The sequence below is a fragment of the Thermosipho affectus genome, from assembly GCF_001990485.1.
GTDB lineage: Bacteria > Thermotogota > Thermotogae > Thermotogales > Fervidobacteriaceae > Thermosipho > Thermosipho affectus.
Genome location: NZ_LBFC01000023.1, coordinates 1 through 115,343, shown reverse-complemented (window position 1 = coordinate 115,343; position 115,343 = coordinate 1). Strand labels below are relative to the sequence as shown.

Sequence of the window (115,343 nt, the reverse complement as noted above, 5' to 3'; positions counted from 1 at the left end):
AAAAGTAATGATAGTAACTTATATAATCCGAGTAATAATACTACTCTTATTTCCCATTTTCGTTGTAAACTTTATCACTTTATGTATTGCGGTCGCAATAACAGGATGGGGATTTGCTGTGAACCTGGCACTTTTCCCCGTTTTAACGGCAGAATATTTTGGAACAAAAAATTTAGGGGTTAATTACGGCTTAATATTTACAGCCTTTGGTGTAGGAGCAATATCACCGACAATAGGTTCTTGGATATATGATTCAACTGGCAATTATTCTTATGTCTTCATATCCGCTGGTTTTCTTTTTGGCATTTAAACATTTCTATGTATACTTCTTTTGAAAAAATTGAGTTCTTATAAACTGTTGGAAAATCACACTGGTGAATAATTTTCAAGCTATATATTTATATTTTCTGCATTTTGCATTGTTTAAAATATAAGGATTTTAAAAAGAGAGTGTTGGAAAAGTTAGTGTCTTTTGTCATTCTGAGCGCGTATGCGCGAAGAATCTTGGATGATATTCCTTCTTTCTTGTCATTCTTAGGTGCAAAGTACCGAAGAATCTTTTCTTTTTACTAACCTATCTAATCTATCCAATCTTCCAACACTCGCAAAACTTCTAACTCACCAGTATTATCATCCTGAGCATAGTCAAAAGAGCTTACTCTTTCCTTGGTTTCTTGAATTTCGTTTTTTAGCTATTTTTCAATTCAATTAACCAACAACTTCTTCAAGCTGTCTTGCAGCAGTAATTCCTGTACGAACAATATCCCATACACCCATTAGTGTAAATAATTGATATCTTATTAATGTAAATAAATTAAAAAGAGCATAAAATGTTCCTGGATCACTTAATACTACCCCGCGATATATAATAAAAAGATAAAATACCATTGAGATCAAATCACGAATCATAAAACTAAGAATAAAATCGTTAAAATACAATCTCTTTTTATATTTCCAAAATGGATCGGTTGTCTTTTTATAAAGATCCATTTCAAAGTTATATGCTTCAAACAATTGTATTTCCTCTATACCCTTGAACATATCTGCTACATATGATTTGATCTCTAAAAAATTGTCCTCGATGATTTTAGAATGTTTGTAATAATAAACATTTGCCCCCCATAAAGAAAGTAGAATTAAAATACCAAAAAATATCATAAACAAACCTGAAATACGATCTAAAGTATAAATTGTTACCATATAAAAGATTACTTTAAATATAAAAACAATTCCACCTAAATCAGCATAATTAGAAAAAGGTTCCAACAAATTTTCAATAGTTCTCAACGAATTTTCTGAGTAAAACGCAGGTGGTTTCTTAGAAAACTCCGTAAAATCTTTGTTCATTATTCTTTCATAACAATATTCACCAAGGTACTTAAACCCTCTTCCTTTATTGAAGGAAACAAAAGCTTTATCAAGAATAATCAATATATGACTTATCAAAACTGCTATTATTAACAACAAACCTTTTAAAAAAAAGCTATTACTTTGGGAAACAGCATAATTTATGATGTCTTTGCTTAAAATAGTAGTATATGAGACTATAAGTCCCGATATAATCCCAAATAAATTCATTAAAATTATCATAAACATTAATTTTTTAGGGATTTTAAAGAACCATCTTATTAATTCTCTCATATACTATCACCCTTTCTAAATTTCTTAGTCAACTCTTGCTCAGCTTTAAAAAATCGTTTTAAAAGACTATCTTGTGAATGTTCATGATATTTTCCTCTTTCAACAATTTTCCCATTTTCAAGTACAGCAAATTCATCTGTCAATGAAAGAATACTAAACCTGTGTGAAATCAAAATCAAAGTTTTGTCCTTTACAAAATCTCTGATATTATTTATAACTTCTTTTTCAACAAGTTTATCAACACCCTCAAGTGGCTCATCAAGAATAACAATTTCTGGTTCTCTGAGTAATAATCTTGCAAGCGCTATTCTTGTTCTCTCACCGCCAGAAATATAACTTCCATCACTCCCAAGAACTGTGTCAAGATCTCTATTTTGCATAAACTTTTTCAAGCCGGCTAATTCAAGAGCTCTATACATTTCTTTGTCTGTCACATTTGGATTTGCAATAAGAAGATTGTCTCTGAGTGTTCTATTAAAAATATGCGCTCTTTGACTCAAAACTCCAAGGATTTTATACCATTCCTCAAACTCGGATAAAGGTTTTCCATTAACTAAAATCTTTCCCTTATGTGGTGATATATACTTTAAAACGAGCCTTATAAAAGTTGTTTTCCCTTCTCCACTTGAACCTACAATAGCCACTTTTTCACCACGAGTTATTTCTAAATTAAAGTTGCCTAATATTTTTCTGCCCTCATATTCAAAAGAAACATTTATAAATTCTAATTTTTCGAACATATTATGCGTCCTCCTTTAAATATTTTTCATAAGCTATTTTTGCTCTTGCAATTATCCAAGAAATATAATCTGTATCTTCTATGTACACTTTAGAATAACTTTGTAATCTTTCAATGTAAATAACAAGCATAATAGCTCTCCCTACAGAAAGGTTTCCAGAAAAAACTTGAAAACCCAATAAAAATATAACAAGAGGCATTATTAAGATTACTCCAAGTTCGTATGATAAACCAAATAGTATTTCAGTTTTTCCAAATAAGTCGTACGCCTTCTTTAAACGATCCAACGCAGTTGAAAGCCATTTAAAGGTTAAAGGAAAAGTTTCATATGCCTTGATATCCTCATACCCGGAATATAGATCTGAAAACACTTCTGAGACCTTATATTCTGCTTTACTCATTTGATCAGCAATTTTTTCTTCTTTGTGCATTTTTTTATTACTCGATATACCTGTCAAAAAAAACCTACTAAAGCTATAACCCCAACTTTCCAACTATTAAAAATTATCATTCCAACAGTAAGTATCATCATAACTGGCAGGATAAAAACATACATTGAAAACGTACCATAAAAGAATTCGAAAATATGTTCAAAACTAAAAATTTTATCCATTTCTTTTTCAGGAACAAAATTTTCGTTTTTTCTTTTTATTACACTTGATATTGATCTTTCAAACAAAAAACGCGGTCCTTCTACCAGAGAAAAGGCTCTTCGCATAACTTGAGTTATCTGTTGCAATGTGAAAACTACAATATAAATTAACGCATATACATAAAACGCATCTAATGCTTTTTTATTTCTAAAGTTATCCACTATTCTTCCAAGAAAGATCGGGAGCACAAATGATAGAAGCATTGTCAAAACATAAATAACATCAATAAAAAATTTTTTCAAAAAAAGCTTCTTTGAAAGAACTTTATGAAATAGGAAAAAGTATTTGTAAAATTCCTTCACATAAATCCCTCCATTTTTTAAAATTTGCAACAAAAAAGCTCCGGCAACCCGGAGCTTTTTAAAATTGACTATTTATTAATACAACATTTGCACTAAATCAAGTGCAAAAATCCTATATACAAAACCTTTACACCTTTATCCGAATAAAAGTGCAAGTATCTTTGTCCCAACTTTGGTTGCCGCATTATTTTGTATTAAATTGTCCCGAAAACAAACTTACTCTTTCTCATACTCTTTCCCCCTTGACTATGAAGAAATATAACAACTACGTGAAATCATAACACATAAACTAAACATCGTCAAGCTACTATGGAGCTGTTTTAAAAATATAAACTTTTCTCACTTTTTGTCATTCTGAGGAACGAAGCGGGTGAAGGATCTTAAATAACAAGTGTCAGAAATGACATTTATTCACTCATCATCATGAACAACTGCAAAAGAGCTTTTTCTTATGTAGGAAATCATGAAAATTAATTGTCAGAAATGAAAAAGTTTTTTCGTTATATATAAATGGAAAAGCAATTGATACATTTTTACAGGGAGGTGAGAAAGGTACGATTAATTTTATTCTAATGCAGCCTTTTAAACATTTATCAGAAAGTTTAAAACAACTTAGAAAGGGGTTAAAGATATGAAAAAACTCTGGATTTTGATGATTATAGTTCTAATTGTAGGTGTTCTTCAAGCTTATACTATAACTTCAGCTGTTGAAGCTCAAAGTTTAGCTAAAAAACACGCAAATGAAGATGTTAACAGAATCATGCCATTTTTTGGAGGAGTACTTTTTGGACCATTGGCACCTTTATATCACTATATAGCCACTCCAGAAGTTCCAGCTAATAGACTCATTCAAATAAAAGAAATGATTCCAAAAGATCAAAGCTATTTGTTTGACGTTTATGTACAAACATATAGAAACGAAGTGAAAATGTTAAAAGCAAATTCAAGTTGGTTAGGATGGGCAATATGGATCGTAACAGTCCTTGCAATTTCTAACGCTTAGTTGATTAATTGATTTTTTCTATATTTATCTCCTTCAGCAATATTGCTGAAGGAAATTTTTATTATTTAATGTATTCTTTTCTTCCTTTTTAACCATAAACATTGCTTTTCGAACACTTTCTATAACTTTAAAGAAAAATATTGAGACATAAAAAAATTATATAAGTATGTTGTCAATTAACAAAATATGGTCTTAAAGCATGTAATTATACATTGTCTTTTGGTTTTCATCTTTTTAATTTATTTTTTAGAATATTTGGAAATACATTTTTTATGTAATCATTCAATTTTCCTCGTGATAACTTATCAACCATATTGTTAAATTCATCATTTAAATGTGCTTTAACCTTTTTGAAAGAAACATTCAATTGTCTTTTCAACGTTACCAAGTTCCTTATATAATCATTAATTATTCCATTTCTTGTTCTTATACAAGAAGACGCAAATATTGGTATTTTATTATAATCATGAACAATTGTTACACTCGTTATACCTTTTGTTTTACAATATTTCAAAGCTCTTACTACGCCCAGCAGTTCAGCCACTACTGAATTCCCTCCTTTTATCATCTTGGTTCCTTTTCTAACATCTATAATTTCCCCGTTCTCAACAACACAAAAAGCATAACTTGCTACTTTATACGTATCTGAATAAGAACCATCTACATATATGGTCATTACTATCCCCCTATTAATTAAAATATATTAACACACCGTATAAACACAATACCACATAAATTATACAGTTGGTAAAAGAAAATTTAAAATTATGGTTATCCTTAAGACATAGGAGATCTTCCAAATAAAGGAGTACTTTTAAGATTAACAGCAGCAACTTTACTTGACATTAGAAATAAAAGAAGGGGCTTTAAAAAGACCCTTCTTTTATAAACATTTTTATGAGTATTATTTTTTATTTTTTACCAAATTTAATATTATATCCTTCAGTTTTTCAGGAGTCATATCTTGGTAAAATTCATTGTCTATTTTAACTATTGGTGGTTTCATTTTCTCATAACAAGTATTAAAACAAAGGCTATATTTAAGTTCCAAAGATTCTTTAATATCTTTTGAAAGATCATTTAAAGCTTCTATTAATGTTGATGAACCCATAAGATGACAAGTTGTTCCAACACAGATCTCTATTTCCATAGTATTCCCTCCTTTTCATATATTTATAACTTACCATGGTATGCGTTAATGTATAATTGTTTAATCTCAGAAATTAATGGATATCTTGGATTAGCCGGTGTACATTGATCGTCAAATGCGTATTCTGCTATCTGGTCTAATCTTGCATAAAATTCTTCTTCAGAAATACCAAGATCTTTTATGGCTTTTGGAATATTTAATTTTTCTTTTAATTCCTCAATAGCCTCTATTAATTTTTTTACCTTTTCATCTTGAGTTTTTCCTTTTAAGTTTAGATAATCTGCTATTCTAGCATATCTTTCTTTTGCAATAGGATATTTATATTGTGGGAATGCCGTCTGTTTTAAAGGTTTATCTGTTGCATTATATTTAATAACATGAGATATAAGTAATGCATTGGAAAGTCCATGAGGAATATGGAAAGCCGAGCCTAATTTATGCGCCATTGAGTGACATAATCCAAGGAATGCATTTGCAAATGCCATATCAGCTATACAAGATGCATATGCCATTTTTTCACGGGCTTTTACTGCTTTTCCTCCAAATTCATAGGATTCAGGTAAGTATTTAAATATCAATCTTATTGCTTCAAGTGCCAATCCATTAAAAGCTTTATTAATACAAATACTATTATATTTCTAATATTATCAACAATATTAATATTTGTTATTTTGATAAATTATCAGGACTATTAGTTACAAATAAAAATATTTCAAATCAATCCAACAATTACTGCAAATCTTTTTTTTGTTTTTTCTTTTCTATATGAATAAAAATATTTATTAAATTTTATTGTATCTACCATTGAAATTTCAATATTTCTTACGCCAATATTAAACAATTCATTCTCGATTATGCCCCATAGATCTATAAAAAACTTTCCATTTTTAACATCTATATATTTTTCACCAAATTTATTGTTAAACATATTTTTCACTTCAATTCCAACTTCGAAACTTTCTGGACCTATTGATGGACCTAAACTTACAAATATATTTTTAGGATTACTATTGTATTTCTTAACCATACTTAAAATTAACTTTTTGGGGATATCCTTTAGTGTGCCTTTCCATCCAGAATGTGCAATTCCAACAACATTTTTTACTGAATCATATGCAATAATTGGCACACAATCTGCAAAACGCATAACCAAAAAAATCCTCTTTTCATCAGTTATAAGTCCATCTGCAGTGTAAATTACTCCTCTTTTTATATCTCTTTCTCCAACACACTTTATAACATTTCCATGGACTTGTTTTGCAAAAAACATTCTATCTAGTTCTATACCCAAAATATTTGATAATATTCTAAAAGAATCGCTTCCCAAAGAAAAATCCAATTCCATATTTTGTCTAGTTGTAACCACATGAAATAATTTTTTAAACTGATGCAACATACAAGACCTACAAAGAACAAGATTTTCTATCTCTTTGCAAACATAATTTCCAAGTTGCATACATTATCACCCCATAATTAATAATATTACTTTTTTATTTTCTAATCATTCAAAAAATAATAATCCAAAAAACAACCACTGACAAATATTAAAGTAAATGCTTTTCTTTCATTCAATTTTAACACACACATGAAATATTTTTTGTATAATTTAAGTGAAACAGCAAAAGGAGGATCAACATGACCATATATGAATATGATCCAAATATTCCTTTGAATTTAAAAAAAGCAAAATTTTCAGATTATACTCTCGTTTCATTTGATACAACATATGAACCTGATATTCCAGAATCAAAAAGGATTTTTGTTTATCAATATCATTCAAAAAATCCATGGGGGAAAATAATCATATTACACGGAATCGGAAATAACCACATTCCATACTTAATGTGGTATGCAAAACAATTTTCAAAATTTGGACTTGAATCATACTTTTTGATTTTCCCATATCACCTTAACAGAGGAAAAAAAGAGTGGGAAGGTGGAGAACCATTTTATCATCACTCTCCTGCACACTGTGTTGTAAGATTTCATCAAGCAGTAAAAGATGTAAGAAGAACAATTGATGTAATTGAAAAGAATGACAATACGGATAACCTTTTCATTATGGGATTTAGTTTTGGAGGAATGATTGCTACCCTAAGCATGGCATTAGATAAAAGGATAAAAGCGGGAATAATTGCTTTTTCTGGTGGAAATTGGCGTTGGATAAATTGGTATTCACCATACCTTGAAAAAGTAAGAACAAGTTATAAAATGTATAGCAACGAATGGGGATGCTTTGATGAAGTAAAGTGTGTTAATCTTAGAAAGGATTCTTTTAATAAACTCAAAAAAATAAAAACTATCAATGAAATTTTCAAATTAAAACCTACGTGTTTCCATTATGATCCTATTTCTTACGCTAAATTTATCGAACAACCAATTTTGGTATTTAAAGGATTATTTGACAAAATTATTCCATCAAAAGCATCTGAAGATTTATACAATCTCTTTCCAAATGCAAAAAAAATACTGATACCATCTGGTCATAAATCCTCGTATCTTTTTAGAAGAATAATCACTAAAAAAGGAATAGATTTTTTAAAAACTCAAAATTTTGTCGAAAAAGTTAGATAGTAATCCGTGGTAATAAATGGAATCATTATTGTTTCTTGATTATTGCTCTGATAATACAAACTTACAATATTATATACCCAATCAGTAAAAGAAACACCTTGTATAAAACTTAAATAACTAGATTTCCCATATAACAAAAATCTATAACCAATCTCTATACCTGAATAGTTATCATAATACCAATTCAAACCCAACTTTAATGTCGAGTAAAACGAATCATCTCTCAATTTTCTAACATACTCATCCATTTCTTCATCCGGATTAGAAGTAAATATATTAAAAATTGTTCCACATTCAATAGTTCCAAATATCTCTATGTTATCCATGATATATCTTCCAATACCAATAAACCCTTTTGGAACCAATGCAAAAACATAACCTTGATTGGTAATCAATCCAGGTAAAACGATATTAAAATAAGTTTTAAAAGAAAAATCTTTAAAAAAGAAATTTGAAAAAATATAATTCTCAGAATATGAAAAATACACTTGTTCATTCGAATTCACTTCTTCTTGCATATATACTCTTCCTATAAACAGTGGATCAATAAAGTACGTTGTGAAACTCAAAACAGTATTCTCTCCCAAATAATGTCTGTAATTAAAATTAAAGGCTCCTAATATATCCAAAAGTGGTTGTGATGATAATTCACTATCATCTAGTGCGTATCCAACAGAGGAGAATTCCACAAAAAAACCTTTTTCATGTTTATTTCTAATCGCAGAAACTTCTCCAAATGCAACAACAAAAAATATAAAAGTAAAAATTATCATCATTTTTCTCACAAAACCACCCCCTGATTTTATTATATCATATAAATATATGATATAATAGATACAAAGGAGGGATTTTGTGGTAGTAAAATCTCGATTCGTAATCATACCAATGCCTGTAATGCAATTTTCCATGAAAGTAAGGCCAGCAAATGCTGGTAGAGTATATTTATATTTGTATTCCATTTCAATAGCGGCAGGTAGAAAAATAACCCCATGGATTTCCTATAGAGAACTTGCAGAATATTTTCAAGTAAAATATGGAACAATAGAACTTTCATTCAAAGCACTATTAAACTTAAATGCAATAATCCCAGTAGCGCGAAAAAATAAGAAAGGATATGGTCAAAAATATATTGTTAATGTACCCAAATATGTTGATGATAAATTTATATTTATAGATGTTGAAGATTCCAAAATTTTTGACGATTTAATCCTCGACAAAGAAAACAAAACGTTTGTCTCCGTAATAAAAAGGTTTAAATCAAGAAAAGAAAAAGCCAAAAAAGATCAATTAAAACTATTTAATCTGGATAAATAAACTTATATAATAGATTTCGACTTCAAGATAACATGAAGTATATTTATGTTCCTTAATCTTTTTAATTACTTAAAAACTCTTTTAACCACAATGCACTCTCTTTTAAATATCTCTTTTGAGTTTTATAATCCGTATAAATAATTCCAAACCTTTTTGAATAACCTTCAATCCACTCAAAATTATCCATTAAAGTCCATATAAAATATCCCCTTAAATCTACTCCATCATTAACTGCCTTTAAAGCCATTTTAAAATGTTGTTCCAAGTAATCTATTCTATAGTCATCGTTTACAATTTCATTTTCCAATTTGTCCGGTCCTGCCATTCCATTTTCCGTTATATAAAGAGGTAATTTATACCTAAAATACAGTTTCTTCAACATATCATATAAACCTTGTGGATAAATTTCCCAGTTCATTTCCGTTTTTGGAAGTTTACCAATTATTTGTTTGTACATAAAAGGATTTTCCGGTGAATACTCAATCAATTGACGCGTATAGTAATTTACTCCAAAGAAGTCTATATCATTTGAAATTATTTTCATATCATTTTCATATATTTTTATTCCAAACCTTTTCAAAAATCCCTTTGCATTTTCTGGATATCTTCCAAATACAATAGGATCATGAAACCATCCATTTATTAACTCATCAACTAAAAGTGCAAATTGATAATCTTCCTCTCTCTCATTTGCCGGTTCTACCTTTGTTACAACGTTTGTAATACCTATCTTACCATCTTTGACAATTTCTCTAAATGCTTCAACAGCATAACCATGCGAACGCAAAAGATTATGTGCAACTTTAATAGCTTCATTTAAATTTTTATGACCTGGTGCATGTATTCCCATAAAATAACCAAGATGTGATGAACACCAAGGTTCGTTTAATGTAATCCAATATTTTACCCTATCTCCTAATTCTTCAAATATTAACGCCGCATAATCTCTAAAATAATACGCTATATCATTACTAAGCCACCCACCTTTTTCATATAGATAGTAAGGTAAATCCCAATGATATAAAGTCACGAATGGAATTATATCTTTTTCTAATAATCTATCAACTAACCTATTGTAAAAATCTAAGCCTTTTTCATTCTTTTTTCCATCTTTTTTTACCACCCTTGGCCAAGCAATGGAAAATCTATATGAATCAAGCCCGAGTTCAGATATAATACTTATATCTTCTTCAAATCTATGGTAATGATCACAGGCTATATCACCATTTTCGTTGTTTTTTATATTTCCATTAATATGAGAAAAAACATCCCAAATCGAATGTTCCCTTCCATCTTCATTTACAGCTCCTTCAATTTGATATGCTGAAGTAGCGACTCCAAAAACAAACCATCTTGGAAAATCACTTCTTTTTAATCTCATAATTTACCTCCTACTTTAATCTCACTTTTAAAATCACTGGATTGTGATCGGAATATTCAAAATTTAAATCCAAGTTCTTTACTTCTAAAATTTCCACATTAGGCGACACATAAAATCCATCAATTACCGTCACAAAGTTTTCGCCTTCCTTATATGGAAAACTCACAGATCTATTTGTTGGTGCATTTTTAGCCACTCCCCAACTCCATCCATCTAGATTAAAGAAATCTGGTAACTTTATATATGAAAAAGGTTTTTTCTCTGTAAAAGTAAATTTGTTATCTTCAAAAAACTCACTGTTCCAGTCTCCACCAATAATGACATAATTCCCCTTTTTGTACTCGTCACTAGCAACTTTCATGATAAATCTAAGTTGTTTTTCTCTGAGTACACCTGTATCATACGCACTTGGATGAATATTTAAAATTACCAAATCCTTTTTACCTCTATTCAACCTAGTTAACAATACACATCTATCTAATTGAAAAATCTTTGTCGGCCAGCTATATTCTCCAGGCAATGATATCCTTAACGCCTTATCAATTTCATATTTTGAAAATGTAGCAAGCCCAGCTGAAACCTTTCCCATAGGATTTAAAAATGGTACTGGAACATATAAAACTTTGTAATTATATGCAAACGCTATGTTATACTTTCCAATAGATTTTAAATAACTTAGTTCATTTATATAATTAGTTCTTCTACTATTTACATCTATTTCTTGCAACAAATATATATCAGAATTGTATTTCTTTAATACGTTTACAACACCATTAATGTATCTTTTTACTAAATTCTTTGGGACAACTGCATTTTTTCCTCCGTCAAGGAAAAAATCCATCTCTTTCCCTAAACCTGCATATCCAATATTCCAATTAAAAATAGTTATAACATCTTTATCTAAATAGTTATTTACATTTTTCTCCACTCTAATTTCTTCAATCTTATCTGGTCTATAATCAAACAAAGTTGCAAACAATATTACTCCCCCTAAATATGCAACTATAACAAAAAATATAATCAAAAGAAAAAAAAGCAGCTTTTTCATACTACTCCCTCCCCGTATTTATCAAAAACATAATAATTGTTTTTTCCATTTCTTTTGGCTTTATAAAGCAGTTCATCTGCAGTATTAATAAATTCAGTAATTTTCAAACCAGATTGATAAACTGCAACTCCACCACTAATAGTAATCTTTCTATTGTCATTTAACACTTCACTCCAATTATATTCGTTAATTTCATCATATATACTTTCTATGTTATTTAACGCTTTATCAAAATCATTGAATAAAATAACAAATTCTTCTCCTCCATATCTTGCACATATTTCTTCTTCAGAAGTATTTTTCAAAAATATCTCAGATAACTTTTTTAAAACTTTATCTCCAACAACATGTCCATACGTATCATTTATTGATTTAAAGTTATCAATATCAAAAATAGCCAAAACAGTATTTTCACCATATTTTTCAATATATTCCTCAATTTTATGCATCAAAACCTTTTTGTTGTACAATCCTGTAAGTGAATCAAATTGAGAAGCAAAAAGGTATTCTTTAAAATTGTTAATAGTAGAAAAAACAATTCCCAAGCTTTCACCAATTAATTCCAAAACATTCTTAAATTCATAACTTGCATTTTCAAACAACAATAAAGCATGTTCTTTATTACCATACCTAACCAAATATTTTTCAAAATTCTTTAATTTCTTTAAACTATTATCATTAAAATCACCGTAAAAACTCCATGAATTTGGAATAGTAGGTCGTTCAAAATACGATAACATCAGCACTCTTGCATGACTTTTTGAGATATTTGTATTAAAGCTATAAAGTCTTGCTTCACTTTCTGATAGGATAAGTGTTAGAAAGGAGTTAAATGAAAATAATTCGCTAAATAGATCTTTAAGTCTTAGAATTAGGTATTCTTCATCTCTAATGTATTTTAAAAGATTTAGAATTTCTTTTTCATATATCTCTTCTTTTAACCTTTTCTCTACTATTTCAAAAATTTTATCACGGGTAATCGTTTGATAATTTTGCATCTTTTTTGTATAAAACTCTCCATTTTTTAAAGTATTAACAAGAAAAGATAATTGTTCTTTGTTGTTAAATATAGCTTTGGAATAAAAACCATTTGCACCACTTTTTTGGGCCCAAAAATTATTAATTTTATCATCCGAACTTGTTAAAATAAAAATACCAGAGTTTTCAAAAGATTCATATTTTCTCAATACCAACGATAAAAATATACCATTAATATCTGGCATGTTGTAATCTGTAATGATAATATCCGGCAAAATTTCAAACGCCTTTTTTATACCATCAAGTCCAGAATCTGCTGTAAACACATCAAAATAATCCTTAAAAAAATCTGAACTTACAGATCGCCAAAATTTACTATCGTCAATAATCAATAATTTCTCCACAATTTTCCCCCCATTAACTTACTTACTTGATATTATACCAAATTGCAAATATAAAAAAAATCCTCCGTTACATAACGGAGGATATCAAAAAAATCAATTTTCATATATCAAAATAATTTTCAAATTCTTTTGGATGTGGAATTGACATTATTTCCCTATCCTCAGAAATTTTTAATTTAATCCAATGTTCTATTAGTTCCCTTGGAAATAGTTTTAGATAATCATTATCATTTTTCAAAGCCTGACATGCTTGAGTCAATGAATATGGAAGTGGTTTAATATTTTCCACATATAGATCTTTCTCAAAAGGTCCAAATCCTTCTTTTGTTGGATCCATCTTATTTTTTATACCATCTATTCCTGCTAAAATCATGGCAGAAAACGCTAAATATGGATTACATGACGCGTCAATAGTTCTAAATTCTATTCTTTTCTTTTTAGCATCTTTCACATATGCGGGTATTCTTATCGCTGCTGTTCTATTTGCAAGGGCAAAAACCGCATTGGTAGGTGCTTCATAACCAGGCACTAATCTTCTATACGAATTTGTGGTTGGATTGGTAAATGCCATAACAGATGGTGCATGCTTCAATAATCCTGCGATGTACGATAAAGCTGTTTCCGATAAACCGTACAATTTATCACCAGCAAATATGTTTTCCCCATCTTTAACCAAATATTGATGCACGTGCATTCCATTTCCCGCTTCATCATACAATGGCTTTGGCATAAATGTTACTATTAATCCATACTCTTTTGCAACTTGTCTTGCAATGTATTTTACTAACAATGTATAATCTGCCGCTTTTAATGCGCTTACAAAATTCAATTCAATTTCAACTTGACAAGTTCCTACTTCATGATGGTGATATTTTACCGGAATACCATACTCTAATAACTTTGATACTATCTTATTTCTTACCTCCATCAACGTATCAAATGGTGGTATTCTATGATAACCCTTTTTCTTTCCAATAAAATACTCACCTGTTTCTTCAGAATTCCAAAATCCCTCTTTACTATCAATTTGTACTGTTACTTCATTATTTGAAATTTTATATCTAACATCTTCAAAAATATGAAATTCATATTCTGGACCAAAACAAACCTCATCAGCTATATCTTTTATACTATTAAGTGTAGATTTTAAAATCGTTCTAGGATCATGATAAGAAGGTTTCCCAGTATTTGCATCATAAACATCGCAAATTAAACTTAAAACTTTTTCTCCTCCAACATTTTCAATAAAAGCTGTTTTTGGATCTGGAATTAAAATCATATCGCTATTTTCTACAGATGCATATCCCAAATTTGACGCATCAAACCCCACACCATCACAAAATGTCTTCTCAGAAAAATTTGTCCTTGCAAGTGTTACATGTCTCCACTTTCCCCAAATATCCACTACTTTCAAATCTATAAAATTAATTTTTTCACGTTCTACAATACTTAATAATTCTTTTATTTCCATAGCACACCTCCAAAAAATTATATTTTGCATTAATAGTGTAACACGCAAAAATTATACTAACAAGGATAGAATAAAATAATTATAAGCAATATTTTCAAAGATAACCCAAAAACATTGCTTATACTCCCATTAACTATTTTATTCAAATTTTATCTGGGATAAATACAACTAAGGGTGGGATTAAATGTCTGAAAATTTTTTAAATTCGTCAATATTTTCTTTTCTTCCCATTATCATCAAAGCGTCGTTCTCACGTAACTCCAAATCACCGCTTGGACCAAAAATTGTATCGCCTTCTCTATTAACAGCCAATACCATAACTTTAAATTTTTTTCCTATATCCAAATCAGATATCTTTTTATTTACCAACACACTGTTTTTCACTATTTTAATTTCCTCGATTCTATATTGTTCATTGCCAAATGCAAACAAATCAACAAAGTTAACACTTTCTGGTCTTGTAGTTAATCTTGCCATTCTAGTACCAGCAATTTCCGCAGCTGCTACAACTGTAGTTGCACCAGCATATATTAGTTTCCTAATTGACGATACATCAGTAACTTTGGAAATTATCGTCAAACTTGGGTTTAATGTTCTTGCACTTAATACAACAAAAACATTTACTGAATCTTCTGGAAGTGTTGTTATTAATGCTTTTGCTTTTGAAATCCCAGCATTTAACAATATATCTTCTTCCGCTGCATCTCCAACTATATATGGAACTTCTATACTATACATTTCCAATAAACGCTTTACATTTTCTTCGCTTTTATCTATTATTAAAAAACTCTCCTTTTCTCTGATCAATTCTGCAATTACATATTGTCCAGTTTTTCCTGCACCAACAACAATAATATGATTTTGCATCTTTTCAATCATTTTTCTGTTTCGCCTCTCTTTCATGTAATCGCTAAGTTTTCCTTCAACGATAATTGCCGTAACACTTGATATTCCATATAAAACAACACTAATCCCCATAAAGATTAGAATAGAAGTAAAGATTCTTCCAGTGGTAGAAAGTGTTTCTGGCATTTCATAGCCAACCGTTGAAATGGTTATTGCCGTAAAAAAGAACGCATCAACAAGCGGGAGTCCTTCAAAAAGATGATAATACAAGACTCCCGTTATTAATACTATTAATATTAATACAGTAAAAAGAAAAATTTGTTTTATGAGTAATTTTCCTACGTTCTCATTCATTGTTCGGCATATAAGGGATTATACATATAAATTCAGCATATTCATCCCCAATGTTAACAAATTGATGTTCTTCATTGGGTTTAACAAAAATAAAACTTCCTTGCTCAGCTTCAAATTTCCCATTTTTTGTAACTGCTTGGATCTTTCCTTTTACCACAAAAATTTCATGTTCCCAATCATGCGAATGATATGGCGTATTTGCACCCGGCTGTAATCTAAAAAGTCTCATAACAAAATTCTTAGCCCCATCCTTTGAACCAATCAATATTCTTTTCTCAATTTTCCCATCATCTATTATTATAGGCTCTACTTTTTCTGGTTTTGATATTATCATTTAGATGCCTCCTTTCAATTACCACATATCTATAAGGTTCAACACCTTCAGAATGAGATACAACATCTGGATATTTCTTCAAAAATTCGTGTACTAATCTTCTTTCAAATGAAAACATTGGATCAAGTTCTATCCTTTTTGCACCATTTCTAATCTTTTCTACAGCACTTCCTACAATTTTTCTAATAAGTTCTTTTCTCTTTTCTCTATAATCTCCTGCATCTATAATTACCGTGATTTTTATATCAGAAAGTCTGTTTAAAAATATTGTTGCAATATGCTGTAAAGCACCTAATCCTTTACCATGTTTTCCTATTATCTTTCCAATACCTTCTCCTTGAATTTTCGCAATAAACACTCTGTTATTTTTTGAAAACACACTTATTTCTATTCTATCATCAAAGTATTTTATCACATTTTTCAAAAATTCCTGTAGTCTTCTTTCATAGTATTCTTTCTTTATGGTAATTTCTATAACCGCATCTCTTGCTAAAAAGCCAAAAAAACCACTTGAACCCTTATCTATAACCAAATAATCATATTCTCCATTTTTAATACCCATATTTTCCTCAAAAATTGTCAAAATTTCTTCTATACTCTTTCCAGTCAATGTTAACTTCTTCAAGCTATTCACCCCTTATTTGGTAAGCCCCAGAGTTCTCTTTGTGTTAACCCTTTAATTTTGTATTTTTTATAAATATAATATGTTATTCCAAGTTGAATCAACGTATTTGCAGTGTAATACAAAAACACTCCACTTGGCAATCCTATGAACAGGAATGGGAATACAAAACTCATAATTATACTCTGCCATGCTGTTCTTGTATCCTGACTTGTAATCAATGCAAGATAATATCCTGCAAGAATTTGTATAACTAAAAACACCCAATTTGCTGAAAATCCCCCAGCTGTTAAATCCTTCCATATGAGAAATTGTCCATTAAACGCAAATTCTTCCTGATAATACCTTATAACTTGATACAAAACTATAAATATTGGCAACTGCACAAACGCCATTAGACACCCACTTGCTGGATTAATATTATTCTCTTTATATGCCTTTAAAAGTTCTTGTTGCTGTTTTTGAGGATCTTTATACTTTTTCTTTATTTGTTCCACAATAGGTTGCATTTTTCTCATTTTAATCATAGACTTTGTCTGTGAATGATACAGTGGATAAAGTATAAATCTGACAATTATCGTAAAAACAATAATTGTAAGTCCGAAATTCTTAGTAAAATTATTTATCCATCCAAAAAAGTAAACTAATGGATATAATATTACATCAAACCATCCTCCAACCCCAGAAATTGTTTTTAACATCTCTGAAATCGTGGAATAATCTTCTCCAAATGCATCTTTTATAAGGGTCTTTTTATAAGGACCAATATAGGCTAGAAATCTTAGATTTGTACCTTTCACCTTATTTCCACCTAATGTTTTCCCAGAAAATTTTACTATAGAAAGAATATCTCCTTTATTATAAAACGATACAAAAACATTATCGCGCAATCTATCATTTTCCTCGTAACCAACCCTTGGAATTGATACAGTAATTTCATCATTAGAATCAATTGAAACATTAAATGTATAATTTGGGCCTTCTTTAAAACTGAATATTTTTTCAATATTCCCATAATTAAAAACCAAAGTTAATTCAGAGTATTTTCCTTTATCTTTTAATCCCTGCCACTTAAAAGTAGGAGTCGAATTTACATTTTCCAGATCAAAACCATCATTAGAATACAAAAATAATCTTGTTCTTCTTTCAGTAACTCTATACACTTCTTGTAAATTACCATTATAGTCAAATTTATATTCCGCAAGTTTAGTAAACACGTAAATACCATCAGTTCTTTCTTCAAGAGTCATAGTTCCTGCTAACACAAAAAAAGCCAACAACAAAAAAATGACGGTAATCGCTTTCTTCAACTAGACCGCCTCCTTCTAATTATATAAAATTCATCTGGTACTGGATCTTCCCCACCTTTATGGAGAGGATTACACCTTAAAATACGCTTGAAGCCCAGGAAAAGACCTTTAAATACGCCAAACCTTTGTACCGCCCGATAAGTATACTCCGAGCATGTCGGAGTATATATACAAGTTGGTGGTTTTAATGGAGAAATAAATTTTTGATAAAATCTAATCACTAACATTACTATTTTTTTCATCATTAATCCTCACAAATAATTTTAACAATTCATCTTTTAATTCTGTAAATAATATATTGTCAAAATCTTTCGAAAGATGTTTCCTAGCAATTATTAAATAATCGAATCCTTTTGGAATAATCCCTTTATTATTTCTTATAATCTCACGTAACCATCTTTTCAATCTATTCCTTTTCACGGCTTTACCAAACTTTTTTTTAATTGAAAAACCATATCTACTATAATCTAGACCATTATTTACATATAAAATCACAAGATAACTATTTTGTATGCTTTTGCCATTTTCAAATATATTTTTAAAATCTTTCCTGAGCTTCAAGCGTTCATGTTTTTTAAAGGTGTTTTTACTTATACTGTTAATCTCCATCTTCCTTTTCTTCTTCTGTTCTTTAACACCCTTCTTCCACCTGCAGTCTTTTTTCTCGCTAAAAACCCGTGTGTTCTTTTTCTCTTAATCCTCGATGGTTGATATGTCCTCTTCATATACTATCCTCCTTTTCTAAATTTTGTCCTTTTATATGTTATCATAAATTTAATTATTTATCAACTTATATATCCTCTTTCTTTTAAAACTTCTAAAAATTGTACAAACAACTCCGATGAAAACTTAACTCCAACCATATCCTTCATTATACTCAAAGATTTTTCAACTGAAAGCCCCTTTCTATATGGTCTATCTTCGGTAAGAGCAACAAAAACATCCACAATCGATACTATTTGAGCTCGCAAACTAATCTCTTGCCCTTTTAATCCGTCGGGATAACCACTCCCATCCCAATTTTCGTGATGATGTCTAATTACATCACCAACAAGAGACCAACCTGGTATAGTTTTAATTATTTTTTCACCATAAACTGTGTGTTTTTTCATTATTTCAAATTCTTCATCATTCAATTTTCAAGGTTTATTTAATATATGCTCGGGGATACCTATCTTACCTATATCATGTAAAATCGCCCCATATTTTATTGCTTCAATTTCCGCAGGCTCTTTAATTCCCATTTTATCTGCCAAAAGTAAGGAAAAATCCATAACATTTCTTGAATGATTTCCAGTAACTGAATCTTTTATTTCAACAGCCTCGGCAAGAGCTGAAATAATTTGAAGATTCTTTTCCATCAATTCTGCATTAGTTTCCTCAAGTTCTGCCATTGTGGATTCTAAAATTTCTGCAGTTCTTTCATATTCACTAAATATCTTTCTAAACTCTTCAAAAATACTTTTAATAGTTTTTTGTAATTTACTAACACTTTCTAAATTAGTAGGAGAACTACCAAACTCATATAGCCTTTTATGCTTTTTAAAACTTTCATATATCTTCTCTAATTCCATATTCAAATTCTTTATAACATTTTCCATTTTCTCAGTTTCTCCCTTTTCAATATAAAATAAATAATAAAACAATACAAAACCAACGGTAAAAATCATTGTCACAAACAAATTCAACTTTATAACAAAAGCTGCCTTATACCCTACTACAAAAGTAAATCCATAACTTGATTTTGAAAATTCTTCAAAAAATGATTTTTTATATTTGCTTCCAATTTTTAAAGGTTCCGACGAATAAACAACCTTATCCTCAGCAATAATATCATAATATTTAATAGAGAGTTCACTTAAATTAAACAAGTTCAATGGAATTTCATACAAAAAATACTGCTTTCCATGTTTTTTCACATACTTTAACGTATCAATTCTAAAATATATTCCTTTAATATATTTATTTGGTCCCTCAGTTAATATTCCTTTCAAATTTTTATTTGATTCTTTGTCAAAAAAACTATCATCCAACTTTGCGACTAAAAATTGTTTGTTTAGTAATAAATTATCAAAATATTTCGTAAACACCTTACTAGAATCTTTTAAAGTTACCTTTAAATAGTAATTAAGCGTTATAACCAATAAAATCAACAATATAAAATAGAATAAAAATAATAATCTCCTATTTACCTTCAAATATTAAACTCTCCTTTCTATACTTTGAAAAATTTACTATACTAATATTTTTTTCGATAAATCCTTCATCGTTAAAATACATTCCTCTACCAATTTCATGTCCCAAATAAAAATTAACAAATTGGTTGGTAGAAATAAACTTATGCTTTGAAAGCATTCTAAATATTGTATAAATGGCTTCATTTGACCAATTGTAACTTTTAAACCCAAAAGTTACAACGTATAAATTTTTTAAATCCGGCAAACTATCCAATCCCTCATCAATTGCGGCATCAGATGCTACAATTATTCCTCTAAAATCAGGAGCAAAATAACTTAGAAAATCGATAGCACCTTTAGGTTCAAGCGTAATTACAATTGAATCGTATTTACTCACATCTTTAGAAAAAGTCTCAACGGAATAAAAATACGCATATTCTCCATTAAACTCTTTTAAAATTTTTAAAAATTCCCTTGAATATTCTTTGTTAAATGGATCTAATATCAGTAAAACATTTTTTGATGCATTATACTTCAAAAATTTTATAATTACATTTATTTGAAACTCATTAGTAGGAACTATTGAAAGAATTCTATTAGTACTCATTAACAATTTAGTTGATGTTATACTTGGAGAAATTGCAACAAGATCGTAATCTTCTAAAAATTTGAATATCCTAAATCCAGTAGCACTAAAATTAGGCCCAACTATAATATTTAATCCCTTTGATTTTATATACCTTAAAGTATTTTTAAATAGTGCATCTTCATTTAAGGGATATAAATTTAAAGGCCTATATTGTTGTGTAATAATCTCGTGTGATGCATTCTTTAAAGAATAAAAAAATGCATAAGAATTTCCCTTAAAAAAATACCAATACAAAAATTGAAAAATTATCATTACAACAATAATTATAAACCAAAACCAAAAACTCATTTTTTTTAACATTTTATCACCGTTTAAAACTTAATTTTTATTTTCATTCCATTAAGCTCTTCTTCAGATGATGGAATTATAAATTCTTCTTTTTTTATTAAAATTATTAGATATTCTATCTCACAAATCAAACTATCAGGAACTATCCCTTTGGTAAATATCATATTGCTAATTCCTTCACCATTTTCTTTTATTCCCAATTCCGTATTTCCAGGCGCCCATTCTCCATTATACGCCATTTTAACAGCTAAATAACTTGCAACATCAACCCTTTTAATAGCACTTGCCAAAATATAGCCAGGTGCTTGTGGCTCTTGCTCAACATCACCACCTAACATAAAATAACCGCCATTTTCGTAGAAATAATCAATCAAGTCTTTTAAATTATCCGATTTTACTAATTTTTGATCCTCTTCTTTGACTGCTTCAATAATTCCTAATGCGGTTCCTCCACAAGCTTGTTGAATAATATCTACTTTTTCACTAATTAATGCCTGCGCCAATTCTTTTCCTTTTTTTGGATCTGTGAATGAATTTGCATACACAACCTTCACTTCAACATTTGTGTTATGAATTTGATTGAATGCTTTAACTCCCGCCCTAAATCCAATTTCATATCTCTTCACAGGTGGAATAGGAATTCCACCAATAATCGCAACTTTTCCAGTTCTTGTCATTCCAGCAGCAAGATATCCAGTTAAAAAACTACCCTCTTGTTCTTTAAATGTAAATGTCATAACATTTGAAAGTTCTGTACCGTTATCAAAATCTATTCCAACAAAATATGTTTCAGGATACTGTTGCGCAACTTTATAAAACGCATCAGACATTAAATAACCTACAGCGAAAACTACATCTGCTTGTTCTGCTGCCTTACTTAAATTACTTACGTAATCTCCTTGTTCCTTTGACTGTATAACTTCATACTCAATGCCAAGCTCCTCACACGCTTTAACAATACCAGACCAAGTTCCATCCATAAAAGATCCATCTCCTAATCCCCCAATATCCGTTACCATTATAACCTTAAAAGAAAACACACTTATAGATAATAAAATTCCAAGTAATATAATCTTCTTCATAATATCCCCCCTAATGTCTATTTTTGAATTTCAAAAATATAGGTGCCCCATTGAAAGGATAGACATTCTCGCGAATAGTATTTCTAATACTATTTTGATAAAATTCTGGAACTTTTTTCCCATTTGTAAAAAATAAGAATGTTGGAGGTCTTACGTCTACCTGCACACCATAAAATATCTTTAAACCTCTTGGTGGTGGTGAAAACATAACCATTCTCTGTATAGCAGCATTTACCGCACTTGTATTAACTCTGTAATTTAACGAAGTATATGCTTCATTAATTGCGTCTATTAATTTTTTTATTCCTTTGTTTTTTGCAGCACTTACAAATACCACAGGACTATAATTAATAAAATATAACTTTTCATTAAAATGTTCAATAAACTCTGTTTTTCTAAAATTAAAATTCTTCACAAGATCTATCTTATTAAAAACAACAACAGTTGCCTTTCCTCTATTTTCAGCAATCCCTGCTATTCTTTGATCTTGGTGTGTGATACCTTCGATGGCATCTATAACTAACACAACAACATCGGCTAATTCAACACTTCTTATAGCCCGCACATTACTGTACATATCAATACTTTTGTATTCAACTCTAGATTTTCTTCTTAACCCCGCTGTATCAATAAATAGATATTTTTGGCCATTAAATTCTATTAACTCATCAATTGCATCTCTTGTTGTACCAGGTATAGGAGTAACAAGTACTCTTTCTTTGTTTAATATACTATTAAATAATGTTGATTTTCCCGCATTTGGTCTTCCAATTAACGCTACCCTAATTATAGAATCATTATTATTATCTTCTTCACTTAAATTTTTTCCTTTTTCTTCCAACTTCTCAATGATTTTTTCAACTAAATTATCGATATTTTTTCCTTGTTCTGCTGAAACAAATATTGGTTCACCAAATCCTAAGCTATAAAAATCCGATAAATTTACCAAAACTTTTTTTCCATTTTCAGATTTATTAACCACCAACAATACATCAGAATTTGATTTTCTCAAAAAATCCGCAAGATGATAGTCTTCAGAGGTTAATCCATTTTTTCCATCAAGCACAAACAAAACGAGATCTCCTTCTTTCAACATATCCAAAGTTAAATTTTTTAACTTAGAAGATATGATATCTTCTGGTCTCTCGAAAATTCCACACGTATCTATTAATCTAAAATATTTTCCAAAATAAGAGACGCGGTCACTAACCGCATCTCTTGTAACACCTTCTTTATTATCTACAATTGATTTTTTCCTACCTATTAATTTATTAAAAAGCGTTGATTTTCCAACATTACTCTTCCCTACTATCAAAACTGTTGCCATTTTTTACCTTCCTTTCAATGGAACTAAATCTTTCCTTCTCAGCTTCATTGTTTATTTCTTCTATTAAAGACTCACTTACTTTTTCTTTCTCGCTTGCAATAATCCTTAAAATTTCTCCGTCTTCCTTAATACCAATAATCTTTACTTCTAATTCATCTCCTATATTGACAGTTGAATCCACATCCGACTTTGGAATGTAAATTTCAACATTTTCAATAACACCAATATACCCTTTTTTCAATTCCTTCGTTAATTTAATTTTTACCACATCTCCTACTTTGTAGTTTTTTTTGAACAGTTTCCACGGATTTTGTTCCACCCTTTTTACGCTTAATTTTATTTTTCTATTCTCTTTATCAAGTTCTGTCACAACGGCCTTTACTTTTTCACCTTCGGCTACGACTTCATTTGGAGTTCTTATGTATTTCCACGAGATTTCCGAAATAGGACAATATCCACTTACTCCTTCTTCAATATCTATTATTATTCCTTTCTCAAAAATAACTCTAACAACACCAGTCACAACATTTCCAACTGGATATTTTTCCTCAATATTTTCCCATGGATCTCCCTTTACTTCTTTATAACTTAACTTTATTCTCTTGTTTTCTTTATCCACCTCTTTTACAACTAATTTTACAAAATCTCCTTCAGAAATTAACTCTTTTAAATTTCCTCTTCTTCCCCAAAATACATCATCAATATGGACAAATCCATCAATACCTGGTTCAAGATTTACAAAAAACCCATATGGCATTATCTTCTTCACTTTCCCACTAACCACTTCTCCTACTTTATACTTTCTCTCAACACTATTCCACGGATTTGGAAGTAATTCCTTTAAACTCAAGATTATCTTTTTTCTTTCCGGAACAATTTCTTTTAAATATAATTTAACACTTTGCCCTTCACTTAATACATCATAAGCATTTACTTCATTATCATAAGAAATTTCCGAATTTGGCAATAATCCTTCAATACCTTCGCTAATTCTAATAAACGCTCCAAACTTTTCAATTTTTTTCACTATACCTTCAACAATATCTCCATTTTTTCTCTCATTGAAAAATTTTTTCACTTGTTCTTCCACTAATACCTTTCTTGAAAGTACAACATTTAATCTTCTTTTATCTTCAAATTTTATAATCTTAAACTCACATTTGTATTCAGGTATATTATCATCAAATATCATAGATTCACTCTTTGGTAAAAATGCTTCTAAAACATTATCAATTAATACCTTATATCCTCCTTTAACTTTTGAGATAATCTTTCCTGTAACTTTTTCGCCTTTTTCAAACTTTTCCTTTAAAATTCTTCTAATTTGTTTCAAATAGATTCTCTTCTCTGATAAATATGCTGTACCATTTTCTTCATCTTTTTTTAACAATAATAATGTGATTTTATCACCAATATTATATTCTTCCAAATCTTTTACAAGTTCATTAGAATTTACAATCCCTTCACCTTTCCAACCAAAATCTACAAAAAGTTCAGTATCACTTTTTCTTAAAACAGTTGCTTCTACCTTTTCTCCCCTTCTAACATCTGTGTACAAATACTCTTCTAAAAGTTTTTCAAAATTTCCATCCATTTGCAGCATCCCTCCTAATATTTTTAATCTCTCTACCACTTTATCAACTAACTCTTTTGGTGTAGATGTACCACTTATTATTCCAACTTTTTTAACCCCCTTGGGTATAAATTCTATCTCTTCAGGAAATTCAATATGAATAGCATTGGTATATTTTTTAGCAATTTTATAAAGCTTAGTTGTATTAGAACTGTGTTTTCCACCAACAATAACCATCAAATCCACAATTTTTGATAATTGTTGCGTTTCAATCTCTCTATCATATGTTATATTACATATACTATTTATTACTTTAAACTCTTCAAACTTAGACATTTCTTTTACTTTTTCCGCAAAAAGATTAAAATCTGAATATGACATGGTAGTTTGGCTTGCAACAGCTATTCTCTTTCCTACAACCATTACAGGCTCCTTTGTAATGATAGCATCAGTACAATAACTCTTTAGCGCCTTCATCTCTGGATGTTCTTTTTTCCCAAAAACAACCAGTTTATACCCCTCTTCTTCCAACTTTGAAACAGTTTTAAATAAATTTTTAACAATCCTACACGTAAGATCTTCTATTTTGTACTTTTTATTTAATTTTTCAATCTCATATTTGGGTAGTCCATGTGCTCTAACTAAAAAAACATCTCCAGAAGTTTTTGACAAACCCAAATCATTTAATTCTTTCATAACAAATTTGTTGTGAACTATATCATCATCCGTCCAGACACTTACGCCACTCTTTAAAAGAGTCTTGGCCCTATTTACTGCGTATTCTACTCCAAAACAAAAACCTACTCCCTTTGCCACAATAATTTGCATTTTTCTTTAACCACCTCTAATATCTTTTGAACTACTTCTTCAATGGAAAACTTCGTTGAATCTATTAATATAGCATCTTTGGCCTTTCTCAAAGGTGCAACATTCCTTTCAGAGTCTTGTTTATCTCTTAATTTTATTTCATTTAACACCTGCTCGTATGTTACTTTTACTCCCTTTTCTGTCAACTCCTTAAACCTTCTTTTCGCTCTAGCTTCTTGTGTGGCAACAAGAAATATCTTTACTTCTGCATCTGGTAAAACAACAGTTCCAATATCTCTTCCTTCCACTACTATATTTTCATTTTCCGCAATCTCTCTTTGAAGCTTTGTAAGATATCTTCTTACAATTTCGTTTTTAGCATATTTAGAGGCATAAATTCCAACATCAGGTGTTCTAATTTCATCACCAACTTTTTTTCCATTAAGAAAAAAATCTCCATCCGAAAAAGATAACTTTAATTCTTTTAATTTGTTTTCTATTTCTTCATCATTACTAACATCACTTTTCTCCAAATACAATCCAACAATTCTATACATAGCCCCAGTATCCAAGTAAAAGATACCTAAAGTTTTCGCAAGTAATTTTGCAATAGTCGTCTTTCCAGAACCAGCTGGTCCATCTATTGCTATTCTACATGGCATTCTATCACCTAAATTTCTTCAATACTTGAAATAATATTAAATACCTTATCTAATCTTGTCATTTCAAAAACTCTCATAACAGACTGTTTTGGAGACATTAAATACAACAATTTATTATTCATTCTTGCATCTTTTAAAATTGCAACCAAGCTCCCCAAACCTGCACTATCTATGTAATTTACTTCAGAAAGATCAATGATAATCTTTTCTTTATCTGATGAAATCATTTTTTCTCTAATTTCCTTCTTTATATCTGCCGAATGATATGCATCAATATCTCCATATACTTTAGCAATTAATGCCTTTTCTTCATTTGAAAATTCAACCTTCGTGCTCCTCATTTTCTATACCTCCTTTATGAATTTCAATTGACAATTCCTTTAATTGTTTTTCTTCAACAAATGACGGTGCACCTGTAAGTTGACATGTCCCACTTGTAGTCTTTGGAAATGCAATAACATCTCTTATTGAATTAACACCAGCAGCAATTGAAACCATCCTGTCAAAACCAAATGCTATTCCTCCATGCGGTGGAACTCCGAAATTTAATGCGTTTAAGAAAAAACCAAATTTTTCGTTGGCCTCTTCTTCAGTTAAACCTATTATTTCAAAAACTTTTTTCTGAATATCACTATCATGTATCCTTATACTTCCTCCGCCTACTTCCATTCCATTAATTATCATATCATATGCATAAGCTTTTATTTCATCTAATTTTTGTTCCAAATTTTTAGGCATTGTAAATGGATGATGCCTTGCTACATAACGATTTTCCTCATCGTCCCATTCTAAAAATGGAAAATCAAATATCCATAGTGCATCATACCCTTCTTCCAACTCTTTAAAATATTCTTTTCCAATTTTTAATCTTAACGAACCAAGTGCACCATTAAGCACTTCTTTATCATCATAAGCCGCAAGTAATACCACTTGTTCTTTTTTTAATTTAAACTTTTCTACAATTTTTTCGTAATTTTTCAACAAAAACTTCGCTGTCGGTGATACTATTTTATCTTCAACTTTAAACCACAATAATCCACCTAAGCCTAATTGCTTTACATATTCTTCAAATTCAGATGCTATCTTTCGACTAATAGGAATACTTGTAATAAATCCTTTAACGTATCCACCATTTTCTATTACATTTTTTATTACCCTAAAATCTGTTTCTTTAAAATATTCTGTAAAGTCAACAAGCTCCATTCCATATCTTCTGTCTGGTTTATCACTACCGTATTTATCCATTGCTTCATCGTATGTTAATCTATCAAACTTTTCCGGTAACCTTATTCCTACACTTTTAAAAACTTCTCTTGCAAAGTTTTCCATTAAACACAAAATATCTTCCATTTCCATAAAAGACATTTCAATGTCAATTTGAGTAAACTCAGGTTGTCTATCTGCTCTTAAATCTTCGTCTCTAAAACACCTTGCAAATTGATAGTACCTATCAAAACCCGAAACCATTAAAAGCTGTTTAAATAACTGAGGTGATTGAGGCAAAGCATAAAATTTTCCCATTTGTAGTCTAGAAGGCACAAGAAAGTCCCGAGCTCCTTCGGGAGTACTTTTAGTTAAGTATGGTGTTTCAATTTCAACAAAACCATGTTCATTCAAAAAATTTCTTGCAGTTTGCGCCATTTTGTGTCTAATTATTAAATTACTTTGCATTTCACCATTTCTCAAATCTATATATCTATACTTTAACCTTAAATCTTCAGAAACCTTTTCTCCTGGATAAAATGGTGGTATCTCTGCTTTAGACAAAACATTTATTTCTTCAACATCTATTTCTATTTCACCAGTTGGCGTGTCTGTTTTCGTTTCATTTGGCCTTTCCAATACTTTTCCTTTCACTTGAATTACCCATTCCCTACCTAGCTCCTGAGAAACTTTATACGCTGATGAATTGGGACTTACCACCAATTGTGTTTTCCCATACCTATCTCTTAAAATTATAAATTTTATTCCTCCAAGATCTCTTATACGCTCTATCCATCCAGCAAGTACTACTTTTTCTCCTTTATTTTTAATTGTTAATTCTCCACAATTATGCGTCCTATACAAAATCCTCACCTTCCTGTTTGATATTTTTTCCAATCATCTAAAAATCTCTTAATACCTATTTCCGTCATAGGGTGATGAAACAACTTTTCAAGAACATTAAAAGGAATTGTAACAATATCCGCTCCCATTAATGCAGATTCTAAAACATGTTTTGGGTGTCTTACACTTGCAACAATTACTTCAGTTTCAAAACCATAATTAGAATATATGGTAATAATCTCATCAACAATTCCCATTCCATCATTAGCTATATCGTCCATTCTCCCTACAAATGGACTAACATAAGTAGCACCAGCTTTTGCCGCAAGCAATGCTTGATTTGCACTAAAAACTAGTGTAACATTAGTTTTTATACCTTCTGCTGATAAAATCTTAACAGCTTTTAACCCATCAGGGGTCATAGGAATTTTTACAACAACGTAATCATCAATTTTTGCAAGTTCCCTTGCTTCTTTTACCATTTCTTGCCAATCCAATGAAACTACTTCAGCAGAAACAGGCCCTCGAACGATCTGACATATCTCTTTAATAGTTTCCTTAAAAGGAGTACCAGCTTTTGCAATTAATGTAGGATTTGTTGTCACTCCATCAACTAATCCCCATTCCACTCCCTTTTTTATCTCGTCAATCTTTGCTGTATCGAGAAAAATCTTCATTTCATTCCCTCCTTTTTCAATTATTTTAATCCTGTTCTTGCAATTCCTCTAACAAAGTGCTGTTGTGTGAATAAGAATAACAATATAACTGGTAGTATTGAAAATGTTGCTGCAGCCATTAATTGATTATAAAGTGTTCCAACATCCGAACTAAAATTTTGCAATCCAACTGGAAGAGTTCTATACTTATCAGAATTTGTAACTATTAATACCCATAAAAATCCATTCCAGCTTCCGACAAATTTCAACAAAGCACCGGTAATAATTACAGGTTTACTTAATGGTACCACAATTTTCCATAAAAACTTCCAATGAGAACAACCATCAATCTTAGAAGCATCAAATAATTCTCTTGGAATTGCTAAAAAATGCTGTCTCATTAAGAATATAGCAAATACACTTACAATCCAAGGAATTATTAATGCATAATACGTATCTATCCACCCAAACTTAGAAATGGTTATAAAGTTTGGAACAAGTAATACCTCACCCGGAACCATCATTGTAGCTAAAAAGATTCCAAATATTAAATTTTTTCCCGGGAAATTCATCCAAGAAAATGCATAAGCCGCCATTGATGCAAGTATTACTTCAAGCACTGTTGTTGCAGTTGCCACAAAAACCGTATTTAAGTAATATCTTCCAAATGGAGCTGAATTCCAAGCATCAACATAATTTTGAAAAACATTCTTTATAACCTCTCCAAAAGAAAATTTCAAGCTTACCAACTTTAAATTATCATCACTAAGGTATATAGGTGAAACATTTGAGAGCTCAATTTCTATTACTTCCCCGTTTTTAACTCTAATGTTTTTAACAAATTCTGGAGCTTTTATTATTTTCCATGCATTCATTGAGTTATTGTAAACTCTTCTTACCTCATCAACATAATCCGTATACAACATTAATTCCTTTAAGAATTTATCTAAATTCCTTATCCTAGATGATATGTTTTCCAACTTAGAAATAAATATTTTATAAGTATTACTATCTTTTAATCTTTCATCAGACACATATTTTAAATCGTTAAAATTACCGCTTTTAAGAATATCTGTATAATCTATATTCTTTTCAATCAAAAGATTTTTATAACTTACTATTAAACTTTTTAAACTATTAAGTTGTGAAATACTAATGGCATATTCATTCATAAAATATTTGTCAACTTTTTTGGAAAATTTTTCAGGTAGATCCTTTAGATCTTTTTCGCTTAATATCTCCTCTAATATTGGATTGTTAATTTTTGAAATTTCATTTTTTAAAAGCTCATATTTCTCGTCTTTTGACATTACTTTTGCAACTATTGAAGAGTTTACAACTTTACTTTGAATATTCTTAAAATAATCGTATACTTTTAAATAAAACTCCAAAATTTTTATTTCTGATTTTATAACATCTACTACTTTATTGTTATAAACCTTATTTAAAACATTCTCTCCATTGTAATTTAAATCTAAACTGGATAAAATATCATAAATATTCTTTATTTCATCATTTTCCAATACCAAATATTTCCCCGCTTTATATTTTTTTATTATCTCTTTTGTTGAAAATAATTGTTCCTTCATTGAATTTAAAAATATTTTAAATTTTTCTTGTTCACTTTTATCTTTTATTCTTCTATTAACAAACTTGGAAATTAAATTTATTCCAGAAATTGCAGAGTCAAATTTTCCAGTCAAATTTGAAATATATTCTAATCTATTAAAATACGGTTTTGAACCACTATTAAAGTACAAAAAAACTTCTTCAAAAAAATTTTCAGGTGTATCATATTGTATTTCTATGGGAATATATACATTTTTCAACCAATTTTGAAATTGCGAATTGGATAATCTTTCTATATAATCAAATCCTTTTATATCTATGGTTAATACTCCTCTATAGAATGGATCATCTTCTACTGAAATGTTTAAAACGTTGTCTTCTTCTTTTGAAGAGGTAAAACTTAAAGCTTCGCTCAAACTAATACCCTTTAAAGTCCTTACTGCACCCATCTTTGTTTCAACTTTAACATCTCTTTTGCTGAAAAAGTTCTTGGTATACCATTTTGGAGGCCATTGTTGAACCTCACTAGGCATTTTAAAAGATGTTATCATCATCCATGCAAAAGGCATAATCATTACAACAAAACCTATTGAAAGTAATAAATATATTATCAACTTCTTCATCACTTTCACCTCACGATACGTATTCTACAACTTTATTCCCAACTTTATATTGGATTGCAGTAAATATCAATATAACTGCAAATAATAAATATGCAGCTGCACTGGCAATTCCCATTCTCTGTTGCCTATAAAATAAATCAAATACATAATACACCATTGTCATACCACTGTTATTGTACGGACCAGGTAATCCGTCATATAAAACATAAACTTGTGCAAAAACCTTAAAAGCACCAATCATTGAAACAATTAATAGGAAAAACGTAGTCGGTGAAAGTAAAGGCCACGTAATTTTTGAAAATTTTTGCCAAGAATTTGCACCATCAACCTCTGCTGCCTCGTAATAAAATTGATCAATATTTTGAAGCCCAGCCAAGAAAATAATTGCATCATAACCTATCTGCTTCCAGATTGATACAATCGCAATAGTTGGAATTGTCCACTTTTCATCTTTTAACCACCTTATTCCTTCTATATTAAACCAAGATAAAAAGTAATTCAAAAGTCCAAACTCGTCATTAAAAATCCACTTCCAAACCAATGAGACTGCAACTACGGATGTAACAAAAGGAATGAAATAACTCGTTCTAAAAAACACTCTAAATCTTACATTTGAATTTAATAAAACGGCTACTATCAACGATAACAAAAGTGTTATAGGAACTGTTAAAATAACATAATAAAACGTATTAACTAAAGCTTTCATAAACAAATTCTTATCCTTTGCATCCATAAAAAACACAAATAATCCATTTTGATTAAATTTACTTGTTTCAAGCAAAACATACACAACAATTATAGCCGAAACATTAATCCAAGCAAATTTTTTAAATAATTTCGTCAAACTTTTGTTTTTTAAATTCAAAAATAAAACTACAGCTAAAACTATATCTAAAAACAAAATAAAGGAATTCAATTTAAAAAATATTAAAAATGCCCATACAATAGCAAAAATATTAACAAAAAATATAGTAACCTTCTTATCTTTCCAAATTCTCACAAAAGCATAAACCGTAAAAACTAAAATTATAGAAAGAAAAATATATGAAATAGAATAAACTAACCCCTCCAAAAAAGAAAATTTTGGAGGATAGTTATACTCAAAAATTTTTAAATAGTTATCAAAACCACTAAAATAAGGGGTTTTCATGTTTCTAAAATCCCACTTAAAAAAACTTAAAACAAACGAAAAACCTACAGGCCAAAAAACAAATATACCTAACACAATTAACGATGGCAACAAAAATAAATATGCCAAAACTGACTCTTTTAGTCTTTTTTTAGCAGATGCCTTCACTTTCTCCCTCCTATAGTATATACGAAGTTAAATCTTCATCTTCTATTATATCCTTCAATTTTTTACTAACAAACTCTTTGTCTACGACAATTCTTTCTTCTATGTCTGGTGCTTCAAATAAAACGTCTTCAAGTATCTTTTCAAGTACTGTATACAATCTCCTTGCACCAATATTTTCCAATTTTTGGTTCAATTTATACGATACCTTTGCTATTTCTCTTACACCATCTTCAGTAAACTCCAAATGTACTCCTTCAGTATAAAGCAACGCTTGATATTGTTTAGTTAAGGCGTTTTCCGGTTCAATTAAAATTCTTACAAAATCATTTTCAGTCAATGGTTCAAGTTCCACCCTTATTGGAAACCTTCCTTGCAATTCTGGTATAAGATCCGAAGGTTTTGAAACATGGAAAGCTCCTGCAGCTATAAATAATATAAAGTCTGTTTTAACAGGTCCATATTTTGTAGTTATAGTCGTTCCCTCTACTATTGGCAAAAGATCTCTTTGTACACCTTGTCTTGAAATATCTTGCCCTCCCCCAGATGTTTTTACCGCAATTTTATCCATTTCATCTATAAATACAATTCCCCTATTTTGAGCAAGTTCTAATGCTTCTTGAACTGTCTCATCCATATCAATAAGTTTTTCTTCTTCTATTGGTAATAGCACTTTTTTAGCATCAGAAATTTTCATCTTTCTTCTTTTCTTCTGTTTTGGAAAAATATTCCCCAAAACATTTGATAAATCCATTCCAATATCCTCCATTTCAGGAAGACCTATAAAACCTATTGGAGAATTTCCAGTTTCAATTTCTATTTCGATCTCATTATTATCAAGTTCTCCATTTCTCAACTTTTTTCTTAACTCTTCCCTTTTACCTCTAAAATCTACATTTTCCTCTACAGTTTGAGTTTTTTCCAATTGCATCCCAAAAATATTTGCAAATGGGATTTGTGGTTTTTTTGCGCTTGGTAAAATGGCATCTAAAATCCTTTCCTCGACATTTCTTTTAGCTTTTTCTTCAACTTCCTTCATTTTCTTTTGTTTTACCATGTTTACAGCTATTTCGACTAATTCCCTAATCATTGAATCAACATTTTTTCCAACATATCCAACTTCAGTAAATCTTGTTGCTTCAACCTTTAAAAATGGGGAACCAGAAAGTTGAGCCAATCTTCTTGCTATTTCTGTTTTACCAACACCAGTAGGCCCAATCATTAAAATATTTTTAGGAGTTATTTCTTTTTTCCATTCATCTGGTAATTTTTGTCTACGAATTCTATTTCTTATAGCAATAGCAACAGCTTTTTTAGCTTCATTTTGTCCCACAATAAACTTATCTAGTTCATTCACAATTTGTTTTGGAGTTAATCTATCAAAATTTTTCATGGTTTCCCTCCTAATTAATTACTTTCTTTATATATATCTTCTCCTTTACTATATCAAGTAACTTACCATTGGCTTTTACCAAAGGAATAAGGCCAGATAAAACTTTCACTACAATACCTCTTTCTCCGTTACTTAACTCTACCACCGTTCCAGTAGGATATATACCAACATATTGTACAAATTTTGAAACTATATTTGGATCAAACATTTTTCCAGAATTTGAAATTATAAATTTCACTGCCTCATACGGAGAAAAAGCTTTTCCAGGAAAATCTTTACTAATAAGCGTATCGTACGCATCAGCTATTGAAAGTATTCTTGCAAAAACCGGAATGGATGTTCCCTTTAAATTTCGCGGATATCCTTTTCCATCAAATCTTTCATGGTGATGCAATATTGAAAGCAAAACATCATCATTCATATTAAAATGTTTTCTCAACATTCCCGTTGCTTTTATTGGATGAGTATCATAGTATTCTATTATATCACGAACGGGTTTTTCGTGTGCAACATCATGTAAAATTGCAGAAATTATAAGTTTATTCAGTGTTTCATCATCAAACCCCAAACTAATCCCAATAATGGAAGATATTACACCGGTATTTATAGCATGTCTTGCCAAAGGTTTTTGATCTTTCCTAATTAAATTAAGAATCTTTTCGTTGTATTTTTCAAGAACTTTTTTCATAATTTCCTCTGAGTGTTTAACTACTTTTTTTACATTTAATTCTCCACTCTTTACCTCTTCAAAGGTATTGGATAAATCTTTAGATAAGTTATCATATAATTCCATATCAATTGTTGGTTCTATATCCTCAGAGGTTAGTACTTCTTCTACATAAATTGGAAGAATACTAACTCCACGATTTTTTAAAAGATATATATCCCCTTCTTTTAATACAGAACCTTCCTTTATCAATATTATAAATCCCGAAGGATCATAAACATCCTCACCAACAATTTCACCTGGTTCAACTAATTCAATATTTTTCCATATAATCAAAAGAATTCCCCCCTAAAATTTAGATTATTTAACTTTTTGGGAGAAACATAAAATAACGACCACCGTTGAGTGAAAAGTTTTTCAAAAACATCTTCTATTTCCTTTTTTTGTATAGTCTTAATTCTTTTAATAATATCTATCGGAAGCTCAGGAGTAACATCATTCGCTAAATATTCAATTATCAAATTTGTAATAGTTGAAGTACTCTCAGTTGAAAGTTCTAACTTTCCAATCATCCGTTTTTTTCCGTAATTGAACATATCATCAGTCAATTTAAAATTCCTTATAACCTCAAACATTCTTCTTACAAACTTTTCAACTTTTTCTAGAGACACAGCCGCATAAATATTAAAAATTCCCCAATTTTTTTGCGAAAGATTCGTAGAAAATATATCATAAACCAATCCTTCTTTTTCCCTTATTTCCTCAAAAAAATACGAACTCATACCACTACTTAATATTGTATTCAAAACTATCATTGGATATCTTTCATGCTCTTCAAGTGAAAATCCCTTTGTTACGTATAATATGTGAACTTGTTTTGCATTCTTCATTACCTTTCCTTCCAAAATCCCATGATTTATATCACTTTTGTGTTTCACGGTTCTAATAAAATTTCCGTCCACTTTTTCAAGTTCATTAACTATTTTATCCAATACCTTTCTATCTACATAACCAACTATTATTACTTTAACATTATACGGTGTATAAAATTCTTCATGAAATCTATTAATATCATCTAACGATATATTTTTAATAGTTTCTTCTGTGCCGATTACCGTTTTAGAATGTGGTCCTCTTAATCCCCTTTGATACATCAAATCAAACAAATTACTCATGGGATCCTCTTTGTGAGAAAGATACTCTTGATAAATTATGCTTCTCTCTAACTCTAAATCTTCATCCTTAAAATTTGGATAAAAAACTATTTCCTTTAGCGCATCAAATGCATCAAATAAAGTAGAAGAAGGGACTTTGGCATAATATACTGTGTTTTCTTTATCTGTCCACGCATTTAACATGCCACCAACTTCTTCAACCATTAATTTTAATTCTTTCATATTATATTTCTTTGTCCCCCTAAAGGACAAATGCTCAATAAAATGGGAAATGCCAGATAGTTCCTCTGGCTCGTACACAGATCCCACTCCAACGTTAAATGCAATAGTAGCAGATCTAACACCTTCTACAGGATAAAAATATAGTTCAATTCCATTTCTTAAAATCATTTTTTCCATAATTTTCCATCCCTCTATTCTGCTTTTCCCAATTGAATTCTTCCACTATTGTCTATATTAACAACTACTACTTTTATTTGATCTCCTATTTTGTATTTTTTTCTAAATTCCTTTGAATCACTTCCTAATTTACTAGAATGTGCAAGTCCTATTTTTCCAGGCATTAACTCAACAAACAAACCATAAGGTTCAATTCTAGTAACCTTACCCTCAAAAATATCACCCACTTTTATTTCTCTAGTTAATGTTTTTATATATTCAATGGCATCATTAACTTTCTTTTGATCCTTACCATAAATTGAAACTTTTCCAGTTGTATCATCAATGGATATTTCAACGCCAAATTCTTTAACAATAGATTTAATTACTTTACCGCCAGGACCTATTATTTCTCCAACCTTTATCGGATCTATCTCTATATTAGCAATTAAAGGAGCATAAGGTGATAGGGATTCTCTTGGTTTTTCAATAGTTTTAAACATTATATCCAAAATCTTCATTCTAGCTATTCTTGCCTGTTCTAAAGCTTTTTTAAGTAACTCCTCGCCCACTCCTGCTATTTTACAATCCATCTGAAACGCAGTAATACCATCTTTTGTACCCGTAACTTTAAAATCCATATCTCCCCAATGATCTTCTAAACCTTGAATATCAGTTAAAACAACTGCTTCTCCATCCTCTACGATTAACCCCATTGCAACCCCTGCAACATGTGTTTTTATCGGAACTCCAGCATCCATGAGCGCCAAAGAGCCAGAACATACAGTTGCCATTGAAGAAGAACCATTTGATTCCAAAATTTCAGAAACTACACGTATTACATATGGAAAATCATCTTCAGCCGGTGCCACAGCTTTTAGTGCTCTTTCCGCTAAATGGCCATGACCTATTTCTCTTCTTCCAGGACCTCTTAACGGTTTTACTTCTCCAACGGAAAATGGTGGAAAATTATAATGCAAAATAAAACGTTTTGTTCCTTCTTCCATTATAGTGTCAACAATTTGTTCTTCCATTGGAGCACCAAGTGTTACTATTCCCAAACTTTGAGTTTCTCCCCTTGTAAAGAGTGCCGAACCATGAGTCCTTGGCAAAATCCCCACTTCACAAATAATTGGCCTAATATCTTCTGGGCTTCTTCCATCAGCTCTTAATCCTTCCGTAACTATTATTTTCCTCATCAAACTTTTTGCTTTCTCATCAAAATATTCTTTTAAAAGCATTTCTTGAGTTGCTTTTTCCTCTTCATCAACATCAAATTCTTCAAAAATTTTTGAAATAACCTCTTCCTTATACTCTTTTAATCTTTCGGATCTTTCCAATTTTTCTTTGGTTAATAATCTTTCCTTTAATTCTTGCTCTAAAATTAAACTTTCCAACTTTTGAATTAGTTCTTCTTTTGGTTTTGGCTCTTCTATTTCCATCTTTTTAACGCTAACATCTTTCAAAATTTCCTCTTCAAAAGATATTATCTCTTTAATTGCATCATGTGCAACAAGCAATGCTTGCACCATTTCTTCCTCTGAAATCTCCTTTGCTTCTCCCTCCACCATTGTTATCGCATCTTTACTTCCCGCAACTACAATATCTAACCTACTATTTTTTAATTGTTCTTCGGTCGGAAAAACAATAAACTTCCCATCAACATATCCCACTCTTACACCGGCAACAATACCAGTGAACGGTATCTTTGAAAAATTCAAAGCTAGCGAAGATGCAATTATACCAGTAACATCCGGTGGTGTATCAGAATCTACAGATAGTACAGTTACAATTAACTGCACATCATTTCTCAGATATTTTGGAAACAATGGCCTTATTGGTCGATCAATCAATCTTGCTGATAAAATTGCAGATTCAGAAGGTTTACCCTCACGTTTTATAAACCCACCTGGAATTTTTCCGGCGGCGTAAAATTTTTCTTGATATTCAACGGTTAACGGGACAAAATCAACTCCTTCTATCACTCTATCTGAAATATTTGCAGTAGCTAATACCACACTATCTCCAAATTGAACCCATGCTGAACCTGAAGATTGTTTAGCAACTTTTCCATATTGAACTGTTAATTTTCTTCCAAATAACTCCTTACTCCATTCTTTAAAATCTTTCATCAAAACACCTCCTAAAATTCTAACTCAAACTCATCCAGACCAAACTTTCTGTAAATTTTAAATTTAATTTTCCGTTTCCTATGCAAAAAACCATTTCTTTTAGTTAAAAACTGTACATTTCCTTTATCGTAGACTACTTTGTATAAGTTATATAATCCTTTTTTGTAATTATAACTTTCACCATCATCTTCATACAAATATCCAACAGCTTTATCATTATAAGCTACTACATGCGCAGTTAATACATCGTTATATGAATTTTTCAAGTATTGTACCTCATCTTGCATAAATACAATAGAACCATCCAATATAAAATGCGGAATCTTGCTTAAAGGAGCATCCACAAGATTCCAACCTTTTCTTACAAAAATTTTATTGTTGAAATTTAAAGCTCTCTTAGGCAAATAAACCATTCTTTTTGTCACACCAGGATTATACACAGGCGCAACTAATAAGCTTTTTCCAACCATAAACTGATCAAAAACCTGGTAAGATTGTTCATCGTTTTCAAAATAATAAAAAATTGGGGCAATAAGTGGTTTATCTTCTAATATCCCTAACATATAGGATGTGTATAAATAGGGGATTAGTTTATACCTATAAACTATCACATCTTTTAATAATTCCTCATATTCTGTATCAAAACTCCAAGGTTCTTGCCTCCTAGTCTCAATAGCTGAATGATTCCTAAACAAAGGCATAAAGACTCCTAACTGCATAAACCTAACTATTAACTCTGGTTCAACATTACCCCCGAATCCTCCAACATCAAATCCAGAGTTAAAAACGCCAACCATCGACAAAGAGTTTATTCTTTGAATTTCTAAAAGTATATGCTCCCACCAACTATGGTTATCCCCAGTCCACACTCCTCCATATCTTTGGACTCCCGAATACGCTGATCTTGTAATTATCAACTTTCTTTTGTTCTTTGGAAAACCTCCAAATGTTGCACGAATCATATTAAAACCATAAACATTTTTCAACTTATAGTGTTTCTTTCCCGAAAGATGTACTATCTCATCTCCTCTTCCCCTTTTTTTTATCTCTCCAATTTCTCCAATTACACTTGCAACCTTTATTCCATCCTCTAATTTCATATTTTTCAATTTTTCTTTTGCATCTTCTATATCTTTTTCACTTGCAAAAATTGCAATCTCATTCATATCATTCCAAAATCCATCTATTCCATCTTCCAAAAGCTTATTAACTTTTCTTGCCCACCATTTTCTAACTTTATTTTCACAAAAATCTGGAAACCTAACACGTCCAGGCCAAACTGCTCCTTCAAAATCTTTCCCTGAAGTATCTTTCAAAAAATATCTATCCTTGGCTTCTTCAAACACTTCATAATTCTTTTCTACTTTAACTCCCGGATCCAAAATTGCCGAAACTTTAAACCCCATATTATGAAGTTTCTCTAACATTAACTTGTAATTGGAAAAATTTTCTTTATTCCAAGTAAAAACCTTATACCCTTCCATATAATCGATATCAAGCCAAATAACATCACATGGTATGTTTTTATCTCTAAATTTCTTTGCAATTTGCAAAACTTCACTTTGAGAAGAATAACTCCATCTACTTTGTTGATATCCCAAACTCCAAAATGGAAAGGCCACATTTTTACCGGTTAAATATAGATATTGCTTTAAGATCTTCTTTACCTTTTCTTCTAAAATAATATATTGATTAAAGCCCTCTCCTCTAACTTTAAATTCTATTTCCCCTTTACCTTCACTATCTAGATCAATCTCCATATAACCAGGATAATCTGTAAATATTCCAAATTTCATGTTCTTTGAGATGTAAATAAAAAATGGAAAACTCTTATACAAAGGTTCTGCTCCGGGATGATGAATAAAATCATCCGTATTCCAAAAAATATATCTTCTTCCTTTTCTATTTAAAGGCCCAACTTTATCGCCAAAGCCAAAATAAAAACCTCTTTTTTCCTTTAACTTTATTCTTAATATCAAATATTCTTTTTCTTTTTTTAAAAGACATTCATCAAAAATCACGTTTTTTAAATACTCTTGATCCACTAACTTTACCTTTTTTTCATTTACAACCGCTTCGCTACTTACATCCGGATTTCCATATATCACTTTGTAAATCATCCATTTACCCTCCAATGATTATATTATCAATTAATCTTGCTTTTCCAACAAATACTGCAATGGCAATGACAACTTTTCTGTCAATTATTTCAACTGGCATAAGGTTTTCCTCATCAACTATTTCAATATAATCAATTTTCAAAAGTGGATGCTCAAGAATTTTTCTCATCTCATCTCTTATTATTTTTACATCTACCACACCTGATTTAACAAGATCTTTAGCTTTTAACAATGATTTATAAAGCCTTGTAGCTTCTTTTCTCTCCTCTTTGGTCAAATAGATATTCCTTGAAGACATGGCAAGTCCATCTTTTTCCCTAACAATTGGCATCTCCTTCAATTCAACATCAAAATTTAAATCCCTTACCATTCTCCTTAATACTCGAAACTGTTGAGCATCTTTTTGACCAAAGTATGCACGCGTAGGTCTTACTATGTTGAATAATTTTGTAACTACCGTACAAACACCTCTAAAATGACCTGGTCTTTTTGCGCCACATAAAAATTTAGATAAAGAAACTTCTTCAACATATGTTGAAAAGTCTTTTTCATACATTTCTTCATTTGTAGGAATAAACACATACTCAACACTTTCACTTTCCAAAAGTTTCAAATCTCTTTCTAAATTTCTAGGATAATTATCGTAATCTTCATTTGGACCAAATTGTGTCGGATTTACAAATATACTCACTACAACTACATCATTTTCCTTTCTTGCAGCTCTAACTAATGAAAGATGTCCTTCGTGTAAATAACCCATCGTTGGAACAAAACCTATGGATTTTCCATTTAAACTTCTCGATATTTTTTTCATTTCATCTACTTTTTCAACAATTATCATACAGTACACCCCTTAAAATATAATAATCCAGTATGTCATCTGGTCCTGTTGCTAAAAATGCGCCATTTTTTATCAAGTAATTTGGACCTTGTGCATTTTCATTGTATATATTTCCAGGTATACAGAAAACATCTTTACCAAACTCTAATGCAAACCTTGCAGTAATCATTGTTCCACTCTTTAATTTTCCCTCAACTATCAAAGTCCCTTCAGATATACCTGCAATGATTCTATTCCTCTCTCTAAAATACTCCTTTTTTGGACTTTTCCACGGTAAATATTCACTTATAACACAACCATCTAGAATTAACCTTTCGTATATTCCTCTATTTTTTTCAGGATAACAAACATCCACACCACTTCCTAAAATTGCAATTGTTTCCTTTGCACAATTATGGGCTATCGAGTCAATTCCCATTGCCATTCCACTTACAATCACAAAATAATTACTCAACTTTTTAGAAAATTCACATGTTACCTTTCTACCATATGAACTTGCTTTACGCGCCCCAACAATCGAAAAGCTCCTTTTTAATAACAAAGACTTTTTTCCTTTTCCAAATAAAACAACAGGAGGATTCCACACATTTTTTAAATTTTCCGGGTAATATTCATCAAAATAGGTCACTACAAAATTCTCAGTCTTTGAAAGCCAATCTTCTAATTTAAAATACAAATCATTTTTTTCTCCATCTTCATCTTTACTTAGTTTTCTCTCAATTTCGTCTAGCCTATAGCCAGAAAAATGCCAAACTACTATTTTTAAATTCTTTTTCATTGTTTTTCAAGTATTTCCTTTATCTTCTCTTGAACACCCGATTTCTTTCCAGGAAGACATTTATCAATTGCATCACCTTTTTTTACAATAGCTGAAGCATATCCTTCACAGCCTGGATATCCACACGCCCCACAATTTATTCCAGGTAATACTTTTGTAATTAACTCAATTCTTGGATCAACTTCAACTTTAAATTTTTCATTACTAAACGCCAAAAATAGACCAAATCCCAATCCTAAAACTCCCATAACAAGTGCCGAATAAAGTACTACCACGTCAAACACCTCCTATTTTTATTATTTCTAGATTTATTTTACCATAAATAGATTAAAATTGTCATTAATGCTATAATATCTATTGAAAAAATAAAAGGAGGAAAAAATGTCAATATTCGTTAGTAGTATTTTATTTTCTACAGCAACATTTTTTTCAAGAATATTAGGATTATTTAGAGACATACTCTTTGCAAAATACTTTGGTGTTTCTTACCAACTTGATGCTTATTTTATAGCTATAATGTTTCCATTTTTCTTAAGAAAAGTATTCGGTGAGGGCGCAATGTCTTCTGCTTTTGTACCATTGTACAGCGAAAAAGAAAACAAAGACATGTTTTTATCCTCTATAATAAATGGTTTTTCTATTATAATTTTTTTGCTACTTCTTTTTACTTATCTATTTCCGGCAGCCTTTATAAATTTATTTGGTGCAGGCGCTTCCATCCAAACAAAAGAATTATCAAAAAAGCTACTTCTAATAACAGCACCGGCCATTTACTTTATCTTTCTTTGGTCAATATTATACTCAATTTTAAATACAAAAGACAAGTTTTTCTGGCCGGCTCTTACTCCAAGTCTATCAAATATTGCTATAATCATTGGAATATTCTTATCAAAAAAATATGGAATACTTGCACCGACATTCGGCTTCCTCTTTGGTAGTATACTTATGTTTTTAAGTTTAATAAAATCATTTTTTTCACATAAATATTATTTTACATTAAAATACTTTCCAGAATTTATTAAATATTTTATTCCTACTTTTTTTACAATGACTATTTCTCAAGTAAATACCGTTGTTGATATGAATGTTTCTTCTTTTTTTAGTGAAGGAAGCATTTCTTATTTACAATACGCTTCTAGGTTTTATATGCTTCCGTATGGTTTATTTGCAGTTTCCGTTTCCACAGTAGTTCTCTCAAAAATCTCAAATGAAAAACACCTTTTTAAAAATTACGTAAATGATGCGTTAAAATCAACACTAGTACTTACCATTCCTTCAACATTTGGATTGATCTACCTTTCTTTTGAGATAATAAAATTCTTTTATCAACACGGACAATTTTCCGCTTACGATACAGCAATAACTTCAAAGGTTTTAATTGCATACTCCTTGGGTTTACCTTTCTATGGTATTTATTCGACTCTTTCCAGAAGCTTTCATGCAATAAAAAACACAAAGATTCCCTTTTACGCAACTTTAATAGTCTCTTTTTCAAATATAATTTTAGATTTAATTTTTGGAATGAAGTGGGGGCCAATAGGTGTAGCATTTGCTACAAGTATTGCTGGAATTATTGGAGCAATGTATTTAATACTATACATAAAAATATTCCCTATAAAGGATTGTTTAAAAATACTCTTAAATAGCCTTATAATGACTTTGGGGATTATTCCATTTAAAAACCTTCATTTTTTAATCCAAATAATCATAGCAGTTATAATATATCTCCTACTTTCTACTATATTTTATAAAGAATTAATTTGGAGGTATTTAAATGCTAAAAGGTAACAAAATTATATATTTTGAAAAAATAAACAGTACAAATGACTATCTAAAGAATTCATATAAAAAATTAAAAAATGGAACTATTGTTGTTTCAAAAATCCAGACAAATGGAAGAGGTAGACTCGGAAGAAATTGGGTGTCAAATGAAGGAGGGCTCTGGTTTTCTATATTAGTAAAAAGGAACTTAAAAAAACCAAACTTTTATACAAAATTATCTTCCATAGTAATCTTAAATGTACTAAAAAATCTAAATATTAATGCCAAAATCAAATGGCCAAACGACATATATGTTAATTCCAAAAAACTTTCTGGAATCCTAACAGAAGCAATATCATTTAACAATAAAATAAAATGTATTATAATTGGTATAGGTATAAACGTAAATAATGATGTACCAAAAAATGGGATTTCAATTTATCACATAAAAAATAAAAAAATCAACCCAAATGATTTTTTAAAATTATTTATAAAAGAATACAACAAGAATTTTCTGTTATTCTCTTTATTTTCTCCACTATTAAACATCAAATGGAAAAAAAATTTAATGTTTAAAAAAGGAGATAAGATCGAAGGCTACAAAATAATCAAAATTTTTCCTGATTTTTTGCTACTTGAAAAAAATAAAAAACGGATAAAAATAAGAAGTATTCATGAATTGGAAAAAGGAGGGATAAATGATTAGTATTTTAAATAAAAAAATAAAAAACATAATAGATGAAATTAGAAAAACTGTGGGTAATAACAAAGTAATTGTAGCTTTTTCAGGAGGACTTGACAGTACAGTTGCAGCTCTTCTTTGTAAAGATGCTTTGGGACCTGAAAAAGTGGAATTGGTAAATGTTGTTTATGGACCATTTACTTACAAAAAAAGCATCCAGATTGTTAAAAAAGCGGCAAATAAAATGGGATTAAAGTTAACATTTTTAGAATCCCTATATCAAAAAGAAATTTGGAAAAATGGTCCATCCTGTAATATGTGTACAAAGTCAGTAAAAATGAATACGGTAAAAAACTATGCAAAAGACATACTAGTCGTTACAGGTTCTAATCAAAGTGATAGTTGGGGAAAAACTGGTTTAAAATTATTCAACGGACTTTACGCACCACTTGGTAATCTTAATAAAAAAGAAATAAAAGAAATTCTTAATTATTATTCATTCAAACTTGAAAGGATTGGAGAAAACGCTAAAAGAGAAGGATGCAAATTAAAACATTTATTAAAAATTATGACAAATATGAATTACCATGGCAAAGCTGTTGACTTAGCAAATGAGATTTTGCTTGAAAACGTTCCAAAGAATTTAGAACTTGCAAATGTAAAAATTATCGGACCACTTTCAAAAAATATAGCCATAATAAACGTTAAACCCATGGTATACAATATCGAAGAAATTGGAAAAAAAATAGAGGCACTTGACGTAATTGATGAAGTTATAATTGCAAACAAACCATTAATTTTGAAAGTTTTAGCCAACCCATCTATTTACAGGGTGGAAAATTCAAAATATTGGATCGAAAAAGGAAAACTACAACCCGAATTTGCAGTACCTATAAAAGTAGTCTGGAAAGAATCCAAAAATAATAAGCTTAGAACTATTCATGTAGTTGGGGTGGAAGAATGGGAAAATTTCGAACAAGAGAAATCGAAAATATCATTGGATACGAATTTAGAAATAAAGAACTCTTGTTCACTGCTTTAACACATACTTCATACGCAAATGAACACAGAAAAGAATCTTATGAAAGATTAGAATTTCTGGGGGATTCTGTTATTGACTTATTAGTTTGTACAATTTTGTATGAAAATTATGAAAATCTATCAGAAGGTACTATGGCTCAAATAAAATCTGCAGTTACAAGTGAAGACATTTTATACGAAATTGCAAAAAAATTAAACATAGGAAAATTTTTAATCCTCGGAAAAGGAGAAAAAAGAAGTGGAGGTTCTGAGAAAAAATCCATCTTAGCTGATGTAATTGAATCTTTAATTGCGGCTGTATATTTAGATTCAAAGAAAAACTTATATACTATAGAAAATCTATTTTCAGATATATTTAAGGAATATATAGAAATTTTTCTTTCGGGTAAAAGAATATTTGACTACAAAACAAAACTTCAAGAGATAACCCAAGAAAAATTCAAACAACTTCCTGTATATGAAACTACAGTAATGGGAAATAAATTCTTTACGATACTAAAAATAAACGGCAAAATATTTTCAAAAGCAAAAGGAACTTCAAAAAAAGAATCTGAAAAACTTGCAGCAAAAACTGCATATGAAAAATTAAAGGAGGATGAAAAAAATGGAAAATAAAAAGTTGAAAGAATACAATATTACTTGGGAGAGATATGAAAAAGCACTTTCTAAAGTTTTGAGTAACTTTGTAAATAGTGGAATAGAAACTGTAACAGTTGAAGAAATTTGGGTAGAAACATCATTACCCATAGATTTGATTTTAGAAATTTTGGAAAGAAATAAATTGAATTATCCTGAAGAAATAAAAGAAATAAAGTACAAAAACGAAATAATATGGAGTAGAAATGAAAAATGATACTTTTTAATATCTTACCTCCGTTTGTTATAATTTTAATTGGCTTCCTCTTTGGTAAAATTTTTCCGTTTGACATTAAAATCTTATCAAAGATTTCTCTTTGGATAATGGCAAATACGTTAACTTTCACTTTTATCAACGATTATCCACCATCACTATCACAACTGAAAACATATGGTAGCGGTATAATAATACTATTTATAATATTCTATTTTATATCTTTGCCATTTAAAGAAAACAAATCACTTTTATTCACAAATAGTGTTTATATAAATACGGGGTATTTAGGATACCCCATTTTGTTATCCGTTTGGGGTGAAAAAGCCTTATCATATGGTGTTATATATTCTGTGATTAATATGATCTTGGGGTCCATATTTGTTCCAATGTTTCTTGATAAAAAAATAAGTTTAAAAAATACATTTAAACTTCCATACATATATGTAATAATACTTGCATATATCTTGTCATTACTTGGTATAAATTATAGAAATTTTCCAAAGCCAATTTTAGAAACAATTTTATTATTAAAAAATGCAGCTATACCAGTGTTACTTTTATTTGTTGGCTTATCCCTTTCAAAAATTACAATAAAGAAAATAAACCACAAATTATTGTTATCAACTACACTAATTAGGTTATTTATTTATCCTTTTTTTGCACTAATTTATGTGATTATCTTTCACATGGAAAAAAACTTAGGAAAGGTATTTATATTAGAAAGTGCTATGCCAACTGCTATAAACAGTGTTATCCTAATCGATGCTTTAACTGGCGACTCTTCCGACATTAGTCTTACTGTTGCAATTACTACATTATTTTCTGCTTTTACTATACCTGTCTGGGTATTTTTAATAGAAAAGATTATTTAAAGATAGAGTTAAATATTAGGATTTTTTTAACAAATTCACAAATTTAAGTCTTTTCATTTTAAAATACTTTGTGATATAATTTACTTGAAGAAATATAGATTATAATATTTCTTTATCATTTTTTGGCTAAGAATGTGAAAAATATCGTTTATGTTAATAAACTAGAGGAGGGATATGATGGCAAAAATTTTTCTCAACGGGAAAGAGTTTGAGGTACCAGATGGAATAACTGTCCTTGAAGCTGCGGAAAAGTTGGGGATACAAATTCCAACGCTATGTCACCATCCTGAACTTGAACCTATTGGTGCATGTAGAATTTGTGTAGTAGAAATTGAGGGAGCACGAACTTTACAACCAGCATGTACCACTAAAATAACTGATGGAATGAAAATTAGGACAAATTCTGATAGAGTTGAAAATGCAATAAAATTTAATCTTTCATTAATAATGGCAAATCATCCAAATGATTGTATGTATTGTGAAGCCGACCAAAGATGTGAACTTAAAAAATTAGTTCACAAATACGATGTAAGACCTATTTTTAATCCCACAGATTTATCTGAGGTATTTGATGATAGTAGTCCTTCAATCCAAAGGGACCTTTCAAGATGTATTAAATGCCAAAGATGTGTAAGGGTTTGTAGCGAAATTCAGGGAATGAATATTTATTCAATGGTTGAAAGAGGTTATAAAACTATTCCGCAAACAGCCTTCGACAAACCAGTTTACGAAACAAATTGTATTTCTTGTGGACAATGTGCGTATTTGTGTCCAGTAGGCGCAATTTATGAAACTCCTGATTGGAAAAAAGTATTAAAATTAATTGAAAGAAAAGAAAAAATATTAGTTGCCCAAACTGCTCCATCTGTTAGGGTTGCAATAGGCGAGGAATTTGGAATGGAACCTGGCTCAGTCAGTACAGGAAAAATGGTCGCATCTTTAAAAAAACTTGGTTTTGATTATGTATTTGACACAAACTTTGCAGCAGATCTTACTATTATGGAAGAAGGGACAGAGTTAATTGGAAGGTTAAAAGAAGGCGGACCATTTCCAATGTTTACAAGTTGTTGCCCAGGTTGGATAAATCTTCTTGAAAAGGAATATCCTGAATTTATCCCAAATGTATCAAGTGCTAAATCTCCACAACAGATGATGAGTTCAGTAGTTAAAACATATTTTGCCAAGAAGATCGGTGTAGATCCAGAAGATATTGTTATGGTATCTGTAATGCCATGTACTGCCAAAAAAGATGAAATAAAAAGACCTCAGCAAAAAATTAAACTCGAAGATGGAAGAGAAATTCAGCCAACAGATTACGTCATAACCACAAGAGAACTTGCAAAATTAATAAAAATAAAAGAAATTAACTTTGCCGGATTAAAAGATGAAGAATTTGACAATCCACTTGGCACTTCCACTGGTGCAGGTGCAATATTCGGTGTAACCGGTGGAGTTATGGAAGCTGCACTTAGAACCGCATACGAAATAATAACAAACAAACAACTGCCAAAACTAGAATTCGACGATGTAAGAGGATTAAACGGTATTAAAGAAGCAGAAATTGATATTGAAGGTAAAAAAATAAAAATTGCAATTGCGCATGGTACAGCCAATGTAAAAAAATTGTTAGATGACATAAGAGATGGAAGAAGATATTACGATTTTATCGAAATTATGGCTTGTCCTGGTGGATGTATCGGTGGTGGAGGACAACCAAAGAGCCTTGATCCAGAAATACTCAAAAAACGTGCAATGGCTATTTATTCAATAGATGAACTTAGTACACTTAGAAGATCACATGAAAACCCAGATGTTCAAAAACTATATGAAGAATTCCTTGAAAAACCATATAGTCACATTGCTCACGAACTGTTACATACGCACTATACAGATAGATCAGTTAAAAATAAAGTAGCAGCTGAATAGTACGTAATCTTTCGAAATTAAATAGTTCCTTTCTGAGGTTGAGGGAACTACCTGAGACCAAGGAAAGGGGTGAAAAGTTATAAGGGATTTTTCCCCCTTTCCTTGGTATTTTTGGAAAGGGGGATTTTTTATGGAAAATTTCTACTCTATAAATATTGTGGTAGGAAACAGGAACGATATATATGACAAAGTAAATGAGATATTACATAACTACTCAAAGTATATAAAATTAAGAGTTGGATATCCTATTGAGGAAGAAAATAGTGCTGTTATCTTTTTGCTTTTCAAAGCAAATAATGATACTCTTGGAAGTTTTACCGGAAAATTAGGACAATTAAAAACCGTAAAAGTAAAAAGTTTATTAATAAAAAAGGAGGCATAATTATGTATGTTTTTGTAAAAGAAAATGAAAATGAAAAAACCTTTATTAACACTGGCGAAATTCTTTCCATACTTGAATCTACAAAAAATCCAGAAAGTGAAAAAATACGCAATATTCTCCAAAAATCACTCAATAAAGAAAGGCTTACACCGTATGAAGTTGCAACTTTACTAAATGCCAACTCGGATGAATTGTGGGAAGAAATTTTTGAAGCAGCAAGAAAATTAAAAGAAAAAGTATATGGAAATAGAATTGTATTATTTGCACCACTTTATATAGGAAACGAATGTATAAACGATTGTGAATATTGTGGATTTAGAATTTCAAACAAAGATGTTATTAGGAAAACCCTATCTATAGAAAAACTAAAAGATGAGGTAAAAGCACTTGTAACGAAAGGTCACAAACGACTTATAGTTGTCTACGGTGAACATCCTATGTATTCACCTCAGTTCATTGCAAAGACAATTGATAATATTTATAACACAAAAGTTGGAAACGGTGAAATAAGGAGAGTAAATGTCAATGCTGCACCACAAACCGTTGAAGGATATAAAATAATAAAAGAAGTTGGTATAGGAACATTCCAAATATTCCAAGAAACATATCACATACCAACGTACAAAAAAATGCATCCTAGAGGGCCAAAATCTAATTTTGCGTGGAGACTATATGGACTTGATAGAGCCATGCTTGCTGGAATTGATGATGTTGGAATTGGAGCTTTATTTGGATTATACGATTGGAAATTTGAAGTTATGGGTCTTATTTATCATACCATTCACCTTGAAGAAAGATTTGGAGTAGGACCTCACACAATTTCATTTCCAAGAATAGAACCAGCTGTTGGAACTCCCACAGCAAAAAGGCCTCCATATCAAGTTAACGACGAAGATTTTAAAAAGATAGTTGCCATCTTAAGACTAGCTGTGCCATATACAGGGTTAATATTAACTGCAAGAGAACCAATGAATATAAGAAGAGAAGTTTTAAAACTTGGAGTTTCACAAATTGATGCTGGCTCAAGCATAGGTGTTGGTTCATATTCTGAAAAAGATCCAGAAGTAATTAAAAAAAGTCAATTTATTCTTGGCGACACAAGAACATTAGATGAAGTTATCTATGAACTTTTAAAAGAAAACTATATCCCATCTTTTTGTACTGCTTGTTATAGAGCAGGAAGAACAGGCGAACACTTCATGGAATTTGCAATTCCAGGTTTTGTAAAAAGATTTTGTACTCCAAATGCATTATTTACATTAAATGAATACCTAAATGATTATGCTTCTGAAAAAACGTATAAAATAGGAAAAAAAGTAATAAAAACGGAAGTAGAAAAACTTGACACAAAACAAAAAGAAACAGTAAAAGATGGTCTAAACAAAATAGACAAAGGTGAGAGAGATGTCAGATTTTAAACTAAAGGATTTGTTAAATAAAATAGCAAAGAAATACAATTGTAAAATATGGATAAACAAAAAAATTGGTAAAAGAATAAGTTTCATAGAAAAAGCGGGAAATGAATATTATCTCCCACCGGAAGTACTTTATGAAGATAGTGAATATATTATTTTCTGTGAAAATATCCATTCCAAAGATGATGAATATTTAAGAAAACTACTTTTAGAGGTGATAAAATATGCTAGAAATGCTGAAAAAAATTCAAAAAGATAATGTTACACTTGAAGTACTTGAATATCTAATATCTACCAACAAATACGACAATGAAATCTTATCATTTGCTGATGAAATTAGGAAAAAATACGTAGGTGATGAAATACACATAAGAGCAATTATAGAATTTTCTAACTACTGTAAAATGGATTGTCTATATTGCGGATTAAGGGCCCCAAATAATAAAATAAAAAGATACAGAATGAGCCCCGATGAAATTTTTAGAAGAGCTAAATTAATATCAGAAAAAAACATAAAAACAATAGTTTTACAGTCAGGTGAAGATCCTTACTATACCACTGAAATAATTGAAAAGCTAATAAAAAGAATAAAATCACTTAACGTTGCTATAACTCTAAGCATTGGCGAAAGAGATTTTAAAGAATATAAAATTTGGAAAGATGCCGGTGCCGATAGATACCTAATGAGACACGAAACGGCAGATGAAGAATTATACAATAACCTTCATCCACATGATACTTTTGAAAATAGAAAAAAACACCTTTTTAAGTTAAAAGAATTAGGCTATGAAGTTGGAGCGGGGTGCATGGTTGGATTACCCGGGCAAGGAGCTAGAGAATTAGCAAAAGATCTACTCTTTTTAAAAGAACTTGATTCAGACATGATAGGTATTGGTCCATTTATTCCAAATCCAAATACTCCTTTGAAAAATGCAAAAGGTGGTGATTTAAAACTAACCTTAAAAATAATAGCGCTTGCCAGAATATTAATTCCCACTGCAAATATTCCTGCAACCACTGCTATGGGAAGTCTTCATCCATTTGGAAGACAAATGGCTCTTAAGTCTGGGGCAAATGTAATAATGCCAAATCTAACCCCTAATCCATACAGACCACACTATACACTGTACCCAAATAAAATTTGTCTATTTGAAGTAGATACAAGTTGTATTGAATGTGTTAAAGGTATGATAAAAGATCTAAAAAGGAAAGTAGGACAAACTTATGGATTCAGAGTTAAGGTATCATAAACAAGTTCACCGTTTACAAAAACTTTTTCTAAATTTCTTAACGTTTTATCTTTAAAAATAATAAAATCAGCCAGATATTGGGGTTTTATAACCCCAATATTTTCTTTAATTAGTTTTCCAGAAAATTCAGTATACAATGAGATTGACTCGCTAAAGGAAAAGCCCAATTTTAAAGCAGCTTGAATTACATATAAAGGGGAAATTGGTGAAACTGGTCCATCACTTGAAAAAGAAATCAAAATATTATTTTCATACATATTTCTAAAAGGATATAAAAGTATATTACTAAAATCAACACTAGATATTAAATTCAAATCTTCAAAGAAAAAATGAGGTTGTACAGAAAAACTAAAGGAAGATAGCTTTTCAAAGTCCCTTTTTTTTACAAATTGTGCATGAATAATTCTATGACCTGTTTTCTTTCCAAATGCCTCAATAGTTCTACTTAGTGCCTCATCACCTATTGTATGAACACATACTTGCAAGTTATTTTTCTCTGCAAATTCCACTATATCACTAAAATTATCCGGCAAAGTAAAAATACCAAAACCACTATTATTTTTATACGTTTTAGATAAAAATGCTGTTTTACCACCTAATGAACCATCTGCAAAAAGCTTTATACCAAAAATTTTTGATATTCCATAGCTACCAAACTCAAATTCCCATGGATTTTTTGTACATAATTTTTCATATACACGTAATTTACTCTCTTTCAAAAGTCTCTTTAACAATTCAAATGAAATCCCATGTAAATCATCTGAATGTACACTCGTAATCCCATGTTTTAAAAACTCATTTATCCCCTCTTTAAAAGCCCTTACCAAAAATTCAGAAGGGATGTATTCCCATATTTTTTCTATTTCATCTTCGAAAATATAATAATTGTTAATTTTCAAAAGCCTTTGCGCTTTCCTATTTAGAAATGCAACATGACCACACTTTCTAATCAAAATAACTGGAGATTTAACTGTATCAAAAAAATCTTTATTATCTATCTTTTCCCAGCCTCTTCCTAAAATTATATCACTATCTATATCTAGAATTTTTTCAAAATTTTCATCACTTAAATCTAAAGTTAATTTTTTTATTCCTACACCTAAAATATGTGCATGTGAATCAGAAAAACCCGGAAGAATATATTTCCCTTCCAGGTTAACTTCTTTATCAAATTTTTTTGGATAAACAAATTTGTTTCCTTCTACAAAAAAGTCCTTTTTTACAAAGTTACCATCTTTCCAAACATACCCATTGCTAAACTTTACTACCATCATGACAATAAAGCCGTTAATTCCACTAATTCCATATTCAATGACTTCTTTTGTTTTAATACTTCATCGAGCTTTACTGGAACAATTTTTCCTCCCTGTAAAGCCATCATAACATAACTTTGACCCCTTTTTAAAAACTCAACAGCTGCAACTCCCATTCTAGATGCCAACAATCTATCAAAAGCAGTAGGGGAACCTCCACGTTGAATGTGTCCTAATATTGTTATTCTAGTCTCATATCCTATTCTATGTTCAAGATGTCTTGCAACTGTATAAGCACTTGCCGCACCTTCTGCCACTACAACTATACAATTAATTTTTCCCCTTTCTCTTTCCTTCAGGATCTTATTTCCAAGAGCTTCATAATTAACGGGTATTTCTGGAATTACTATAGCTTCTGCTCCAGTAACTAACCCAGCCACTGTAGCAATGTAACCAGATGAACGCCCCATAACTTCTACAATAAATGCTCTTTCATGCGATGATGCAGTATCTTTTAATTTTTGTATAGCATCAACAACAGTGTTTAAGCATGTATCTACTCCAATGCTCATATCAGTCATTGCAATATCGTTATCTATCGTTCCTGGAATTCCTACAACTGGCACCTTTTGTTCCTCTTCTAAAAACATCGCACCGTGTAAACTACCTTCTCCACCAATTACAATTAATCCTTCTACTCCATGCTTTGCAAGAATTGATGCTGCTTCCCTTCTAGTCTCTTTTCTTACAAATTCAGGGCATCTACTACTTCTTAGGATAGTCCCTCCTTTTTCCATTATTCCCCCAACAGATGCAAAATCCATTTCTATAAAATCTTCATCCAATAACCCAGCATAACCTCTTTGAATACCTAAAACCTTTATATCATTTTTTACAGCATAACGAACAACAGCACGTACAGCAGCATTCATTCCTGGAGCATCTCCACCGCTAGTCATAACTGCAATTTTTTTCATAGAAATCCTCCTTTTTCTAGTTTGCCTAAATATATAATACCACAAAATAAGGCAAATTCAATAAATAAAAAACAATATTTAACTATAAAGGAGTCTTTTTTAGAAAATTACACTTTTTACCTTTTCAATAACCTCTCTAGGATTTCTTCCAAAAACTCTTATCATTGCTTCTTTTCCCCAAAAACCTTTATCATATATTATATCAGGTGATTTATCTAAATCTTGTATAATGTTTGCAATTCCCCATCTCAAAGACTGTCCTTCTTTTTCTTTTACCATTTTAGGCTCCAAATATCTTAAATGCTCATACACTTTTAGACCTATTTTATTTGCTTTTTCTACGTATTTTTCATTAAATTTTATATTTGTCGTACACCTTATATAAGGGAATTTTTTCATCATTTCCAGTGTCATCCTTGCAGTATGAGATTTCCCCTTATAAGTTGCATCACCTAAAAAATGAGGCTTGCCAAAAACCAACCTTATTCTTCCGGGAAACTTTGCCACTTCCTCTTCACTTTCCGCCCAAGGTAATGCATACGAAACATTTTGTCCAACTTCTGGAATAGTCAAATGACCTATTTCCATAATATCCATTACTATACTATTTAATTCATCTAAGACTTCAACTTTTTGCCATTCTCTTGTTAATAATTCAACCTGCACTCTGTCTTTAGATCTCTTCAAAACTCTAACTAAAATTTCCGATGCCCTTTTGATTGACTCTTCAGGAGTATATCCTAAAACCAAAAGCGAAGAAAACAATGTTGAAAACACACAACCTGTCCCCCTAAAATTACCTCTTATCCTTTCATGTTGAAAAACCTTACCTTTATATTTTATTTCTATCATCTCCGTATTTTCATGTCCACCTGTAATAACCATATTATCAAATATTCCAACTTTCTTTGCTTCAACGCTATTAACAACAATATAATCTGCAAATTTCATATATCTTTTTACTTCTTCCTCATCTAAAAATTTAAATCCGCTTGAAGATTCCAAAGCTGGATTCCAAACAATTGTTGAATTTTTAAAAAGATTTCTCAATTCCTTTATTATTTTAGGTTGTGCTACTCCAACTTTTACCACACTTACATCTTCTAATAACTCTATCTCATCTAAAATTTCTGAAATCTCTCTAAATTTTACATTATATGTCTTTTCGAGCGTTTGTTTGGTAAATGCACTGACTGCTGAATATACACTCATCCCCATAGCAGTAGCAATACCAACATCTTGTATTAAACCAGCACCTGACGAAGGATCAAATCCTGAAATTATTAATAATTTTTTCATAATTCACCTCCAGAAATTCAAAAGTCTATCTAACCCTTTGCAGTCTGGTGTTGCTTCAATTACTATATCCACATCAAATTCTTTTATAAAATTTAACAAATTTATGTATTTTTCATTATCAGACCACGGTAAATGATGACATTTTTTATAAGTCTTATCATCTGCGTAATACACATGAAATTCTTCTACAAAATCTGACAATTCTTCTATAAAATCAAATGGATTTATCCTTTCATCAAGTAAAAGATGTCCAATATCAACACACATAGTCAACCCCAATTCTTCACATAAAAATTTGTAATCTTTTGCCGCATAAAAATATTTATTCCCAAATGTATTTTCAATCCTAATCTTAATAATACCTTTTAATTCATCCAATAATTTAAAATTATCTTTCCAATCTTGCAATTGTAATGTATCTGGATAATGTACTATTAAATATTTGGCAGATAAATACTTGGCCATAAAAGCACTTTGCCTAATCTTCCTAAATGTTTCATGATAATCATTGCACGTTAATTTAGGATGAAAATCCATCTTAAATATAAATGGAGCATGTATTCCAAATGACTTTTTCAAATTAAACAAGTTATTCACAAATAAGGGACTCAAAAATCCTAATTCATAAAAATCTAAATCTTCGAATTTTTCCAAAAAATACTTCAAAAATCTAAAATCACTCCTTATAACACTCGTTGAAACTCCTATTTTCATTCTTTCAAATACTCCTCTACAATTTTTAATGAACAAAATGGTCCACACATTGAACAACCTTTCCCGTGAAACGGTCTATTCTTTAAATATTTATCAACTATCTCCTTGTCTAAAACAACTTTTTTTATGTTTTCAAAATTTAAGGTTTTTCTTGAAATAGCTACTTTATAATTTTCCTCAATAAATTTTCCTCTTGAAAAATCTACAGCCATTGCCGCAATTTTAGAAGAAATAACCCCTAATTTTACATCTTCAACAGAAGGCAATGATAAATGTTCCGAGGGAGTTACATAACAAATAAAATCCGCTCCACTTTTTGCGGCAATTGCCGATCCAATCGATGAGGTAATATGATCATATCCAGGTGCAACATCTAAAACTATTGGCCCAAGTAAAAACACTGGAGCATTTTTCCCATACTTTTTCATTAATTCAACAGTAGACTCTATTTGATCAATTGGAACATGCCCAGGCCCCTCCAGTATTACTTGAACATTCTTACTTCGAGCTTTTTCAACTAACTCTTCAAATATAAACCACTCTTCTAATTGTAACCTATCCAACGAATCAAATAAATTCCCGGGCCTTAAAGAATCTCCTAAACTCAGTGTAACATCATATTCTCTAGCAATATCTAAAACTTCATCAAAGTATCTATAAAACGGATTTTCAAATCCATTTTTAATTATCCAACCTGCAATAATAGAACCGCCACGACTTACTATTTTCATTATTCTATTAGATTTTTTTAGTTTTTTTACAATATCTTTTGTAATACTAACATGCAAAGTAACAAAATCTACACCTTGTTTTGCATGTTTTTCAAATATTTTCAAAAAATCTTTTTCCGAAAAATCTACAACATTCCTATTTTCCTTATATGCTACGACCGCTGCATCGTAAATTGGAACAGTACCTACGGGAATATCCGAAATTGTTAATAACTCTTTTCTCTGAAAATCCAAATCTCCCCATGTAGAAAGAAACATTACACTATCTGCTCCATATTTTCTTGATGTCCTATACTTTTCTAACTCATATTCAAAATCATCATATCCAAAAGAAGTACCAATATTTGCATTAACTTTTATTTTTAAACCTTTTCCTATCCCCATTGGATTTTTCAAAGAAACATGATTATTATTTTTTGGTATAACTATTGTCCCATCTAATAATCCTTTTACAAGATAATCAATACTTCTTCCTTCTTTTTTTGATATTTCATTAAGAATTGAAGGAACCTTACCACTTTTTATTTCATCTATTATTGTCATCCTTTCACCTCAACATCAATATTCTCGATAATAATATTTGCAATTTTAATTCCAGACTTTAACATACCACCGAATATTGGCCCCATTCTTGGACCACCCCCAACAGATACCGCGGCCATTCCCATTACAAGTAACCCCGGTAAAATTTCTTTAGTATTTTCAAGAACAAATTTTTCACCTTCTTTTGCATTCATAGGAAACTCCCTTATTTTTCCTAGAGGTAAGTCAATTGATAAATTTCTATCTATAACCATATTAACTACACTTGCAGGATGTCCAGTACCATCAATAACATATTTTGCCTTTACTGTTATAGGATCAACATGTAACCTTTGCCTTATAACAGGTGCCCAATTAATTACCACACCGTTTATTCTCTCTTTGCTCATTAGAACGTCTTCTACAAAAACATTATTAAATATTTTTGTACCCACTTTTGTTGAATTGTACAACAAAGCTGAAGCAAAATGTACGGAATCAATAGAAATAAACCCTTTAGTTTTCTTGTATTTCATATCTAGCTCTTCTAAAAACCACTCAACATCTTCCTCTACAACTAATTCATTAAATAACATCCCTCCGCCCCATGTCCCACCTCCTGGTTCATTTTTTTCTTCAAAAATTATCACATTAAACCCATTTTTCGATAAAACATATGAAGCGGCTAACGCACTAGGCCCCCCTCCAACAATTGCTACATCTACATCTAAACTTTTTTTTAATTTCTCGGTAAATTCTTCTACTATAATTTTTGAAATTTCTAAATCCCACATCTTAAATCCCTCCTTAAAAAAATTTTGCCCTCCACCGGAGGGCAAAATTTCATTTTTTTCTCTTCCCCAGTCCCTCCGCCGGTATTACCCGGTTCAGGTTCTAAGGGTCGAAGGTTTCCACCTTCCTCTCAGCTCCGGAATATGGAGCTCCCCTCGGGAAATTATTCACTTTACATGTATATTTTAACTCAATTATTTTATCAGGTCAAACTTTTCTCAATTTCTTTTATTAATTTATAAAAAAACACATAAGAATATATTCCAAATGTTAATATAGAAAACAAAATTAAATTAAAAATAGATAGTCTTGACTTTAAAACGCTCAAAATCAATTTTAAGTATAAAAGCACAAACAGTAAAGCAAGAGTTTGCGAAAAGAAATACGTAAAAATAGAAGATGTCAAATAAAGCGGAAAAAAGGAAAAAATTACAAGACTTAAAACAATATAATAAATGGATAAAACATTTATCTTTAATTCTCTTTTAATTTTTAAGCCTATTACATACAAAAAAATCAAAAAAGAGATTGATGAAAGTCCCAAAAAAACTTCTGCAAGCTCTTTATAGAAAAAATATAAAATATTTGAAAGTATCGAAAATCCCACATACATATAATATGAAATTACCACATATCTCATCCCTTCCTACTCATAAGTATAATAAAATTTTTTACTTAAGTCAATTTTTCAAGCAAGCCTGTTCAAAAAAGGAAAAAAGGGAAAGATGAAGTTATAAATTCAACAAAGAATTTTACGAATTTATTTTGCAATATTCTAAAAAGAAAGGTAAACCACGAAAATACCTAGAACACATGATATGCAAAATTTGTGTTGTACAATTTAATAGAGTTATCCAAATAGTTTTTTATTTAATTTTTCACATAACAATTATATCTCTTTATTTTTTAAAAAGACTCAAATAAGTTTTCTTTCAACTTCTTTCTCATTTTTTAAAGCGAAAATCCAAATTTCAACTAGGTTTTCTCCTGAAACAAATATCTTTAATCATGAAAAAAGGAAACCGAATATCGTCGATAACAACATCACAAATGTAAATATATTTCCTCTAATCATCTTTTATAATAGGCACCATCTTGCTATTCTATTCAATTTTGAAATTGCTAATTCCCATTAGAAATAAAATTTATCCAAGGGCATGGTGTTTTTGGCGTTTTATTATGTATTCACAACAATCATCAAAAAAGTATTCGTATCCAAAATATATCTATGCCTTTTTATAAAACAAACTATGGTTACATACACGTTGTTTAAAAATCACTCTTAAAACAACAACCACAAGATTTTCTTACAAGAACGTTTGTATGAAATTTAACTTTTATTGGCATTTTTGGTTGTCACACTGTTGTAAGAGAAAGATTCTGCTCAACGATCATCATCAAAACCTACTATAGCATGTATCTCAGTAGGTAAATGGCCAAGCTGTTTTGCCCTGTAACCAAATCCCAAAGCTATTTCATCGTTTGAAGCAAAAATCGCTTCAGGGTCGATTAAAAAAATAGCCTCACTCACTTTTTCCATGTCTTCTTTTGTAAAATTATCCAAAAAAACAAACGACTCATCATACTTTATTCCACTATTCTAAAAGTTTTCTTCTATAACTTTCTAATCTCTACAAAACATGATAACTATCAAAAAGACTCATAACAAAAACTATTTTTTCGAAGCCATGAGCTTCCAAGAGGTGCTGCATAGTAAGCAAACTTCAAAATTCATTATCAAATGAGGCCGTATATATTAGAACTTTTAAATTTTTTTCAAGATATACACACGGTTTCTTAATTTCTGACATTTGATGTACAAAAGCCTCACTCGCTTCTAGATCAAAAACGATAAGTTCATCCACTTGCTTTTTTTTCTAATAATAAACGATTTTTTTACAAATTGTTTCTTTATCATTTAAAGTTTCAAATGTCATAAAAAGCTATAATAGTTATTAGCAGAAAGAATATCTTCCACTCCACTAATTATTTCCATATAAAATGAAGCTGATGTTGACAGAAGCACAAGACCAACAGTCCTAGCCATACTTTTGCCAAGATTGACTGCTCGTTTAAAGGAAGATTATTCTTTTCTTATTCTAAAGTTCGCTAGATCCTCCCATCATTCTAAAATACACCCTGATCTTTTGTTATTTTAAGATGTATTTCCTTTTCTTGTCATTCTAAACACATACATGTGAAAGATTTAACCCCTTTTAACTACGCACTTAATAAATAAATCATATTATTAAAAAAATGGCTTCGAAACTTCACCGAAGCCATTTTTTTGAAATATTTATATTTATTTTTATTATTCACCTAAACCAGTTACGCGCGGTCCATATCCATCTAATTTAAGAGTTTTAACTTTCTTCGGTCTTTTTATATTGGATATGTCAACTATTTCTAATTTATACCCCACTGGAACATATGCATAATTTCCTAAGACATATACTTTTCCTGGCACAGAATCATTAGTCTTGTACATTACAATTTTCTTTGGTTTTTTAGGGTTAGATATATCAACTACTGCAACACCTTTATTAAGTGAAATATACGCATACTTTCCTTTCACAAATATATCATTAACAGAGCCTTCTCCAAGTTCAAGATTTGTAACTGGTCTTGGTTTTGTAGGCTTAGATATTTTATATACTACTAATTCAAATCTCCAATCTATCATATAGAGATAATCTTTTTTTGCATATATTCCGACTGTTACTGCAAACGAGTCGCTGTCATTATCAAAGAACTCTTTATTATTAATTATTCTAACTAATTTTGGACTTTTAGGATTTGATACATCAATTACCGCAAAACCATCACCTTTACAAGCTACATATGCATACTTTCCTTCAACCCATATATCCGCCATCCTTATAGATGAATTAGTATTACTTAATAACTCAAGCTGACTAATCTGCTTTGGACTTTCAGGATTAGATATGTCAAATACTACAAAAAATCTTTTTTTATTTACAACATAGGCATAATTATCTCTTATATATAGAGCATATGTTTCACCATTAGTGTTAACAGTTGCAACTTGTTTTGGATTTGTTAAATCAGATATATCAAATATCATAAGACCATTTTTTTTAGCTGTAACATATACATAATTTCCATTAACGTATGATCTATTAGCAGTTTTTGCATAAAATTGGCTAACTTCTTCTGGATACATTGGATCACTAAAATCCATAATTTTAACTTTCGAATTTACAGTTACAAGCACATAATTTTTCAAAGAAACGTTTTCACCAAAATACAAACCCGTGGTGAAAACAAGAAGAACTAATAAAGCTACTACCCGTACTTTAAATAATTTGTTCATACTTTATACCTCCTATTTAAAATAATTGTGACAAAGCTTTTATAAAAAAGCTACACTACTTCATAATAACAAAGAATCAATATTTTTTCAATTTCAACAACGTAACAATATCGTTAAACGCAATATAAATACACCACTTAAATACTTTTTAAATGGTATTTCTGCTTGATTATATTTATATATAGCTGTAACTTCAAAAAAATATTTCTCCGAAAGAAAATCAACTTTGTAATATACTTATTTTTTATTAAAAACTTTTTTCAAACAACTTAATTAATGTATAATATCATAGTAGAAGCGTTACAAAACATAACATACAAATTATATTTTATATTTAATTATTTATGTATAGGAAGATTACAGTGCAAAACAACACCAATGTAAATATGCTATTTGTTCTAACGCATTGACAAATATGTAACTTGCTATCTTTAATTGACACTGAAGATATAGCATTATTCGACATTCAAAGACCTTTTGTTTAGAATAAAACAAAAGTTAGAGATTTATTAGTTTCTCCATACAAAGGTCTATCTGTAAGAATCATAATACTATAGAAAATAGCTAAATCCAATCAACAATCCAAAAACAAAGCTATAACCCCTAATGAAAAAAAGAGCCAACTTATTTGGTCATTGATGAAAAACAAAGATTAACATTAATCTACTTTATAATCAAAAATAAGCCCGTAATTTTTAATAATGTAAAAAAAGAAAAATTAAAATAGCTTTTAATCATATTATGAAAAATGAAACAATAAAAAAAGCACCTCGAAGTGGTAAAATAAAACCAACGAGGGGGTGTATTTTTTTGACAAAAAAGGGCAGAAATTTAAGAAATATTATTCTAAACTAAGACAAGAAGTCATTAGACTTCACTTTGAAGAGAAACTTCCAAAAAGAACCATTTCTTCTCTTTTGGGTATTGATCAAAGCAGAGTTCGTTTGTAGATTAGCAACTATCTTACTGTTGAACTAAAAAGAGGTAGGCCAAAGAAGAAAACTTTAGAATAAGAAATGAAAAGTTGAGAGCTGAGAATGCATATTTGAAACTCTCTATGAAAAAGATACTTGAAGAAAAAGAAATAAAAAACAAAGATTGAAGTAATAAACCAACTAAACAAAGAATTCAGCATTAAAATATTGTGTAAAATAGTATGGATTTCAAGAAGCACATATTACCGAATATTACGCAAAAACCAAAGATGTAAATGGTAAAATACAAATGGCCAAGAAGAGGAAAATAAAAATGCACAAAAATGTACATAAATGGTATCCTTCCAAAGGAAAGAGGGATACCAGAAAAAATCAAACAACATTTGGAAATGTTAAGGGGAATGGATTTGAGGCCGAACTTTTCTGAATTAGCCAGGATATACAGGATAGACAGAAGGACAGTAAAGAAATATTGGAAATGAACAAATCTAGCAAGTTAGATAAATATTTTGAAAAGATATCGATGTTAATGTCAATTAAGGGGATCACGATTAGAGCAGCATATGAAAGGTTAAGAGATGAAGAAGGGGGAGTGGTAGGGACATATTCAAACTTTAGGAAATATGTAAAAAGGAAGGGGTTGAGACCAGAGAAAAAAACTAAAGGGCATCCAAGATTTGAAACTTTACCTGGTATTCAAGCTCAAGTAGATTGGAAAGAAAATATGAGGTTACATTCAAAGGATGGAGAAGAATTTGTGGTAAATGTATTTAATTACAAATTGGGATATTCAAGATACTGTTACTTTGAATACAGACAAAGCAAGACACAACAAGATATTTTTGAATGTTTAATCAATGCATTTAAAACTACAGGTGGTGTTCCTCAAGAGATATTATTTGACAATATGAAATCTGTTGTTGACATCACTGAAAGTGGTAGAAAAATAAACAACAAGATGAAAGCTTTTGCGAGAGATTTTGGATTTAAAATTAAAGTGTGTAAACCAAGACACTCGTATACCAAAGGGAAAGTAGAGTCAGCAAATAAATTTTTAAATTGGTTATTAGCATATGATTACGCTTTTGAAAGTGAGGAAGAACTAAAAGATATAATCAGAAGAATAAATAAAAAAGTCAACACACAAATAAGCCAAGCAACAAATGTTCCGCCATTATTGTTGTTTCAAAAAGAAAAAGAGTATTTATCCCACTTGCCAAGAAGACATATCGAATCATATGTAGACCACTCTGTTAAGGTTAAAGATTCATTAATATACTACAATATACTACAAAGGGAATAAATACTCCTTTCCAACAGAATACATAGGAAAAATAGTTAATCTAAAAATTAATGAAAACTACTTTTAGATTTAAAAAGCTTAATATTTATAGAAAATAATGAAAATATATTATTTGTAGGTACTTCAGGATTTGGTAAAACGCATCTTGCAGTTTCATTAAGAATAGAAAAATATAGATATTCAACATATTTTATACATTTCCAAGAATTAATAGCTCAATTGAAAAAAAGCTCTAAAAGAAAACAGATTAGAAGTAAGACTTAAACACTTTGTAAAATACAAAGTATTAATAATAGATGAAATAGAATATTTACCAATAGATAGAGATGGAGCAAATATATTCTTCCAACTAATCTCAAAAAGATATGAAAAACATTCAACAATAATAACTACCAATACTCCGTTCTCAGAATGGAGCGAGATATTTGGTTCTCCTGTATTAGCTCAAGCAATATTAGATAGACTATTACACCATTCCCACGTAATCTTAATTAAAGGAAAATCTTATAGATTAAAGGAAAAACTTGAATTTTTCTCTAATTCTTCTAAACAGTAATATCTAACCAACAATAATAATCCTTTTTTTTACATTTTTAGGAACGATAATAGGCACTCCAACAGGAAATCAACCATCCAGCTATGGAGATATTTTAAGATTTCAACTACCAATTCCAGGATTTAAATTTTATGTATCCCCAAAAAATGGATGAGGCCTAACATTAATAACGATCCGGAGGACGCCTATACCCTGATATCGAAGTTTATACAACAATGGAAGATATACTGAATAAAAAAGATCCACAAATAGAGAGACTTATAAAAATTATAGATAAAAAACCATGAAAAAAGTATCAATAACCGTTTTTATTAGAAAGAACAACTAACTCCCACTCAAACAGTTTATAAGTATACAATTTTCTTTTTATTATAGGATAATTGTTTGCAATTTCAGTAGCTTCATCTAAATCTGTTGCTTCAAAAATAAGCATTCCGTCATCTTCATTTAAGAAACCTCCACCAATAAAATACCTCTTAGCTGCGACATCGTTTAACTATTTTAAACGATCTTCAAAATCTGTTGGTCCAAATTTAATATCTTTAATTCTATAATCTATTCTAACGAACAATCTATCACCTTTTTTCATACAAATTCCTTCTTTTCAGCAATCATAAATTTTCTTTTAACTCTTTTAAAAACTTCCTTGCAAATTCTTCTTTATCGATATAGAGATTCTGTGTTTCTGAAAGGTAAGGCTTGAATTTTCCAAGTATGTTTTTTTCAATATACTCTATTGTTTCTTCTAATACTTGACCTCTTAAAGTACCAGCAATTAAGGATTTCAAATTATGAAAGTCTTACCTCCTTCAATTAAGTGAGCCCAATGAAGGGTTTTCCCTTCTAATGTTACAGGAGTTTTTTTCTTTTGAGATTTCCAGGAAACCTGAATTATCTTATTAATTTTTTCCTTTGACAATTCTTTAGTTTTAAGAATTTTCAATATTTGTTTTTCTTTTTTATAAAGGATTCCATGAAAATAAGCACCATATATAATTAAATCCATATCTATTTCGTTTTCACAATGTGTTGCTAACCTTTTGACCATTTTAAGAATTCTTTTTATATGTGATAAATCATACATTATATCTTTACTCAGATAAATAAGTTAATACTTCTTTTTTTATTATCTCAAAATTTAATCGAGCCAAGTCTTCTATACAGTATTTTTGATCTAATTTCTTTATTAACTCAGCTCCTAAAAAATAACCAGCATCACTGATACCTAAAACTTCAAACCGATCTCCAAAAAAGTTTTGTGTGTTTCCCACTTCCAAGGCTTCTTTGTATAACTTTTTTAAAGTTCTCCTTTTTTCATTACATTGTTCCATCCACTTTTTACCACGAGAATCTACGTTTTTTCCTAATAATTTGTTTTGATAAAATTGTGCAAATCCTTCTTCATATATTCTCCAAATTCCCAAATTGTATTTAGTTTTTTTAATCCCTCTTGGTAAATCATCTTCCCCTCTCAACTCAAAATGTATTACATGACATAATTCATGGGCTACAAGTGGTTCTAATTTTTCTAACGTATGCCATTTAAGTTCAGCAATTTTTTCAATTCCAAACAATATTGCCCTTTTTCCTTCATATTTATTCACCCAGCCAGCACTATTACCAAGTCCGCAATATAGTACTACATTCAATTCTAAATTTAGATTAAACATCTCAAAACTTTTCTTACTTGTTTTATTAATTATTTGCACTATATTCTGATATGCTTGAATCATTTTTTTGTAATTTTTCTCAATATTGTTAAAAACAAGTTTTTTTGCTATTTCTTGCCAATTATACCCATTTAATTCGTAATCTTCTTTTATTTTTCTCTCAAGTTCAGGATATTTGGATATATACTTTTTGTCCCACAGTTCAACTTTTTCATTCACAGATAAATCTAATTTATTACAAAAAACTTTTCTAAATTCTTGAAATGTATCAATAATTTTTATCACTTAAATCCCCCATAATAGCTTTTTTCTTATAATACTCTTCTAGGAACTGAACAAAAAACAAACAATTTTATGCAAAGTCAAGCTTTTTTTGAACCTGTTTAAAAAGTAAAAAATATAAACTCTTCTCATTTTTTAATCATTCTGTGGAATATTCTTTTTTGTCATTTTAAGTCTTTCCTACCTCCATTCTTAGGAGCGAAACGATGAAAAATCTTATTTTTTCACTAACTCTTTAACCTATCCAACATCGCTAACACTTGACAACCTTTCCGATTATTCTAATTATATTAAACTTTTCTGTTGAAAAAATTCCACGCTATAGCATCATCTGTATTCACAGTTACCTTTATACCATCACCAAATAATTTTCGGGTGCTTTTTTATACTATCTATCCAGTTTAACATATAATTACTTGTTTGGTAAATATTCGGCTAGATGTTATTTTTTTGCAAAAAAACTCATAACAGATTTTGATTTAATTGCATAAATCAACAGATTTAAAGTAGTCAAAGTAAAGATAAGGTTCAAACCATTCAATTAGAAGATCTTCGGAAACTGAATTACAATTCAGGTATAAAGTTTACTTCTGGAGCGTATTTTTGGTGAAGTTTCTTCAATATCTTAATTAATTGCTCAGCTGAACCATTATAAAAACGCCTGAAATAAACATCTATGCTCATTTCTAACTTAATTACCCTATCCATTTTTGCATGTACAAAAGCCGTCTCTATTCCTTATATCAATTTTGTCAACAATTATATAATACATTAAAAACTTATTTAATTCAAATTACAAATTCCCATTTAAAAATCTTATAGATATATTTTTGAAAAATTCCTTTTTATAATGGGGTGATTTCCGTTATATTTAAATATTGTCAATGATGTTTCTATTTTCTTTGCAACCTCAAGCAATTTTTTATCAATATCATTTATTAAATTATTTTTAAACTTCCAGTGATAAGTACAGGGCATGTGACTTTATCTAAATTATTTTTGATTACTGCAATAAAATAATATGGTGTGCAAAACTGCACATCATGTTGTGATCATATATACATTTTATCTAAGCCCCCCTAAAATTCCATATAATTTTCCTTTATTTCTAAATGTTACATATTCTGCATAGTTATCAACATTTAAATTTTCAAAATCAAATTTTTTACAAATTTCAAGTGTCTCAGAAAGTATTTTGGTGAGCTTTTCCTCTGATATGGGTTATTAATCTGTTTTGGTGAGTGTTTTTTATAGCAATTTCTCGACAGAATCTTCAAATTCGTTGTAATATTAAAAAAATAATGTGTTAACACACAAACAATAAATTAGTAATCATTTAAAACACAAAGTATTTTTTTAATAATTTGTCATAAAAAAAAAAAAAAAGGCAAAATGAATTTTTTTGAAGGTTGTACGAGTGAATTTATAAATTGTATAATGCAATTTGGATGGAATATAAAAAAATTTAAGTATTTTATTTAACAAGTGAATTTTTTCTCACATTCATTTAAATAAACAAACTAACGGGGGAGAAGGGGTAATATGGAATTTAAACTCATAAGTCGCTTTGGAAAACATCTTCTTTTTTTGCCTGAGCATTTGTTGTTGTTTGAGATTGATGAAGAGTTATTTTCATTTTTTGAAAACAAAAGTACTTTGCCAGAATCTATAAAAAAGGAAATATTTAAATACTTACCAATTAAACAAAAAAATGAGTTGACGAAAACGGTTGAAGAAAAGTATGATATTAATGCAATAGTTCTAACAGTATCTCATGAATGTAATTTAAATTGCAAATATTGTTATGGAAACAACGGAACTTATGGTAATCCAGGAGTCATGGATTTTGAAACTGCTAAAAGAGCAATTGAAACTTTTTTTGATAAGGGTCAATCAAATGTGGGAATTACATTTTTCGGAGGAGAACCTCTGCTGAACTTTAAACTTATAAAACAAGTTACGAAATTTGCAAAAGAATATATTGGAAGAAATGTAAAATTTGGAATGACAACCAATGGAATTTTGATAAAAGATGATGTTGCATGTTTTCTGACAAATAATGATTTTAGTGTTCTGATAAGCTTAGATGGAGATCAATTTTACAATGATAAATTGCGTTACACAAAAGCTGGTAAAGGCACACATAATACTATCTTAAATAGTATTAAAAAATTATTATTGTATAACACAAATGGTAGAGTTAGTATTCGTGCTACGTTAACTTCTATAAATAACGATTTGATTGAATTAGTTGGATACTTTTCTTCTTTAGATTTACCATTCACAATTCAATTAGTTACAACAAATGATGAAAATTTAAGACCAACTTTCGAAGAATTATCTTCGAAAATTAATGATTTTGGAAAATATATTACAGATCTGGTTAGAGATAGAAATTACAAACAAGCTTTTAAAAAGACATTTGGATGGATGAACCTTGCAATAACTGTTGTTCATGGTAAAAATAAAAGATTTTATCCGTGTGGCGGTGGTAGAAAAGTTTTGGTTGTAAATCCAATGGGTGATGTTTACATTTGCCATAGAATGGATGGAAACAATAACGGCAAGGTTGGAAATATATTTGAAGATACTCGTAAGGACATTATTGAAAATACAAGAAGATTATTTTCAGAGAAGCTCTATACTGTGGATCACTTACAAGATTGTTCTAACTGCTGGGCAAAATATATTTGTGGTGGTAGATGTTATCATGAATCACTGATTACGGCTAATGAATGGAATACCGTTGATAAGCTCAGTTGCCATTTTAAGAAAAAATTGTTTGAATTGGGATTAGTAATATATGCTTATTTACCTGATAAATTAAAAGATAATTTTTCAAAAGCAAACAAATCAGAAGTAGTTTCATAATAAACTGTTTTAAAAAAGGAGGGATTTTATGAAAAAATCTTTGAAAGTGTTAATAGTTCTTTTTTTAACAAGTGTTGTTTTTATTTCCTCGATATTTGCAGCCAAAATTGAACCAGAAAAACTTCAAAGAGATTTTGAATTTATTATTGCCCTTCTAAAAGAAGCGTACATTGATCCAAATGGACTGGTTAAAAGCCCAGAATTTGCAGAGATCGTTGATGATGTAAGAAGAAAACTTAACAAACCTATGGATAGTTTTGAATTTTTTAAAGCGGTTTCTCCTATTTTCCATTACCTGAATGATTACCATTGTAGTATTGAACTTCCCATTTCGAATGATTCTCAAATCTTTCCAATGACTCTTTATGTTATAGATAATAATATCTACGTTGTTTTTTCATTGATCGAGAATATACCAATAAAATCAAAAGTTTTGGCGATTGATGGCATCCCATCAGCACAAATAATAAAGGAGTTTGAGCAGTACACCATTACAAAAGATAACTCTTCTCGGAAAGAACATGAAATTTCCCGATATATCAACTTGATACCGAGTTTTTGGAATAAAAAAAGTGCGGAAATAGAATTTGAATATAACGGCTCTATAAAAAGAAAAAATATAAAGGCTATAACAATGAAAGAATATAGAAGAAAAGTTCAAGAATCTAAGAAATCAAAATTACCCTACGAATTTGAAAGAAAAGGAAATATAGGGATATTAAGAATAGGGAGTTTTAGCATCAAAGGCAATTTATTTGTCGATTTCAGAGAATTTCTGAACACAGTTTTTAGAGAAAATAAAGACATGACAGATCTGGTTGTAGATATAAGAAGAAACTTCGGTGGTAAACCACAAAGCGTAATTGAAGTATTAGGCCATTTCGTAAATAAAGAACTTTCTGTGAAACGTAGAGTTAAAGTTAAAAACTCCAAGTACAACATACAAGCTTTGGCAGGAATAGGAGTTCGTTATGATACAAACACCGATGGAAGAGTAATTGAAACAACTTATTCGTGGATTATAACTCCAAGAAGTCCTGTATTTAATGGAAAAGTATGGGTACTTGTCGATAACGGTATAGCTTCAGCTGCAATAACTTTTGCCAGTATTGTTCAAAGTTATGGAATAGGAAGAATAATAGGAGAAAGACCAATTTATTCCTCACATTTTACAATGGGTGGTATTAATCATTATTTGCCAAATATGAAAATTTATGTTTACATTCCAGCTGCAATCACATCTTACTCCTCACCTAACAGAGTAATACCAGATTACGAACTTACAATGACAACGGAAGAGAGACTTGAGTGGTTGACAGGAGTTTCTGATCTTGTTCTTGAAAAAGTAATAAAAATAATTAAGAATAAATAATGTTTTGAATAATCAACATGAAAGAAGGGGATTAAGGAAAGGAGTGAAAAGTTGAAAATAAAATTGTTAAATACTGGACCTAAGAGCGAAGAACAAATAGAAGCTTGTCTTACACCCGGAGATGGAGACGGACTTTGTGGCGGTGAAGATACAGTTATATGCGATATGATATGTGAAATTCCTTGTATTTTTGATCTGTGCAGTTATGGTAATCCTCCAATTATGTATTAATTCTTGATGAAAAACCAAAATAAAAAACAACTCCCCTTCTTTCATGTTCCAAAACAAATATAAATTGTATAAATCATATAACGAAGTTTAGGTTTAATGAATCTGCAAACAATTAAGAAAGCTCTAAAAGTGATTTATGAAAAATGGCAATCAAATGTTGGAATCTCTTTTTTTGGCGGAGAACTACTCATCAATCTTGATGTTATCAAGAGAGTTGTAAATTTTGCAAAATTTATGACGAATCTAAAAAGTTTTCTTAACTATATTACCTTCCTTGAGCATTATTTACATTCTTTAAGAGAAAATTCGTAACAAAAATACCTCAAACACCACTTGCTGCTCCTACCTTCTGTTATTGTTATGTGAGAAACATCAATAATAGCATTAACATTGCAAGCATCAAAAATTTTCTATTGAGTTGATCCGATACGAAAAGACAGAATAATCAAGGAAAGCGGGAGCTGTTTCAAAAATAAAAATATAAACTTTTCTCATTTTTTGTCATTCTGAGCAATATGTGCGAAGAATCTTGAATGATATCTCCTCTTCCTGTCATTCTGAGGTGCGAAGCACCGAAGGGAACGTCATCCTGAGGAGCAAAGCGACGAAGGATCTTAATTGTTTGGATTTTTGAAACAGCACATGATATAATATTAATGGGAGATGATTAGTATGAATTTTGTGTGGGATAGTTGTAGAGGAAATGAGACTATAATAAGAAAAATGATATTTGGAGATATTGAAGATATAAAAGAGCTTTTAAAAGTATATGGAAAAAGCAACCTGAGAAAAGTTTTTTTGGATAATTTCCACAGGTTTCAGGGTAGGGATAAAAGCTATTGGCAGCTGATTTTGGAGGTTTCTGATGCACAAATTAATTTTAGAGAAAGAGAATGTTTTAGAAAAAATACTGGAATTAGACATTTTCCATGAGTTTTATCTTGCAGGTGGTACTTCTCTTCTTTTAAAATATAATCATAGACCACCCTTGGATTTCGATTTTTATCTTTTTCCAACCGAAAAATTCAAACTTGAACTATATGAAAAAGAGTTACTTAAGAACTTAAATTTGTGTATAGAGATACTCAAACTCTTATTTTTGTACTTAATGGGGTAAAGGTTTCTTTATTTGAGTATCCATATCCTCTTATAAAAGAAATTGAGAAAATAAAAAATGTACCAGTGGCAAGTGATGAAGATATAGCTTGTATGAAGGCAGATGCCATAAGTAAAAGAGGTCTAAAAAAAGATTTTTTTGACCTCTGGACATTGATAAAGATTCATAAATGGTGCATCAACAATTTGTTAGACATGATACAAAAAAATATCTTAAATACAATTTAGCAGTCTTTTTAAAATCACTTACGTATTTTGACGATGCTGAAAAAAATAAAGACTTTCAGAAAGTTGAAAATAGTTGGAACAAAATAAAAGACTTTTTTAGAAACTATGTAAAAATGTATAAATTCTAAATAAATCGATGGGTAAATTTACCTATTGTGGATTTAGTAATATTTTTCCAATGCACTTTTAGATACTTGTATTTTAATTTTTTTGTGTGAGATCCATAAACAGTTATTCAAAGTCTTTATTGGATTTGTTGTGTATATTAAATTTCTTCTTTTTCTTTGAACATATCAAGTTTTTCTTTGAAAAAGCTTACTTTCTTATATTTTTACAAAACTTTCAAAAGTAACGTCTTTTTTTATTTTTCATCATAACAAAAATTATATTCTTTTTATTCAGCGGATGTACTAATACAAGTATTAGTAAATATATTATTATCCATTTTAGCCCTTTGTTAAGTACATCCCTGTTTCCGTAAAATATGTAAAGTATCACAGACCATAGCACTGTCGTTATACAAATGTATTCGATGAAAATTGCAAATATCCAACCAGCTCCCCTACTTCTATTCATTTTTTCATTCTTGAAGATAACCTCTATGCCAGTAGCTAAGTAAATTAACATTATAGTCCAAACAATTTTTATCCACAAAGGAGCATTTCCATCAGGAGATGCGGTAGGTAAATTTGCTTTTTCAATTATCAAATACATATCAAACAGAGAAAGAATTACTGCAAAAATAGATGTACCTTTGAAATTCAAACATTTTTCAACAAACCAAATAGAAGGTTTGAAAAGCAAATTATTTTCCATGCGCATAATCTACCGCCTTCGTCACAAAACTTTCTAAACGATCGTCAAGCATTAGTTTTCGCACTATCCCTCCAATACACTATTTCCTAAATAAAATCCTTTTTTTGTTTAATGGATGAATTAGTATAACAATTGCCATGAAAAGAAAGTATATTATGACTCTATATACAACATCTCCCTTACCTGCAAAGAGAAAGAGCTGAATATTTGTGAAATTTGGAATCTCATATATAAAAATCACGGAGAAAAATATGGCTCTTTTTTTACTAATATTCTTTTTCTCTATGTAAATATCCATCGGATAACCGATGTACAATATCCAAATAATAATAAGCAGGATTTTTTGATAAATATTCAAATGTGGTATATCATATCCGAAAATAGGGTACATGTTAGTGAATTTATAAAGGTAAATAACATCAAACAATGTAAACAATAAGTATGTCCATATTTTGTTTTCTACATCGATAAAAGTATCGAAGAAAAATCTTGCGTGATTTAATACAAGTCTAAGAATTTTCCTCAACCATATCACCTTCCATGAGCATAGTCTACAGCTTTTAGGAGAAAGTTCGTGATGCCAATACCTGAAGCGCCACTTGCCGCTCCTATTGCAAACTTAGTTATTGTTTTAGTTGCAGACAGTCCACCAGTTGCCACAGTCAAAATACCAGATAGCCCAATCTGAAATAGAGGACTCTGCACTACTTTCCTATCCGCCTGCCAAGCTTTGGTGGTTATTTCATCGATTTTTCTTGCTACTTCTTTGTTGTAGTATCCATCATGCATTCTTCCAGTGCCATCGTTCGCTGTTAATGAATAAGGTCTTACCATAATTCAACACCCCCCATATGTGTTTTTAATAATTTCAATATTTTCAGACCACAATCTTTCTCCACAACTATAAAGTTCTAAATATTTTTTCCCTACTATTTTTCTTCCATCAAATTTTAGGTAAAATACCATTTCTCCACTTTTTTCTATCAAGCTGAATATCCTTATATAAATTTTTTCAACGTCTTCTTTATCCCTTAGCACTATAATATTGGTAATTCACGTGATTTGAACATATCAAGTTTTTCTTCGAAAAAGCCTACTTTCTTATATTTTTACAAAACTTTCAAAAGTAACGTCTTTTTTTATTTTTCATCATAACAAAAATTATATTCTTTTTATTCAGCGGATGTACTAATACAAGTATTAGTAAATATATTATTATCCATTTTAGCCCTTTGTTAAGTACATCCCTGGTTCCGCAAAATATGTAAAGTATCACAGACCATAGCACCATTGTTATGTTAACATATTCAAAGTAAAATGACACCCACCAACCTTTAACTTTGACTTTACTAATCTTTTCTCTCTTGCAAGTTTTAAATATTATGTTTGAGAGAAAATTCAATATTGCTATTGATGGGAAACTTAATATTACTATCCAGTAAAGCTTGAACCACCAACGAAAATCTCCTGTATCAGATAAAGGTGGAATGTTTGCTTTTGAAAGCAATAAATACATATCAAATATAGAAAGAATAATTGCAAAAATTGGTATGATATTTATTTCTACGTATTCTTTAATAAGCCAAGTTTTTAATTTAATGAATATATTATTTTTTGTATCCATAATCACCCACCTTTGTGATAAATACTATATAAAGTTTTATGTTTTGTAAAGTTACTATCGCCCATGTGCATAATCTACCGCTTTAAGAATAAAATTTTTAATACCAATTGAAGCAGCTCCACTAGCAGCTCCCGTTACAAATCTCCCCAGCATAGAAGTAGGTCCGCCTGCTAAAGCTATAATACCAGCTAATCCAATTTCAAATAATGGACTTTGCACTACTTTTCTATCTGCCTGCCAAGCTTTGGTGGTTATTTCATCGATTTTTCTTGCTACTTCTTTGTTGTAGTATCCATCATGCATTCTTCCAGTACCATCGTTCGCTGTTAATGAATAAGGTCTTACCATAATTCACCCCCCCATATGTGTTTTTAATAATTTCAATATTTTCAGACCACAATCTTTCTCCACAACTATAAAGTTCTAAATATTTTTTCCCTACTATTTTTCTTCCATCAAATTTTAGGTAAAATACCATTTCTCCACTTTTTTCTATCAAGCTGAATATCCTTATATAAATTTTTTCAACGTCTTCTTTATCCCTTAGCACTATAATAAAAGAACGAAATTCTTCAGGTACAAGTTTAACGTAAAATTTGACTTTTATTTCAACTTCAGTATTTACATGTGAAACATAAAAGATTTTAGATACGTTTTTACCATTTTTATTTGTTATTAGAGAACTTAGAATCTCTACTTTTTGGTTTATTTTATTAAAAGGATCACACACAAACTTTTCTCTAACTTTTACAATTTTATGTTTTTCAAGTTGCACAGGCAAGTACACATTATACTCGGGTAAATCAACGACGTAATACGACTTAAATTTTGTGAAATTTGTACTTTCATGTGTGATTTTAAGATTTTTATCCAAAAAAACAAAAGACGCATCCTTGAAAATTTCATTCATAATATATCGTTCCTTTTGATATTTTTTTCACTAACGAAAAATATTTTTTTAAACAAATTACAATTCTATTTTATAAGATATATAAGCGCCTATCAAACTCTAAAAATTTTCATATAGTGCGTTTTTTTTTTTTTTAAATGTAATTATAGCAAAAATACTTGAAATTTTAAAATGTTTCTTATTATTTTGCATAATTATTACGAATAATTTGATTTATGCTTTATAATATAATATCTAAAATAAGAAGGTTTTATTATTAACATTGCACAAGACCATAAAAATGTGTTGTTATTTGTTAATTTCCCTATTTCTGACAAAAATATTTTTTCATTTGTTTATTATAAAATTTAACTTTTACGACTCTTGTGTTGGCATTTGTAACGAAGGCTGTAAAAAAGGCATTAGTGGAATTGGTTATTTCCTTGGCTTTATAAGGAAAATAAATAAAACAATTTTTTAAACTATAAAAATAGTTTTAGTACATAAAAAATGCTTTACATTATTCGTTAATATATTTTAAATAAATTAGAAATATTTTAAAATAAAAAGCATTTTGCAAATAATTATGGTTAAAAAAAAAAAAAAAAAACTTATAATTGAAATTTTTCGAGGTTGTTATATTTTCATGTGATTTATATAATAAATTGTAGAAGTGGAATAAATTAATAAGGAAGAGTGAAAATATGGAGTTCAAACTTATAAATCATTTTGGAAAATATCTTCTTTTTCTGCCAGAAAACTTATTACTACTTGAAATTGATGAAGAAATTAGCCATCAAATAAAAGATAACGATTTTTTACCACCAAATATAGTTAGTGTAGTTAAACCGTTTATAGATAATAAGATATGCAGCTTTAATAGTATTAATTTTAAACCACAGTTATTAGTGTTAACAGTTTCACATATGTGTAATCTTAAATGCGTTTATTGCTATGCAGAAGAAGGAACTTATCATTCTAAAGGTTTAATGAATCTGGAAACAGCTAAGAAAGCTATAGAAATGTTTTATGAAAAAGGGCAATCAAACGTTGGAATCTCTTTTTTTGGAGGAGAACCGCTCATTAATTTTAGTGTTATCAAGAAAGTTGTAAATTTTGCAAACAGTTATTTAGGAAAAAATATTAGATTTGCTATAACAACGAATGGCACTATCATTACACCGGAAATAGCTACGTTTTTTAGAAAAAATAACTTTTCAATTACATTAAGTCTGGATGGAAACCAAAAATTGAACGATAAATTGAGACTAAAAAAGAACAAGAAAGGAACCTATGAAGATATTATAAAAGCAATTGAAATTTTACATTCGTCATATAAAAACGACATATTTAAAAAAATATTGCTTCGGGCCACTTTAACATCAAAAAATGATGATTTTACTAACTTAATGGAGTTTTTTTCTACGTTAACAATTCCATTTACTGTTTTCTTAGTTTCAACAAATGATAATAAATTAAAACCGAGAATAGATGAACTGTTAAATAGCATAGATATTTATACAGATAAAATGATAAAACTTTTAAAAGAAAGAAATTTTGATAAATTTCAAAAAAAGTTACCAAATATAATCTGGATGTTTTTAAAAATTTTACATACTAGGCAAAAAAGGTATTACCCATGTGGAGCAGGTAGAAAAGTTGTAGTAGTGAATCCTAAAGGAGATGTTTATGTTTGTCATAGGTTTGATGGAACTTTTACTGGCAAAGTTGGGAACGTGTTAAAAGACAATAAAATAAAGATTTTTAAAATTATTGAAGAAACAATCATGGAAAAAATTAAAAAGGTAGATATTTTAAAAGAATGTCAAAGTTGCTTTGCAAGATATATTTGTGGAGGTCAATGTTATTACGAATCTGGAATAATTGATAAAAAGAATTATAAATTAAACAAAGATTATTGTAGGTTTGTTCGAAAACTTGTTGAAACATCTATTGCCTTATACTCATACATTCCCGAAAAGCTGAAAAAAATTCTAATTCAAAGGAGAAGATAATTTATGAAAAATATACAAAAATGGATTTCAATCTTATTATTACTGTTTGCTATGATAAGTTTTAATCAACAATTATTTTCTCCTGAAGAATTACAAAAAGATTTTGAAATTTATATAAACTACATACTAAAATCAGGGATTGATCCATTTGAATTTGTATCTCAGGAAAAGTTTTATTCAGAAGTTAACAGAATAAAGGGACAACTTAACAAGCCTATGACAAAAGGCGAGTTTTTTAAAACTGTTGCTCCTATAATACATATTTTTAGCGATGGACATTATGGGGTATTTTTCAATATTACACCAGATATATTAGTAATGCCATTTGAACCAGTGGTGGTAGGTAATAGATTATTTGTGAAAAATTCACTTGTGACTGAGTTAGAAAATAAGGTAGAGATCTTGAAAATCGATGATAGGAATGTAGAAGAAATAATTAATGATTTGAAACTGTTTTTACCAAAAATTTCCTCAGATGTACTTTTCAAACATTTGGAGGATTTAATTAAACTCTTTCCAGAAATTGAAGATAAAAATAATTTCAAAGTGTTGATAAAAACCAATGATATAAAAAAAGTAATAAAAGTAAATGCCATTAAATTTGAAGAGGCAATTAAAAAGAAAAAAGAATTATATCCAGAGGAATGGAAAAAAAGAAAATTATCGTTTGAAAGAAGAAGAGATATTGGAATATTAAAAATAAGTACGTTTATGTATAGTTATAGATGGTTAACATATTACAAAGAATTTTTGAACAAAACATTCAGTGAAAATGAAGACTTATCAGATTTAATAATAGATTTAAGAGGAAATTCTGGGGGATTTTTAGACAATGTGTGGGAGCTTTTCAAATATTTAACCCAAAATCCTTTACAAATATACTTAGTAGGGTACACCTGCAAGAATATACCGTTAAGTAACGGAAAAATAAAAAGAACCTTAGAAAAATACGAATTAAATCCAAAAATACTTCCTGCAAGACACAATTTCAACGGAAAGATATGGCTTCTTGTAAATAATAGAATGTTTTCAGCGGCAGTTGTAGCTACATACTTTTTTAAAAAGCTAAACGTAGGAAAAATAATAGGCAAAAGACCAAGGGAACCTGTTAATTCTCTTGGTGCTGCACTGGGAAAATATATTTTACCAAATACGAAAATATTAGTACTTATACCAGGTGGATATTACAAAGTTACAGACAACCCAAAAATAGAGGTGGATTATGAAAAAGAATTAACCGAAGAGGAAGAAATAGATTATTTGCTTGGAGAAAATGATGTAATGTTAGATTATGCTTTTGAAATTATAAATAAAAACACAAAAGGAGGAGGGGAAAAATGATGAAAGTAAAAATACTAAATCCCATAATACCACCAGAAGATTTGGAAACGGAAAATGGCTGTGAAATGATTGCACAATTATGCGAAGGAGGAAGTGGACCATGTGGGCCAGCACCCGGTGGGTGTTTCTTTGATTTACCTATTGAATGTACTTGGGACAACCCAAATGTTCCTTAGTATCTTTTATAAAGCTGGAGTTACAACTATGTTATATTTATATTATTACTAATCAATTTACGCAAGGAGTTTATTTTCATTTGGTAAAATCAAAAAATAGTTTATAAAATGTATCCGCTATTAAATAATAATGTAAGTAAGATGATAAATATAAAAATAGTTGTTTTTAATATTTTTTTGATATTTTACAATTCAATTATTTTTAACCAATAAGTTGAGCTTGAATGATTTGTTTATACTTTGAGCATTTATTAAGTAGTTCCTCATGAGTTCCATCACATATAAATTGTCCATTTTCTATGATAAATATTTTCCCTGCTTTTTTAATTGTGGATAATCTATGGGAAACAATTACTATTGTCATATCAAGTTTGAAAAGATTTTCAAATATTTCTTCTTCAGTTTTAGAATCTATTCCAGATGTTGCTTCATCAAGTACAAGAACTTGTGGTTTTCTAATTATTGCCCTTGCTATCGCTATTCTTTGTCTTTGACCATCTGATAACTTTTTCCCACGTTCTCCAATCAATGTTTTATATCCATTTTCAAGTTCATTTACAAACTTATCCACGCGTGCTATTTTCACTGCTTTTATGAACTCTTCTTCACTAAAATTACCATCAAGTATTATATTCTCTTTTACACTCATGTTAAAAAGAAAATCGTTTTGTTTTACTACTATAATATTCTTTCTGAGAGATTCAAGTGTATACCTTTTTATATCTTTTTTATTTATTAATATACTCCCATTAGTTGGTTCATAAAATCTTGTCATAAGACTTAACATCGTACTTTTTCCACTACCACTTAAACCAGCAATGGCAACTCGTTCACCCGATGTTACTTTAAAATTCAATTTTTTTAACACATAATTGCTGTTATATGAGAAGTCAACTCCTTTAAATTCGATCTCATCTACATTTTTAATTGTTTCTTTTCCGCTTGTTTCTTCTTTCATTTCGTATACTTCTTTTATTCTTTTAAAAACTGGTGTTGAACTTTGAAGTGAAACAAAGAAGTGACTTAAAACTCTTATTGGTTCATAAATCCAGTTCATGAAACTATAAAAACCTACCAAAGTACCAAGAGTTATATTTCCTTTCATAACTAGATATCCACCAAAACTTAATACTATTATTGGACATATATCTTTTATAAACACTAAAAAATCTTCTATTGATTGCATAAACAAATTATATTTATTACTTATTTTTACCCAATCGTCTATTTTCTCTTTTAAGCTGCTTACAAAATAATCAAATTTACCAAAGCGTTTTATGGTTAATGCTCCTTCTATTCTTTCACGTATTCCTTCTATAACCTCACTATTCTTTTCGCGTTCCAACTTAGAAAAATTTTTTAAAAGCCTGTTAAAACTATTGATAGATAGGTTATAAAAAGGTATAGTTGCAAATACAACTATTGCAAGTTGCCAGCTCAAATAAATAAGTATTCCACTAAAAACAACCAGTGATATGACATTTAAAACAATACCTGGCATAGCTGTACTTACTACCTGAGAAAAAACAGGAATATCTGAAGTTGCTCTTGAAAGTATATCACCTGTATTATTTCCAGAGATAGTTCGAACTGGTAAGCGAAGAATTTTTTTAACAAAACTTGTTTGTTCATCTCTAACTATTAGATTTCCACATTTTCTAAAATTATAATTCACAATAACTGAAAGAAATCTCTCCGCTCCTTTTACAAAAATGAATAATAATACAAATAATGGAAGTTTTGAAAAATACGCATTTTGGATTATATTATCAAACAAAAATCTGACAAGAAACGGACTAATTGAACCAACAATAAGTAAAATCGGAGCTAATATAAAAATAGTTTTTTGATAACTTACATACTTCTTTGTGTAATCTAAAAGTTCTTTCACTTCTTTATTTGATAAAATCGAAAAAAGTTTCATTGTATTCCTCCTTATTTTTTAATTTTCTATCATTCTGTTGATATTGAGTAATACATTTTGTTGTTAATTTATACTTAAAAATAAACGTTCAGTCAACGTTTTTACAATTTCACAGTTATTATGTGGAATAGATGCATCGGATGATTTTTCAAAATAATATTGCTTAAAAACGCAACCTTCACAAAAAAAAGTTAAAAAACACTCTTTGCAATTTTTGTCAAGAAGTTTTGAGTTTAAAATTTTATATTTACTTTCCATTTTTTTAGATTTTCTTTTATTTTTTTTATTGGAGCTTGAATACTACCAAAAGCAAATTTGGAATCTCCAACAACTAATTGACAAGGATATATATCGCCAGAAGCTGATATAGCAACACTGGATATTCCAGCATTACAATAATATTCTGTAGGTTTGGAATTGATCAAAATACTTATATATTCTTTCAGTTTATATTCCAAATCATAAGGTCTTTCTAATATTTTTTCTATTTCCTTTAAAGTATTATCATTTTCTATAATTAAATTCTCATCGCAGCTCATTACAGGTCTAATTAAAATATCTTCAATATCAAATTCATTCTTAAAAAATTCTTTTAAATCTTCGTGACTAATTCCAAATATTAAATGTTGCTTTGTATAAGTAACTTCTATTGCTTTTGGTTGATTTATTTCTTTTAAAATATTAAGATTTTCAACTATCCTATCATATGATGGTAATCCTTTTTTAAAAGGTCGTAATAGATTCTGTATCTTTTTTGGACCATCAAAGCTCACAATTATTTCATAATTAAAATGATTATTTTTCTTAAGTAATAATATCAATTTCTCAACTACTTTTTTTGAAACTCCCAGCCCAGTTATTATATTAATTTTCGGCATATAAATTATTTGTTGTCTCATTATTTTTTTATTTAAAATTTCGATTGTCTTACATATTCCTTCTATGTTTACTAATGGTTCTCCACCAAAAAATTGAATAGTTTCAATTTTGTCATAGAGTGAATAAAATACGTTAATCGATTTTTCTAAAATATCCAAACTCATTATTTCTGATTTTCCATATGTTCCTCCTTTCCCATAACAATAAACACATTCTAGCGGACATTCTTGCGCAATAAAAAGTGCTAATCTTTCTAATTTTTTTGTTTTTTTATCTTTTTGACTGTTATATTGAACAAGCTTTTTAATTTCTTCAATTGTATTTTTTAAATCTTTCAGCTCAAAATCCTTTTTTTTAAATTTTTCTCTTAGTTGTGCTTCATTTTTGTTTAAGAGTTCTTTGAAAAATTGAAAATTTTGTTTATCTAGAACATATAATGTTAGAGTAGGTTTATGTAATAATAAACCTTTATCATTTTTACGATAAAAAAGCTTAAAATTACTTTTTATGTTTTCCAAATGTTTAAAAATGAATTCAAGCTCTTTCATTATTTCACCCCTATATATTGGCTAAAATTCTGAATAAAAGTAGTCCCTCACAAATTTTAAGAATTACTATTTATAAACGTCCTCCACCTTGTTTAATAAGGTGGAGGACAATTTTAAAGTTATGGTGTTAGTTTGCCTTCTTTACAACTACCACAAAGAAAATAACCCGTACATCCTGCATTCAAAACTTTATCAAAATTTTTTGAAGAAATAACAACTTTTTTCATGTTATCCCCTCCTTTTCTTTTAAGATAATCCCGGCCCGGGATTCATGATGTATTTTAAATTATATTATTAGTTGTTATAAAATCTTTGTTTTACTATAGTAAACGGATCACATATAAACTTTCCATTAAGATTTCTAATTTTGTGCTTTTCAAGTTGCACAGGTAAGTACACATTATACTCGGGTAAATCAACGACGTAATACGACTTAAATTTTGTAAAATTTGTACTTTCATGTGTGATTTTAAGATTTTTATCCAAAAAAACAAAAGACGCATCCTTGAAAATTTCATTCATAATATATCGTTCCTTTTGATATTTTTTTCACTAACGAAAAATATTTTTTTAAACAAATTACAATTCTATTTTATAAGATATATAAGCGCCTATCAAACTCTAAAAATTTTCATATAGTGCGTTTTTTTTTTTTTTTTTAAATGTAATTATAGCAAAAATACTTGAAATTTTAAAATGTTTCTTATTATTTTGCATAATTATTACGAATAATTTGATTTATGCTTTATAATATAATATCTAAAATAAGAAGGTTTTATTATTAACATTGCACAAGACCATAAAAATGTGTTGTTATTTGTTAATTTTCCTATTTCTAACAAAAATATTTTTTCATTTGTTTATTATAAAATTTAACTTTTACAATTTAGGAAATTTTTTTGATAAGCATAGCAATTAAATATTTTTCCTAACCCAATATTTTTATATATTTTTTAACATATTTTTATTTGATTTATCAGTATAGGAACTACAAAACTATATGTAGTAATGCTAATTAAATGTACATATGTTTTACTAAACTATAGTTATATAGATGATGTTAATATATAAAAACATAAAATTATTATACTTGTAATTTAAACGTAGATTTTGTATAATTTTACTGAAATATTCAAAAAATTAATCAAAAACTTTATTAAAAAGGGAGGGAATTATATGGAATTTTTAAACAAGCCGGTTGTAAACGATAAAGCATATCTTTCCTTTTGTGATGGAGAAAGAGGACTTTGTGGAGATGTTAAAAATTGCGACGGTTGTGCAAACAAAGAGGAATGTTCACCAAATGTTTCTTGTAATGAAGGCTGTAAAAAAAGGCATTGGTGGAATTGGTTATTTCCTTGGCTTTATGAGTAAGATAATCGAACAATAAATTTTAAATCATAAAACTTTAATACGTAAATATACATTATTCGTTAATATATTTTAAATAAATTAGAAATATTTTAAAATAAAAAGCATTTTGTAAATAATTATGGTTAAAAAAAAAAAAAAAAAAAACTTATAATTGAAATTTTTCGAGGTTGTTATATTTTCATGTGATTTATATAATACATTATAGAATCCAAATTGTGATTGTCGAAATGAGGGTTGCTATAATTGTTTATGTGAATGTTTGGTATGTTTTGAACCAAATCCAAATTGTGATAATTGCGTAGCATCAATTTAAATACTCAAGGGGGAAGTATAATGAATAAATACAAAAAATCTAAATATAATGTGTCTTTTGAGGAAGATAATAAAGTAATATTTGTGAATTATTTAACGCGTGCAATTGCAACTGTGGATAAAGAAAAAGCAGAAATGATAAAGGAGATTCTAAGAGAGCCAAATAGAGAATGGAAGGAAGAGTATAAAAAATTAAAAGATGATTTAATTTATGGTGGATACCTTGTTAACAAATACTTTGATGAACTTCAACATTTAAAAATGTTAAATTATATATCAAGATATGATACAAGTAGCCCAGTATTTACCATATTATCAACGTTGCAATGTAACTTTGACTGTGTTTATTGTTATGAATCCAAAGAAGGACCTTCCATGACGCAAGAAACTGCCCAGGAAATATCCGATTATTTATGTGAAATTGCAACGAAAAAAAGAAAGATAAGTATAGGATGGTTTGGTGGAGAACCGTTAGTAAATTTTGATGTTATAAAACTTATTAATAGAAATGTGATTGAAACATGTGATAAATATCACACAGATTTTGTTTCATCTATATCTACGAATGGGTATTTACTTGATGAAGATAAAGCTAAATATTTTGATGAACTTGATATAAAAAATGTTCAGATAACATTTGATGGACCTCCCCAATATCACAACAAATACAGACCTTTAAAAGGGGGGAAAGGAACATTTGAGACCATTTATAACAATACAAAAAGATTGTTAGAAATGACCAAAGAAACTCACATTTCGTTAAGGGTAAACGTTGGCGTGGAAAATTATGACAAAATTCCAGAACTTCTCGAAATGTTTGATGATTTTCCAAAAGAAAGGATACGAATTTATTTTAGATGGATTTTCCAAGCAAGTGAAGATAATAGGGAATTTTACGCAAAACTTCATGAATTTAAAGGATTAAATTCATTCAAAAAAATCTCGAAATTTTATATAGAAGCTGCAAAAAAAGGATTTAAAGTATTTTTCCCAATACTTACTCAAAATAGATATTGCGAGTATGATAGCGTATCATCCACTGTGATAGGTCCTAAAGGAGAAATATATCCGTGTACAGTTGCAATAGCAAAGGGAGCAGTATTTGGAAAAGTAACAAAAAATGGCATTGAATATGAAAAAGAAAAGTATTTATACTGGCATAAACCAGATGCCTTTGAGGATGAAGAATGTAAAAATTGCAAAATTCTTCCAATTTGTATGGGAGGATGCAGAAATGCAAGATTACAAGGAAGCAAAGGATGTCCCGAAGAAAAACGTGATGTTGAACACTTTGCAAAGGTTTGGTACTTTACCAAAACTCTCGAAAATAAGTGTAAAATTTGTGAGGTGGAAAAGTGAAACTTTCGAAATACAATATATTAATAGAAAAAGGAAAGTACTTGATCCTTTTTAATACAATCTCAAATGCGATGCTTTACGTTGAACAATCTAAAAAAAATAAAATAAAAAAGATGTGTGAAAGTAAAAAAGTTAAAATAGGTGAATTTGAGCCAGATGAAATAGAAATTTTAAAAAAAGGATTTTTTATTCTTGACGATGATTTTGATGAAGTTGAATATTTAAAACTTAGGTTTAATGCATACAGATACAGTGATAGATATTTAAGGTATACAATAGTGCTAACTGAAAAGTGTAATTTTAACTGTGTATACTGTTATCAACAGCAAATACAATCTGTTAGTGGTAAGATGGCTTCTGAAATTCAGGAAGAGCAAATAATTCAATTAATAGAAGAAACAAAAAGAAGATTTGAGAGCCAAAAACCAAAAGTTTTGAGTGTTACATTTTATGGAGGAGAACCGTTATTATCGTTGGAAAAGTTAATTTTTATAAGTGAAAAATTTAGAGAGTTAAGTAAAAAATATCAAGTTGAGTACAGACCATTCATAGTAACAAATGGTTATTTGTTAAACAAAATAACAGTGGAAAAATTAATAAAGGTTGGTATAAGATCCGTTATCATAACGATAGATGGTACAGAAGAAATTCACGATAAGTATAGAAGACTTTTAAATGGTGGCCCAACTTTTTCGAAATTGATTGAGAATATAGAAAAAATACACAAGGATATGCAAGTACAATTAAGGATAAATATTTCTAAAGAGAGCGTTAATTCTGTAAAAAAGTTAATAAGCTTTATATCTGAGAAGAGATTAAATGTAACCTTTGATTTTCAAATGATAGAAGTTGTTAAAGAATTTTCTAATAAATTTGAAGATACACCACTAACACTCAAAGAATTTTCGAAAATAGAGGTAGAACTTTACAAAGAAATTCTTAAATATTCACCCGAATATTCATTTAATCCATTTAAAAATCTAAAATTTGCACGTTGTGATGCTTTGTGTTTAAACAGTTTTGTAATTGATGTGGATGGAACTATTCACAAATGTTGGGGAGAAGTTGGAAATAAAGTGACTATTGCTGGAAAATTAACAAATGAAGGTATAAAATTGAATCAAAAGTATACCAAGTGGTTGGTTTATGAACCATATGAAGATAAAGAATGTCAAAGTTGTATAGTATTTCCAGCTTGTATGGGAGGGTGTACGTTTAATGCCGTTGTTGTAGATAAACTTCACGGGTCTCCAGTTAAAAAACCATACAGGTGTATATCTATGAAATATAATATAAAGGATATTATTGAGGTTGTGGCAAATCAACAATTAAAATTGAGAACTTACTCAAACCGTGTTTAAAATTTAAAAAGGGGGAAGAACATGGAATTTTTAAACAAGCCGGTTGTAAACGATAAAGTATATCTTTCCTTTTGTGATGGAGAAAGAGGACTTTGTGGAGATGTTAAAAATTGCGACGGTTGTGCAAACAAAGAAGCTTGTGTTGCCATTTGTAACGAAGGCTGTAAAAAAAGGCATTGGTGGGATTGGTTATTTCCTTGGCTTTATGAGGAAAATAAATAAGGTGAAAGAATGGAAAATTTTATAAAATTTGCAGTAAAATTATTTGGATTTATAAAACGGGATGTAATTATCTGGTTTTCGTACCGGACACAATTTATTTTGGGATTTTTAAGTGGATTTGTTGGAATAATACAATTTGGGCTCATAGGGAAATTTATAGCTGGTGGTAATTATTTTCCATTGATCGAAAAATATGGTGGAGACATTCTTGCATATTTTATAACTGGATCAGTATTCATGTCTTATACAAATCTTGCATTATCAACTTTCAAAGCGTCAATACAAAGAGAACAAAGAATGGGAACACTTGAATATTTCTTGCTTTCAGATACGCCATTTTGGCAACTTTTCACATTCAACTTTTTAAGTGGCTTTTTGTTTACAACTTTTAATATTTTATTTATATTTTCTGCACTTGTATGGTTATTTTCAGTAAAAATAAATCCAAATATTTTTGGATCTTTTTTGGTTTTGCTTGTTGTAATGCTTCCGCTTATAGGAATTGGACTAATTTCAGCTGCAATAATACTTATAACCAAAAGAGGTGATCCAGTGGGTTGGATATATTTTACACTCACAGGGCTTTTTTCAGGAATATACTATCCAGTAGAAATTATGCCGAAATTTATAAGAGGAATTTCGTATCTTCTTCCATCAACGTATGGTATGGATCTTTTAAGAAAAACTTTACTAAAGGGCTATAATGTAGTTCAAATAAGAACGGGATTACTTGTTATGGTAATAATGGGTTTGGTGTTAATACCATTTGGTGTTTGGTTATTTAAAGTATCATTTAATAAAGCAAGAAAGGAAGGGACTCTTGCGTGGTATTGAGGAGGGTTTATGCTTGAGGTAATTAATGTAAGTAAAAAATATAAAAATGGAACAATAGCACTACAAGATATAAACGTAACTGTTAGAAAAGGAGAAAAAATAGCACTTTTTGGAGAAAATGGAGCTGGAAAAACTACTTTGCTAAAAATAGTGGCAACATTTTTAATCCCAGATAACGGGAGTGTTTTGTTAGATGGTGTTGATTTACTTAAACATGAAAAATATGCCAGAAAAAATGTGTCAATATCAACAGGGGTTGAAAGGAGTTTTTATTATAGACTAAACGTTAGACAAAATTTAGAGTTTTTTGGAAGACTTAATGGTTTGTATGGGGAAAAATTGCAAATAGTCATAGATAAAGTTATTGAAGAAACAGATTTAAAAGATTTTGAAAAGGTAAAATATATGGAGTTATCCAAAGGTTTAAAAAGAAGACTGGATATAGCAAGGGCAATAATGAAAGATTCTGAAATATATATTTTTGATGAACCTACAGCCGGAGTTGATCTTAAAACTCGTCAAAGTATATACAATATTGTAGAAGAACTTATAGGAAAAGATAAAATAATTTTTTTTGCAACGCACGAAATTGAAGAATTAAAAAAAATGCACAAAATAATTGTCTTAAAAAAAGGAAGAAAGATTGGCGAAATAAATACTAATGATTACAACAAAATAGAAAAAATATTGTTAAATTACATTTGAATAAAAACTTGTAATTAATACAAATACGATATAAATTCAAAATAAATGAACTTTATTTTCTTAGAACAAGCTAAATTATCATTAGACCAAATTGAATGGCTGAGTTTAAATAATTTTACCTTTCTTAATGTCCTCCTTATTGGGAGTAAAAATCTTTTATGATTTTCAGCAATCTGGGTAAAATATTATTTTTTCAGTGGTTATAACTCCACATAAAAGTTCTTATGTAAATCATTTTGAATATTTTTAAATTTTTCAGTTTTTGGAGTATACCAGCTTAAAAAATTTTTTCCTTGATAGGTTTCTTTTTCGGCAAGCTTTCTTTCAATAAGGTTTATAATTTGGATTTTAGGTTTTTCCCAATTTCCAAATATTGTTCCTTTTCTAGGTGGATCTGCAACTAATCTATGTATAACGATCTTTGGAGAAAGATATTCTAAAAATCTAATAGTCCTTTCGACGTAATCTTCAAGAGAACCTATCTTTATCTTTCCTTCTTCAAACATTTTACCTAAAATAGTGTTTTTAACAATATAAAGTGAATGAATTTTTACACCATCAACTTCAAGTACAGATAATATTTTAGCAGTTTCAATAACATCGAGTATGTTATCATTGGGAAAATTCAATATCACATGTGAGACTAGTTCAAATCCCCTATTTTTAACCTTCATTGTTGCATTTATATACTCAGCAAGTGTATGTCCTCTGTTCATTTTTGTAAGAGTGTGATAGTTTGCTGTTTGAAGTCCCATTTCAATAGATACGTCTATCTTTTCTTTAAGTTCTTCAAGAAGATCGAGTATTTCATCAGAAATACAATCAGGTCTTGTTGAAATGGAAATTTGAACTATGTCTTTCTCTATAGCCTGATAATAAATATCTTTCAATTTTTCAATTGGAGCATAGGTGTTTGAGAAGTTTTGAAAGTAAGCTATAAACTTTTTTGCACCTTTGTTTATATATCTTTTTTTCATTTCATTTATTTGGGATTTTATATCAATATCTTTAATAGTTGTAAAACCGCTTCCTGTTTCATCACAAAATAGACAACCAAATTGTCCGTTTTCACGATTTGGGCAAGTAAATCCTGCATTTATAGGTAATCTATAGACTTTAGTTCCATATCTTTTTTTTAATTCAACACTTAATTTTCTGTACCTATAACCTTCTTGTAGGAATTCGAAAATTGTTTATAGACCTCCTTTTCATCAATTGTTGGGAATTTTCCATTGAAATATATAAATTTACCGTTAACCATTGTGGCAAATATACTGGTTTTTGAGTGGATTATATGTTTTTTCATATTATCAACAGGGAAAAAGCTTGGGTTATTTAAATTTATAATAGTAAAATCTGCAGGTTTTCCAATTCCAATTGTTCCTCCGTTTAAATTCAACGCTTTATATCCGTCGTATGTGATCATTTTAATTGCTTTGTCCACTGAAAGATTTTTTGGATTGTCTTTCTTTTGAAGAAGAGTTGCAAGTCTTGCTTCAAATAATATATCGATAGAGTTATTACTCGCAGGCCCGTCAGTTCCTAATGTAACGGGTAGATCATTATTGATAAATTTTGTGACAGGTGCAATTCCGTTCCCAAGTTTCAAATTACTTGATGGATTATGTGAAATATAGACGTTATAGTTCTTTAATAATTGAATGTCGTTGTCGTCTAAATGGATGCAATGTACAGCCAAAAGATGATTATTAGCAATACCTGTATCAAGGATTTCTTTTAGACTGTATTTTTCTCTTTCCCACTTGTTTTCAAAAAGATGTATGGTTATTGGAATATCTAATTCTTCTGAAATTTTTGAGATTTCTTTTAAAGCTGGTATAGAGCAAGTATAAGGGGCATGTGGCCCAAGACCTATAAATATTCTATTATCATATCCGTGCCATTTGTTGTATAACTTAAGGGATTCGTTTAGTCTAGTTTTTTCGATTTTGTCATTTTCTGATACTAATCCACGTGTTAACAAAGCCTTTATACCAAAATCGGCTACCGCTTGTGCCACTGCATCCTCGAAAATATACATATCACAAAAAGCAACTATACCATTTTGGGCCATTTCCATTAGTGAAATTAATGTAGAATAATATACCGTTTTGTAGTCCAGTTTTTCTTCTAATGGAATAATTGTTTTAAATAACCAATCATTAAATGATACATCTTCAGCTATTCCTCTAAAAATTGACATTGCCGCATGAGTGTGTGTATTTACAAGTCCGGGAATAATAAGTTTGTTCTTTAGCTCTATTATTTCATCATCTTCTTGTTGTAAATTGTGTTTTATCTCTACTATTATTCCATTTTCGACTTTTATATCTAATTTTTCTGGATTTTTTTCCCAGCTTTTTAATACATATGCGTTTTTTAGGATCATTCTTTACTCACCTTTATTCTTTTGGCGTCGATCCATAAGCCTTCTAAATCATAGAATTCTCTGGCATCATCTTTAAATATATGCACAACTATTTCATCTGCATCAATTATTAACCAATCATGATTTTCTTCCTTATCATAATATATAATCTCCATCCCGTTACCTTTGAGTAAATCCAGAATAGCTTCTTTTAAACTGTTCATATGTGTATTACTATTTGCAGTTAAAATTACAAAAAATTCAGTTGGAACATTTGTTTTTGACATGTCTAATATAACGGGATCTATTGCTTCTTTTTCAATCAATGTTTTCCAAATTAAATCAAGTATTTCCAAAAATGTCACCTCCTCATTAAATTTAATTCTTCATCTATATACCCATTTTCCAAATAACTTCTTATATAACCTACAAGATAAAAAGAACCAGTTACTACCTTTAATTCAGAACGGTACTTTTGAAGTTTTTCCAATGCTTTTAGAGGGTCTTTGACAAATTCAACCGAATTACAGTATTCTTTTGTTAGCAAGAACGTCTCTTCACAATTAACTGCCCTATGTGAAGGTGGGCAAGTAACTATTATATGATCAAATTTTTTTGATAATTTTTCTATTACTTTTCTCTTATCTTTGTCATCAAGGATGCCAAAAACCGCAACTTTCGATTTGTTTTTAAAGTATATATCCAGGTTCTCAACGAATTTTTCAGCAGCTTGCGGGTTGTGTGAACCATCTAGAAGAATATTTTTATAAAGTTCAAATCTTCCTGGGATAAAAGCTCTTTTGAAGGCATCATTTACCACATTTTCATTTAATGGATTAAATATCTCAAAGGCTTTGAGTGCAATTGCAGCGTTTATAGGTTGGTGAGTACCATTTAGTGATATTTTTATGTCCTTTATGTCTTTATCCCCGTAATAATTAATTGAATTTTCATTGAAACTCAATTTATTTATTTCAAAATTAAAATCTTTTCCCAATTCGTAAACTTTTGCACCTTTTTTATTTGCAATTTCATAAATAACTTCTTTTGCAGTATTTGGAATACTTCCAATAACAACAGGAGTATTCTCTTTTATTATTCCCGCCTTTTCAAAAGCTATTTTTTCTATTGAATTTCCTAAAATTTTTGTATGCTCTAAACTAACAGTTGTTATAACAGAAACTTTAGGAATAATAACGTTTGTTGCATCAAATCTTCCACCTAGTCCTACTTCAATTGTTGAAATTTCTACATTTTCGTTTTTGAATATCTCAAATGCAATAGCAGTTGCAAATTCAAAAAAGCTAGGAGAATAATCTATACCTTTTTTATCTAAGACTTCTGCTGCATTTTTAATTTTTTCAAAGGATTTTAGAAAAGTATTTTTACTTACTTTTTCTCCGTTAATTAAATACCTTTCCAAAATAGATGATAAATGGGGAGAAAAATATCCCCCCGTTTTAAATCCATGAAATCTAGATAAGTAATGCAAAAACGTTGTGGTACTCCCTTTTCCATTTGAACCAGTTACGTGAAAAGAAGAGAAAGTTTTTTCTGGATTGTTAAGTATATTTAAAAGTTCTTCTATTCTGTATAGACCTATCTTTATTTTACCAAATGGTCTGTTGAAATAAAGATATTTTAGCGCTTCTAAATAAGTCACAGTCATCCCTCACATTAGTGATTTTAGAATTTTTTTGATCTTTTCAATTTGCCCTTCGATATTCGAGAGTTTCTCCTTTGTTTCTTCTATTATTTCTTCTGGTGCTCCTTCCAGGAATTTTTTGTTGTTTAGTTTTTTTCTGAACTTCTCCGCATCCTTTTCTAGCTTTTCAATTTTCTTGGTTAATCTTTTTACTTCAGTATCAATATCTATCAAATTGCCAAGTTCTACAAATATTTCGTTTTCATTGTCGACATATGCACTTGCTGCTTTTTCAGGTTTCATGTTTGAATAACTTATATTTTCAACTTTTGCTAGAGTTTTTATGTAAAGTTCTTCCTCTTGATCAAATTTTATAGTTGAAACTATGTTTACTTTTTTGCTTTGAGGTATATTAATTTCTGCTTTAACGTTCCTTATACCTTTTATTATGTTCTTTAACAATTCAAATCTTTTTTCCGCAGTTTCATCTATTAAGTTATCATCAATTTTCGGCCATTCTGAAATAGTTATAGATTCACCATCAGTTGGTAATTTTTGCCACAATTCCTCCGTTATAAATGGCATGAATGGATGAAGAAGTTTTAAGCTATTATCTAATACTTTTACCAATATATTTTGAACAACTGTTTTGTCTTCAGAATTAAGTCGTGGTTTTGAAACTTCGATATACCAATCACAAAGTTCATCCCAGAAGAAATTGTATATTTCCCTTGCCGCAAGATTAAAATCATATGATTCAATTGCGCTGGTTACATTTTTAATTGTTTTTTGAAGTTTTGAAAGAATCCATCTGTCCGATAAGTTTAAATTATTCAATTCTTCTTTTTCGAAATCTTTTAAATTTAAAATCACAAATCTTGTTGCATTCCAAATTTTGTTTGCAAACTTTTTACTTGTTTCAATGTGTTTTAAATCTAGTTTTATATCTCTACCTTGCGCAGCAAGTAATGCAAGTGAAAATCTCATGGGGTCTGCTCCGTAATCTTCAATTACATCTAGTGGATCTATTCCATTACCAAGTGATTTACTCATTTTCCTTCCAAATTTATCACGTACTAGTTGATGTATGTAAACATCCGAGAACGGTTTTTCACCCATAAATTCATATCCCATCATGATCATTCTTGCTACCCAGAAGAATATAATATCAAATCCTGTAACTAATACATTGGTTGGATAAAATTCCTTTAAATCAGATGTTTCATCTGGCCAACCAAGGGTACTAAATGGCCAAAGTGCAGAGGAGAACCATGTATCAAGCACATCTTCTTCTTGACGTAAATTTGTGCTTCCACATTTTTCACAAACGTGTACTTCTTCTTCAGATACGTTTATATGGCCACAATCTTTACAATACCAAATTGGTATTCTGTGGCCCCACCAAAGTTGTCTACTTATACACCAATCTCTTATTTCATACATCCAATTCAAATACACTTTCTTCCATCTGTCTGGATAAAACTTTACTTCTCCATTTTCCACAGCTTCTATTGCTCTTTTGGCAAGTGGTTCCATTTTAACAAACCATTGATCCATTAGCATAGGTTCAATAACAGTGTCACATCTATAACAATGTCCTACGGAATGTTGTAATGTTTCAACTTTTACTAAATATCCTTCTTTTTCCAGGTCTTCGACAATCTTTTCCCTTGCTGTATCTCTGCCAAGACCTTGATATTTCCCCGCATTTTCATTCAGTGTTGTATCATCGTTAAATATGTTGATAAATTCGAGGTTATTTCTTTGGCCAATAAGATAATCATTTGGATCATGTGCAGGAGTTACTTTTAAAGCCCCTGTACCAAATTCTGGATCAACATATGGATCTGCAATTATTTTTAATTTTCTTCCTATAAGTGGTAAAATTACTTCTTTACCAACTAAGTGCTTATATCTTTCATCTGAAGGGGATACAGCAACAGCGGTATCTCCTAGCATGGTTTCTGGACGAGTGGTGGCTACAACTATTTCTCCAGTACCATCAGCAAATGGATACCTTATATAGTAAAGCTTACCTTCATGCTCTTTGTGTTCTACTTCTTCGTCAGATAAAACAGTTTTACACCTTGGACACCAGTTTACAATGTATTTTCCCCTGTATATTAATCCTTTTTTGTATAATGATACAAACACTTTCCTAACGGCTTTTGATAACCCTTCATCTAAAGTAAATCTTTCTCTAGACCAATCCACAGAAGCTCCAATGGCTTTTATTTGATCTTTTATGGTCTTTCTGTATGTATTTGCCCATTCCCAAACAATTTCTAAAAATTTTTCCCTGCCAAGCTCCTCTCTTTTCTTTCCTTCCTTTTCTAAATTTTTTTCTACAGCAGTTTGAGTTGCAATTCCCGCGTGATCTTCACCTGGTAGCCAGAGCGTTTTGTATCCATTCATTCTTTTAAATCTGACTAATATATCTTGTAATGTGATGTTTAAAGCGTGCCCCATGTGGATTTTACCCGTTATATTTGGCGGAGGAATTACAATAGAGTATTTTGGCCCATCTTTTTTAGGTGAAAAATATCCTTTTTCCAACCAAAAGCTGTACAATTTTTTTTCAATTTTATTTGGGGCGTATCTTGTGCCTATCTCATTATTCACTAGGAGCACCTCCTACAGCTTCGATTTTTATTTTTGTCTCTACTTTGATATTCTTATTTCCATAATTTAAGAGTAAATAATCTAGAGAATCTTTTATTCTATTTGCTATTTGTTTGGCAACTATTTCATTAATACCGTGTAAGATTAATACAAAGCTTTTTTCAGATGAACGACATACAAAATCTTTTGGTATTCTAACGCTGTGTTTTATTATCGATGCAATTCTTGCTATAACAAAGTTAATTTCATTGATATCAGTTGATTCAAATTCTAAATCTAAATATATTAGATAAAACAGTGTTTTTGATTCTTTGATTAGCGGATAGATATGGTTAAAAAAGTCTTTATTAGGTAATCTTGTAGTTTCATCAACCCAGTTTCCATTAAAAAGATTTAATAGGTATTCCATACTTTTTCCTCCCGTTTTTTTTAATTATATCATATAAAATTTGTTTGTGAAAACTAAAAAAACTGTGTTATAATCATTCTCGGTGATGGTATAAAAGTCTATTCTGGGAGGTGTGGTGTCTTGAAGTTATCAACCTTTTTGGGAGGTGTTCATCCTCCTGAAAATAAGCATTTATCAAAAGATTATCCAATTAAGAAAGCACCTCTACCTGAAAAGGTATTGGTTTTTATGCAGCAACATGCTGGAAGCCCCGCAAAATCAGTTGTAAACAAGGGTGATAAAGTTAAAACAGGGCAGGTTATTGGTGAACCAACGGGTTTTATATCCTCTTATGTCCATTCGCCTGTTACGGGTACTGTAGTTGATGTTAAAAAGGTTACAAATGTTATTTTTGGAAAAGCGGTAGAAGTAGTGGAAATTCAAAGAGAGGGAGAAGATGAGTGGGAGTTACTACCACATGGTAATTATGAGGATTTTTCAAACGAGGAGTTAGTTGAGATTATAAAGAAAGCTGGAATTGTAGGGCTTGGTGGTGCCATGTTTCCAACTTATGTTAAATTAATGCCTCCAAAAGACAAGAAGATAGATTATCTTGTTATAAATGGTGCAGAATGTGAACCTTATCTTACAATTGATCATAGGATGATGTTAGAAAGACAAGAAGATATTTTGATTGGAATTGAGATAGTGAAAAAAATATTGGGAATAAAAAATGTGGCAATTGGCATTGAAGATAATAAGATGGATGTAATAAATTTACTTCAAAATAAATGGAAAGGAAAAATTAATGTTATTCCATTAAAAACAAAATATCCTCAAGGTGCAGAAAAACAACTTATCTACGCAACTACTGGTAGGAAAGTACCCCGTGGAAAACTTCCAATGGATGTAGGGGTTGTAGTGTTGAACGTAAGTACTTTATATGCGATAAAAGAAGCGGTAATAGATGGGAAACCTTTAGTCGAAAGAGGATTAACTGTTACCGGCGAAGCAGTTAATAAACCAGGAAATTGGTGGGTTAGGATAGGCACTCCTATTTCTTGGGTAATCGAAAACCTTGGAGGAGGTTTTAAAGAAAATGTTGAAAATGTAAAAGTACTAATGGGTGGACCAATGATGGGAATCCCTATAAACAATATTGATACGCCTTTGGTAAAAGGTAACAATGGTATTACAACTTTAATACCTAAAGAACAAAAAAGCACATTTTGCATAAGATGTTCATATTGTGTTAATGTTTGTCCAATGGGATTGCAACCTTATTTACTTGATTTATTAGGAAAGAAAAAAAGATATGATGAAGCAGTCGAAATTGGTTTGTTAGATTGTATTGAATGTGGTTCTTGTACATATATCTGTCCTGCAAAAATAGAACATGTAAAAACGATCAAATTGGCCAAAAAAGTATACAAGGCCCTGAGAGGGGGGAAAAAATAATGAAGTTAATAACTGGAAATGCACCACATGTAAGAGCAAATGACACTACTTCAAAAGTTATGACGGATGTTATTATAGCATTAATTCCTGCCATTATTGGAGCGTGGTACTTTTTTGGTGGTTATGCACTATTTTTAATCTTACTTGGGGCAGTTACTGGTGAATTGTTTGAATTGTTTATAATGAGAGTGCTTAGAAATGATAAAAGTTTTACTCCAAATGGAAGTGCAGCCATAACGGGAATTTTACTTGCAATGAATGTAAGTTCTGCAACTCCTTGGTGGGTGTTTTTGATAGGATTAGCTTTTGCATTAGGGATTGCCAAACATGCATTTGGCGGGCTTGGAATGAATATTTTTAATCCAGCACTTGCTGGAAGGGCGTTTTTGCTTGTTTCATTTCCCGTGGCAATGACTACTTGGTACAAACCTGTGCTTTCTTTTACAAAATGGATTGATGTGCAAACATCAGCAACTCCACTTGCAATTTTAAAAGAAACTGGAAATGTTAATGTGGGTTATTGGGATTTGTTTATTGGAAATCGTGGAGGTTCAATTGGTGAAACAAGTGTCTTACTACTTTTGGTTGGATTTATATATCTTGTGATAAGAAAGAGAATAAAGATTATGATCCCAATTTCGTATATTTCTACAGTTTTTGTTATGTCTAGTGTATTTTATTTTGTAAATCCTTCTTTTGGAACTCCTTTATTTCATATTTTAAGTGGTGGGTTAATGCTTGGTGCTTTGTTTATGGCTACAGATATGGTTACAAGTCCCATGACAATCAAAGGCCAGGCAATTTTTGGAGTTGGTATTGGTGTTATGACATTACTTATAAGGTACTTTGCGGGATATCCAGAAGGAGTTTCACTTTCTATTTTATTAATGAATGCTTTTGTTCCGTTAATTGATAAATATACGATGCCACGAATATTTGGTGAGGTGGAATCATGAAAGAAATGTTTAAAACGGGAATAATTTTAATGGTTTATACACTGGTTGCAGGGTTAATACTAGGATATGTCTATGTTTATACGCAAGATGCAATAAAAATTGCAGAATTAAAAAATACTATTGATGCGGTAAAATTTGTTTTGACAGAAGATGGAAAATTAATTGTAGATGAAAATAAAATAAAAGATGCTGTTGTATCCGCTTCAAATAACCCAGAAGAAGAATTGTTCAAGGCAGAAACAAGTGTTGTTGTTTCTCCTGTTTTTAAGTTTAGAACAAATAAAGGAAATGTTTACGTTTTAAAAGGATACGGAATAGGATATGGTGGTAAAGTAATTTCAGTTGCTTCATTTTTAGTAAAAGAAAATAGGATAGATTTAATGGCAATAAAGGTAATAGATTATTCACAGGAAACACCGGGATTAGGTGCAAAGATAGCAGAAGAAGTTTCGCAAAAGAGGTTTTATCCAATACCATACGAGGGTTTGAAAAATGGTGTAAAAGTTGATAAAGATGCGGGTAAAAGTAATCTCTCACCTGAAGATGCAAAAAAGATAGGAATAGTAAAAATTAGTGATGTTATGACTGGGGCAACTATTACTCCACGAGCTGTAGCAGCAACTTTGAACGCTATGTTTGAGTATTTGCAAAAGGAGGTGCTAAGAAATGGCCAGTAGAACTTGGAAGGAATTTTCTAAAGGATTTGTTGTTGAAAATCCCACATTTGTACAAGCTTTAGGCATGTGTCCTACTCTTGCAACTACTACAAGTGCAAAAAATGGACTTGGAATGGGAATAGCTGCTACTGTAGTTCTAGTTTTATCCAATATAGTCATTTCTCTTCTTAGAAAGGCAGTGCCCGAAAAGATTAGAATACCTATTTTTATAACTATAATAGCATCATTTGTGACAATGGTTGATTTGTTGATGCACGCATATGTATATGATCTTTGGAAAACATTGGGGCTTTTTATTCCATTAATAGTTGTTAATTGTTTGATAATGGGAAGAGCTGAAGCTTTTGCATCAAAAAATAATGTTTGGTATTCATTAATTGATGGTTTGGGAATGGGTTTGGGTTTTACTGCAAGTTTAACTTTATTAGGTGCTATAAGAGAATTATTGGGAAATGGTACGATATTCGATATAAAAATTTGGGGTAAAGCGTTTAATGTGTTTATAATGATACTTCCCCCTGGTGCATATTTAACATTGGGATTATTAGCAGCTTTATTTGCCTTTATTGGCATGAAAAGAAAAGAAAGGGGGAAGGTTAAATGAAGGTATTTTTAATTTTACTTTCTGCAATGCTTGTTAATAATTATGTTTTTATAAGATTTTTGGGTATATGTCCGTTTTTAGGTGTTTCTAAAAAAATGGATACAGCATTTGGAATGGGGCTTGCTGCCACCTTTGTGCTTGTTATGTCATCAACGATTTCTTGGTTTTTGGATAGATTGTTAATAAGTTTGGGACTTGAATTTTTGAGAACAATTGTTTTTATTCTTGTAATAGCATCATTTGTACAATTTGTTGAGTTATTTTTGAAGAAAAATAATCCAAATTTATATGATGCTTTGGGAATTTTTCTTCCTCTTATCACTACAAATTGTATAATTCTTGGTGTAGCGCTTATTAACAGTATGAGTAATTACAACTTACTTGAAGCAATATTCAATGCACTGGGAGCAGGTTTGGGATTTTTGCTTGCGTTAATTGTTTTTAGCGCAATAAGGGAAAAGCTTGAGTTATACGATGTTCCAAAACCCTTTGAAGGATTACCTTTGGCTTTAATAACTGCTTCACTCTTATCTCTGGCTTTTATGGGATTCCAAGGTATGATAAAAATATGAACTTGAAAACTTTATCATCCTTTGATATAATATTTATTGAGATTAGCGGGTGTAGCTCAGTTGGTAGAGCATCAGCTTCCCAAGCTGAGGGTCGCGGGTTCGAATCCCGTCGCCCGCTCCAGGGCCATATGTGCCCTTTTTTTTTAATTTAAAAACAGGGGTGAAATAATTGAGTGTAGATGCAATTATTGCTTTAATAATATTTGTTATCGTATACTACTTAATTATTTCAGAAAAGATACATAGGTCTATTGCTGTTGTTTTAGGAGCCTTTATTTTAACATTTTTTGGAGTTTTTGAAGACCCAGATTATTTGTTTAAAAATTATGTGGATTTTGATACTATATTTTTATTGATTGGAATGATGCTTTTAGTTTCTACAATTAAAAGTGTTGGATTTTTTGAATACGTTGCATTTTGGATAATAAAATTTTCAAAGAATTCTTTACTAAAGATTTTTTTGCTTATTAATTTTTTTGTTGCACTGTTTTCAGCTTTTATTGATAATGTCACTACTGTAATGATTTTTATACCTATTACTTTGGCAATTGCCGATGCAGCCAATATCGATCCTACCTTTTTTGTACTTTCAGAGGTTTTTAGTTCAAACATTGGAGGAACTGCAACACTAATTGGAGACCCACCTAATATTTTAATAGGTAATGCTGCACGTTTAACATTTAATGATTTTATTTTAAATACTGCATTCCCAACAATTATAACGCTATTAATTGTGTTGATTATATTTTTGATTAAATATAAAAAGTTTTTATCCAATAAAATAGAATTTAATTTTAATGAACTTTCAATATCGAAGAAAAATTTGATAAAGTCATTTATTTTGCTTTCAGTTGTAATATTGCTTTTTGTCCTTCAAGAAAAATTACAGATTCACAGCTCTATTATAGCTTTTGGTATGGGTTTTGTTTCTATTTTAGTTATTGATCCAAAAAACTTGGAAAAACATTTTGCAGAAATTGAGTGGAGTACTATATTTTTCTTTATAGGTTTGTTTATTATTACAGGTGCTTTAGAAGATACGGGAATTTTAAAACAAGTTGCCTTGGTTTTGAGTGAAAATTTTGGAAATTCACCCAGATTATTTGGTTTGGGTTTGATAGTTATGTCATTCTTTGTGAGTGGATTTTTTGATAATATTCCGTTTACGGCAACTATGATTCCGGTAATAAAGATGTTGCCGTCAATAAACTCATCTTTTTCAAATTTGATGCCGTATTGGTGGGCACTATCATTGGGAGTTTGCTATGGTGGAAACTTTACTCCAATTGGTGCATCTGCAAATATTGTTGCAATTACTATGCTTGTAAAATATTCCAAGAAAAACGTTTCATTTAAAGATTTTTTCAAGTTTTCAGTTATTCCTTCTTTGGTCTCTTTGATTATTTCTATCGTTTACATAGAAATTAGATATTTTTAAAGGGAGTGGCATGTATGATTTTAAACCTTTTAGGCCTTATAATTGGATTTGTTTTATTAATAAAGGGAGCAGATTGGTTAGTTGATGGGGCAGTTTCAATTGCTCTGGGTTTGGGAATTTCGAAAATTGTCGTAGGACTTTCAGTTGTAGCATTTGGAACTTCACTGCCTGAATTGGTTGCTTCGTTGGTTTCTGTTGTAAAAGGACATAGTAGCGTATCCATATCTAACGTCGTGGGGAGTAATATAGCCAATATTGCAATTGCTCTAGCTTTGGCAGCTTTAATTTCAAATATTAAGATAGAAAAAAATACATCTATGGTTGAAATACCTTTTATGATTATCTCTACAGTAGTTTTTACGGTACTTTTTTTAAGAGAAAAAATTTTAATGTGGAATTACGGAGTAGTTTTTGTTTCACTTTTAATTATTTATCTTTATTATTTAATTAAAAGTGACAAAGAAATGGTAGAAAAAGAATTTGAATCTGAAGCAAAAGTTTACAAAACAAATATAGCTTTTCTTCTTGTAGGTGTAGGTGTTTTAGGTATTTGGTTAGGTGGAGAGCTCACAATAGATAATGTAGTGAAAATAGCAAAATATTTTCATCTTAGTGAAACGTTTGTGGGATTGACAATCGTTGCTATAGGGACTTCATTACCAGAAATAGTTGTAAGTTTAATTTCAACTTTAAAAAAAGAACAAGATATATTAGTTGGAAACATAGTCGGAAGTAATATTTTTAATATTTTATTTATTTTAGGGATTAGTTCTTTGGTAGGTACTTTGGGAATTGATGTTAAAAGCTTTACTTTAGACCTTATTATAATGAATTTATTATCTATTTTGTTATTCTTGTTTGCGATTTTTAGGAAAAAGATAGGAAAATTAGAAGGTATAGTATTTTTAACTATCTATATAATTTACATATATCAAATCATTTTAAGAAAATAGGGGGGTGTAGTTATGAGAGAGGCATTAACTTTCGATGATGTGCTTCTTATTCCAGGGTATAGTGAAGTTTTACCTGCAGATGTAGAAGTAAAGACAAGATTAACACGGCAAATTAGTTTAAATATACCACTTGTAAGTGCTGCTATGGATACAGTTACTGAAGCGGAACTTGCAAAAGCTATAGCAAGAGAAGGTGGTATAGGAATAATCCATAAAAATTTATCTATTGAAGAACAAGCGCATCAAGTTAAGATTGTTAAAAGGACTGAAAATGGTATAATAGATGACCCTGTTACAATTTCTCCAGATATTAGCGTAGAAGAAGCAGAAAAAATAATGGCAGAGTATAAGATAGGAGGACTTCCAGTTGTCGATGAATCCAATAAATTATTGGGATTGATTACAAATAGAGATATAAGATTTGAAAGGAATTTAAAAAAAACTGTAAAAAAATTGATGACTCCTGTTAGTGATTTAATAGTTGCTAATGAGGGAATTTCTCTTGAGGAAGCAAGAGATATTTTACACGAAAACAAAATAGAAAAACTACCTATTGTAAGATCCGATGGTACTCTTTCGGGACTTATTACTATCAAAGACATAAGGAGCGTTGTAGAGCATCCAAACGCATCGAGAGATAAGAAAGGAAGACTTTTAGTTGGCGCAGCAGTTGGAACAAGTGAAGATACTTTACTAAGGGTGGAAAAATTAATTTCCGCAGGAGTAGATGTTATAGTTGTTGATACAGCACACGGACATTCAAAAAAAGTTATAGAAACTCTGGTGAAAATAAGAGAAAATTTTCCTCATATTTCAATTATTGCCGGGAATGTGGCAACGGCAGAAGCAACGGAAATGTTAATAAAATCAGGCGCTGATGCTGTAAAAGTAGGAATTGGGCCTGGTTCGATTTGTACTACAAGGGTCGTTGCAGGTATTGGAGTCCCCCAATTAACAGCAATATTTGATTGCGTTAACGTGGCAAAGAAATACGATGTACCAATAATAGCTGATGGTGGGATTAGATTCTCTGGTGATATAGTTAAAGCTCTAGCTGCAGGTGCTGAAGCGGTAATGTTGGGTAGTATCTTTGCAGGAACTGAAGAAGCACCAGGAGAAACAATTTTATATCAAGGAAGAAAATATAAGTCATATAGAGGAATGGGATCGCTAGGTGCTATGAGCAGAGGAAGTGCAGATAGATATTTTCAAAGTAAAAACCAAAAATTTATACCTGAAGGTGTTGAAGGAATGGTACCATATAAAGGTGATGTTAAAGATGTTGTATATCAATTGATAGGCGGACTTCGCTCAGGAATGGGGTATGTCGGAGCAGCAACTATAAAAGAATTACATAAAAAAGCTAATTTTATAAAAATTACCGCCGCATCGGTTAAAGAAAGTCATCCTCATGATATAATAATAACTAAAGAACCACCTAATTATTGGTCTAAAAGTGTATAGGTTGAATAATAAATCCGGTATTTAATACCGGATTTATTTTGTATTTTTAATTAAATGTTTATACATTTGTTTTAATTAATTAGTAACATTGTTAAATCAAAGATAACCATTGTAATTTATATGTAGTACAATCTAAATTAAGGATATAAAAAATATATGAAGTAGGTGAGAGAATATGAAGTTGAAAAGTTTATCTAGTTTGATAATGTTTTTGACTATTGGTACTGTGATATTTGTTTCTATTTTTTTCTTGTGGTTCAGTTATGTTAATTTTTATAAAGAGTTAAGGTATGAAAAAATAGATAAGGTAAAAAGTGTGGTTGAAAGTGCATATGGTATTGTGGAAAATATCTACAAAATGGAGAAAAATGGAATTATAGATCATAATAAGGCAATAGATTTTGTGAAAAGATATATTTCTTCAATGAAATTTGATGGGAGTAATTACGTATTTATTTTTAATGAAAAATATGTTGGAATTGTACATCCGACTTTGGAAAACAAAAAAGCAAATAATATAAGAGATCCAAAAGGAAGGTTAATACTTGTTGATTTAGTAGATGGTGCAAAAAGAAACGGTGAGTTTATATATGAATATGTTTGGAATAAACCATCGTTGGGAAAAGATGTAGGTAAAATTTCATATGCAAAGTGGTTTGCCCCATACAAATTTATAATTGGAGCAGGAGTTTATATTGATGATATTAATAAAATAGTAAATAGTTTTTTCATTAAAAATTTGATTACAATATTAATAGTTCTCGGAATTACTTTCATAGTTGTACTTTATATAGGAAAAGGTATAAAGAGAGATGTAAAAAAAGTTGCTTTAGTTGTTGAAAATGTTTCTAAAGGAGTTTTATCTGAGAAAGTACAAGTAGATAGGAAAGATGAAATAGGTAAAATAGCAAATTCATTAAACAATATGATTGATGGTTTAAGAACAATAGTTTCTTCTCTTACTAAAAATTCGAAAAACTTAGAGGAGTCATCGCAAAGTTTATATGAAATTTCAAATAAGGAAAAAGATGTAGCCGAAAATTTAGTGAAGACATTTGGAAAAGTTGTTTCAGATTCGCAAAATATTTCGGCATCGCTTGAAGAGATAAATTCAAGCATTGAGGAAGTTGCGGCAAGTGCACAAGCTGTTTCTAAAGCTTCGATGGAATTAGCAGAACGTTCTAATGAAATTTCTGAAAGCGTAAAAGATGGAGCAAACTCTGTAAGTAGAGTATATGAAATAATCGAGAAAGGATATAACGAAATTTTGTATACTGCTAAAATGGTTGACGAATTATCTTTGTCTGCTGCAAATATTAAAGAAATATTAGAAACAATTAATGGAATTTCTGAACAAACAAATTTACTTGCACTAAATGCTGCGATTGAGGCTGCAAGAGCAGGAGAAGCTGGTAAAGGGTTTGCAGTGGTTGCTGATGAAATTAGAAAACTTGCGGAAGAAAGCAAAAAAGCGACAAATAATATTGCAAATATTTTAGAAAAAATAAGGGAAAATGCCAATATAGTTAATGAAAATACAAAAAATACAGTTACAAGCATAAAAGATGCGGCAGATTTTTCAAAAGATGTTAAGGTAAAACTTGAAAAAATTGAAGAAGAAATATTTGGGATTACGAATATGATTAATAATACAGCTGCATCCGCTCAGGAGCAAAGTGCAGCAGCAGAGGAAATGTCTAGTGCAGTTGATAGTACAACTAGAACGCTCTCAGAACAAGTACATAGGATTGAATTAAATAAGGATATGCTTGATGATCTTGAAAAGGGAATAACAAAATTAAATACGATGAGTAATGATTTAAAGAAAGTAGTTACTGTTTTAAACAAAATAGTAAATAGTTTCAGATTTTAGGTGTATTTTAATAAAGAATCTGCACTGGTTTTCCAGTGCAGTTTTTTGTGATATACTTTTTTTCAGAAACAGGAGGTGTTTTGATGAGATTTCCTATACCATCTTGGGCATTCGATTCTGTAATATATCAAATATTTCCAGATAGGTTTTTTATTGGAAACGGTTCAAATGTTGAGTTGAAAAGAAATCTTTACGAAAAAAGAGGAGGAAGAATAGAAAATTGGGATGTTCCTCCAAAAAAAAAGGAGAGAAGCGAGCACGTAAAGGTATTTTACGGAGGAGATTTATGGGGGGTTGCCGATAAAATTAGTTACTTAAAGGAATTGGGAGTAAATGTTATTTATTTAACACCGATATTTTTATCAAATTCCAATCACAAGTATGATGCCATCGATTATTTTAAAGTTGATCCTCAATTTGGAGGAATAAAAGCATTAAAGAAGCTTTTAAAAAAATTGCATAAGGGAAACATGAAATTGATTTTAGATGGAGTTTTTAATCATGTTGGAAAAGAGAATGTATATTTTAAAAAGGCCTTAAAGGGTAATAAGTCTTTTAAAAATATGTTTGTTTTTTATGAGAAGCATTATAGGGGTTGGTGGGGAACAAAGAGTTTACCAGAACTTGTTTTGGAAGAAATATCTGTCAAAGAATACATTACCAATGTTTTGATTAAATATCTTGAATTGGGAATTGATGGTTGGAGATTAGATTGTGGCCAGGATCTTGGCCCAGAGTTTAGTAGATATATAACTTCAAAAGTGAAAGGTTTTTCTTCAGAAAAGTATGTGGTAAGTGAACTTTGGACGTATCCTGCAGGATGGGATATGGTTGACGGAGTAATGAACTACCATTTTAGAGAAAATATAATATCCTACGTTAAAGGGACTAATAAAAATTTTGGACTTTATCTTGAAAGAATGTATAAAGAAACAAGTAATATTTTAACATGCTGGAATATGTTAGATAGTCATGATACGGAAAGACTTGCTACAATAATTGAGGATAAATTTTTGAGGATGTTTGCAATATTTCTTCAGTTTACTTATCCCGGTGTACCTGTAATATATTATGGGACAGAAATTGGTATGGATGGTGGTCCTGATCCAGAGTGTAGAAAGACAATGGATTGGAATGAAAATAATTGGGATATAGAATTAAGGGATTTTTATAAAAAAATTATTAAATTAAGAAGAAAAGAACCAGCTTTGCGTTATGGAGGGTTTGAATTGTTAAATAATGACCCAATCGTATTTATGAGAAAAACCCCTATGGTTTTGGATAATCTGATTGTATATGGAAATATCTACGATAAACCATATGAATTAATTGTAAATTTACCCGATAATAGAATCTTGAGCGGAACTGAATATGTTGATTTATTTAATGATGAAAAATACTATGTTAAAGGTGGAACATTGCAGATAAGGATGTCACCACGTTCTTTTGGAATTTTAAAATTGAAAAATACCATAGTAAACAACTATGATCAATATAAAAGAATAAGTTAGGAGGTTAGTTGTGAAATCGTATGAATATTATGAAAAAATAGCTCACTTATACGATCAAATGTATGAAGATGAGGAATGGACAATTTTAAGACAGGCCGTACAAATTTATATAGAAAATGTAATTGGTTCATTAAGTGGCAAAGTATTGGATGTGGGAACTGGGACAGGATATTGGCTGAATTTTTTTTTGAAAAAGAATTTTCAAGTGTATGCCATTGAACCTTCAAAAAAAATGTTAGAAATAGCTAAAAGAAAGTATAAAGACAAGGTAAAGTTTTTCAACACGAAAATTGAAGAGTTTGAATTTGAAGACAGATTTGACATCTTAAACTTGCAAGGAGACGTTTTGAGTTATATTGAAGATTTGGATTTTGTAATGAAAAAAATGAAAAATTTAGTTAAGAATAAAGGATATATATTTGCAACTGTAGATAGTTTCTATTTTATGAGAAGGCAGATAATAAAATATGGAAATTTAAAAGAACTAAGAGACTTTGATAGAACGCATATTACCACTGTTGGATCGCAGTATGGAACTTTTAAATCTAGGTGCTTTACTGTTGAGGATATTTTAAATCTCAAAAGGTATGGATTTGAAGTTATTGATATAAGGGGATGTGGTCTTTCAAAAGTATTATCTGAGGAATTAAAAAACTCGTATTTAGTAAAAGAAGCAGAGCATATATTTTTTGCATTGAGAAAGTTATAAAAACAAGGGTAACCTTTACCCTTGTTTTTTTGGTCACTGAGTTGACAAATGTAATTATCAGATGTAAAATATTTTCGGAGGTGAAGACAGATGAAACCAATGTTTTTGGGATTTGGAAATTCAACGAAGATAATTTTAAAAGAATTAAAAGATATTATTGATGATTTTTATTACTATGATGAGAAAAAAATAACAAGTGACTTGGGGATTAGATTAGAAAATTTTTCTATTCCAGAAGATTGTGATATGGTTATAGAATGTGCATCTGTTGGAGCGGTAAAAAAATATTACAGAGAAATTTTAGATTCAGGAAAAGATTTTTATATTTTAAGTACAGGTGCATTTGCAGATTCAACTTTTAGGAATAATTTTATGAAAAAAATTGTAGATTCTAAATCTAACATTTATATACCATCTGGGGCTATTGGAGGATTAGATGTTATTTATTCAATTAGAAAATATATTGATAAAGTATTTTTGAAAACTTTCAAACCACCAATTTCTTTTGGAAGAAATGATAAAAAAAGGGAGTTAATTTTTAGTGGAAATGCAATAGATGCCATAAATAGATTTCCAAAAAATACCAATGTTTCCGTCACTTTGTCGCTAGCAGTTGGAAGTTTTGAAAAAGTATTGGTGGAAATTTATTCAGAACCAAATGTTGAGAAGAATATACATAAAATTGAAGCAATTTCAAGTGTGGGAAATTACACATTTACCTTTGAAAATAATCAATCTCCCAATCCTAAAACAAGTTTGTTAGCTCCACTAACTTTAGCGGCGGTTTTGAGAAAAAATTTTGAAAAAATAAAGATAGGAGGTTAATATTTATGGAACTCTTGAAAAAAAAGATAAAAAAATTAGCAAAGGAAAAAGGGTATATAATTCTTGCACATAATTATCAAAGTAGAGATATACAGGAAATAGCGGATTATTTGGGGGATTCTTTGCAACTTGCAAGGCTTGCTACAAGAATTAAAGACGAAAAAATCTTATTTTTAGGCGTAGATTTTATGGCAGAAACTATAAAGATTTTAAATCCTAATAAAAAAGTTATAGTTCCCGCGAGATCAGCTACTTGTCCTATGGCTAATTCCCTTACATCAGAGCTTATAATAGCTGCGAAAAAAAAGTATAATGTTCCATTTGTCATATATGTCAATAGCACAGCACAATCAAAAATGTATGCAGATTTTGCGTGTACTTCAGCAAACGCAGTAGAAATAGTAAAAAAAATAGATAGTGATACAGTTCTTTTCGGACCTGATAAGAATCTTGCAAGTTATGTAGCAGAAAAAACCGGAAAGAAAATTATTCCTGTTCCTGGTGAAACAGGTTATTGTTATGTTCATAACTATATAACTAAAGAAGATGTTTTGGAGTTAAAAAAGAAGTATCCCAAGGCAAAAGTTATATCGCATCCAGAGGTTTCTAAAGAAATAAGAGAAATATCTGATTATATTGGAAGTACATCACAAATGGAAAAGTTTCCTAAATTAGATAAAGGAAATAAATATATAGTTGTAACAGAAAAAGATATGGTTGTTAAGTTGAGAAAAATCTATCCAAAAAAGATGTTTATACAAATTGATGGTGCAATTTGTAATAACATGAAAAAGAATAATTTAAAGAATATTTTATTGGCATTGGAAAAAGAACAATTTGAAGTAGAAGTTCCTTTGGAAGTCTCTGAAAAGGCAAAGATTCCAATAAAAAATATGTTTAAACTTATGGAGGTATAAAATGATAAATAAAATTATTGAATGGATTGAAAAGGATGAAGGGTTGATTGATTTTGCATCGTATCCTTTGAAAAATAAATATGTAGAGGCTGAAATAGTTTTGAAACAAGATGCAGTGTTATCGGGAATAAAGATTGTAAAGCATATTTTTAAGCATTATGATTTGGAATATAAAATAAATTTTCATGATGGCGATTTTGTAAAAAAAGATAGCATTTTATTAACTTTAAACGGCAATGCATACAACATTTTAGTAATAGAGAGAACTGTTCTAAATATTTTATCACTAATGAGTGGAATAGCTACAAAGGTGAGAAAGTTTGTGGATATTGCTAAAGATTTTGGGATTACAATATCTGCTACAAGAAAAATAATTCCTTTAATTGGAGATCTTGAAAAATTAGCAGTATTAGACGGTGGAGGAAACACACACAGATTAAATCTTTCTGATACTGTTATGATTAAAGATAACCACAAAAAAATATACGGATCAATAAAGAAAGCAGTTAATCAGATTTCAAAGATAAAGCCCTTTACCTCTAAAATAGAAGTAGAAATTGAAAACTTTAAAGAATTAGAAGAAGTATTAGATTTAGATGTGGATATTGTCATGTTGGATAATTTTAATCCAAAAGATGCAAAAAAGGCTGTAGAATTAATAAAAAATAAAAAGAACATAATAGTAGAAGTTTCAGGTGGAATTTGTGAAGAAAATCTGAAAGATTATTTGATAAATGGAGTTGATGTAATTTCAATTGGAAGGTTAACAAGCGAAATAAAATACATTGATATTTCAATGGAAATTTGCTAGTAAATAAATTTTTAAAAATCCGGAGAATTCCCTCCGGATTTTTTTATTTTAAATTTAAATTATTGCAACAAACAAAATTGTGAATATGTGAAAAGCATAATATTTAAAAGTAATTATAAGTTTGCTTGACTTAAAAAAGTTAAATTGATATAATTTTATCAGATGATTTAAAGGAGGGTGATAATGTGAGAAGAGTTTTAATTACAGGTATGGGGACCATTAATCCGCTGGGAAAAAACGTAGAGGAATTTTCCAATAGCTTAAAAAATACAGTTGTAGGAATAGATAAGATCTCTAGCTTTGATCCTAGTGATTTGCCCGTCCAAATTGCTGGTGAAGTAAAAAATTTCAAACCAGAAGAATATATTGACAGAAAATTATCCAAAAGAATTGATAGATATTCACAATTTGCGTTAGTTGCAGCAAAAGAAGCGATTGAATCGTCTAGAATAAATTTTGAAGGGATAGAGGATAGAGTTGCGGTAATCATTGCAAGTGGAATGGGAGGATTTTTAACTTTAGATAATCAAAATGAAGTGTTTAAGAAAAGAGGAGCAAATAGAGTAAGCCCATTTATGATACCGATGTTGCTTTCCAATATGGCCAGTGGAGTTGTGTCGATGGTATATGGTTTGAAAGGTCCAAATTTTTCCGTGGTAAGTGCATGTGCAAGTTCAATTCATGCAATTGCTTTAGGGACGATGTTAATAAGACATGGATATGTGGATGTTGCTATAGTAGGAGGTGCAGAAGCTACAATTGCTCCACTGCCAATAGCAGGATTTGCTGCAATGAAAGCTCTTTCAACAAGAAATAATGACCCAAAAAAAGCTTCAAGACCTTTTGACAAGGACAGGGACGGATTTGTAATGTCAGAGGGTGCAGGAGTCTTAGTGTTAGAATCTGAAGATTTTGCAAGAAAGAGGAATGCGGAAGTTTTAGCGGAGGTTAAAGGTTTTGGTATGAATGACGATGCGTATCATTTTAGTGCGCCGCATCCTGAGGCAACAGGTTCAAAAGCTGTAATGAAAATGGCTTTAAACGATGCTAAAATGGAGCCGAGTAACATAGACTTGGTAAGTTGCCATGCGACAAGTACTCCTGTAGGTGATGAACTCGAAGCCAAAGCGATTCTGGATATTTTTGGTGATAAAGATGTATTTGTTAATTCGACTAAAGCTTTAACAGGTCATCTTTTGGGGGCGGCAGGAGCTGTTGAAACAATAGCTGCTTTGATTGAAATGAAAGAAGGATTTATTCATGGAATGCCAAATTTGGAAAACCCAGATGAAAATTCATCAAAAATTAATATTGTAAAGGACAGTGTAAATTATAGGGTAAATAACTTTTTGAAAAATTCTTTTGGTTTTGGTGGACACAATGCGTGTATTGTTGTAGGGAGGTATTAACATGGATAAAAACGAAATAATGAAAATACTTCCGCATAGAGAACCAATTCTTTTAGTTGATAGAGTGTTGAAAAAAGAAGAAAAAAAGATTATTGCAGAGAAAGATATTATATCAACCCTTGAAATATTTAAAGGTCATTTTCCTGATTATCCGATATATCCTGGCGTGTATATAATAGAAGGGATGGCACAGGCGGCTGGAATTATGCTTTTAAAAGGTGATGATATTCCTTTATTTCTTGGAATTGATAATGCAAGATTCAAAAAAGAAGTAAGGCCGGATTGTATATTGAGGTACGAAGTTGAATTGAAGAATATTAAATCAAATATCGTATTTGTTGAAGGAAAAGCATACGTGGAAAACAAAGTTGTGGCTAAAGCAATACTAATGTTGGGAATGAAGAGGTGATTTAATGAATAGAATATGTAAGCTATTAGATATAAAATATCCCATCCTCATGGGTGGTATGTCTTGGGCGGGAACTGCAAAATTAGCTGCAGCTGTTTCAAATGCTGGTGGATTGGGAATTATTGGTGCAGGTCCAATGAAGGCAGATGATTTGGAAAATGAAATTGAAAGAGTAAGAAATTTAACGGATAAACCTTTCGGCATTAATATTATTTTGGTTTCTCCATATGTGGAAGAATTAATAGATGTAGTTATTGAAAAGAAAGTTCCAGTTGTTACATTTGGTGCAGGAAATCCTACAAAATACATAAAAAGATTAAAAGAGAATAATATTAAAGTAATTCCAGTAGTTGCTTCTGATAGTCTTGCAAGAATGGTAGAAAGAAGTGGAGCAGATGCAGTAATTGCTGAGGGTATGGAATCAGGCGGGCATATTGGTGAAGTTACGACCTTTGTTCTTATAAATGCAGTTTCAAGAAAGGTAAAAATTCCCGTTATTGCTGCCGGTGGGATATCTGATGGCAGAGGAATGGCTGCAGCATTCGCGTTAGGTGCAGAAGGAATACAAATGGGTACAAGATTTATAGCTTCCAAAGAAGCAGAAGTACATGAAAATTTCAAAAAATTAATATTAAAATCTGGAATTAGAGATACCGTAATAACTGGTGCTGCGTTAGGACATTCTGCGAGAGTTGTAAAGACAAAATTTTCAAAGGTAGTTCGTAAATTGGAAGTTTCAAGTCCACAAGAGGCAGAAAGTATTCTTGTTGGTAGTTTGAGAAAAGCAGTTATTGATGGTAATACAGATGAAGGTTCTTTTATGGCGGGTCAATCTGTAGGATTGATAGATGATGTAAAGACTGTTGATGAAATTATTCGAGAAATTGTAAGTGAATATAAGGAGGTAATTTTAGGGTTAAAGGGGGAATTTTAATGAAAACAAAAGAGTTAGCACTAGTTGCACTTTTTGTTACTCTAACTATTGTGGGGGCTCAAATAAGTATTCCAATTGGTACAGTACCAATTACTTTGCAGGTTTTAATGATTTTTATAACGGGATATTTTTTAAAACCATTTTATGCATTTTTAGTCCAGGTAATATATTTGGCTTTAGGTATAATTGGATTACCAGTTTTCGCCGGATTTTCCGGAGGAATAGTTCATCTTTTTGGTCCTACTGGAGGGTACTTAATGGCTTTTCCGGTTGCGGCGTTAATCGTTGGTTTTTCTAAAAAAGATTATTTTTCTATGTTCATTTATGGAATTTTGGGACTTGCTATAATTTATTTATTTGGTTTTTCTGTGTTAGCATATCATTTGAAAAGTTTTTCAAAAGCGTTTTTTGTCGGTGTACTTCCATTTATTGGAATTGATTTTGTAAAGATGGTTTTAGCAGTTGTTATTTCAAAAAGAGTTTTGAAGGTGGTGGAAGCATGAGGGCGTTTTTGTTTCCAGGACAAGGTTCGCAATATTCCGGAATGGCTGAAGATTTTTCCGTGTTACCAGATTGGAATTATTATAGTAAAAGGGCAGAAGAAGTTTTGAACTTAAATTTGATTGATATAATGAATGGTAATGAAGAAGTATTGAAACTTACAGAGAATGCACAACCTGCAATATATTTGGCAAGTTATGTTGGATATAAATTTTTAGAGAAAAATGGTGTAACCTATCATATTACAGCTGGACATAGTTTGGGAGAATATACAGCATTTGCTGCCGCAGGGGTTTATGATTTTGATTTTGGAATATACTTGGTAAGAAAGAGAGGAGAGTATATTTCAGAAGCAATAGAACCAGGTAAAGGTAGTATGGCAGCTGTCTTGAGAATTTCCCCATCACAAGTTGAAGAATTAGTGAAAAATTATGAAGGACTTTATGTTGCAAATTATAATTCGTCAACTCAAACTGTGATAAGTGGATTAAAAATATCTCTAGACAAGTTTATAAATGATTGCAAAGAAAAAGGAATTAGAGTTGCAGAATTAGTAGTTTCAGGCCCATTTCATACTCCTTTTTTAAAAAGTGCAAGGGAAAAATTGATTGGTGAAATAGAACATGTTAAATTTAATAAACCAAAAGTCCCTATTGTCTTAAATAGTACAGGAAAAGCATCAACTGATCCAGAAGAGTTAAAATATTATTTATTGGAGCAAATATCTGGCCCGGTGTATTGGTATCAATCAATAAAATATATGTTAGCTTTAGGTGTAACCGAGTTTATTGAAATAGGGCCAAAGAATGTATTATTAAATATGTTAAAAAGAGAAAGAATAAATATAAAACATTTTAGAGAATTTGAAAATGTAAAGTTATAAAAATCCCCCGTCTTGCACTGAACCCCAAAAATGAAACAATAAAAAAAGCACCCCCGAAGTGGTAAAATAAAACCAACGAGGGGGTGTTTTTCCTTGGCAAAGAAAGGGCAGAAATTTAAGAACTATTCTTCTAAACTAAAAGAAGAGGTCATTAGACTTTACTTTGAAGAGCAACTTCCGAAACGAACCATTGCTTCTCTTTTGGATATTGATCAAAGCAGAGTTCGTTTGTGGATTAACAACTATCTTACACATGGGACAGTTGAACTATGTAAAAGTCAACATAAAAATGTATAAAAAAGGGAAAA

121 protein-coding genes, 1 tRNA gene, 3 pseudogenes and 1 riboswitch (1 of these 126 running past the window's edge) are annotated in these 115,343 nt (G+C 30.1%); of the genes and pseudogenes, 56 read left to right on the top strand and 69 right to left on the bottom strand.

The genetic code is table 11. The annotated features are described in order from the left end of the window. Positions 1-310 carry the 3' portion of an MFS transporter gene (locus tag XJ44_RS08920; RefSeq protein ID WP_077198789.1) on the top strand. Its footprint begins 35 nt before the window's first position, so 310 of the gene's 345 nt are visible here — the last part of the coding sequence; its start codon lies off the left edge, out of view; its stop codon occupies positions 308-310. Between the two features lie 398 nt (positions 311-708). Here XJ44_RS08920 and XJ44_RS08915 read toward each other — a convergent pair whose 3' ends face one another. Genes XJ44_RS08915 through XJ44_RS09410 form a run of 4 tightly spaced genes read right to left on the bottom strand, consistent with a single transcriptional unit; the run spans position 709 to position 3,335 of the window. Further along, entirely contained in the window at positions 709-1,641 is a 933-nt protein-coding gene (locus tag XJ44_RS08915) for an ABC transporter ATP-binding protein (RefSeq protein ID WP_077198788.1), read from the bottom strand. Beyond that, positions 1,638-2,381 (bottom strand): ATP-binding cassette domain-containing protein, encoded by a 744-nt coding sequence (locus XJ44_RS08910; protein WP_077198787.1) that lies wholly within the window; start codon positions 2,379-2,381, stop codon positions 1,638-1,640. The genes XJ44_RS08915 and XJ44_RS08910 overlap by 4 nt, the downstream gene beginning before the upstream one ends. Position 2,382: 1 nt before the next feature. Continuing rightward, positions 2,383-2,811: a hypothetical protein gene (locus XJ44_RS09415; protein ID WP_233119551.1), complete on the bottom strand. Its 429-nt coding sequence runs from the start codon at positions 2,809-2,811 to the stop codon at positions 2,383-2,385. A gap of 23 nt (positions 2,812-2,834) precedes the next feature. Beyond that, on the bottom strand, positions 2,835-3,335 hold the full coding sequence (locus XJ44_RS09410; protein WP_077198785.1) for an ABC transporter ATP-binding protein: 501 nt from the start codon (positions 3,333-3,335) through the stop codon (positions 2,835-2,837). 631 nt (positions 3,336-3,966) lie between these two features. On the opposite strand from XJ44_RS09410, the gene XJ44_RS08895 reads away from it, so the two are divergent. After that, positions 3,967-4,338: a hypothetical protein gene (locus XJ44_RS08895; RefSeq protein ID WP_077198784.1), complete on the top strand. Its 372-nt coding sequence runs from the start codon at positions 3,967-3,969 to the stop codon at positions 4,336-4,338. 226 nt (positions 4,339-4,564) lie between these two features. Here the strand turns inward: XJ44_RS08895 and XJ44_RS08890 are convergent, their stop codons facing one another. From XJ44_RS08890 to pgeF, 4 genes are all read right to left on the bottom strand, one after another. Beyond that, positions 4,565-5,014 carry an RNase H family protein gene (locus tag XJ44_RS08890; protein ID WP_077198783.1) on the bottom strand — a complete coding sequence of 150 codons (450 nt, stop codon included), beginning with the start codon at positions 5,012-5,014 and terminating at the stop codon, positions 4,565-4,567. 228 nt (positions 5,015-5,242) lie between these two features. Beyond that, positions 5,243-5,488, bottom strand: coding sequence for an NAD(P)H-dependent oxidoreductase subunit E (locus XJ44_RS08885; RefSeq protein WP_077198782.1), 246 nt, complete (start codon positions 5,486-5,488; stop codon positions 5,243-5,245). Between the two features lie 23 nt (positions 5,489-5,511). Beyond that, positions 5,512-6,108: a bifunctional acetaldehyde-CoA/alcohol dehydrogenase gene (locus tag XJ44_RS08880; protein WP_269844029.1), complete on the bottom strand. Its 597-nt coding sequence runs from the start codon at positions 6,106-6,108 to the stop codon at positions 5,512-5,514. Positions 6,109-6,200: 92 nt separating this feature from the next. Further along, entirely contained in the window at positions 6,201-6,944 is a 744-nt protein-coding gene (gene pgeF, locus XJ44_RS08875; protein ID WP_077198781.1) for a peptidoglycan editing factor PgeF, read from the bottom strand. A gap of 179 nt (positions 6,945-7,123) precedes the next feature. On the opposite strand from pgeF, the gene XJ44_RS08870 reads away from it, so the two are divergent. Further along, on the top strand, positions 7,124-8,062 hold the full coding sequence (locus tag XJ44_RS08870; RefSeq protein ID WP_084758794.1) for a serine aminopeptidase domain-containing protein: 939 nt from the start codon (positions 7,124-7,126) through the stop codon (positions 8,060-8,062). Here the strand turns inward: XJ44_RS08870 and XJ44_RS08865 are convergent. Beyond that, a complete protein-coding gene (locus XJ44_RS08865; protein ID WP_233119550.1) occupies positions 8,035-8,847 on the bottom strand; it encodes a hypothetical protein in 813 nt (270 codons plus the stop codon). The genes XJ44_RS08870 and XJ44_RS08865 overlap by 28 nt on opposite strands. 67 nt (positions 8,848-8,914) lie before the next feature. Between XJ44_RS08865 and XJ44_RS08860 the strand changes: the two genes are divergently transcribed. After that, the gene (locus XJ44_RS08860) at positions 8,915-9,376 is read left to right on the top strand and encodes a hypothetical protein (protein ID WP_075666613.1); all 462 of its coding nucleotides are present in this window, start codon (positions 8,915-8,917) and stop codon (positions 9,374-9,376) included. Positions 9,377-9,437: 61 nt separating this feature from the next. Here the strand turns inward: XJ44_RS08860 and XJ44_RS08855 are convergent, their stop codons facing one another. The 30 genes and pseudogenes from XJ44_RS08855 to XJ44_RS08710 form a co-directional block, all read right to left on the bottom strand. Then, the gene (locus tag XJ44_RS08855; RefSeq protein ID WP_077198780.1) at positions 9,438-10,757 is read right to left on the bottom strand and encodes a GH1 family beta-glucosidase; all 1,320 of its coding nucleotides are present in this window, start codon (positions 10,755-10,757) and stop codon (positions 9,438-9,440) included. Between the two features lie 10 nt (positions 10,758-10,767). Beyond that, a complete protein-coding gene (locus XJ44_RS08850) occupies positions 10,768-11,805 on the bottom strand; it encodes an endonuclease/exonuclease/phosphatase family protein (RefSeq protein WP_077198779.1) in 1,038 nt (345 codons plus the stop codon). Beyond that, positions 11,802-13,187 carry a GGDEF domain-containing response regulator gene (locus XJ44_RS08845; protein WP_077198778.1) on the bottom strand — a complete coding sequence of 462 codons (1,386 nt, stop codon included), beginning with the start codon at positions 13,185-13,187 and terminating at the stop codon, positions 11,802-11,804. Before XJ44_RS08845 ends, XJ44_RS08850 begins: the two co-directional genes overlap by 4 nt. A gap of 100 nt (positions 13,188-13,287) precedes the next feature. Next, positions 13,288-14,658 (bottom strand): type I glutamate--ammonia ligase, encoded by a 1,371-nt coding sequence (gene glnA, locus XJ44_RS08840; protein ID WP_077198777.1) that lies wholly within the window; start codon positions 14,656-14,658, stop codon positions 13,288-13,290. Positions 14,659-14,838: 180 nt separating this feature from the next. After that, positions 14,839-15,858, bottom strand: a complete 1,020-nt coding sequence (locus XJ44_RS08835; RefSeq protein ID WP_077198776.1) for a potassium channel family protein — start codon at positions 15,856-15,858, stop codon at positions 14,839-14,841. Continuing rightward, the gene (locus tag XJ44_RS08830) at positions 15,851-16,192 is read right to left on the bottom strand and encodes a cupin domain-containing protein (protein WP_077198775.1); all 342 of its coding nucleotides are present in this window, start codon (positions 16,190-16,192) and stop codon (positions 15,851-15,853) included. Before XJ44_RS08830 ends, XJ44_RS08835 begins: the two co-directional genes overlap by 8 nt. Continuing rightward, complete coding sequence (gene jag / locus XJ44_RS08825; protein ID WP_233119549.1) at positions 16,146-16,826, bottom strand: RNA-binding cell elongation regulator Jag/EloR; 681 nt, start codon at positions 16,824-16,826, stop codon at positions 16,146-16,148. Before jag ends, XJ44_RS08830 begins: the two co-directional genes overlap by 47 nt. Then, the gene (yidC, locus tag XJ44_RS08820) at positions 16,823-18,064 is read right to left on the bottom strand and encodes a membrane protein insertase YidC (protein WP_408645832.1); all 1,242 of its coding nucleotides are present in this window, start codon (positions 18,062-18,064) and stop codon (positions 16,823-16,825) included. Before yidC ends, jag begins: the two co-directional genes overlap by 4 nt. 56 nt (positions 18,065-18,120) lie before the next feature. Beyond that, positions 18,121-18,366, bottom strand: coding sequence for a membrane protein insertion efficiency factor YidD (gene yidD / locus XJ44_RS08815; protein WP_077198772.1), 246 nt, complete (start codon positions 18,364-18,366; stop codon positions 18,121-18,123). Next, a complete protein-coding gene (gene rnpA / locus XJ44_RS08810; protein WP_077198771.1) occupies positions 18,338-18,733 on the bottom strand; it encodes a ribonuclease P protein component in 396 nt (131 codons plus the stop codon). Before rnpA ends, yidD begins: the two co-directional genes overlap by 29 nt. Continuing rightward, complete coding sequence (rpmH, locus tag XJ44_RS08805; RefSeq protein WP_075666602.1) at positions 18,715-18,849, bottom strand: 50S ribosomal protein L34; 135 nt, start codon at positions 18,847-18,849, stop codon at positions 18,715-18,717. The genes rnpA and rpmH overlap by 19 nt, the downstream gene beginning before the upstream one ends. A 60-nt stretch (positions 18,850-18,909) precedes the next feature. Next, positions 18,910-19,485: pseudogene (locus XJ44_RS09405) on the bottom strand (HD-GYP domain-containing protein). Between the two features lie 823 nt (positions 19,486-20,308). After that, positions 20,309-21,202 carry an ABC transporter substrate-binding protein gene (locus XJ44_RS08795; protein WP_158071839.1) on the bottom strand — a complete coding sequence of 298 codons (894 nt, stop codon included), beginning with the start codon at positions 21,200-21,202 and terminating at the stop codon, positions 20,309-20,311. A gap of 59 nt (positions 21,203-21,261) precedes the next feature. Beyond that, entirely contained in the window at positions 21,262-22,320 is a 1,059-nt protein-coding gene (locus XJ44_RS08790; protein WP_077198769.1) for a BMP family lipoprotein, read from the bottom strand. 10 nt (positions 22,321-22,330) lie between these two features. Beyond that, entirely contained in the window at positions 22,331-23,647 is a 1,317-nt protein-coding gene (gene der, locus XJ44_RS08785; protein WP_077198768.1) for a ribosome biogenesis GTPase Der, read from the bottom strand. Further along, complete coding sequence (locus tag XJ44_RS08780; RefSeq protein WP_077198767.1) at positions 23,616-26,048, bottom strand: bifunctional 4-hydroxy-3-methylbut-2-enyl diphosphate reductase/30S ribosomal protein S1; 2,433 nt, start codon at positions 26,046-26,048, stop codon at positions 23,616-23,618. The genes der and XJ44_RS08780 overlap by 32 nt, the downstream gene beginning before the upstream one ends. Next, complete coding sequence (cmk, locus tag XJ44_RS08775) at positions 26,021-26,689, bottom strand: (d)CMP kinase (protein WP_077198766.1); 669 nt, start codon at positions 26,687-26,689, stop codon at positions 26,021-26,023. The genes XJ44_RS08780 and cmk overlap by 28 nt, the downstream gene beginning before the upstream one ends. A gap of 8 nt (positions 26,690-26,697) precedes the next feature. After that, complete coding sequence (locus XJ44_RS08770; protein ID WP_075666595.1) at positions 26,698-27,030, bottom strand: STAS domain-containing protein; 333 nt, start codon at positions 27,028-27,030, stop codon at positions 26,698-26,700. After that, on the bottom strand, positions 27,011-28,756 hold the full coding sequence (gene aspS / locus XJ44_RS08765) for an aspartate--tRNA ligase (protein WP_077198765.1): 1,746 nt from the start codon (positions 28,754-28,756) through the stop codon (positions 27,011-27,013). The genes XJ44_RS08770 and aspS overlap by 20 nt, the downstream gene beginning before the upstream one ends. Positions 28,757-28,761: 5 nt before the next feature. Continuing rightward, on the bottom strand, positions 28,762-29,412 hold the full coding sequence (gene fsa, locus XJ44_RS08760) for a fructose-6-phosphate aldolase (RefSeq protein WP_077198764.1): 651 nt from the start codon (positions 29,410-29,412) through the stop codon (positions 28,762-28,764). Positions 29,413-29,432: 20 nt separating this feature from the next. Further along, a complete protein-coding gene (locus XJ44_RS09340; protein ID WP_077198763.1) occupies positions 29,433-31,583 on the bottom strand; it encodes a carbohydrate ABC transporter permease in 2,151 nt (716 codons plus the stop codon). A 10-nt stretch (positions 31,584-31,593) separates the two neighbouring features. Then, on the bottom strand, positions 31,594-32,880 hold the full coding sequence (locus XJ44_RS08750) for a carbohydrate ABC transporter permease (RefSeq protein ID WP_077198762.1): 1,287 nt from the start codon (positions 32,878-32,880) through the stop codon (positions 31,594-31,596). Between the two features lie 10 nt (positions 32,881-32,890). Then, positions 32,891-34,270, bottom strand: coding sequence for an ATP-dependent protease ATPase subunit HslU (hslU, locus tag XJ44_RS08745; RefSeq protein ID WP_077198761.1), 1,380 nt, complete (start codon positions 34,268-34,270; stop codon positions 32,891-32,893). 10 nt (positions 34,271-34,280) lie between these two features. After that, a complete protein-coding gene (locus XJ44_RS08740) occupies positions 34,281-35,273 on the bottom strand; it encodes an HD-GYP domain-containing protein (protein WP_077198760.1) in 993 nt (330 codons plus the stop codon). Beyond that, positions 35,270-36,511, bottom strand: coding sequence for a M16 family metallopeptidase (locus XJ44_RS08735; RefSeq protein WP_077198759.1), 1,242 nt, complete (start codon positions 36,509-36,511; stop codon positions 35,270-35,272). Before XJ44_RS08735 ends, XJ44_RS08740 begins: the two co-directional genes overlap by 4 nt. A 14-nt stretch (positions 36,512-36,525) precedes the next feature. Further along, the gene (locus XJ44_RS08730) at positions 36,526-38,622 is read right to left on the bottom strand and encodes a polyribonucleotide nucleotidyltransferase (RefSeq protein WP_077198758.1); all 2,097 of its coding nucleotides are present in this window, start codon (positions 38,620-38,622) and stop codon (positions 36,526-36,528) included. A gap of 11 nt (positions 38,623-38,633) precedes the next feature. Next, positions 38,634-40,742: a TIM-barrel domain-containing protein gene (locus XJ44_RS08725; RefSeq protein WP_077198757.1), complete on the bottom strand. Its 2,109-nt coding sequence runs from the start codon at positions 40,740-40,742 to the stop codon at positions 38,634-38,636. A gap of 4 nt (positions 40,743-40,746) precedes the next feature. Continuing rightward, on the bottom strand, positions 40,747-41,583 hold the full coding sequence (gene panC, locus XJ44_RS08720) for a pantoate--beta-alanine ligase (protein WP_077198756.1): 837 nt from the start codon (positions 41,581-41,583) through the stop codon (positions 40,747-40,749). Further along, the gene (dprA, locus tag XJ44_RS08715) at positions 41,570-42,361 is read right to left on the bottom strand and encodes a DNA-processing protein DprA (protein WP_077198755.1); all 792 of its coding nucleotides are present in this window, start codon (positions 42,359-42,361) and stop codon (positions 41,570-41,572) included. The genes panC and dprA overlap by 14 nt, the downstream gene beginning before the upstream one ends. Further along, a complete protein-coding gene (locus tag XJ44_RS08710; protein ID WP_075666583.1) occupies positions 42,358-42,636 on the bottom strand; it encodes an RnfABCDGE type electron transport complex subunit B in 279 nt (92 codons plus the stop codon). Before XJ44_RS08710 ends, dprA begins: the two co-directional genes overlap by 4 nt. A 106-nt stretch (positions 42,637-42,742) precedes the next feature. Between XJ44_RS08710 and murJ the strand changes: the two genes are divergently transcribed. From murJ to hydE, 11 genes are all read left to right on the top strand, one after another. Next, positions 42,743-44,149 (top strand): murein biosynthesis integral membrane protein MurJ, encoded by a 1,407-nt coding sequence (gene murJ, locus XJ44_RS08705; protein WP_077198754.1) that lies wholly within the window; start codon positions 42,743-42,745, stop codon positions 44,147-44,149. Beyond that, positions 44,136-44,828: a biotin--[acetyl-CoA-carboxylase] ligase gene (locus XJ44_RS08700; protein WP_077198753.1), complete on the top strand. Its 693-nt coding sequence runs from the start codon at positions 44,136-44,138 to the stop codon at positions 44,826-44,828. The genes murJ and XJ44_RS08700 overlap by 14 nt, the downstream gene beginning before the upstream one ends. Then, positions 44,821-45,846 (top strand): 7-cyano-7-deazaguanine synthase, encoded by a 1,026-nt coding sequence (locus XJ44_RS08695; RefSeq protein WP_077198752.1) that lies wholly within the window; start codon positions 44,821-44,823, stop codon positions 45,844-45,846. Before XJ44_RS08700 ends, XJ44_RS08695 begins: the two co-directional genes overlap by 8 nt. Next, the gene (rnc, locus tag XJ44_RS08690) at positions 45,765-46,460 is read left to right on the top strand and encodes a ribonuclease III (RefSeq protein ID WP_077198751.1); all 696 of its coding nucleotides are present in this window, start codon (positions 45,765-45,767) and stop codon (positions 46,458-46,460) included. Before XJ44_RS08695 ends, rnc begins: the two co-directional genes overlap by 82 nt. Continuing rightward, the gene (locus tag XJ44_RS08685) at positions 46,450-46,698 is read left to right on the top strand and encodes a hypothetical protein (protein WP_077198750.1); all 249 of its coding nucleotides are present in this window, start codon (positions 46,450-46,452) and stop codon (positions 46,696-46,698) included. Before rnc ends, XJ44_RS08685 begins: the two co-directional genes overlap by 11 nt. Positions 46,699-46,805: 107 nt before the next feature. Then, entirely contained in the window at positions 46,806-47,570 is a 765-nt protein-coding gene (locus tag XJ44_RS08680) for an AEC family transporter (protein WP_233119547.1), read from the top strand. Between the two features lie 177 nt (positions 47,571-47,747). Beyond that, entirely contained in the window at positions 47,748-49,496 is a 1,749-nt protein-coding gene (locus tag XJ44_RS08675; RefSeq protein WP_077198749.1) for an NADH-dependent [FeFe] hydrogenase, group A6, read from the top strand. 130 nt (positions 49,497-49,626) lie between these two features. Beyond that, positions 49,627-49,878, top strand: coding sequence for a TM1266 family iron-only hydrogenase system putative regulator (locus XJ44_RS08670; RefSeq protein WP_075666575.1), 252 nt, complete (start codon positions 49,627-49,629; stop codon positions 49,876-49,878). Between the two features lie 2 nt (positions 49,879-49,880). Next, entirely contained in the window at positions 49,881-51,296 is a 1,416-nt protein-coding gene (gene hydG, locus XJ44_RS08665; RefSeq protein WP_077198748.1) for a [FeFe] hydrogenase H-cluster radical SAM maturase HydG, read from the top strand. Then, positions 51,283-51,552 (top strand): hypothetical protein, encoded by a 270-nt coding sequence (locus XJ44_RS08660; RefSeq protein ID WP_077198747.1) that lies wholly within the window; start codon positions 51,283-51,285, stop codon positions 51,550-51,552. Before hydG ends, XJ44_RS08660 begins: the two co-directional genes overlap by 14 nt. Beyond that, positions 51,518-52,543, top strand: coding sequence for a [FeFe] hydrogenase H-cluster radical SAM maturase HydE (gene hydE / locus XJ44_RS08655; protein ID WP_077198746.1), 1,026 nt, complete (start codon positions 51,518-51,520; stop codon positions 52,541-52,543). Before XJ44_RS08660 ends, hydE begins: the two co-directional genes overlap by 35 nt. Here hydE and XJ44_RS08650 read toward each other — a convergent pair. The 10 genes from XJ44_RS08650 to XJ44_RS08610 form a co-directional block, all read right to left on the bottom strand. Next, positions 52,516-53,817 carry an amidohydrolase gene (locus XJ44_RS08650; RefSeq protein WP_084758793.1) on the bottom strand — a complete coding sequence of 434 codons (1,302 nt, stop codon included), beginning with the start codon at positions 53,815-53,817 and terminating at the stop codon, positions 52,516-52,518. The genes hydE and XJ44_RS08650 overlap by 28 nt on opposite strands. Continuing rightward, positions 53,814-54,773: a 6-phosphofructokinase gene (pfkA, locus tag XJ44_RS08645; RefSeq protein WP_075666570.1), complete on the bottom strand. Its 960-nt coding sequence runs from the start codon at positions 54,771-54,773 to the stop codon at positions 53,814-53,816. Before pfkA ends, XJ44_RS08650 begins: the two co-directional genes overlap by 4 nt. Positions 54,774-54,872: 99 nt before the next feature. Then, the gene (locus XJ44_RS08640; RefSeq protein WP_077198745.1) at positions 54,873-56,072 is read right to left on the bottom strand and encodes a thiamine-phosphate synthase family protein; all 1,200 of its coding nucleotides are present in this window, start codon (positions 56,070-56,072) and stop codon (positions 54,873-54,875) included. 3 nt (positions 56,073-56,075) lie between these two features. Continuing rightward, complete coding sequence (locus tag XJ44_RS08635) at positions 56,076-56,786, bottom strand: sugar phosphate isomerase/epimerase (RefSeq protein ID WP_077198744.1); 711 nt, start codon at positions 56,784-56,786, stop codon at positions 56,076-56,078. Continuing rightward, positions 56,783-58,060: a phosphomethylpyrimidine synthase ThiC gene (gene thiC / locus XJ44_RS08630; protein ID WP_077198743.1), complete on the bottom strand. Its 1,278-nt coding sequence runs from the start codon at positions 58,058-58,060 to the stop codon at positions 56,783-56,785. Before thiC ends, XJ44_RS08635 begins: the two co-directional genes overlap by 4 nt. After that, positions 58,057-58,833, bottom strand: coding sequence for a sulfide-dependent adenosine diphosphate thiazole synthase (locus XJ44_RS08625; RefSeq protein ID WP_077198742.1), 777 nt, complete (start codon positions 58,831-58,833; stop codon positions 58,057-58,059). The genes thiC and XJ44_RS08625 overlap by 4 nt, the downstream gene beginning before the upstream one ends. Positions 58,834-58,885: 52 nt before the next feature. Continuing rightward, positions 58,886-58,997: riboswitch (TPP riboswitch) on the bottom strand. A gap of 36 nt (positions 58,998-59,033) precedes the next feature. After that, positions 59,034-59,471: a DUF4234 domain-containing protein gene (locus XJ44_RS08620; protein WP_232218187.1), complete on the bottom strand. Its 438-nt coding sequence runs from the start codon at positions 59,469-59,471 to the stop codon at positions 59,034-59,036. Between the two features lie 744 nt (positions 59,472-60,215). After that, on the bottom strand, positions 60,216-60,371 hold the full coding sequence (locus XJ44_RS09280) for a hypothetical protein (protein WP_158071838.1): 156 nt from the start codon (positions 60,369-60,371) through the stop codon (positions 60,216-60,218). A 184-nt stretch (positions 60,372-60,555) separates the two neighbouring features. Next, positions 60,556-60,696 carry a hypothetical protein gene (locus XJ44_RS09275; RefSeq protein WP_158071837.1) on the bottom strand — a complete coding sequence of 47 codons (141 nt, stop codon included), beginning with the start codon at positions 60,694-60,696 and terminating at the stop codon, positions 60,556-60,558. A gap of 446 nt (positions 60,697-61,142) precedes the next feature. Further along, positions 61,143-62,165: an LVIVD repeat-containing protein gene (locus XJ44_RS08610; RefSeq protein WP_077198740.1), complete on the bottom strand. Its 1,023-nt coding sequence runs from the start codon at positions 62,163-62,165 to the stop codon at positions 61,143-61,145. Positions 62,166-63,423: 1,258 nt separating this feature from the next. Here XJ44_RS08610 and istA point away from each other — a divergent pair. From istA to XJ44_RS09515, 3 genes and pseudogenes are all read left to right on the top strand, one after another. Further along, positions 63,424-64,461: pseudogene (gene istA / locus XJ44_RS08605) on the top strand (IS21 family transposase); the annotation flags it as partial. Between the two features lie 23 nt (positions 64,462-64,484). After that, a complete protein-coding gene (locus XJ44_RS09520) occupies positions 64,485-64,667 on the top strand; it encodes an ATP-binding protein (protein WP_408645830.1) in 183 nt (60 codons plus the stop codon). Next, a pseudogene (locus XJ44_RS09515) lies at positions 64,663-64,959 on the top strand (ATP-binding protein); the annotation flags it as partial. The gene XJ44_RS09520 and the pseudogene XJ44_RS09515, both read left to right, overlap by 5 nt. Positions 64,960-65,254: 295 nt before the next feature. Here the strand turns inward: XJ44_RS09515 and XJ44_RS09335 are convergent. The 5 genes from XJ44_RS09335 to XJ44_RS09265 form a co-directional block, all read right to left on the bottom strand. Continuing rightward, positions 65,255-65,392 (bottom strand): YciI family protein, encoded by a 138-nt coding sequence (locus XJ44_RS09335; protein WP_198022709.1) that lies wholly within the window; start codon positions 65,390-65,392, stop codon positions 65,255-65,257. A gap of 178 nt (positions 65,393-65,570) precedes the next feature. Then, complete coding sequence (locus XJ44_RS09330; protein ID WP_198022708.1) at positions 65,571-65,747, bottom strand: hypothetical protein; 177 nt, start codon at positions 65,745-65,747, stop codon at positions 65,571-65,573. Next, complete coding sequence (locus XJ44_RS09325) at positions 65,744-66,043, bottom strand: hypothetical protein (protein WP_198927387.1); 300 nt, start codon at positions 66,041-66,043, stop codon at positions 65,744-65,746. The genes XJ44_RS09330 and XJ44_RS09325 overlap by 4 nt, the downstream gene beginning before the upstream one ends. A gap of 7 nt (positions 66,044-66,050) precedes the next feature. Continuing rightward, a complete protein-coding gene (locus XJ44_RS08585) occupies positions 66,051-66,914 on the bottom strand; it encodes a hypothetical protein (RefSeq protein ID WP_077198738.1) in 864 nt (287 codons plus the stop codon). 561 nt (positions 66,915-67,475) lie between these two features. After that, positions 67,476-67,619 (bottom strand): hypothetical protein, encoded by a 144-nt coding sequence (locus XJ44_RS09265; protein WP_158071835.1) that lies wholly within the window; start codon positions 67,617-67,619, stop codon positions 67,476-67,478. An 834-nt stretch (positions 67,620-68,453) separates the two neighbouring features. Between XJ44_RS09265 and XJ44_RS08580 the strand changes: the two genes are divergently transcribed. The 8 genes from XJ44_RS08580 (at position 68,454) to XJ44_RS09390 (ending at position 72,857) form a co-directional block, all read left to right on the top strand. Continuing rightward, positions 68,454-69,782, top strand: a complete 1,329-nt coding sequence (locus tag XJ44_RS08580; protein WP_077198737.1) for a radical SAM/SPASM domain-containing protein — start codon at positions 68,454-68,456, stop codon at positions 69,780-69,782. 28 nt (positions 69,783-69,810) lie between these two features. Then, positions 69,811-71,154, top strand: a complete 1,344-nt coding sequence (locus tag XJ44_RS08575; RefSeq protein ID WP_233119546.1) for a S41 family peptidase — start codon at positions 69,811-69,813, stop codon at positions 71,152-71,154. Positions 71,155-71,205: 51 nt separating this feature from the next. After that, entirely contained in the window at positions 71,206-71,385 is a 180-nt protein-coding gene (locus tag XJ44_RS08570) for a hypothetical protein (protein WP_077198736.1), read from the top strand. Positions 71,386-71,481: 96 nt separating this feature from the next. Beyond that, a complete protein-coding gene (locus XJ44_RS08565) occupies positions 71,482-71,697 on the top strand; it encodes a hypothetical protein (protein WP_077198735.1) in 216 nt (71 codons plus the stop codon). 360 nt (positions 71,698-72,057) lie between these two features. Further along, a complete protein-coding gene (locus XJ44_RS08560) occupies positions 72,058-72,318 on the top strand; it encodes a hypothetical protein (RefSeq protein WP_077198734.1) in 261 nt (86 codons plus the stop codon). Further along, on the top strand, positions 72,251-72,502 hold the full coding sequence (locus XJ44_RS09400; RefSeq protein WP_233119555.1) for a nucleotidyl transferase AbiEii/AbiGii toxin family protein: 252 nt from the start codon (positions 72,251-72,253) through the stop codon (positions 72,500-72,502). The genes XJ44_RS08560 and XJ44_RS09400 overlap by 68 nt, the downstream gene beginning before the upstream one ends. 92 nt (positions 72,503-72,594) lie before the next feature. Further along, positions 72,595-72,729, top strand: a complete 135-nt coding sequence (locus XJ44_RS09395; protein WP_233119553.1) for a hypothetical protein — start codon at positions 72,595-72,597, stop codon at positions 72,727-72,729. Then, positions 72,672-72,857: a hypothetical protein gene (locus tag XJ44_RS09390; RefSeq protein WP_233119545.1), complete on the top strand. Its 186-nt coding sequence runs from the start codon at positions 72,672-72,674 to the stop codon at positions 72,855-72,857. Before XJ44_RS09395 ends, XJ44_RS09390 begins: the two co-directional genes overlap by 58 nt. 214 nt (positions 72,858-73,071) lie before the next feature. On the opposite strand, the gene XJ44_RS08550 is transcribed toward XJ44_RS09390, so the two are convergent. The 6 genes from XJ44_RS08550 to XJ44_RS08525 form a co-directional block, all read right to left on the bottom strand. Beyond that, a complete protein-coding gene (locus XJ44_RS08550) occupies positions 73,072-73,551 on the bottom strand; it encodes a hypothetical protein (RefSeq protein ID WP_077198733.1) in 480 nt (159 codons plus the stop codon). A 525-nt stretch (positions 73,552-74,076) separates the two neighbouring features. Further along, positions 74,077-74,334, bottom strand: a complete 258-nt coding sequence (locus XJ44_RS08540) for a hypothetical protein (RefSeq protein ID WP_143609024.1) — start codon at positions 74,332-74,334, stop codon at positions 74,077-74,079. A 48-nt stretch (positions 74,335-74,382) separates the two neighbouring features. After that, the gene (locus XJ44_RS09260) at positions 74,383-74,583 is read right to left on the bottom strand and encodes a hypothetical protein (protein WP_158071834.1); all 201 of its coding nucleotides are present in this window, start codon (positions 74,581-74,583) and stop codon (positions 74,383-74,385) included. A gap of 82 nt (positions 74,584-74,665) precedes the next feature. Then, positions 74,666-75,169, bottom strand: a complete 504-nt coding sequence (locus XJ44_RS08535; protein WP_077198731.1) for a hypothetical protein — start codon at positions 75,167-75,169, stop codon at positions 74,666-74,668. A gap of 54 nt (positions 75,170-75,223) precedes the next feature. After that, positions 75,224-75,517: a hypothetical protein gene (locus XJ44_RS08530; RefSeq protein WP_077198730.1), complete on the bottom strand. Its 294-nt coding sequence runs from the start codon at positions 75,515-75,517 to the stop codon at positions 75,224-75,226. After that, entirely contained in the window at positions 75,465-76,079 is a 615-nt protein-coding gene (locus tag XJ44_RS08525) for a hypothetical protein (RefSeq protein WP_077198729.1), read from the bottom strand. Before XJ44_RS08525 ends, XJ44_RS08530 begins: the two co-directional genes overlap by 53 nt. 683 nt (positions 76,080-76,762) lie before the next feature. Here XJ44_RS08525 and XJ44_RS08520 point away from each other — a divergent pair. Genes XJ44_RS08520 through XJ44_RS08510 form a run of 3 tightly spaced genes read left to right on the top strand, consistent with a single transcriptional unit; the run spans position 76,763 to position 79,590 of the window. Beyond that, on the top strand, positions 76,763-78,073 hold the full coding sequence (locus XJ44_RS08520) for a radical SAM/SPASM domain-containing protein (protein ID WP_077198728.1): 1,311 nt from the start codon (positions 76,763-76,765) through the stop codon (positions 78,071-78,073). Positions 78,074-78,076: 3 nt separating this feature from the next. Further along, positions 78,077-79,414, top strand: a complete 1,338-nt coding sequence (locus tag XJ44_RS08515) for a S41 family peptidase (protein ID WP_077198727.1) — start codon at positions 78,077-78,079, stop codon at positions 79,412-79,414. Next, positions 79,411-79,590 (top strand): hypothetical protein, encoded by a 180-nt coding sequence (locus tag XJ44_RS08510; RefSeq protein ID WP_077198726.1) that lies wholly within the window; start codon positions 79,411-79,413, stop codon positions 79,588-79,590. The genes XJ44_RS08515 and XJ44_RS08510 overlap by 4 nt, the downstream gene beginning before the upstream one ends. A gap of 202 nt (positions 79,591-79,792) precedes the next feature. On the opposite strand, the gene XJ44_RS08505 is transcribed toward XJ44_RS08510, so the two are convergent. The 3 genes from XJ44_RS08505 to XJ44_RS08495 all read right to left on the bottom strand — a co-directional run bounded on the left by XJ44_RS08505 (position 79,793) and on the right by XJ44_RS08495 (position 83,463). Further along, on the bottom strand, positions 79,793-81,514 hold the full coding sequence (locus XJ44_RS08505) for an ABC transporter ATP-binding protein (protein ID WP_077198725.1): 1,722 nt from the start codon (positions 81,512-81,514) through the stop codon (positions 79,793-79,795). A 233-nt stretch (positions 81,515-81,747) separates the two neighbouring features. Continuing rightward, complete coding sequence (locus XJ44_RS08500; RefSeq protein WP_077198724.1) at positions 81,748-82,941, bottom strand: radical SAM protein; 1,194 nt, start codon at positions 82,939-82,941, stop codon at positions 81,748-81,750. Positions 82,942-83,235: 294 nt separating this feature from the next. Beyond that, positions 83,236-83,463, bottom strand: a complete 228-nt coding sequence (locus tag XJ44_RS08495; protein ID WP_075666545.1) for a hypothetical protein — start codon at positions 83,461-83,463, stop codon at positions 83,236-83,238. A 654-nt stretch (positions 83,464-84,117) separates the two neighbouring features. Between XJ44_RS08495 and XJ44_RS08490 the strand changes: the two genes are divergently transcribed. The 6 genes from XJ44_RS08490 (at position 84,118) to XJ44_RS08465 (ending at position 89,108) form a co-directional block, all read left to right on the top strand. Next, on the top strand, positions 84,118-84,315 hold the full coding sequence (locus XJ44_RS08490) for a hypothetical protein (RefSeq protein ID WP_077198723.1): 198 nt from the start codon (positions 84,118-84,120) through the stop codon (positions 84,313-84,315). Positions 84,316-84,648: 333 nt separating this feature from the next. Then, complete coding sequence (locus tag XJ44_RS08485; protein ID WP_077198722.1) at positions 84,649-85,986, top strand: radical SAM/SPASM domain-containing protein; 1,338 nt, start codon at positions 84,649-84,651, stop codon at positions 85,984-85,986. Beyond that, the gene (locus tag XJ44_RS08480) at positions 85,983-87,347 is read left to right on the top strand and encodes a radical SAM/SPASM domain-containing protein (RefSeq protein WP_077198721.1); all 1,365 of its coding nucleotides are present in this window, start codon (positions 85,983-85,985) and stop codon (positions 87,345-87,347) included. Before XJ44_RS08485 ends, XJ44_RS08480 begins: the two co-directional genes overlap by 4 nt. A gap of 21 nt (positions 87,348-87,368) precedes the next feature. Continuing rightward, entirely contained in the window at positions 87,369-87,569 is a 201-nt protein-coding gene (locus XJ44_RS08475; RefSeq protein WP_077198720.1) for a hypothetical protein, read from the top strand. A gap of 9 nt (positions 87,570-87,578) precedes the next feature. After that, positions 87,579-88,403 carry an ABC transporter permease gene (locus tag XJ44_RS08470; RefSeq protein ID WP_143609022.1) on the top strand — a complete coding sequence of 275 codons (825 nt, stop codon included), beginning with the start codon at positions 87,579-87,581 and terminating at the stop codon, positions 88,401-88,403. Between the two features lie 9 nt (positions 88,404-88,412). Continuing rightward, complete coding sequence (locus XJ44_RS08465) at positions 88,413-89,108, top strand: ABC transporter ATP-binding protein (RefSeq protein WP_077198719.1); 696 nt, start codon at positions 88,413-88,415, stop codon at positions 89,106-89,108. A 200-nt stretch (positions 89,109-89,308) separates the two neighbouring features. On the opposite strand, the gene XJ44_RS08460 is transcribed toward XJ44_RS08465, so the two are convergent. The 6 genes from XJ44_RS08460 to XJ44_RS08435 are packed head-to-tail and all read right to left on the bottom strand — an operon-like array spanning position 89,309 to position 96,152. Next, positions 89,309-90,298, bottom strand: a complete 990-nt coding sequence (locus XJ44_RS08460; RefSeq protein ID WP_077198718.1) for a TIGR01212 family radical SAM protein — start codon at positions 90,296-90,298, stop codon at positions 89,309-89,311. Continuing rightward, positions 90,256-91,497 (bottom strand): amidohydrolase, encoded by a 1,242-nt coding sequence (locus tag XJ44_RS08455; RefSeq protein WP_077198717.1) that lies wholly within the window; start codon positions 91,495-91,497, stop codon positions 90,256-90,258. Before XJ44_RS08455 ends, XJ44_RS08460 begins: the two co-directional genes overlap by 43 nt. Next, positions 91,494-91,832, bottom strand: a complete 339-nt coding sequence (rsfS, locus tag XJ44_RS08450; protein WP_075666537.1) for a ribosome silencing factor — start codon at positions 91,830-91,832, stop codon at positions 91,494-91,496. Before rsfS ends, XJ44_RS08455 begins: the two co-directional genes overlap by 4 nt. 5 nt (positions 91,833-91,837) lie before the next feature. Next, positions 91,838-93,145, bottom strand: a complete 1,308-nt coding sequence (locus tag XJ44_RS08445) for a bifunctional folylpolyglutamate synthase/dihydrofolate synthase (protein ID WP_077198716.1) — start codon at positions 93,143-93,145, stop codon at positions 91,838-91,840. A 3-nt stretch (positions 93,146-93,148) separates the two neighbouring features. Further along, positions 93,149-95,743: a valine--tRNA ligase gene (locus XJ44_RS08440; RefSeq protein ID WP_077198715.1), complete on the bottom strand. Its 2,595-nt coding sequence runs from the start codon at positions 95,741-95,743 to the stop codon at positions 93,149-93,151. After that, complete coding sequence (locus tag XJ44_RS08435; RefSeq protein ID WP_075666534.1) at positions 95,736-96,152, bottom strand: GGDEF domain-containing protein; 417 nt, start codon at positions 96,150-96,152, stop codon at positions 95,736-95,738. Before XJ44_RS08435 ends, XJ44_RS08440 begins: the two co-directional genes overlap by 8 nt. Positions 96,153-96,272: 120 nt before the next feature. Here XJ44_RS08435 and rsxC point away from each other — a divergent pair, with 120 nt between their 5' ends. From rsxC to XJ44_RS08330, 21 genes are all read left to right on the top strand, one after another. Next, positions 96,273-97,589: an electron transport complex subunit RsxC gene (rsxC, locus tag XJ44_RS08430; RefSeq protein WP_077198714.1), complete on the top strand. Its 1,317-nt coding sequence runs from the start codon at positions 96,273-96,275 to the stop codon at positions 97,587-97,589. After that, positions 97,589-98,545, top strand: a complete 957-nt coding sequence (locus tag XJ44_RS08425; protein WP_077198713.1) for an RnfABCDGE type electron transport complex subunit D — start codon at positions 97,589-97,591, stop codon at positions 98,543-98,545. The genes rsxC and XJ44_RS08425 overlap by 1 nt, the downstream gene beginning before the upstream one ends. Continuing rightward, the gene (locus XJ44_RS08420) at positions 98,542-99,222 is read left to right on the top strand and encodes an RnfABCDGE type electron transport complex subunit G (RefSeq protein WP_077198712.1); all 681 of its coding nucleotides are present in this window, start codon (positions 98,542-98,544) and stop codon (positions 99,220-99,222) included. The genes XJ44_RS08425 and XJ44_RS08420 overlap by 4 nt, the downstream gene beginning before the upstream one ends. Further along, the gene (rsxE, locus tag XJ44_RS08415) at positions 99,212-99,826 is read left to right on the top strand and encodes an electron transport complex subunit RsxE (protein WP_075666530.1); all 615 of its coding nucleotides are present in this window, start codon (positions 99,212-99,214) and stop codon (positions 99,824-99,826) included. Before XJ44_RS08420 ends, rsxE begins: the two co-directional genes overlap by 11 nt. After that, entirely contained in the window at positions 99,823-100,398 is a 576-nt protein-coding gene (gene rsxA / locus XJ44_RS08410) for an electron transport complex subunit RsxA (protein ID WP_075666529.1), read from the top strand. Before rsxE ends, rsxA begins: the two co-directional genes overlap by 4 nt. 45 nt (positions 100,399-100,443) lie before the next feature. Further along, positions 100,444-100,519, top strand: a tRNA-Gly gene (locus XJ44_RS08405). Between the two features lie 48 nt (positions 100,520-100,567). After that, positions 100,568-101,836: an ArsB/NhaD family transporter gene (locus XJ44_RS08400; RefSeq protein ID WP_077198711.1), complete on the top strand. Its 1,269-nt coding sequence runs from the start codon at positions 100,568-100,570 to the stop codon at positions 101,834-101,836. 14 nt (positions 101,837-101,850) lie between these two features. Beyond that, positions 101,851-102,789: a calcium/sodium antiporter gene (locus tag XJ44_RS08395; protein ID WP_077198710.1), complete on the top strand. Its 939-nt coding sequence runs from the start codon at positions 101,851-101,853 to the stop codon at positions 102,787-102,789. 12 nt (positions 102,790-102,801) lie between these two features. Next, entirely contained in the window at positions 102,802-104,253 is a 1,452-nt protein-coding gene (gene guaB, locus XJ44_RS08390; protein ID WP_077198709.1) for an IMP dehydrogenase, read from the top strand. Between the two features lie 175 nt (positions 104,254-104,428). After that, positions 104,429-106,126 carry a methyl-accepting chemotaxis protein gene (locus XJ44_RS08385; RefSeq protein ID WP_077198708.1) on the top strand — a complete coding sequence of 566 codons (1,698 nt, stop codon included), beginning with the start codon at positions 104,429-104,431 and terminating at the stop codon, positions 106,124-106,126. A gap of 83 nt (positions 106,127-106,209) precedes the next feature. Continuing rightward, complete coding sequence (aglB, locus tag XJ44_RS08380) at positions 106,210-107,637, top strand: cyclomaltodextrinase (RefSeq protein ID WP_077198707.1); 1,428 nt, start codon at positions 106,210-106,212, stop codon at positions 107,635-107,637. Positions 107,638-107,647: 10 nt separating this feature from the next. Next, a complete protein-coding gene (locus XJ44_RS08375) occupies positions 107,648-108,346 on the top strand; it encodes a class I SAM-dependent methyltransferase (RefSeq protein ID WP_077198706.1) in 699 nt (232 codons plus the stop codon). 90 nt (positions 108,347-108,436) lie between these two features. After that, positions 108,437-109,171, top strand: coding sequence for an aspartate dehydrogenase (gene nadX / locus XJ44_RS08370; RefSeq protein WP_075666522.1), 735 nt, complete (start codon positions 108,437-108,439; stop codon positions 109,169-109,171). A gap of 5 nt (positions 109,172-109,176) precedes the next feature. After that, positions 109,177-110,088 (top strand): quinolinate synthase NadA, encoded by a 912-nt coding sequence (gene nadA, locus XJ44_RS08365; RefSeq protein ID WP_077198705.1) that lies wholly within the window; start codon positions 109,177-109,179, stop codon positions 110,086-110,088. Between the two features lies 1 nt (position 110,089). Further along, positions 110,090-110,899, top strand: coding sequence for a carboxylating nicotinate-nucleotide diphosphorylase (nadC, locus tag XJ44_RS08360; protein WP_075666520.1), 810 nt, complete (start codon positions 110,090-110,092; stop codon positions 110,897-110,899). Positions 110,900-111,084: 185 nt separating this feature from the next. Then, a complete protein-coding gene (gene fabF, locus XJ44_RS08355) occupies positions 111,085-112,308 on the top strand; it encodes a beta-ketoacyl-ACP synthase II (RefSeq protein WP_075666519.1) in 1,224 nt (407 codons plus the stop codon). Between the two features lies 1 nt (position 112,309). Next, positions 112,310-112,717: a 3-hydroxyacyl-ACP dehydratase FabZ gene (gene fabZ, locus XJ44_RS08350; RefSeq protein ID WP_077198704.1), complete on the top strand. Its 408-nt coding sequence runs from the start codon at positions 112,310-112,312 to the stop codon at positions 112,715-112,717. A gap of 4 nt (positions 112,718-112,721) precedes the next feature. After that, positions 112,722-113,651, top strand: a complete 930-nt coding sequence (gene fabK / locus XJ44_RS08345) for an enoyl-[acyl-carrier-protein] reductase FabK (RefSeq protein ID WP_077198703.1) — start codon at positions 112,722-112,724, stop codon at positions 113,649-113,651. After that, complete coding sequence (locus XJ44_RS08340) at positions 113,651-114,154, top strand: biotin transporter BioY (RefSeq protein ID WP_077198702.1); 504 nt, start codon at positions 113,651-113,653, stop codon at positions 114,152-114,154. The genes fabK and XJ44_RS08340 overlap by 1 nt, the downstream gene beginning before the upstream one ends. Next, positions 114,151-115,035 (top strand): ACP S-malonyltransferase, encoded by an 885-nt coding sequence (locus tag XJ44_RS08335; RefSeq protein ID WP_077198701.1) that lies wholly within the window; start codon positions 114,151-114,153, stop codon positions 115,033-115,035. The genes XJ44_RS08340 and XJ44_RS08335 overlap by 4 nt, the downstream gene beginning before the upstream one ends. Before the next feature lie 93 nt (positions 115,036-115,128). Beyond that, complete coding sequence (locus XJ44_RS08330; RefSeq protein ID WP_198927386.1) at positions 115,129-115,332, top strand: helix-turn-helix domain-containing protein; 204 nt, start codon at positions 115,129-115,131, stop codon at positions 115,330-115,332. Positions 115,333-115,343 lie beyond the last annotated feature (11 nt).

Coding starts and splice junctions, on each gene's coding strand:
- XJ44_RS08915 (WP_077198788.1), bottom strand. CDS start 1,641: ATGAGAGAATTAATAAGATGGTTCTTTAAAATCCCTAAAAAATTAATG.
- XJ44_RS08910 (WP_077198787.1), bottom strand. CDS start 2,381: ATGTTCGAAAAATTAGAATTTATAAATGTTTCTTTTGAATATGAGGGC.
- XJ44_RS09415 (WP_233119551.1), bottom strand. CDS start 2,811: ATGCACAAAGAAGAAAAAATTGCTGATCAAATGAGTAAAGCAGAATAT.
- XJ44_RS08895 (WP_077198784.1), top strand. CDS start 3,967: ATGAAAAAACTCTGGATTTTGATGATTATAGTTCTAATTGTAGGTGTT.
- XJ44_RS08890 (WP_077198783.1), bottom strand. CDS start 5,014: ATGACCATATATGTAGATGGTTCTTATTCAGATACGTATAAAGTAGCA.
- XJ44_RS08885 (WP_077198782.1), bottom strand. CDS start 5,488: ATGGAAATAGAGATCTGTGTTGGAACAACTTGTCATCTTATGGGTTCA.
- pgeF (WP_077198781.1), bottom strand. CDS start 6,944: ATGCAACTTGGAAATTATGTTTGCAAAGAGATAGAAAATCTTGTTCTT.
- XJ44_RS08870 (WP_084758794.1), top strand. CDS start 7,124: ATGACCATATATGAATATGATCCAAATATTCCTTTGAATTTAAAAAAA.
- XJ44_RS08855 (WP_077198780.1), bottom strand. CDS start 10,757: ATGAGATTAAAAAGAAGTGATTTTCCAAGATGGTTTGTTTTTGGAGTC.
- XJ44_RS08850 (WP_077198779.1), bottom strand. CDS start 11,805: ATGAAAAAGCTGCTTTTTTTTCTTTTGATTATATTTTTTGTTATAGTT.
- glnA (WP_077198777.1), bottom strand. CDS start 14,658: ATGGAAATAAAAGAATTATTAAGTATTGTAGAACGTGAAAAAATTAAT.
- XJ44_RS08835 (WP_077198776.1), bottom strand. CDS start 15,858: ATGAATGAGAACGTAGGAAAATTACTCATAAAACAAATTTTTCTTTTT.
- XJ44_RS08830 (WP_077198775.1), bottom strand. CDS start 16,192: ATGATAATATCAAAACCAGAAAAAGTAGAGCCTATAATAATAGATGAT.
- yidC (WP_408645832.1), bottom strand. CDS start 18,064: ATGACTCTTGAAGAAAGAACTGATGGTATTTACGTGTTTACTAAACTT.
- yidD (WP_077198772.1), bottom strand. CDS start 18,366: ATGAAAAAAATAGTAATGTTAGTGATTAGATTTTATCAAAAATTTATT.
- rnpA (WP_077198771.1), bottom strand. CDS start 18,733: ATGGAGATTAACAGTATAAGTAAAAACACCTTTAAAAAACATGAACGC.
- rpmH (WP_075666602.1), bottom strand. CDS start 18,849: ATGAAGAGGACATATCAACCATCGAGGATTAAGAGAAAAAGAACACAC.
- XJ44_RS08795 (WP_158071839.1), bottom strand. CDS start 21,202: ATGATAATTTTTCAATTTTTGTATTGGTATTTTTTTAAGGGAAATTCT.
- XJ44_RS08790 (WP_077198769.1), bottom strand. CDS start 22,320: ATGAAGAAGATTATATTACTTGGAATTTTATTATCTATAAGTGTGTTT.
- der (WP_077198768.1), bottom strand. CDS start 23,647: ATGGCAACAGTTTTGATAGTAGGGAAGAGTAATGTTGGAAAATCAACG.
- XJ44_RS08780 (WP_077198767.1), bottom strand. CDS start 26,048: ATGCAAATTATTGTGGCAAAGGGAGTAGGTTTTTGTTTTGGAGTAGAA.
- cmk (WP_077198766.1), bottom strand. CDS start 26,689: ATGCCATGTAGAATAGCAATAGATGGACCAGCTGGTTCTGGAAAGACG.
- XJ44_RS08770 (WP_075666595.1), bottom strand. CDS start 27,030: ATGAGGAGCACGAAGGTTGAATTTTCAAATGAAGAAAAGGCATTAATT.
- fsa (WP_077198764.1), bottom strand. CDS start 29,412: ATGAAGATTTTTCTCGATACAGCAAAGATTGACGAGATAAAAAAGGGA.
- XJ44_RS09340 (WP_077198763.1), bottom strand. CDS start 31,583: ATGAAGAAGTTGATAATATATTTATTACTTTCAATAGGTTTTGTTGTA.
- hslU (WP_077198761.1), bottom strand. CDS start 34,270: ATGAAAAATTTTGATAGATTAACTCCAAAACAAATTGTGAATGAACTA.
- XJ44_RS08735 (WP_077198759.1), bottom strand. CDS start 36,511: ATGGAAAAAATGATTTTAAGAAATGGAATTGAACTATATTTTTATCCT.
- XJ44_RS08730 (WP_077198758.1), bottom strand. CDS start 38,622: ATGAAAGATTTTAAAGAATGGAGTAAGGAGTTATTTGGAAGAAAATTA.
- XJ44_RS08725 (WP_077198757.1), bottom strand. CDS start 40,742: ATGATTTACAAAGTGATATATGGAAATCCGGATGTAAGTAGCGAAGCG.
- panC (WP_077198756.1), bottom strand. CDS start 41,583: ATGATAATTGTTGAAAAAGTAGATGAAATGAAAAAAATATCGAGAAGT.
- dprA (WP_077198755.1), bottom strand. CDS start 42,361: ATGAAAAAGAATTTAAAAATAGTAGTTTGGCATTTTTCTGGCTATAGG.
- murJ (WP_077198754.1), top strand. CDS start 42,743: ATGTCAATATTCGTTAGTAGTATTTTATTTTCTACAGCAACATTTTTT.
- XJ44_RS08700 (WP_077198753.1), top strand. CDS start 44,136: ATGCTAAAAGGTAACAAAATTATATATTTTGAAAAAATAAACAGTACA.
- XJ44_RS08695 (WP_077198752.1), top strand. CDS start 44,821: ATGATTAGTATTTTAAATAAAAAAATAAAAAACATAATAGATGAAATT.
- rnc (WP_077198751.1), top strand. CDS start 45,765: ATGGGAAAATTTCGAACAAGAGAAATCGAAAATATCATTGGATACGAA.
- XJ44_RS08685 (WP_077198750.1), top strand. CDS start 46,450: ATGGAAAATAAAAAGTTGAAAGAATACAATATTACTTGGGAGAGATAT.
- XJ44_RS08680 (WP_233119547.1), top strand. CDS start 46,806: ATGGCAAATACGTTAACTTTCACTTTTATCAACGATTATCCACCATCA.
- XJ44_RS08675 (WP_077198749.1), top strand. CDS start 47,748: ATGGCAAAAATTTTTCTCAACGGGAAAGAGTTTGAGGTACCAGATGGA.
- XJ44_RS08670 (WP_075666575.1), top strand. CDS start 49,627: ATGGAAAATTTCTACTCTATAAATATTGTGGTAGGAAACAGGAACGAT.
- hydG (WP_077198748.1), top strand. CDS start 49,881: ATGTATGTTTTTGTAAAAGAAAATGAAAATGAAAAAACCTTTATTAAC.
- XJ44_RS08660 (WP_077198747.1), top strand. CDS start 51,283: ATGTCAGATTTTAAACTAAAGGATTTGTTAAATAAAATAGCAAAGAAA.
- hydE (WP_077198746.1), top strand. CDS start 51,518: ATGCTAGAAATGCTGAAAAAAATTCAAAAAGATAATGTTACACTTGAA.
- XJ44_RS08650 (WP_084758793.1), bottom strand. CDS start 53,817: ATGATGGTAGTAAAGTTTAGCAATGGGTATGTTTGGAAAGATGGTAAC.
- pfkA (WP_075666570.1), bottom strand. CDS start 54,773: ATGAAAAAAATTGCAGTTATGACTAGCGGTGGAGATGCTCCAGGAATG.
- XJ44_RS08640 (WP_077198745.1), bottom strand. CDS start 56,072: ATGAAAAAATTATTAATAATTTCAGGATTTGATCCTTCGTCAGGTGCT.
- XJ44_RS08635 (WP_077198744.1), bottom strand. CDS start 56,786: ATGAAAATAGGAGTTTCAACGAGTGTTATAAGGAGTGATTTTAGATTT.
- thiC (WP_077198743.1), bottom strand. CDS start 58,060: ATGACAATAATAGATGAAATAAAAAGTGGTAAGGTTCCTTCAATTCTT.
- XJ44_RS08625 (WP_077198742.1), bottom strand. CDS start 58,833: ATGTGGGATTTAGAAATTTCAAAAATTATAGTAGAAGAATTTACCGAG.
- XJ44_RS08620 (WP_232218187.1), bottom strand. CDS start 59,471: ATGAGATATGTGGTAATTTCATATTATATGTATGTGGGATTTTCGATA.
- XJ44_RS09280 (WP_158071838.1), bottom strand. CDS start 60,371: ATGGAAAAAGTGAGTGAGGCTATTTTTTTAATCGACCCTGAAGCGATT.
- XJ44_RS08610 (WP_077198740.1), bottom strand. CDS start 62,165: ATGAACAAATTATTTAAAGTACGGGTAGTAGCTTTATTAGTTCTTCTT.
- XJ44_RS09335 (WP_198022709.1), bottom strand. CDS start 65,392: ATGCTTATTTTTGAAGCAACAGATTTAGATGAAGCTACTGAAATTGCA.
- XJ44_RS09325 (WP_198927387.1), bottom strand. CDS start 66,043: ATGTATGATTTATCACATATAAAAAGAATTCTTAAAATGGTCAAAAGG.
- XJ44_RS09265 (WP_158071835.1), bottom strand. CDS start 67,619: ATGGATAGGGTAATTAAGTTAGAAATGAGCATAGATGTTTATTTCAGG.
- XJ44_RS08580 (WP_077198737.1), top strand. CDS start 68,454: ATGGAATTTAAACTCATAAGTCGCTTTGGAAAACATCTTCTTTTTTTG.
- XJ44_RS08575 (WP_233119546.1), top strand. CDS start 69,811: ATGAAAAAATCTTTGAAAGTGTTAATAGTTCTTTTTTTAACAAGTGTT.
- XJ44_RS08565 (WP_077198735.1), top strand. CDS start 71,482: ATGAATCTGCAAACAATTAAGAAAGCTCTAAAAGTGATTTATGAAAAA.
- XJ44_RS08560 (WP_077198734.1), top strand. CDS start 72,058: ATGAATTTTGTGTGGGATAGTTGTAGAGGAAATGAGACTATAATAAGA.
- XJ44_RS09400 (WP_233119555.1), top strand. CDS start 72,251: ATGCACAAATTAATTTTAGAGAAAGAGAATGTTTTAGAAAAAATACTG.
- XJ44_RS09395 (WP_233119553.1), top strand. CDS start 72,595: ATGAAGGCAGATGCCATAAGTAAAAGAGGTCTAAAAAAAGATTTTTTT.
- XJ44_RS09390 (WP_233119545.1), top strand. CDS start 72,672: ATGGTGCATCAACAATTTGTTAGACATGATACAAAAAAATATCTTAAA.
- XJ44_RS08550 (WP_077198733.1), bottom strand. CDS start 73,551: ATGCGCATGGAAAATAATTTGCTTTTCAAACCTTCTATTTGGTTTGTT.
- XJ44_RS08540 (WP_143609024.1), bottom strand. CDS start 74,334: ATGCATGATGGATACTACAACAAAGAAGTAGCAAGAAAAATCGATGAA.
- XJ44_RS08535 (WP_077198731.1), bottom strand. CDS start 75,169: ATGGATACAAAAAATAATATATTCATTAAATTAAAAACTTGGCTTATT.
- XJ44_RS08530 (WP_077198730.1), bottom strand. CDS start 75,517: ATGGTAAGACCTTATTCATTAACAGCGAACGATGGTACTGGAAGAATG.
- XJ44_RS08525 (WP_077198729.1), bottom strand. CDS start 76,079: ATGAATGAAATTTTCAAGGATGCGTCTTTTGTTTTTTTGGATAAAAAT.
- XJ44_RS08520 (WP_077198728.1), top strand. CDS start 76,763: ATGGAGTTCAAACTTATAAATCATTTTGGAAAATATCTTCTTTTTCTG.
- XJ44_RS08515 (WP_077198727.1), top strand. CDS start 78,077: ATGAAAAATATACAAAAATGGATTTCAATCTTATTATTACTGTTTGCT.
- XJ44_RS08510 (WP_077198726.1), top strand. CDS start 79,411: ATGATGAAAGTAAAAATACTAAATCCCATAATACCACCAGAAGATTTG.
- XJ44_RS08505 (WP_077198725.1), bottom strand. CDS start 81,514: ATGAAACTTTTTTCGATTTTATCAAATAAAGAAGTGAAAGAACTTTTA.
- XJ44_RS08500 (WP_077198724.1), bottom strand. CDS start 82,941: ATGAAAGAGCTTGAATTCATTTTTAAACATTTGGAAAACATAAAAAGT.
- XJ44_RS08495 (WP_075666545.1), bottom strand. CDS start 83,463: ATGAATGAAATTTTCAAGGATGCGTCTTTTGTTTTTTTGGATAAAAAT.
- XJ44_RS08490 (WP_077198723.1), top strand. CDS start 84,118: ATGGAATTTTTAAACAAGCCGGTTGTAAACGATAAAGCATATCTTTCC.
- XJ44_RS08485 (WP_077198722.1), top strand. CDS start 84,649: ATGAATAAATACAAAAAATCTAAATATAATGTGTCTTTTGAGGAAGAT.
- XJ44_RS08475 (WP_077198720.1), top strand. CDS start 87,369: ATGGAATTTTTAAACAAGCCGGTTGTAAACGATAAAGTATATCTTTCC.
- XJ44_RS08470 (WP_143609022.1), top strand. CDS start 87,579: ATGGAAAATTTTATAAAATTTGCAGTAAAATTATTTGGATTTATAAAA.
- XJ44_RS08465 (WP_077198719.1), top strand. CDS start 88,413: ATGCTTGAGGTAATTAATGTAAGTAAAAAATATAAAAATGGAACAATA.
- XJ44_RS08455 (WP_077198717.1), bottom strand. CDS start 91,497: ATGATCCTAAAAAACGCATATGTATTAAAAAGCTGGGAAAAAAATCCA.
- XJ44_RS08445 (WP_077198716.1), bottom strand. CDS start 93,145: ATGACTGTGACTTATTTAGAAGCGCTAAAATATCTTTATTTCAACAGA.
- XJ44_RS08435 (WP_075666534.1), bottom strand. CDS start 96,152: ATGGAATACCTATTAAATCTTTTTAATGGAAACTGGGTTGATGAAACT.
- XJ44_RS08425 (WP_077198713.1), top strand. CDS start 97,589: ATGAAGTTAATAACTGGAAATGCACCACATGTAAGAGCAAATGACACT.
- XJ44_RS08420 (WP_077198712.1), top strand. CDS start 98,542: ATGAAAGAAATGTTTAAAACGGGAATAATTTTAATGGTTTATACACTG.
- rsxE (WP_075666530.1), top strand. CDS start 99,212: ATGGCCAGTAGAACTTGGAAGGAATTTTCTAAAGGATTTGTTGTTGAA.
- rsxA (WP_075666529.1), top strand. CDS start 99,823: ATGAAGGTATTTTTAATTTTACTTTCTGCAATGCTTGTTAATAATTAT.
- XJ44_RS08395 (WP_077198710.1), top strand. CDS start 101,851: ATGATTTTAAACCTTTTAGGCCTTATAATTGGATTTGTTTTATTAATA.
- guaB (WP_077198709.1), top strand. CDS start 102,802: ATGAGAGAGGCATTAACTTTCGATGATGTGCTTCTTATTCCAGGGTAT.
- XJ44_RS08385 (WP_077198708.1), top strand. CDS start 104,429: ATGAAGTTGAAAAGTTTATCTAGTTTGATAATGTTTTTGACTATTGGT.
- aglB (WP_077198707.1), top strand. CDS start 106,210: ATGAGATTTCCTATACCATCTTGGGCATTCGATTCTGTAATATATCAA.
- nadX (WP_075666522.1), top strand. CDS start 108,437: ATGAAACCAATGTTTTTGGGATTTGGAAATTCAACGAAGATAATTTTA.
- nadA (WP_077198705.1), top strand. CDS start 109,177: ATGGAACTCTTGAAAAAAAAGATAAAAAAATTAGCAAAGGAAAAAGGG.
- nadC (WP_075666520.1), top strand. CDS start 110,090: ATGATAAATAAAATTATTGAATGGATTGAAAAGGATGAAGGGTTGATT.
- fabZ (WP_077198704.1), top strand. CDS start 112,310: ATGGATAAAAACGAAATAATGAAAATACTTCCGCATAGAGAACCAATT.
- fabK (WP_077198703.1), top strand. CDS start 112,722: ATGAATAGAATATGTAAGCTATTAGATATAAAATATCCCATCCTCATG.
- XJ44_RS08340 (WP_077198702.1), top strand. CDS start 113,651: ATGAAAACAAAAGAGTTAGCACTAGTTGCACTTTTTGTTACTCTAACT.
- XJ44_RS08335 (WP_077198701.1), top strand. CDS start 114,151: ATGAGGGCGTTTTTGTTTCCAGGACAAGGTTCGCAATATTCCGGAATG.